We start from the raw sequence: 115,343 nt of genomic DNA, 5'->3' as shown, positions 1-115,343 counted from the left end.
TTTCATGTACCAATTTATGTCTGAAGGAATCACGATTGTTCACTGCGTAGTCCGCAGCCTTTTGCGCGATGGAAAGGCTTTCATTCCCTCCCTGTAAAAACTCCTCCATTGTTGCAGGGACATACGCGTCAGCGATTTGTTCACTGCGAAGTTTCCCTTCGCTTTCAAGAAGCGCTTGATAGGCATAGTTCAAATCAACTACTACATTATTCGGGTAAATTGCACCAATACGTTTAAATCCTTGACTGCTGAAAGTTACTAATTTCATATTTCATTCTCCTTTATTTATCTGGATTTTTTTAATACCTCTTTTTGATGCCACCATCCTGATTCTGCTGGATTCGCTTCGCATACCAGTATTTGAATGACTGTATATCTTATCGATTTCACTTATAGATAACACTGTTCACTATTTATATAAATAATAACTCAATTTTCGGAATATTGTCAAGAAAGTATTGCAAATTTTTGTGCAAATGTTATCATCTACACCATTATCAGCACTTCGGAATCAATAAAAACTGCGCTAAAGTTATTTTTTTAATAGGAAAGGATATTGATAGCTTCAAGCAGCCGGCGGTTTTTCTGCTAAATTTCATTTATATTTTACAGATTCTGATATACTAGACCTAAATTAAAACAGATTAGGGAGATTGATTTATGGAAATCGTAAAATCCGGTTCGACGATTCAATCATTACAAATAGGAATGAGCATCATAGATTTACTTGCTTCCCAAAGAACTCCTTTAAGATTCTCTGATATACAGGAATTAACGGAAATAACGAAAAGTAACCTATATAAGTATTTGAATACTTTGACTCAACTGGAGCTACTATATCGCGATAAGACAACCGGTATGTATCACCTTGGGAGCAAATTGATTCAATACGGAATGGCAGCGATAGGAAATGAGGATGTAACGAGCAGAATAACTCCTTATTTACAGGAAATCAGTCACCATACTTCTTGCACGGTCCTTTTTTCCGTTTGGACATATGATGGACCAATCACTGCAAAAATATGGAATTCCAACCAAAACTTAAACATCGGGGCACAGTTAGGTACGCGACTTCCGCCATCATCCTCTTCCGGAAAGGTATTCACTGTATTTCAGGATCCTTCATTGACGGCGGAATGGATTGAAAAAGATCGTAATGTTACAGGTTCGTTCCTTAAAGAAACAAATGAATATGATGAAATTCGGAAATACAAAATAGCTTTTGCCAAAGAGCCTCTTGTACCATCCGTTTCCTCCATGTCCATTCCGGTTTTTAATTATAATTCGGAATTATTGGGAGCGATCACTGCCGTTGGGTTCACCGAGAGCATTCCTGATCATCATGAAGATCCTTTAAGCCATTATTTAAGGAAGTGCTGTTTGGAAATATCGAATATATTCGGTTATTCCGCTGAATAGAAAAAAAGCAGGAAGAAGGATGGCAATCATTCCTTTTTCCTGCTTTTAGATGTTTCATGGCTTCCGCTTATATGTCCATATCCGGTTATGATTGGATGTTTCAGGAAAAGAATCCCCTGCATCAAGCTTTACCATTTTCGGATTCACTACCGTGCTGCCCGTTTCACCGATTTCTACGTAGGTCCCATTATTCGGTGCCTTCTGACCTGGCTTAAATTGACGATTTTGCCCCATAGATTTCACCCCTTTACATGCTTTCCCTGTTATTATTACCAGGTTCCTTCCTTTCATGTCAGAAAAATTAGGAAAGCTGCTTGAATCAAAAAAGCGTCCGCTCAGAGAGCAGACGCTTTTTTTGGTTAAGACATTAAGTCCACAAGGACCGCCTTTTGGGCATGCAGACGATTTCCGGCTTGGTGGAAAACGACGGAATTAGGTCCATCGATGACTTCAGCCGTAACCTCTTCCTCCCGATGTGCAGGCAGGCAATGCATGAATAAATAATCTTCTTTAGCAAGTTTTACTAGCTCACCATTGATTTGATAATCTTTAAAAGCTTCTAAGCGGATACCATTCTCGATTTCCTGCCCCATGGAGGTCCAAACATCGGAATAGACGATATCCGCATCTTTTATGGCTTCCGAAGCCGAGGTTGTCACCAAAATTTCACTGCCAGTCTCTTCTGCCACTTTTTTAGCATAGGCGACGACCTTTTCATCAGGTTTGTAGGCGTCAGGACATCCAATGGAAAAATCCATTCCCATTTTTGCACAGCCTACCATCAATGAATTGGCAACATTATTGCCATCACCGATATAACTCATCTTCAAGCCTTTTAGCTGCCCTTTTATCTCGATGATCGTCAAGAAGTCAGCAAGCACCTGACAAGGATGGGCAAGATCTGTTAACCCATTGATGACTGGGATAGAAGCATTTTCTGACAATTCCAGGATTTTTTCATGCTCGAAGGTACGAATCATGATGCCATCAATATATTCAGAAAGGACTTTTGCAGTATCGGAAATAGTTTCACCACGTCCAATTTGCAAGTCATTGCCACTTAGGAACAAAGCGTGTCCGCCAAGCTGCATCATGCCTACTTCAAAAGAAACACGGGTACGGGTAGACGATTTTTCAAAGATCATCCCCAGCGTTTTCCCTTTTAAAGGCGTATATTCTTCACCAGCTTGCAATTTGCCTTTAATGGTCTGCGCCAGTTTTAACAAATCTGCAATTGCCGTTGGTGTAGACTCCTTCATGGTCAAAAAATCTTTTCCATTTAAAATCTTCGCTTGTGTCGGTGCCGTCATTGAACTCATACGTGTGACACTCCTTTCAAATATGGTACAAGCCATTCCTGAAGCGAGTTAACCCCTGGATCAGCTTTTTCTACCGATTGTAGATAGGCCTTGAACGTCTCTTCTTCCGTAAATGCAAGCAGTCGGTATTTCGCTGCAAGTAACCTTAGCTTCTTATCTTCCTCCGTTGTTCCATATGCCAAAACGACCGCCGCATTTCCTTCATTTAACCATTTATCAAAATCCGAATTCCCCAATATCAAACCTGCTTCTTTGATTTGGGCTAACAAATCTTCACTTAATTGGACAGATTCTGATTGATAAACACCAGTAGTATGTTTAGCTTTTTGAGCATGGAATACTTTTGTCAACGCTTCATTTACCGTTTCCCCGATGGCGATTCCTTCACCTGTTGATTTCATTTCCGGACCTACCTTGGAATCAAGTCCGCTTAGTGCAAATGTAGAGAATACGGGATATTTGACGACTGCATATGGAATTTCATCCATTAAGCCCGTTTTTTCGAACGCATTCGACAATGAATATTTCCCAAGCAATATTTTTGTCGCTATTTGCACCAAGGATACATCGGTCACTTTACTGATGATTGGAATTGTCCGGCTTGCACGAGGATTCACTTCCAATACATATACACTATTTCCCTCAATCACGAATTGGATGTTCATAAGTCCTTTATAACCAAGTTCACTAACTAGTTTTTTAGCATAAAGGGTCATTTTATCTTTGATTTCATCCGTTAAGGATTGAGCTGGCAATAATGCCATGCTATCCCCTGAATGGACGCCTGCTTTCTCTATATGTTCGGCAATGATGGGAATGTATACATCATTTCCATCCGCAATCAAATCGATTTCGGCTTCCTTCCCTGGAATATAGGAATCGATCAACACTGGATAGACAAGTGCCGTTCCATTTGCCATTCTATTCAACAAGCTTTCCTTGGAGCGGATGATTTCCATTCCCTGGCCGCCAATTACATAGGATGGGCGTAAGAGCACCGGAAAGCCGATTGCCTCTGCACTTGCAATTAATTGTTCTTCACCATTAGCCATAGAACCCGGTACATGCGGGATATCCAGTTTTTGAAGAAGCTGATAAAAACGATCACGATCTTCTAATTGATCAAGTGTATCGAAGGAAGTCCCCAACAAATTGACACCGTATTCTTCCAGGCCTTTTGCCAGGTTTATCGCAGTCTGCCCACCAAATTGGACGATAACATCTTTAATATCTTCCGCTTCTATTACATTAAGAACATATTCAAGAGTCAACGGTTCGAAATAAAGGCGATCTGCCGTCGCAAAATCCGTGCTTACCGTTTCCGGATTATTATTGATCATGATCGTTTCAACATTTTCATCCTGGAGTGCATAAACACCGTGAACCGAACAGTAATCAAATTCTATTCCCTGTCCGATGCGGATCGGACCGCTGCCAATCATCAAGACTTTCTTTTTATCAGTTTTTTTCTGTTCGTTCTCACCAAAATATGTTGAATAGTGATAGTTCGTATGTGATTCGAACTCGGCTGCACATGTATCAACCGTTTTGTAGACAGCCGTAAGACCCAGTGACTTGCGGTGTGCTCTCACTTCCATCTCACTTACTTTCCATACGGAAGCAAGATAGCGGTCGGAAAAGCCCTTTTCCTTGTATGTCTGCAGTTCTTCCTTTGTTACCTGATCGATTGCCTTAGATTCAATCTCCAATTCGTACTGGATCAATGACGCAAAGGATTTAAGGAAGAAATAATCTATGGCTGTCGCTTCATGGATTTCTTCAATCGTCACGCCTTTTCTAAGCATTTCAAAAATGACAAATATTCGTTCATCAGATTTTTCGGCAAGCTTTCCCCAAAGTTCAGGAACCGTTTTATTTTTCAGCGATAATAGCTGCAGCCCAATCGTTTTCAATTCCAAAGAATCGACGGCCTTTTGGACTCCCCCTTCAAAGCTGCGGTGTAAAGCCATCACTTCACCAGTCGCCTTCATCTGTGTTCCCAATTTGCGGTTGGCGGTAGTGAATTTATCGAATGGCCACCTCGGGAACTTCACCGCTACGTAGTCAAGAGCAGGTTCGAAGCTTGAATAAGTGCTTTTCGTTACTGGATTGATGAGCTCCGATAAATCGTAGCCGACAGCGAGCTTTGCGGCTATGCGTGCTATAGGATAACCTGTTGCTTTGGAAGCCAGTGCCGATGAACGGCTGACGCGCGGGTTTACTTCTATTAAATAATATTGCTTGCTATTCGGATCAAGGGCAAATTGAATGTTACAGCCGCCTATGATACCTAAAGCAGAAATGATTTTAATGGATGCGGCACGCAGCATCTGAAACTCATCGTCCGATAAAGTCTGTGATGGTGCCACGACGATTGAATCACCTGTATGGATCCCTACCGGATCGATATTTTCCATATTACAGATGGTAATGCACGTATTGTTTCCATCTCGCATAACCTCATATTCGACTTCCTTATAACCAGCTATGCTTCTTTCAATCAAGCATTGTGTAATCGGGCTTTCTTGAAGTCCGCCCCGTACAAGTTCCTTAAACGTGTCCAGTGAATCGGCAATACCACCGCCAGTTCCGCCGAGTGTATAAGCGGGACGAACGATGATGGGGAAACCGATTTTGTCGGCAAAACCCAGCGCTTCTTCAAGTGTATGGACAATCGTACTGTCGGGAACGGGTTCACCTATTTCAAACATCAACTCACGGAACAGTTCACGATCCTCCCCTTTTTTGATGGAGTCGATCGGAGTTCCCAATAATTTGACATTATATTTTTCAAGTACTCCAGCATCATCCAATTGATAAGCAAGATTCAATCCTGTTTGACCGCCTAATGTAGCGAGCAGACCATCCGGCTTTTCTTTGGAAATGATCTTTTCCAGTACATCAACTGTTAAAGGTTCGAAATAGACAGCATCCGCATTCATATCATCAGTCATGATCGTTGCTGGATTGTTGTTGACCAGTATAACTTTATACCCTTCTTCCTTTAAAGCAAGGCAGGCCTGTGTACCTGCATAATCGAATTCGGCGGCCTGCCCGATGACAATCGGCCCCGAACCAATCACTAAAATGGTCTGTATCGTGTCGTCCTTAGGCATAAGCTTTTTCTCTCCCGCTATAATCATTTATCATTTGTAAAAAGTCGTTGAATAGTAATGAACTCTCGATAGGTCCTGGATTTGCCTCTGGATGGTACTGGGTAGTGAAGATTGGCAAGTCTTCATGCATGAGCCCCTCAACCGTGTTATCATTCACGTTTCTGAATCTCACTTGCAGTGATGTTCCTTGCAGGCTCGGTTCATCAACCTCATAACTATGATTCTGCGAACTCATATACACCTTTTTCGTTTTCAAATCGACCACGGGCTGATTCGCACCGCGATGTCCAAACAGCATTTTTTTTGTATTTCCGCCTAAGGCAAGGGCCGTTAATTGATGACCGAGGCAGATGCCCATCGTTGGAAAATTCGTAATGATCTTTTTAATGTTTCCTAAGAGGTATTCAAGCTGTTTTGGATCCCCAGGCCCATTTGAAAGCAAAATACCATCTGGCTTCAAGTCCTTGATTTGCTCGAATTCCGTATCGAATGGTACGACAGAGACTCGGCAGCCTTGCTCGACCAATGAATCCAATATGGATTTTTTATAGCCGAAATCCATCATCACAATGTGCTTGTCGCCTTCCCCAAAGCTCTCGACAACCTTTGTGGATACCTCAGCTACATGGGCTGATAAACCATTCAGGCCGGGTACGACTGTGTATTTTTCTTCTGCTGTGATGACTGCCTGCATGGAACCTTCCTGTCTTATATTCTTAACGACCGCTCTTGTGTCAACATGGCTTAAAAGAGGGATGTTCCACTTGTCTAAATATTCACCAAGTGAATATTCAGCTTGATAATGGGAATGGCTCATATTTCCTTCATATACAATCACACCGGCAACATGCGGCTTCTTACTTTCAAAATCATGTTCATTGATTCCGTAATTTCCGATTAGCGGGTATGTGAAGATGACAATCTGGTCCTTATATGAAGGATCTGTCAACACTTCTTGATATCCGGTCATTCCTGTGAAAAATACAATCTCTCCAGTGATTGTTTTTTCAGTCGATTTAGTCAGCAGTTCCCCTTCAAAGACGGAACCATTCTCTAAATATAGATAGCTTTTCATGATCTTCACCTCTTTAGATGATGTATATTTATATATACAATAGCATAATTATTCATTTTGTTCTATAAAAATTCAACAAATTTAGACAATTTGTTTTATTGCCAATACTTTTTTAATTTTATTTATCGCCTTATCGATCTCCGATTCGGTAACTGTCAGGGATGGGAGTAAACGAAGTACTTTAGGACCTGCACTCAATACAAGTAAGCCCTCTTCTTGCAGTTCCATTAAAAACACCTGAACATCTTGTTTACACTCAATTCCGACCATCATTCCCAGACCGCGAATCTCTTTCACTTCTTCCATGCCCTTCAATGCTTTTGTCAATTCGCTTTTAAGGTATTCAGCCTTTTTCACTGTTTCTTTTAAAAACCCTGAATGGAAAATTTCCTTTAACACGGCTTCGGCTGCTGAGACACTGACGGGATTACCTCCAAAAGTGGATCCATGACTACCAGGGTTAAAGAACTCAGACAGCGCTTCCTTCCCAATCATCGCCCCGATTGGCAGGCCATTTCCCAGCCCTTTTGCAGAAGTGATGATGTCCGGTTGGATATTGAAATGCTGGAATGCGAATGGTTTCCCTGTACGCCCTATCCCAGTCTGAATTTCATCTATGATAAGGAGAACTCCGTGTTCTTGGCATTTAGTTTGAATCGCGTCCAGATATGATTGCTGTACAACATGGATGCCGCCTTCTCCCTGAACGATTTCAATCATTACAGCTGCCGTACTTTCATCAATGGCTGCTGTCATGGCTTCATTATCATTAAATGGAACATATTCGAACGAAGCTAGCATCGGTCCGAAACCAGTCTTGATTTTTTCCTGCCCCGTTGCAGCCATCGTTGCAAACGTACGACCATGGAAAGACTGCTGACATGTGACAATTTTGCTTTTCCCGGTAGCTTTACGTGCTAGTTTGATAGCTGCCTCATTCGCCTCGGCACCGCTGTTGGCAAAGAACACCTGACTTAAACCAGAGGCATCAGCCAGCATTTTTGCTGTCCGTTCCTGTATGGAACTTTGAAACATATTCGATACATGCCAATATTTATCAAGCTGTTCCGTGACGGCCATTTTTACCTTCTCATGACAATGTCCAAGATTCAGTACCCCGATTCCGGATGTGAAATCCAAATACTCTTTACCTGTTACACTCGTAATCTTCAATCCTGACGCTTTTCTTGGCTCAATGTTCCACCTTGCATATGTTGGAAATAAAGAACTCATTGTAATACCCCTTCCTCCTGAAGAAATTTCGTACCGATGAATTGACCGCCTTGATAAAAATGATCTTTCCCACTAACGATCATCACTTCTTCAATCCCTTTATTCAGCACCGACAACGCTGTATTGACCTTCGGGATCATTCCCCCATGGATACTTCCATCCATGATCATATTCTTCGTTTCCGTTTCATTCAATTTCTCAATGATCTGCCCGTTCTTCAAGACCCCTTTAACATCGGTCACAAATAAACACATATCGGCCGATAGTGCCTTGGCTACGGACCCTGCAGCCATATCAGCATTCACATTTAATTTAGTGCCTTCTTCGGTAGTTGCAATTGGCGTCAATACCGGACAATAACCTTTTTCGAATAAAAGTCCGAATAATTCCGTATTGACTTGTTGTATTTCACCAACAGCTCCAAGTTTCTGTTCATCGATATAATCACCTGTGAGAATTCCGCCGTCAGAGCCATTTAAACCGACTGCCTTGATGCCATGTGCTTCCAATTTATGAACAAGGCTGCGGTTTGATTTGCCTGCCAGCATAAGTTCCACAATTTCCAACACTTCAGTGGTCGTTTTTCTTAACCCATCTTCAAATACAGGTTCAATTTTAAATTTTTCAAGCATTGAATTTATATCAGGGCCGCCTCCATGCACAAAGACGATATGGTAGCCGCGGTTTTGTAACTCTTTAACACTATTGAAAAACGACTCCGATAACTCGTTAATGATGCTGCCGCCGCACTTAATGACTAATATGTTCATACTTTTCACCTCTTACGAACGATAGCTTCCGTTTATTTTCACATAATCATAGGTTAAATCGCAGCCCCATGCCGTGCCTGATTCATTACCATCTTTCAAATAAACATGAATGATGATACTTTCATTTTCCAAGTATGCTTTGGCATCTTCCTCAGAAAACATGATTGGCTCACCATCTTTAAGTACGACAATGTCACCAAAAACGATCGTAGTTTGATCCGGATTGAATACCACTCCGCTTCTTCCCATCGCAGCAATGATTCGTCCCCAGTTTGCATCCGCTCCAAAAGCTGCCGTTTTCACTAGATTTGACCCAACGATCGTCTTCGCCATCATCTGTGAATCTTGTTTCGTATTCATGCCATGAACATTCACTTCTATCAGTTTTGTGGCACCTTCTCCGTCTTTCGCAATTTGTTTGGCGAGATTTTCCGAAGTTTGCTTTAATAATTCCAGGAAGATGGACCATTCCGGATGGTCAGGTGTCAAAGGTTCATTGTTCGCTTCTCCATTCGCGAGCACCAACACCATGTCGTTCGTTGAACAGTCGCCATCAACCGTGATTTGATTGAATGTATCATTGGTAATCGAGGATAGTGCTTGCTGTAAATCAGCCGGTTCAATTACAGCATCTGTCGTAATGAAGCCGAGCATTGTGGCCATGTTTGGATGAATCATTCCCGAGCCCTTTGCAGCACCGCCCATTTTCACGGTTTTACCGTCAATGATTGTTTCATAACCACAGCTCTTCGTTACGATATCCGTTGTTAAAATGGCTGTACCAAAAGCTTCAGCAGCTTCAGGTGTATTTTCTGGCTGCAATGACTCTATGCCTTTCCTTACCTTTTCCATTTCCATGAATTCCCCTATGACTCCCGTTGAAGCCACTGCAAATGAATGGTCCTCCAAACCGAACTTTTGAGCAGCAAGCTTCCTCATTTCCTTTGCATCTTTTAAACCCTGTTCACCTGTACAAGCATTCGCACAAGCACTATTCACTACAATGCCGTGTAATTTCCCAGTAACGGCAATGCTGTCTTTCGTTACATTGATTGGAGCTGCTTGAACTATATTTTGTGTATAAACGGCCGCGGCTGATGCTGGGACATCGGTAAAAATGATGCCAACGTCCTTTTTAGAATAGCGTAATCCTGCATGGACACCTGACGCTTGGAACCCTTGGGGCATTAAAATGTTTCCTTCTTGAATATGTTTGATTTCTTCAACTTGCTGTAGTGTATTCATTGTTTCCCTCCAAAGTTTACGGATATAGCGGACTGTTCCATAGTCCTGCCGTTTCTTCTAGTCCCATTAATATATTTGCATTTTGAATGGCCTGCCCTGCAGCACCCTTCACTAAATTATCAATTACCGAAACCACCGTTACCTTACCTGTCCTTTCATCATAATCGACGCCAATGTCGCAAAAGTTCGATCCATATACCTGTTTCGTGGATGGAAAGCGATCAAGTGGCTGTACCCGGACAAATGGGTGGTTCTCGTATACGGTTTCGTATAAATCCTTTAATTCAACATTTGAGGTTTCCCGATTTACCTTAATATACATCGTAGCCATAATCCCTCTCGTCATTGGAACAAGATGTGTATTAAAGGTAATAGGCTGTAAACCTGATGACCATCGCCCAAGCTGTTGTTCGATTTCAGGTATGTGTTGATGTTGATTTACCTTATATATCTTAAAGTTCTCATTCATTTCACTATAATGGGTAATTGCCGAAAGTGATTTACCCGCCCCTGAAACCCCGGATTTTGCATCGATGATCACATCGGCAGCTGCTCCCGCCAATCCTTCAGTGAATAAAGGGGCAAGACCTAATAGTGAAGCGGTTGGGTAGCACCCAGGATTTGCAATAATCGTCGCTTTTTTTATTGCTTCGGCATTCCATTCAGACAACCCGTATACGGCCTCTTCAATAATATGCTGAGGCGCAGCCGGCTTTTTATACCAGTGCTCGTATTCACCTGGAGTTTGAAGCCTGAGGTCTCCTGATAGGTCGATCACTTTAATGTCAAGGTCAGAAAATTCCGAAATCAATTGCGAGGAAACACCGGAAGGAGTTGCAAGAAATACAATATCGGATTTTTCTGCAATCGCTTCCGGATCAATTTTTTCTAATGTATCTTTCATATGCATTAAATGTGCATTATCTTCATATAAACTTCGACCAAATTGGGATGAAGTATGCAATGATTTTATTTTAAATTGCGGATGATTATTCAAAAATCTTATTAGTTCCATTCCTCCATAACCCGTTGCACCTACTATTGATACGTTCATAAAACCATCTCCTATAATTTCAGGTCCCTGTCATTCTTTGATTCTATTATTATATGACTGAATAAAAATAAAATCAAATGTATTTTTATAAAATTTGAAACATAAATTTTACATGAAAAATTATCCACCAAAATTCCTAGAATTATCCAAACTTGTTGACTACTAGGGTTTTTTCCGTTTAAATCAAAGGTAGTAATTGAGTAATGACGCTATCTGAAAGGTGGTCATATGCATGAATGAATTATCGTTATCCAATCGAATGCATGCAATTTTAGATAATAAACAACAAGTTAAACATATGGAAAAAGGGCGCTACCTTTTTCAGGAGAGCACCCCAGCAAGTGATTTGTATTACATTATTAAAGGGAAAGTGGAAGTGAGCAAGGTTGTTCCCGACGGTCGGGAATTAACTATACGCATTAGTTCAGAGAATGATTTGGTTGGGGAAACCGTCTTGTTTTCTCAAAATCCTAAATATATGATGAATGCAAAAATGATGGAAGATGGAACTGTTGCGGTTATCTCCAAAGAAGCATTAGAAGAAAAAATCGCCTCCGATAGCCATCTTGCAGTCGAGATGATGACATGGTTATCCGCTCAAAACCGTAAAAATCAGGCTAAATTCCGCGATATGCTCCTGCACGGTAAGAAAGGTGCATTTTACTCCACCCTCATCCGTTTATCAAATAGCTATGGCACTGAAGCAGAAGACGGTAAAGTTATCAATCTTCCCTTTACAAACCAAGAACTCGCCAATTTTTGCGGAACATCCCGCGAGGTGGTCAATCGAATGCTTGCTCAATTAAGGAAAAACAATGTCATCTCCATTAAAAAGGGACGCATTACGATTCTTGACTTTGACTATTTGAAACAGGAAATCGACTGTGAAAACTGTCCAATAGAAATCTGTACCATAGATTGAACCCCTCCCATAAAAAGCAGCAATACATAATGCCTTACTGTTCTTAAAATGATTGGAGTTTCTTTCAGGCTAAATCCATCCCTAGGACCATTGAATTATTTTCATTACCTTGTGTCCTATATAAAAATGCATAAAAAAAGTATAAAAATCGATTTCGTCCATGACTGACAGACATCAGTTCCTGACAACTATACAAAAAAAGGGATGGCATAGCTGCCATCCCTTTTTTTTTACTCATTCGATTACCCGCCAATGAATGACATTTCGATTTTTTCCTGTTTCTTCACCGTTCCCGCTGCCCGCTCATCCGAATAGCGGTCGTCCCTACGGTTCCAAAGTGAAATGATGAACCCGGTCAATTCTTCATCTGTCATGTCGGAACGGAGCAATGACTTCAAGTCATGTCCCTTTCCATTAAACAGGCATGTGTATAAACTTCCATTAGCAGAAAGACGTGCCCGTGTACAACTTGAACAAAAGGACTCGGATACCGAGGTTATGAAGCCCACTTCTGCATTAGTGCCCTTATAACGGAAGCGTTTTGCCACCTCTCCAAAATAATCTTCTTCAACCGGTTCAAGATCGAATTCGGTTTGGAGCATCGCTAGCAGTTCTTTTTTCGTAATGACATTCTTCAACTGCCAGCCATTTGTATGTCCGACATCCATGAATTCTATATAGCGTAATTGAATGCCCTCATCTTTACAAAATCGGGCCATCGGCAGGATTTGAGATTCATTGGTTTCTTTTTTCACAACCATATTCACTTTAACGCCAAGCCCTGCTTCCTTGGCAGCAGCTATGCCTTCAATAACTGGCTTTATGCCGATATCCCTGCCGTTCATCTTCTTGAAAAGGTCGTCATCGAGGCTGTCCAAGCTGATATTCACCCTTTGCAAACCAGCTTCCCTCAAATTTACGGCATGTTTTTTCAAGAAGACCCCATTCGTGGTCAGTCCAATATCTTCAATACCTTCAATTTTAACGAGATTTGAAATCAGAGTGGTAAGATCTCTCCGGAGTAATGGTTCCCCGCCAGTCAACCTTAGTTTTTTTACCCCTAAGCCTGCGAATATTTTAGAAAGCCTTACAATTTCCTCATAAGATAATAGCTCACTTTTAGGCAGGAACTGAAAATTCTCGTGAAAAATTTCAGCAGGCATGCAATACTGGCAGCGAAAGTTACAGCGATCTATGACTGAAATCCTTAAATCCCTTAGTGGCCTGTCCAATGAATCTTTAATTTGACTGTTCAATTAACCACTCCTAGCCGAAAGTATTAGAAAAAACCAGACCATAAAAAGTGGCTCCTTGAATGGATTCACTTTTTTTGACTGGCTTTTTATTTCTATTATAGAGTTATTATTTGATACCTAATGCAATTTTAGCATATCTGGACATTTTGTCTTTCGTCCATGGCGGACTCCAGACAATCTTCACATCCGTTTCCTTGACCTCGGGGATATCTTCCAGAACCAATTTAACTTGATCGACGATCGTCCCAGCCATCGGACAGCCCATTGCTGTCAATGTCATCGTAACTGTAGTCAGACCTTCCTCATCCATATCCACATCATATACCAAGCCTAAATTAACGATATCTATACCAAGCTCAGGGTCAATGACCTGCTCCAAAGCTCCAAAAATAATGTCTTTTGTATCTTGATCCACTTCGATCACTCCTTTTATGGATAATCTGTTCGTTTTAGATTATCGGTTTCATCATTATGTCCGTATAAGCATCATAACAGATTTTGTGTGAGTACTTAAGCATTTTGCACAGCTGACAGTAAATGTTTCGCGAACCAGTCTGCTGTCTTAAGCACTCCTTCTCTACTGACCTTATGTCCAGCCTTAGGGTCAAGGATAAAATCAATTTTTTCATCTGCCTCATCATACCCTGCTTTGACCCCTTCATAAAAACGGTATGCATGTTGATAAGGCACAACCGGATCTTTGGCACCATGCCAAAAAAGAAGCGGACGGTCGGAAAGCTTATCCTGATTAAGACTCAAATCAAATGGCTTGAGCTGTTCAATCACCTTGGCAACTTCCTCATCAGTAGTTGGGAAATTAACTTTCCTTTTCTTAATCTCCGCCATTTGGAGCTCTGCATACGCGACATATGATGGGTTACCCATTAAACTGACTCCGGCGGAAATCCATTCATAAGCAGCCAAGGCCCCATTAGTTACTATTCCCCCCATGGAAGTACCCGCTACGCCAATTCTGTCGGGATCAATTAATTTTCGGGATAATAAATCATCCTTCAGCAAAGATAAATCCTGGATTGTCTGTAAAACCATTTCCCAAAAACGGGGCATCATTTGAGAATCACTTAAACCGGCTTCCCTTTCCCCATGATGAATCACATCGGGTAGAAGCACACGAAACCCCTTTTCAGCCAATAAATAAGCATAGTGTAGATTGTGTTCTTTTGCACTTTGAAAACCATGTATAAAAATAATAAGCGGCAATTCCTGTTTGAATGTGGTTTCTTCACCTAGGTGCAATACAGGAATATGTCCAATTAGTTCTTTTTCAATTATTATCAAGTTAACCCCTCCGAATAATTTGTTCCGGTCTTTCCAATACCATTATCAAAATGGCATTATCATTTCATTCCTTTAAACCTGAGCTTCGCTTTAATTATCATAATCCTGGATATAGTAATATCATACAGGAATGCATAAAGAATGAAAAAGATTTACATTTACTTTAAAATAGGCTTAACAATATTCGCATATAATGAAATCAAAAAGAACAGAAGGTGTGTACATGGCTGAGAAACATTTGATCGTATTGGATCTTGATGGTACTTTACTTACAGATAACAAAACAATTTCTTCAAGGACTAAAAAAACACTACTGAAACTAAAAGAAGATGGACACGAAATTATGATCGCCACCGGGCGTCCCTTTCGCTCAAGTGAACTTTATTACAGGGAATTGGGGTTGACTACACCAATCGTTAATTTCAATGGCGCTTTCGTCCATCACCCATTACATACAAGCTGGGGGGTATACCACTCTCCGCTGGATATAAATGTTGCGAAAGATATTGTCGAAGCGTGTGATCAGTTTAAATATCACAACATCATCGCAGAAGTCCGGGATGAAGTTTATGTCCATTATCATGATGAAAAATTGATGAACATGTTCAATTTAGGAAATCCGATCATGAAGACAGGTGACTTGCGCAATTACCTTCAGGATTCCCCAACTTCGATGCTAATTCACACAGATAGTGAATTCGTAGGACAGATTCGCCAGCATTTATCCGATGTTCACGCAGAATTGGTCGATCATCGCCGCTGGGCAGAGCCTTTTCATATCATTGAAATAATAAAAAGCGGGTTAAGTAAAGCCGTAGGTCTAAAACGCGTATCCAACTATCTGGAAATTCCTCAAAACAGGATAATCGCTTTCGGTGATGAAGATAATGATTTGGAAATGCTCGAATACGCTGGAACCGGGGTGGCCATGGGAAATGCGATCTCACCGGTAAAAACGGTAGCAAATACGACTACATTGACGAATGAAGAAGATGGTATAGCCGTCTTCCTCGAAGAAAAATTCAATATAAAAGCCTAATACGTCATTTTTTACCTTCATAATATCGACCTTTCAAGCCAAACTAATATGGACAACAGATTCATTCCGTTGTCGACAACGCTCAGAATCGGAGGAGATAAGAATGGGTAAAAGCAGTAAATCTAAACGATTTGTACAGCAGGGCAAAGAAAGTGTTGCCAGGCATGCCGAAAAAATCCCTTATCACACTACGTTTGAAGAAGCTGAAAAAGACAGGTTAAGAATTATGTCTGAACAAAGCTATGGTGGCTTCTAATGGGAAACAAATTATTCCAGAAGGCTAGGGAATTTGTTGAAGAAGCTCTCCACTCTGAGCATGACGGTGACCAGCAAAAGACAGAGGAAATCGCTAAAAACGCTCTTTCATCAGCCTTTGCCAATACGACCGAGGCCGAAAAAGAACAACTGCGGGAACTTCAGGAAGAGCTGGAAAACCACTCTAAATAAAGCGAAAGCCTCCAGGATTATTCCTGGAGGCTTTCGCTTTATTTTCATCAATTGTTATTTCGTGCCTTACCGCCTTTTTCACCGATTTCTTTATAAAAGTCTTTACCATGGGAATCAGCAGTTGCTTCTCCGCCCTTTTGTCCAATTTCTTGATAGAATTCCTTATCATGATTATCCGATGTGGCTTCTCCGCCCTTTTGCCCAATTTCCCGGTAAAAATCCTTGTCGTGATTTTTAGAAGTGGCTTCCCCGCCTTTACGGCCTGCTTCCTGTCTGCTCATTTTTTCGTCGTTAGCCATTTTCATCACTCCTTCATAAGATTTTAAATTGGCGCTACAATATAAGAATTAGCCGTTTTGTGCAGGTAATAAACTTAAAACGCCCAAATACTGCCTTGTGTAATAGAAGTGTAATGGCCTTGATTTTTTGTTAATATCATTCCCTGCGGAAAGTCCCAACAATGCCTGACGTTTCTATGATGTTTGTGAAAGCGTGTGGATCCACTTCCTTGATGATCCGTTCAAGGTCATACAGTTCATACCTTGTAATGACAATCAATAACATTTCCTTAGTTTCGTTAGTGAACGCACCTTTTGCGGGAACCCTTGTAATTCCGCGAACTAACTTAGCATGGATTGCCTGTTTAAGCTCTTCGCTTTTCTTTGTAATGATCATGGCCGTAAGCTTTTCATGACGCGTATGTATCGCGTCCACGACACGGGTCGATGTATAAAGGGTAACAAGTGTATACAAAGCTTTTTCCGGACCATAAACAGCACCTGCCGTTACGATGATCACGCCATTCAACAGAAATAAATAAGTACCTACAGGTTTATCTTTCTTCCGTGAAAGAAGCATGGCGATAATATCCATTCCTCCAGTCGATGCACCGTATTTCAATGTGATCCCCACACCTACTGCAGCAATGACTCCGCCAAATACCGCATTCAATAATATGTCAGGTGACCAACGTGTAATCGGAATGATTTCCATAAAGAAGGACATCAAGGCAACACTCAGGAAACTATAAAAAGTGAAAGACTTTCCAACCTTACGCCAAGCAATGATCGTTACTGGAATGTTCAATAAAAGCAATAGAATACCTGTCGATACATTAAAAGGAGCAAAAGAACCAATCATCCTCGATAGAAGCTGGGCCACTCCGGTAAAGCCGCTTGCATATACGTTTGCCGGTATTAGAAAAAAGTTCATTGCGATAGCATTAAGCAATGCTCCGACCACAACTATGATAATTTTCTTCATTTCACCACTGTACATCCTAAAAACCTCCATTTCACCCTTATTCTATTATCTTTTTACCCTTAATTATTTATTCTATTTACGTAGAGATTGAATTTTTACCGTTACGTGCTACACTAAAAAGTAAAGTGACCACTCATTTTTCTAAAAATTGTAAAAAGAAAGCAGGTGTATTATGGCTATCACAATTCTTGCAGATAGTGCATGTGATTTGCCGTTGTCTTTCTATAAGGAAAACAATGTTTCATTAATCCCTTTACAAGTCCATCTTGACGGGGAAAATTATGAAGATTTACTTACTATTAATTCTCACGAAGTCTATCAGGCGATGCTTGAAGGAAAAGCTCCGAAAACATCGCAAGCTTCCCCAGAATACTTTATAGAACTTTTCACACAGTTTGCCAAGGAGAAAAAACAAGGGATATATATTGCCTTTTCCTCTGAGTTATCAGGAACATATCAAACGGCAGTGATGATCCTTAATCAGGTGAAGGAAGAGTACCCTGACCTTGACATTGAGATCGTCAATACGAAATGTGCTTCGATGGGCGTCGGTTTAATTGTAAAGAAAGCAGCCGATCTGGCAGCAAACGGTGCCACTAAAGAAGAAATCCTGGCTGCCATCGAATTCCAAACGCGTCATATGGAGCATCTATTCACTGTAGATAACCTAGAATACCTGGCCCGTGGCGGCCGCATCTCCAAGACATCTGCCCTTGTTGGCGGTTTATTAAACATTAAACCGTTATTGCATGTTGAAGATGGAAAGCTTGTTCCGCTTGAAAAGATACGCGGCAAAAAGAAATTGATTAAACGTGTAATCGAATTAATGCACGAAAGAGGCAAAAACTTAACAACCCAAACGATTGCCATCAGTCATGGTGATGATGAAGCAACGGCCCTGGAATGGAAGGAAGCCATCCAAAATGAATTCGGGACAACCGACTTCATGATCCATACAATTGGTTCCGTCATCGGTGCACATGCCGGTCCTGGCACAATTGCCCTCTTCTTCTTAAACGATACCCCTGAGAAATCATAAACATACATACTCCCTTCCATAATTGTGAACAATATATATTGATCAGATAATGGAAGGGAGTTTTCACTATGTCCAAAACAACCGATGACAATAAAAGGCCAAAAGATAACCAAGCGAGAAATGCTGAAAAAAATATCGCTTATCAGGAAAACCTTACTGCAGGTAAGCACTCCTATTCGAAGAAAACGGACCATAAATGAAGCGCGGGGCTTGTCCCCTCGCTTTTTTAATATCGTTTATATAGTTGTCTTCCTATCACACTTTCTCTATAATAAAGGAAATAAACCCTGCTGGAGGTAAGTGATGGCAAAGGAAAATTCATTTGATATTGTTTCGAAAGTAGACTTTTCAGAGGTAACGAATGCAGTTACCATGGCTATGAAGGAAATACAGACTCGCTATGATTTTAAAGGGAGCATAAGCAGCATCACCATTGAAAAAGAAGACCTGGTTCTAGTATCCGACGATGAATATAAGCTCGAACAGCTGAAGGATGTTCTCATCAGTAAGCTCATTAAACGTGACGTACCCGTCAAGAACCTGGATTATGGCAAATTAGAAGGAGCTTCTGGCGGAACCGTTCGCCAACGGGCCAAGTTAATTCAAGGCATCGATAAGGAGCAAGCAAAAAAAATTAATACCATCATTAAAAATAGCGGTCTTAAAGTGAAAAGCCAAATCCAGGATGATCAAATCCGGGTTACCGGTAAGAACCGGGATGATTTACAAGGAATCATTTCCGCGATCCGGGGCGCTGATCTGTCCATTGATGTACAATTCCTAAATTACCGCTAAGTATGAAGGCCTCACCTGCTTTGGGTGGGTCTTTTTTTATTTGTTGCAACTGCCTCCATCAACGTTCATCCCCACTTTTCTTCAAATGAATCGCCTTCATGGAACATGGAAAGACTAGTCATGTTCCCTTCAGTTAAAACATTAAACAATACTTACTTTGGGCATTTTTTCCATGTTTTCTTTTTCCTAAAAGAAGGAATAGAAAAAGCGTAGATAATTAAATGGGAGGCGTTTATATCTTGACTACTCAAAACCAAAATCAGAACAAACAAGGATTTCCACCTCAACATCAGCAGCATCAACCTGGATTGGAAACAAAAATGGAACCGAACCCTGATTCAGTTAAAGCTGCCTACAAAGGAAGCGGCAAATTAAAAGGTAAAACGGCAATCATTACAGGAGGAGACAGCGGAATCGGTAAATCAGTTGCCATTTACTACGCTAAAGAAGGAGCGAATGTGACAGTTGCATACTTGGATGAACACGAGGATGCCAAAGCGACAAAAGAATTGATCGAAAAAGAAGGCCAGAAATGTTTACTCATTTCCGGTGATATCGGTGATGAAGCCTTCTGCCAGGATGTCGTCAAAAAAACGGTTGATGAATTTGGCGGTTTGGACATTCTAGTCAACAATGCCGGAGAACAGCATGTGCAGACAAGTATCCTGGACATTTCAGCTGAACAATTGGAAAAAACGTTCCGCACTAATATTTTCTCGATGTTCCACTTAACTAAAGCTGCATTGAAGCACCTTAAAAAAGGAAGCAGCATCATTAATACAACCTCTATCACAGCCTATCAGGGCAACCCAAAACTAATCGATTACTCTTCAACAAAAGGTGCAATACTGGCATTTACAAGAGCCCTGTCGAACTCCATCTCAAAAGATGGCATCAGAGTGAACGGTGTGGCTCCAGGCCCGATCTGGACACCGCTGATTCCTGCCTCATTTGGTGAAGAGGATGTTGCCAAATTTGGACAGGATACTCCAATGGGCCGTGCAGGGCAGCCAGAGGAATTGGCACCAGCCTATGTATATTTGGCAAGTGATGATTCATCCTATGTCAGCGGACAAGTCATCCATGTTAACGGCGGGACCGTTGTAAACGGATAAGCCTTACCTTTCCAAAAGCAGTGGATTTCACAAATCCACTGCTTTTACTCTTTCAAGCAGGATATTTCCGGTTAACACGGAATATATGAATGGGAAGGAGTGGAGTCATTTTTGAAAAAAATTGTAGATCCATGGTTCACCGTTCAGGAATTGGACTCAAAAACGTTTGCAATCAGTGAATATGGTCATTGGGAGAAAGTTCATTCCTTTTTATTACTTGGGGAGACCCTGGCTGCGTTAATCGACACAGGGTTAGGCATCGGTTCGATTAAGGGGATTACAGACCAGCTTACCGACCTTCCGATTATCGTCCTGACCACACATGTCCATGCGGATCATATTGGCGGTCACGGTGATTATGATACCATTTATGTTCATCGTGATGATGCCAATTGGCTGATCAACGGCATTGAAGGTTTGTCCTTGGAACAAATAAGAAAGAACATGGCCCGGGATATCACTATACCCGTACCGGAATCATTCGATCCTTTTACATACAAGCCATACCAGGGGTACCCTGATAGGCTCTTATCGGATGGGGACACGATCGATCTTGGGAACCGTAGTTTAATCATTTATCACACGCCTGGGCATTCACCTGGCCACATCTCAATTATGGATAATGAAACAGGTTATTTATTCACTGGCGACCTGCTTTATTCAGATACCCCCGTTTATGCATTTTATCCCTCGACGAGCCCTGAAGACCTTGTTAATTCGTTAGAAAAAATCGCAAAGATCAAGGCAGTCTCCAAAATCTATGGCGGACACAACCAACTCGGCCTCGAACCAAAGATCCTTGAAGAAGTTCTTGCAGCCATTCAATATCTTAAAGAGAATAAATTAGTCAGACACGGAACGGGTGTACATGCATTCAAAAGTTTCAGCGTACATTTCTAGCAAAAAAAGGCATTGCTCTTGCAATGCCCTTTTCGTCAATAAGTCATGGCCATTGCACCTTGCTTGATCGATCTGCAGGAATGCCTTTCCACGAAATGATGTGGAATGATGGTCCCGGCAGGAGCATCCCCAGTCTGCAGCATGTGAATGATGCCCTTAGCGGCCTGATATCCCAAATCAAAAATATTAATATCTACGGAAGTCAGGGCCGGTAATGACAGTTCAGAGAAAAGAACGTTATTGAAGCTGACGATTGACATTTCTTCAGGAGTGCGCACGCCCATCTCGCGAAGTGAATGCACGATGCCAAGTGCCATGAGATCATCACTAACCACCAAAGCGGTAGGTGGTTCATCGATGGATAGTAACCTTTTTGCAGCGGCTTGTCCCCCTTCATGCAAAAAATCTTCATGCAGGGTATATTCCATCCTTCGATCGATTCCAGCCCTCTCCAATGCCCGTTCATATCCTGATAAGCGATCAAGGGTCATCACAAGGGTTACATCACCTCCGATGAATCCAACCCTTTCATGCCCTAGCTGTATGAGGTAATCCGTTGCCTGTTCGGCTGCCAAGACATTATCATTATCAACATATGTTATCTCCTCGATGTAATCATAGGGTTTCCCAATGATTACAAATGGAAAAGCCCTTTCTCTCAAATAGGTCAGAATGTGATCGTTCATCCTTGAATACATCAGGATTATTCCATCCACCATCCCCCCCTGCACCATATTCACTACTCCTTCGTAGATTTCATCTTCGGTTTTTCCCGTGCTTAGCAACAGGGAATAGTGATTTTCCTGGGCTCCCTCACTTAGACCCTGGAGGATCGTCGGAAAAAAGGGATTTTGATAATAATCATTTGACGAACTTGGCATTACCAAACCAATGATCCTGGTCGATTGATTGGCAAGACTACGTGCAATGAAGTTTGGATGGTATCCTAATTTAGTCATCGCCTTACGTACCCGTACCTTTGTTTTTTCACTTATCCGAGGATTGTTTGCAATCACTCGAGAAACTGTTGAAGGAGCAACATTCGCTAGCTGTGCCACATCTTTTATTGTGATGGCCATGCATTTCCCCTCTCCCCTCTTAGCCTTTATTGACTTCATTTTTTAAAAAGGTGAATACCAATAAACACTTCTTTAATATTTGTTTTATATTTATACATTTTGTATGTATTCATAATACACTCAGTTCAATAGTTATATCCATACTTTTTTTAATGTTTGTTCAATTTTTCAGAAAATACTTACTTTTCCGTTTTTTTCATCTATGTTTTAAAATTCAAAAAGAAGCTGATGTATGATCAGCTTCTTAAAAAACGACAGGTGTATTGGAAAATAAGAAGTCAGACGACTAACTACATAGGTTTTAAGCTAATTTCCAATCAAGTCCATAGCAATCAATAACGATAAATCCTCGTTTCATATGGACGTAAATCAATAAGGGACACCTTAGGGCAATCATCATAATTAGCTAGTAAAAGTTCCATTTTCCCCCAATAAGAAAGGTCGATTTGATGGTGATTCATACTAAAGTTACATACTACCATAACTGAATTATCATTCATATTTCTTGTATAAATATAAAGTTCAGGGTGATCTTCCCATAACAATTCATATTCCCCATAAACGAGGACCTGATGTTTTTTTCGAAGTTCAATCATCTTTTTATAAAAATGATAAATGGATGACGGGTCATTTTTCTGCTGTTCTACATTAATGGCGCGATAATTCGGATTAACCTTCATCCAAGGTGTTCCATGGGTGAATCCGCCATTTTCAATATCGTTCCATTGCATCGGTGTTCGTGAATTATCACGGCCGCTATGCCATATAATGTTCATGATTTCATCATGAGGACGACCTTTCGAGGTCTCTATCCGGTAAAAGTTTTTCATTCCGACATCATCATAATCATCAATCGAATCAAACTGGACATTCGTCATGCCAATTTCCTGACCTTGATAAATAAAAGGTGTCCCTTGCATGAAAAAGTATAGGGCCCCTATCATTTTTGCGCTTTCCAACCAATATTGATGATCATTTCCCCAGGTGGATACACTTCTCGGCTGGTCATGATTTTCAAAAAACAAAGCATTCCATCCTTTGTTTTTCAGCCCCTTTTGCCATTTGGTCATTGTGCGCTTTAACCCTTGAACATCAACATCGTGATTCTGTCCCCTATTCCAAAGTCCAAGATGTTCAAATTGAAAAATCATATTGAACTTCCCATTCGATTCCCCGACCCATTCTTCCGCCTGCTCAATCCTGACGCCATTGGCCTCACCGACCGTCATGATATCATACTTAGAGAAAGTCTCTTCTTTCAACTCCTGAAGGTAATCCAGAATCCCGTCCTGATTGGTATGCATTTCAAACGCAGGCACATACTGATGCCAATAAGGATTGGGCATATCCGGAAGGCCTTCACGCTTATGAATATGCGTGATCGCATCAATCCGGAAGCCATCGATTCCCTTATCGAGCCACCAATTGACCATTTCATATAATGCCTTTCGCACATCAGGATTTTTCCAGTTTAAGTCTGGCTGCTTTTCGGCAAATAAATGTAAATAGTATTGATTGGTCCTTTCATCGAATTTCCAGGCACTTCCGGAAAAGATGCTTTCCCAATTATTAGGCTCACGGCCGTCCTGCCCATCCCTCCATATATACCAATCCCGTTTCGGATTATCACGGGAAGAACGTGACTCGACGAACCAGGGGTGCTCATCACTTGTATGATTCAAAACAAGATCGAGTATTACCTTCATCCCACGGCCGTGAACATCTTTCAATAACAGATCAATATCTTCGATTGAACCGAATTCATCGGAAACTGCTTGATAGTCACTAATATCATAGCCATTATCCGCATTGGGCGATTTATAAAATGGACAAATCCAAATAACATCTATCCCCAAATCCTGCAGGTAGTCAAGCTTTGATATCAATCCTTTTATATCGCCGATTCCATCACCATTACTATCCATGAAACTGCGCGGGTATATTTGATAGCAAACCGCTTCTTTCCACCAGGTCTTATTCATGCTGTAACCTCCCGATCCTGTTTTCCACAAAGCCTTAGGGACAATGTTTGGCGGCTACCGACAATCGAGAGGCATATGATTATTTTGGTTGGTTCCGTTTTGAACGCTTAATAACCAAAGCAATGAATATACCAAAAATAAGAAGAACCAATCCTATAACTAACAGGTAAGGAATATTAATAATCGACTTAGGTGACAGCGTGTAGACTTCCGTCGTCTCCCTGTCGATTACGATAGAGTAACTGTTGTCCTTACTGCGGACCAGATCCCCATTCAGCATACCTCTCAACTCTTTATTGCTTTCAAGTTCCTTATCAGTAAGGTTTATCGTTTGAGTTTCAGTCGTATTGTTCATGGCGACGACAATCGTTTCTTCACCATATACACGCTTGAATACCGAAGCTCCACCTTTTTCATATAAAAGCTCCATATCCCCTTTTTTCAATGCTGGGTACATGTCTCTGAGGTCAGAAAGCTTTGTTATATATTCCACCAATTCCTGTTCTGTCTTAAAATTCATCAATTTATGATTATCCGGGGCAATATCGCCGTTCAAGGCAATTTCAGATCCATAAAATACGATTGGCACCCCTGGCATCGTATATAGATACGACAGCGCCATTCTCCATCTGGAACCTGGATTTTCGTTATGGTCGGCTGCATCCTTTGTAAACCGGGGCATTCCCTGCGTATCCATGAACAAAGCCTGATGGGCATTGCCCCCTAATTCATCTTCGCTTTTCGCAAACGCATCAAAAACAGGTTTCAATTCTTTATCGGGTGCAGCAAATGCTTCCCGTAGCTCTGAATTTTGCGGATAAGCCATAAAAGCATCGATACCCGTCTCTTTGTAGCTTGAAATCAATTCGGCATCACCTTGTACATCGCCGATTGTATAGAAATTTGATTTTTCAGATTTAACTGCATCCACAAATTCCTTCCAAAAATCCTTCGCTACGTATTGGACTTTATTTATACGGTATCCATCAATATCGGTTTCCGTTATCCACCATTTGGCAGCATCCAGTAAATATTTTCTTGTTTCCTCATTATCTTGATTCAAATCGGGAAGTCCATCGACCCAGCCTGTTTCCAAATCCGCTTGGCTACCGTCCTTGGAAATCTTTTTTTCTTCATGGAACCAATCTTGTTTTTTGGGATCGGTCAGCCAAGTGGAGTCAGGACCCACATTATTTGCTTGAAAATCAATGATCACCTTCATATCGCGTTTATGTGCCTCATTCACGAGTTTTTTAAACTCTTTCATTGTCCCATAGTGTTTATCCGTTTTATAAAAATCGGCCACCCAATCGCCATGATAGCCATTTTCATCATTAGCGAAAATCGGTGAAAGGATGATAGCGGTATAACCCATATCTTTTAAATAATTAAGTTTCTTCGTGACGCCTTCGAAATCACCACCATTAAACGCGGAAGGGTCATTCACGTTCGCATCTCCATTATTTTGAGTATTCCCATCGAAAAATCTGTCGACCAATAATGAATATACGATTTCATCCTTCCAAGTTCGTTGTTCTTTTTCAGCTGCTCCTACTGGAATGGCGTAAAAAAGAAGCAACGGAATTAAAGCGAGTGATAACACTCTTTTTCTCATATCCGCTCTCCTCCTAGCTATCTCTTTACGCCTTTAAGATTAGCCTTTTGACCCCTTAACGTCAAATCCAATTTATAAAAAACTTTACACTAAAGGGACAAATTGGGGATACTGGTTATGGTTTCTGAATCGGAAAAAGGCAGAACATGATTAACGTTCTTTTTTTATCGTCTTGACCGCTTTATCCAAGGCCCTTTTTGGTTTTGCTTTTTGAGTGGTCATTTCATCCATGGCTGAATTCATCGGTCCCCATACCTTATTCATTTCCGGAATATTCGGTACTGGTTCAGCGTATTGTAATTGTATGCTTAAGGCTTGTGCCCTTTCATTTTCATTGATTGCGGCATTGTGTTTGATTGATTTATTCGGAGGGATTTCCCCTGTTAAATCATAACGCTGCATTGCATTATCATCATTAGTCAAATATTCAACTAACTTCGTAGACCAATAAGGATGTTTTGTGAATGCTGTTACATGCCAGCCTTTGATTTCCATGAACGTTTTCATTGGCTTGCCATTGGGTAATTCAGGCATGGGGGCAATTCCTATATCCTTCCGCTCGGTAAATGAGTTCCCGTCACTCATGATAGAAGCCAAATTCCCTTGTATGAACAACTTTTCGATCGCTGCCTTGTCGCCTTTTGGAATCAAACCCGCCCCATACCATTTTTGGATGTATGCAGCCCCTTTTATGGCACCCTTATTATTCAAACCAATGTCGGAAGGGTCTAGTTTTCCATTCTTATCTTTAAATATATAACCTCCCATTCCAGCGATTACTCCATACGAATCATGGAAATCATTCCATTTGGCGTAATAACCATGAACGTTACCCTTTCTTAATTCCTTCGCCATTTTATAAAGGCCATTCATCGTCTCAGGAGCCTTAGCCATCAATTTTTTATTATAAAAGAAAACGGATGTGTTTACGGATTTCGGCAATCCAAATACCTTATCTTGATACATTTCCCCCCTAATTGAAGGTTCAATGAAGGCATTCAATACCTCATCTTTCACCTTCACTTCCTGAATTAAGCCTTCCTTCACGATTTGCCCGACTCTTTCATGAGAAAAAGTTACGACATCCGGGGCCTTTCCGTTTCCGATTGGCCCATCACGACGAAGCCGCTCATACATCTCGGTAGCTATTTCAAGCTCTTCATGCTCAACTTTGATTCCATATTCTTTTTCAAAAGCTTCAATCACCGGCTTTAGGGCCTCCGCTCTACCTTTTTCCTCCCAAATGATCAATTTTTCCGGCTTCGCTTCATTGCTGGCTTCGTCTTCTTTTTTCTTATTTTCTTTCACTGCTTCATTTTCCAAATCTGAACTGGAACCACAAGCACTTACACTAACGATCAAAAACATGGACATGAACAAATGAAAAATCAGCTTCTTCACTTTGATTCTCCTTTTTAAAATGTTTATTCTATCATGTCCAAAAGCACTAAATAATACTGTTTTTTCAGTTCAGTACTTCAAATAAAGCCACTTAATGAAAGCGATACCAAAGCTATTGTTATCATTATATGAACGGCTTTGGTTTTTACAACATTTTCCTTGACGTATTTATTTCCTTGTAGTGATGAACACTTTTTGTTATTTTTTAGTTAATAAGTGCTTCTTTCAATTGAAATAGGGTATATAACCATATTGAAAAAAACACTTAACCTGGCTAGTGCAGCTTCATAGAGATCCCCCTCATAAACAGCTGGAAGTTTCCTTTTTCACATCCTCAAATACTTATAGAATTGGAGTGGTTTAAAATGGAATTTTCATCCATGCACCATAGACCTAATGACAATTACGGCTATCCCATCAACACTGAAACCCTACATATCCGCCTACGTACGAAAAAACAAGATATCTCCTCAGTTGGATTGATTTTTGGTGATCCATACATATCAGATAATGGTCAATGGCAGTACGAAGAGCTTCCCATGAGTTTGTCAGGCAGTGATAACCGTTATGATTACTGGCATATTTATGTGAAGCCTCCCTATCGAAGAATTCGATATGGGTTCAAGGTAACCTCAGAAGATGAAAGTGCATTTTTCACGGAAAAGGGCTTCTTTAAAGAACCCCCCCGAGATCCCGGATGCTATTTCGCGATTCCCTATCTGCATCAAAATGAAGTTTTCGGGGCACCGGAATGGGTCAAGGATACAATTTGGTACCAAATTTTCCCTGAACGTTTTGCGAACGGAAACCCCGACAACGATCCGGAAGGTGTGAAACCCTGGGGAAGTGAAGACCCGGCGGTGGATAATTTTTTTGGCGGGGACTTCGAAGGAATCATTGAACATTTGGATTACCTAGAGAATCTCGGCATCAACGGAATCTATTTCACACCAATCTTCCATGCCCACTCCAATCATAAATACGATACGATTGATTATCGGAGTATCGATCCGCAATTCGGAACGAAGGAAACATTGAAAACGCTCATAACCGAATGCCACAAACGGAATATCCGGGTCATGCTGGATGCCGTTTTTAACCATAGCGGCTACTATTTCCCCCCTTTTCAGGATTTACTCGAAAAAGGAGAGAAATCGAAATATAAGGATTGGTTCCACCCACATAGCTTCCCACTTAAGGGAGGGGAAAGGCCCAATTATGAAACATTCGGTTTTTTTGAATCGATGCCAAAATTGAATACGAAAAATCCGGAGGTGAAAGAATATCTGCTCGAAGTCTCGGCTTATTGGATCAAGGAGTTCGATATAGACGCCTGGCGGCTCGATGTGGCAAATGAAGTCGACCAGCCATTCTGGCGTGAATTTCGAACAACGGTGAAAAAAATAAAGCCTGACCTTTATATTCTTGGGGAAATTTGGCATGACTCAATGCCATGGCTTCGCGGCGATCAGTTCGATGCCGTCATGAATTACCCTTTCACCAACCAAGTTTTTCGCCTGGTCGCCTCACAAACCATCAATGCACGCGAGTTCACAGAAGAAATGACAGCTATCTATCACAGTTATCCGACCAATGTTTTTGACGTGACATTCAATCTTCTTGGAAGCCATGATACACCGCGGATTTTCACGGATTGCGGGGAAGATCTAGCTCGAGCCAAGCTCATCCACGCAATCCTGCTGACATTCAATGGCAGCCCTTGTATATACTATGGCGATGAAATCGGCTTAACCGGTGGCATGGATCCAGGGTGCCGAAAATGCATGGTCTGGGAAGAGGAAAAACAAAACACCGAGCTACTCAATGAAATTAAGGCATTGATCTCCTTGCGAAAAGAAGAACGATTACTTGCCAATGACGGGAAGTTCAAATTCCTTGATACAGCCGGAAACGAAAATATCGTGGCCTACCAAAAGTATAATGAAAAACGTTCTGTCGTGATCCTCATCAATCCGACGGATGTCCAGCAATCCTTTACCCTCCCTTTCGATTTGGAAGGACGTACACTAACGGATTTAAGAACAAAAGTAACCACACAAGTTGGCAAAATTGAATTGAGCGGTTATCAATATAAAATTCTCGCAATCAATCATTGAGGCAATGAAAAAAACGGGGCAATGAAAATCATCCGCCCCGTTTTTTTCATTCGATTATTTGGATATCATATTCTTTGAACCATACATGGGTTTGTGCCAAGTGAGCGAGCAGCTGTGGACCTGACATCAATTGCCCGAACCACGGCACTTTAAAAGCGGCACCCCTGGAATCTACTATATCGGTTAGCTTCTGCTTATCGAAAAACTCATGCAGGATCGAATTTTTATCCATCAGTAAGTCTTTCAACCACGCCTGCACACGGTCTGTATATATAGGATTATGGGTTTTTGGATATGGACTTTTTTTACGATATAATACTTCATCCGGTAACAGCCCCTCCAAAGCCTTCCTTAGAATACCCTTTTCACGGTTGCCTTCCATTTTCATTTCCCAAGGAATGTTCCATGCATATTCAACAAGGCGATGATCGGCAAATGGCACGCGCACCTCTAGACTTGCACCCATACTCATCCGGTCCTTCCGGTCAAGGAGAGTCGTCATGAACCATAATAAATTCACATAGAAAAGCTCTCTCCGCTTCGCTGCTACACCGCTTTCGCCCTCCAATTTAGGCGTTTCGGCAAGGGTGGTCAAATAAGCTTCCTGAGCATATTCCTCGAGCTTCAATTTCTCGCGCCATCCCTTTTTCAATAAAGATACCCGCTCATCCGTAGATCTCATCCATGGAAAACCAGCACGATTCAAATCATCCTCACGATGAAACCAAGGATAACCGCCAAAAATTTCATCCGCACATTCACCGGACAGGCCTACAACAAAATCCCGCTTGATTTCCTTACAAAACCAAAGTAAAGAAGAATCGACATCCGCCATGCCTGGGAGGTCCCTTACAAGGACAGCTTCCGTTAAATAATTTGTCAACTCCACTTGAGTGATGATCGATGAATGGTGAACCGTGTTAAAACTATCCGACATCTTTTTAATCCAATACCCATCAGAGTTAGGCTGAAAATCATTTGCTTTAAAATAGCGCTCATTATCCTCATAATCAATGGAATACGTATGAAGCGGCCCTTTCCCTTCTTTTTGATAGGCGTTTGCAGCAATGGCCGTTATCGCGCTTGAGTCAAGCCCTCCTGATAAGAAGGTACAAAGCGGAACATCTGATACAAGTTGCCGTGTCACTGCATCTTCGACAAGGAAGCGAACCTTCTCGGCCGTCTCATCAAGAGTATCCCGGTGTTCTTCGCTTTTCACATTCCAGTATCTCCAAATCCGGAGGCCTTTCCTTGATAAAGTAAGCGCATGGGCAGGCCTTAATTCCTGGATATTATGAAATACGCCTGAACCTGGCTTTCGGGATGGACCAACACCAAAAACCTCAGACAGCCCTTCGCGGTCAATCTCCGTTTTAACATCCGGATGGGCCAGAATCGCCTTCAGCTCCGATCCAAAAATGAACCCGCCGTCCCTTTCCGCGTAAAAGAATGGTTTTACCCCCATGCGATCTCTTCCAACGAATAATTTCTGTTCCTTTTCATCCCAAATCGCAAACGCAAAAATCCCATTGAACAAGTCAATGCATTTTTCTTTCCATTCTATATAAGAAGTTAGCAAAACTTCTGTATCAGAATGACCGTTAAAGGAATATCCTTTTAATAATAGCTGTTTACGAATATCCTCGGTGTTATATAGCTCACCATTATAACAAAGCGTATATCTGCCGTTTTCGTGATTTTTCGTCATCGGCTGTTTTCCGCCTTCCGCGTCGACAACCGTTAACCGTTTATGACCAAAGGCAACATGGGCTTCGCTCCAAACATTTTCTTCGTCTGGCCCCCGCTTTGCCAACGTTTTTGTCATGTTTTCCAGCGTTTTCGTTTTTGTCCGTAAATCTTTTTGAAAATGCACCCAGCCTGTTATCCCACACATTTTACACTTCATCCTTTCTATCCGGACTATCAAAAATATATTGGCTCCCTGTCTTAAAAAGATTTACAGTCCCTAAGTATCGCTTTAGCATCATTCCGTAGGACCCCCTTGCCCACAACGCCCGGCGTCGTTAATGAATTGTTGAGCAAAGCATCCCGTGTTTAAACATAGCCTATGCAAAGACGGAAAGATGGTTATTTGTCCATAATATTTTAAAATATACAGTTATATTTTCATTGGATTTTGACTAAAAAGTAGGTGAGGATTCCACTATTGGAGGTATATGTATGAGTCAGCAACAACGAACTAAGTTAATGAACAGGCAAACAAGAGCTTTTACCGAAGGAACAGTGGAAAATATCAATCAACAATGGATTTTTTTCGATGATGAAACAGATGAGGCCTGCTCCATTGAAGACCACGTTGACAGCATCATCGAAGTGTACAGGGGTGGGCGCTGGCAGCAAGGAGTAATTGAAGAAGAGGGAAAAATCCTGCTTCATCGGGAAATCACCTTCTTAAGGGAAAATGAGCCCATTCGGATACGCAAAAAACTGCTCTACTCTTTTGAACGTTTATTGGAAGAATTGAACGACGATTCTTTTTTCCAATTTGTAACCACATTGAATTCACTTGATTTTTCTATTTATGATTGTATATATAGCTATAACCAGCTCACCTTTTTAAGGGCCGTCCCAAACCAGTCCGGCGTGAATTTCTTCACCTTTGATAACGAGAGCCAAATTTGTCTCGTTCAGCACCACTTTTCTTACGGGAAAAAGGATCATGATCGTTTTGAATTCACCCTGAACACCGGAAAAAGGATCGTCATTGAGAAAGTGAATTCACAATAACGGGTAAAAGAAAACGGGTAAATGAGATTTCCTCATTTACCCGTTTTTAATTCTGTATTAAAAAAAGTCCATTCCTTGTGGCAGCGAAAGTCCTAAATAAAGGACGAATACAAACGCTACGATGAACAATGTCCACATGGCACTTGTGCTTTTTCCTTTTTTCGTACGGACCAGCACCATTTCCATCGCCGCAATCACGATGATTCCGACAATCATTTTCACTGCGTAAGCACCAAAATCAGTGATCAGCATGCCGCCAGTAAGGAAAATCAATAGATAGAACAACCGTGTTATCATATGTAGCATTTTCGCTTTCGGGTTTTCACCTTTAAGCATCGAATATGTGACAAAGAAAAGAATGATTCCGATAACCCAAGCTGTAATATGCATATGTGTCATTTTTTTGCCCCCTCGTTCAGTTTCCATTTCATCATATCATAGGCTTTTACAAAAAAACAAAACTAAGGATCCACCTGAATGGGTAAAACCAACAATTTAATGAACATCATATACTTTTCTTCTTAACTGGTCCCTACTTGCGCATAACCGGCTTTTTACCATATGTAAAAAAACGCCATATATATTCAACAGGTCCGTAATTAAACAGACCCATCCACAATAAGGAAAGCAGAATTTGCAGGCAAAACAGGGCTATTAGGAAAACAAATCCTGTCGTATAAGAGACTGATCCATATAAACCAAGCCCATATGAATAAAAAATGGCCGTACATACCATCGATTGGAACAAGTAATTGCTCATCGACATCCTTCCGATATACGAAAACGGTTGTAATAGGCGGGAAGCCCCTGCCCGCTCCGCCAAAAGCGCGATTGCCGTGATATAAAAAATCGTAAGTAACGGTCCTCCCAAATAATCCTGCACGAATATCGTACCAAAATGGTATACCGTCACATATGGCAGAATCTTAATTGACATGCCCAATAGCAAACTTACAATCGATATCGTTTTCAATTGTCGTTTATATTGGGTTGGATTTTGGAGAAAGCCTTGTTTTGCAACGCCTGCTCCCATTAAAAAAAATGGAAAAATCGATAAAAAAAGGATAATGGCATTAAAGGGGTTGTTCACCATATACCAATCCAGCGCCCTTTGACTCATTATTTCCGTAAATGTACCAGATTGATAAACTTCCAAAGACTGTTTCATCATCTCCGAATCAGTCGTGATTGCCATCGCATCCCCTTCAAAAATGCCCATTATAAGAAATAGTGAACCCAATATCGCAAAAGGCAGGACATAACAAACCGAGCCTAGCAGAATTAAATTCCTGCCCTTCATCTTATAAAAAAACAAAAAGGCAAACCCAAATACAGCATAATTAATGAGGATGTCCCCATGCCAGATGAAAAAAGCATGAATGCATCCAAGTGTCAGCAGGAAACTTAGCCTTTTCATATATAGCAAAGGAAATGAAGTACCCTTTTCTTCACTCCTTACAGCCAGTATAATCGCCCCGAAACCGAACAGAAAGGCAAATAACGGATAAAAGCTGGCCTGTGCGACAATATCACTGAATACATACAAAATCCTGTCCCATCCTCCGGCCCACCGCTCGGCACCATCTATGTACAAGAGCGGCGAGTGGAAAGAAGGCATATTCACTAAAAAAATCCCTAAAATGGCTAATCCACGTAAAATATCGATGCTTACGACCCTTTTACTTTCCTGCATTGGTACCATCGTGCCCTTCATAGGTACACCCTCTTTCATCCATACAGATTTTTCTACAACTCCATTGCACCATCTTTAACTTTCGTGACCGCTTTTTGCTTTTTTATCAGTATGACAAACAAACTGCCCAATAAGCAAAAGATTCCTGCAAGGAAGAATGCCCATGTATAGGAGTTGAATATTTTGAAGATAAGCCCTCCACCGTACGCCGCCACTGCTGCACCGACCTGATGGGCCGCGAATATCCACCCGTATACGATTCCGCTTTTCTCCATGCCAAAGACTTGCCTTGAAATGCTTATGGTCGGAGGAACGGTGGCAATCCAATCCAAGCCATAAAAAACGGAAAAGATGATCAATAGGCCGATTGAGCCTTCATTAAGCGCAAAAGGAAGTAATACGAGGGAAGCACCCCTTAGAGCATAATACCAAAACAACAGCCAACGGTTATCAAAACGATCTGATAACCACCCGGATACAGTCGTACCAATCAAATCAAAGATTCCCATGAAAGATAGCAATGATGCTGCCGTCACAACCGGTAAACCAAAACTAATGCAGTAAGAAATGAAATGTGTGCCGATCAACCCGCTCGTTGAAAGTCCGCATATAAAAAAGCTTCCTGCCAATAACCAGAATTCCTTCACTCTCACTGCTTCAATCAACGACTGAAAGGCCATGGCCATGGGGTTCTTCTTTTGGACTGTAACAGCCTCCTGATTTTCCTCTTCTAATCCATATGGAAGAGTGCCCACTTCCTTCGGATTGTTTTTCATGAACAAAAGGATGATTGCCAGCATGATCAAGCTAAGGACCAAAATTAATCCAATCGCCCATCTCCACGAGTAATTCTCAATGATGATGGCTAAAACCGGAAGTAAAATGAGCTGACCTGTGGCCATACTTGCCGTGAGTATCCCTACCGCCAGTCCCCGCCTCTTCTCGAACCAACGATTTGCCACATATGGGCTCAATACCGTTAAAAACACTCCAGAACCCAATCCAATGATAATTCCCCAGATAAGAATGAGCTGCCACTCATGCTCCATGAAAAAAGTGAGAAAAATCCCTGCCAATAAAGTGGACATGGCCAATACCATCATTTTCTTCAATCCAAGCACTTCAATTAGAGCGGCCATGAATGGACCCGATAATCCATAAAGAAACAAACTTATGGCGAAGGCTAAAGAAATGACGGACCGGTCCCACCCGAACTCATTTTCAAATGGAACGATGAATACTCCCGATGATGACCTAACGATACCGGCTACAATAATCGAGAAGAATGTTATGATTAAAATAACCCAGCTATAATGAATACGTTTCAATGCTCTCCCCCACAATCCAAGACTCTTACAATAAACATGAGAAAAAATGAAAATTATAATAATTTGAAATATTTTATAATAGTAACACTTTCTCGTTAAACAGGAAGCTTTTTATCGAAAACAATGAGTCACTGGAGCTTATTTACGAATGGAAAAATATCGCCCCCGCAATCTTCATTTATCAGGTCCGATATCTTCATAGCTTAATATGAAACCCATCGAACGGGCAAACAGAAAAAAACGCTGATCATTTCTGAACAGCGTTAGCGAGCTTCAATTGACGAATCTGCCTGTTTTCCCCTTAGATTCCCAGTAATCATTACGGAGATGGATTTTTTGTATTTTCCCCGATGCCGTTTTCGGAAGCTCATCGACGAACGACACACTGGTAACTGATTTAAAGTGAGCTAGTTTTTCCCGTGTGAAGGTCCTTATATCATCCTCCGTTAATTCCACGCCCCTTTTTGGCACAATGAAGGCATGCGGCGTCTCCCCCCACTTTTCATGGGGAACGGCAATGACTGCCGCTTCAAGAATGTCCGGATGTTCGTAGAGCACTCCTTCCACTTCTATGGAAGAGATATTTTCTCCGCCACTAATGATGATATCCTTTTTGCGGTCAACTATATCCACATTGCCATTTTCATCAATCGTGGCCATATCCCCTGTATGCAGCCATCCATCTCTCAATGTCTGGCTGGTAGCTTCTTTATTTTTCCAATAACCTAACATCACTCCATGACTGCGGACGATGAGTTCCCCGATATCCACGCCATCATGGGCCACTTCCTCACCATTGTCATGGATGACCCGTACCTCACTGCCTATGATGGGATATCCGGCTTTCGCCTTCATTCTGTATTTTTCTTTTTCCGAAAGATCATCGAATTCAGAACGAATCAGCGATATCAGACTAACCGGTGTCGATTCAGTCATTCCGTAAATTTGAATGAATTCCCAGCCTAACTCTTTTTCCACCCTTGTAACGAATGCAGGAGGCGGAGCGGAACCCGCAACAACGATTCGAATATCCTGCTCAAGATTCGGAACATTCCGTTCATAATATTGAAACAATGAATTCAAAACCGTTGGTGCCATATGCATGATGGAAACCTTATGCTTTTGTAGTGCTTCAAATATCGTTTCGGGGCTGGTTTTCCTCAAACAAACTTGAGTGGCACCATTTGCCGTATAATAAAATGGGGCACCCCACCCATTCACGTGGAACATCGGCAGTACATGCAAATATGTATCGCGGTCATTGACCCTGAAATGATGCATCGCACCCAGGGCATGTAAATAGTTGTTGCGGTGAGTCAGCATCACCCCTTTAGGATTCCCTGTGGTCCCGCTAGTATAAAGGAGGCTCGAAACATCATTTTCATCCACGGTCTCCCGGTTAAAGCACTTGTCATCATAACGTTCCAGCCAATGGTTGTAATCGGTTTCATTTATCTCTTCATCTTTATAATGAACAATTATGTGCTCCACCGATTCAAGTTCATCCTTGACAGGGGAAATAAGATGATACAATTCCTGATCTACGAAAAGGACCTTTGACTCGCTATGGTTCAAAATGAATACATAATCGGCAGGCTTCAAGCGGATATTCAAGGGAACGATTACTGCCCCAAGCTGAAATACCCCATAAAAGCCTTCAAGCATTTCAATTGAGTTAGGTGCCAAATATGCCACCTTATCACCCTTTTTGACTCCAAGATCCCTTAAACCATTTGAAAGCTGGTTTACACGTCCGTTCAATTCTGCGTAGGTTAATACCTTCTCATCTCCAATGATGGCTTTCTTATCGCCATATAGTAAGGCTGCTCGATCTAAGAAATGCGATAATACTAATGGTACATTCATTTCCTCACCTCTAGTTTTATTTGAAAATTCTGAATTAGCATTATATTACCATATCTGTTTATAACATTTCAATAATATCTACCATTGTTATATAACAATATATTGATAGGCAGATGAATCACATCAATCATCAGTCAACATACAATACATTGAAACTCCCTTCAGTAATAGGCTCATGGCCTGAGATTCAAGGGAAAACCAGAATAAAAAAAGGGTGATTTTCTTGCCGGCCATCGTAGGAATCGTTCAAGTCATCAACGTCGGTAGCAGTGGAATTGTCCATATTGGTGACGTCTTTAAAATTAATCCATATTCCACCTCAAAAACGTTTGCAGGTGCTGGCTCTTTTAATACGGGTGAATCCATATCCCTCTATAATGCCTATAGCACCACGAATACAAATGATACTGATGGTGTTGATCAGCCACTGGTCTTAAATCTCTAATGTTTTAAGAAAGGAGTCAGCATGATCTTCAATATTCACCAGACCATACAAATCAATATGATAAAAATTGAAAGCATCGCCAATTCATCCGTTTTTCAAATAGGAAGTGCCGGGGTGATTAAACCATATTCCACGTTAGCCAATACCGGTGGATTCACTGAGCCTGCTCCACAAATTGAAGCTGATGTTACCCCATCAGCCAGTTTCGTCCCATTTACCCCTGGTTGATAGGCATTCACCTACATCCAACTTTTTCATATACTGTCATATATGAAATTTACTTATTGTGAAGGTGAGGTGTTGAGTCGTGAATCAGGATCTATATTCATATTCCATACAAATGCAGCGTTTTCTTGAAGCCCAGGATAAGCGGATCATGAAACTTGAACACGAAATCAAACGCCTGACAGATGAACTTGCCGAGCTGAAAAATAAACCGCCAATCCATGTAGATAAAATTGAATATAAATTCGATCAGTTAAAAGTCGAATCTTTAGATGGAACATTGAATATCGGTTTAAATCCAGCTGACCTTAACAACATTGATGAATTTGCCGTCAACAACCAACCCGTTCAACCTGCACCAAACCTATTTCCAGGCCGGGAAATCGTCGTCCAGGAAATGCACAACGATATTCTTTCAGACTTGGAAATTATGATCCATGATACGGAAACACAACTGAAAATATCATTGGAACCTTCTTATCACGACTTCATTAAACAGGACGTCGAACGCCAGCTTCATCAACGAATCAATATGTATTTCGATAATCTTTCTGCCGCCGAACGTGTACCGCAGCAGCGTGATAACGTCAAGGAAAAGATCAAGGAACAGGTAAAATCCGATATTCAAGCTGCATTGATTCAATTCATTACTCATTCACAAGCCGAGACAGGAGGAAATCCAAATGGAGTTTAATGTAACCAATCACCAGCTTTGTGTAGGTGATATTCATATTACCGGTGTAGCGAGCTCTGCTTTATTTCTCATTGGGGATGTCCAAACGGTCCAACTATCTTCCGCATTCGATACCCCGCCGGAATCCCTTATCATCGGGCCATTCGTGCCGCTTTCTCCAGAAGGATAAATAACATGTTTTCTAGAATATCAAAAGTAAAATCTTTATTATCCGATACGGTCTCATTCTGCTCCACCCTGCAAATAGGGGATACTTCATATATTGACGGAATTTCCCTGGCTTTAGCGGTTCAAAAGAAAAGTGAAACTTTCGATTCTGTCGATATTCATTTCGAGGACTATGACATTTTTAAGAAACCACTTTATATTCCGAGATCGAATGAACCAGTTGTAACAAGTTTTTCAAATCCGAATCCCTTCATACGGGTAGGCAATATCAATATAATCGGGATATCATCCTCATCTGTGGTTGGCGTGGGGAACGTAGGTCATGCACGTATGGAATCAAGAGTGAAACATATTCGGGAGGTTCCTAAAGAAAACGAAGAGACGCCAATCGAGGATTCAACCAACAACACTTAAACTTTTAAAGGAGGGGTTCATATGCCCGCCATTATCGGTCCAGTTCAAGTATTTAATGTCGCGCAAGGAAACCTGTTATTCGGTGATTGCGCCGTCATTTCCCCTAAGTCTTCCTCCAAAACGGTTACCGGATCCGGTTCAGGGAACACAGCTGCAATCGTCTTTACGGCCAATGGCCTGAATGGAAGCAATGTCCTTGATATCAATGGAGTTGACCAGCCCATTACAGGGAATAATTAGTCAAAGAAAAAGCCTCCCATTTCCAGGGAGGCTTTTAAATTCGGCCTATTTTTCTAACATGTTGAATACTTGCTCAACATCTTTGTCTCCCCTGCCTGATAAATTAACGATCAGTATATCATCTCTTGTTAACTCTTTTGCGAGCTTCATGGCGTGAGCTAGAGCATGTGAGCTTTCGAGAGCTGGAATGATTCCCTCTGTTTTGGATAATACCTGAAAAGCCTCAAGAGCTTCTTCCCCATTTACCGTCACATACTCCGCTCGTCCGCTATCTTTCAAAAAACTATGCTCGGGTCCCACGCTCGGGTAATCCAAACCGGCGGCTATGGAAAATGTCGGTTTTGGTTCCCCTTGTTCGTCCACTAACGTCAAACTTTTGAATCCGTGCAATACTGCCGGTACACCTTGTGAAATACTTGGGGCTTCAATTGGCTCTACACCAATTAATCGGACATTTTCTTCATCGATATAATGAGCAAAAGCACCAATCGCATTACTTCCCCCTCCTGCACAAGCAATGATGGCAGTTGGCATTTTTCCTTCCTTTTCAAGGATCTGGCGCTTTGATTCTTCACTTATGATTGATTGGAAATGCTTAACGATCGTTGGATATGGGTGCGGTCCCACTGCTGAACCAAGCAAGTAAAAAGTATTTTCATAGTTTTGCACCAAGTCATTCAATGCCTCATCAACAGCATCCTTCAATCGACCCTGTCCCTTTTCGACCGCTACGACTTTTGCCCCCAACAATTCCATCCGAAAGACATTCAATGCCTGCCTCTTTGTATCCAGCTTACCCATATAGATCACACACTCCATGCCAAACATCGCACATGCTGTCGCAGTCGCCACACCATGCTGCCCAGCTCCAGTTTCTGCGATGATGCGTTTGGCACCCATCCGTTTAGCGAGCAGGATTTGGCCGATCGCATTATTAATTTTGTGAGCACCTGTATGATTCAGATCTTCACGCTTCAAGTATATTTTTGCCCCGCCAACCTTTTTCGTTAAATTCTTTGCAAGTGTTAACGGGTTTTCGCGTCCGACATATTCTTTCAGATAATATTGAAACTCCTCAATGAATTCCGGGTCATCCTTGTATTTCAGAAATTCCGTTTCTAAAATATCCATTACTTCCTGAAGTTCACCCGGGACAAAGCTTCCACCGAATTCACCAAAGTATCCCTTGCTCTTGATCTCACTCGTCATACTTTTCTCTACTCCTTTAAAAAGGTATTTTTCTCCACTAGTATATAGTAAGCATTTATATCTTTTCAAACTATTCTGTTTATTTAACCAAAAAGAAGCGTCCCACATCACATCAATGGGACACTCCTTCTCTCTTATACTTCCAATAAATGCGAGCCGTCAAAGAAAAACAAGTAACGGCCTGTTACCTTCTTATTCATTATCCCTTCAACAGCCCTCGTATAGAGCTGAAGCTGCATCCGGTATCGATCGGCAAGAATCTCTTTAGCCCCTTCATATCCGCTAGCAAAACGGCCAGTGATTGTATCCGTTTTATAATCGAGAAGCACAAGACCTTGTTCATCCTCAAAGATACAATCAATCACACCTTGGATAAGGATCTCTTCATCTCCAGCTGCCCAATCGCTGTAAGCTTCCTTTGCAGGCAGCGACATCGTAAATGGCACTTCACGGCGAATGCTCTCGGCCCTCTGCATTCTTTGCCCGATTCCACTGTTAAAGAAATCGACGATCGTCTCCGGATCCACAGCTTCTTTCTGTTCCTCCGTCAACAACTCACGTTGAATCAAGTCAATGATCAGTTGCTGAATCGATTGAATGGTAATCTCTTTAGATAGATCAATATGCTGCATGACTAAATGTGTAATCGTACCCCTTTCAGCAGGAGTCAGTGACTTTTCTTGCATGAAAGTCGGCCGCTTCGTGATAGGCCGCTTAAATTTACGCAACAGCTCTGTGGAGCTTTGCTCGTCCTTGAGTTCATATTGACGTTTTAGTTCAGAAACGGATTGCTTGGAACGATACACCGTCGCCTCATGACCCGGGTACTCCCACTCGAGCTGTTCCTTGATATCATCATAAAACTCGGAAACGATACCGACTTTCTCCGATTTCTGGACATGTTCAAGCATTTGCTCTTGAACCAGTGCCTCTTCCTCATCCAGAACAGCAAGCTCTTCACTTTGAATGACGGAAATCGACCAATTCGATGGGTGCGACTCCATTTCCAAGCCAAGACCCGCAGCCCCAAGAGAATCCCGATGCCGGACAAGGGATGGACCAATCCAATCAAGATAACTTTTTGCACCTGCCCGTACATAGTCCTTCAATAGCCAATCTCCATGTGCCGCATTACTTTCCCAGTTCTGCTGCGTTTTTTCTGCATCATTGATACTGGCAATCAAATAAAGCTTTTCCTTAGCCCTCGTTAGAGCCACGTAGAGGACACGCATCTCCTCGGCAATTAATTCAAGCTGCTTTTTTTTCTTAAAAGCCAATTGAGGGAGGGATGGATAAGTTATTCGTAATTCGGAATTCACATACTTTGCCGCAAAGCCATAATCCTTATCCAGTAAATAAGGCTTGCGTAAATCCATCATATTGAATTGCTTGGAAAGACCGGCAATGAACACGATCGGGAACTCAAGCCCCTTTGACGAGTGAATCGTCATCAGCCGGACTACATCTTCCTGTTCCCCTAAAGCACGAGCTGCCCCTAAATCATCTCCACGTTCTTGCATCCTTTCTATGAAACGCAAGAAACGGAACAGACCTCGAAAAGAACTTGCTTCATATTGCCTTGCCCTGTCATACAGCGCTCTTAAATTGGCCTGACGCTGTTTACCGCCCGGCATCCCACCTGCAAAATCATAAAACTGCGTTTCGCGGTATAGCAGCCAGATCAAATCTGATAATGCCTCCTGCCTGGCAAGCTTCCGCCACTTCACTAGTTTTTTATAAAAAGCAGTAGCCTTTTCATAAAGCCCCGGATGTTCTTCCGGGTCACTCTTTCTGTAAAAATCAGCTAGCGCTTCGTAGTAGCTCCCTGTATGGAATAAACGCACCTGTGACATCTCTTCTTCATCCAGTCCGACGATGGGTGAACGGAGAACGGATGCCAATGGGATATCCTGTTGCGGATTATCAATCACCTTCAATAGGGAAATCATGATGGCCACTTCGGTCGCTTCAAAATACCCTGTCGATAAATTAGCATAGACTGGAATCCCTTGTTTTTTAAATTCCTCCATGATTTGCGGTGCCCATGGCATCGAACGAAGAAGAATGACCATGTCCCGATAGGTGGCAGATCGGTACTTTTTGGTTTTCGTATCATATATCCGATGCTTTTCGCTTATAGCCTTTTTAATGAGCTTTGCCATCTGCCTTGCTTCGAGCTGCGCTTTTTCAAGCTCCTCTGCCTCAAACCCGCCATCCGATCCTTCCATTTCCGAATGAGCTTCCGGATCGGCTGTTCCGTCAATTAAATGGAGTTCGATCGGGTTTGGATCGTCTTCGGGATATGGGGCGCCTTTTTTCAATTGGGCATCTTCATCATAATCAATCTCACCGACAGTAATGCCCATCAGCTGTTGAAACAAGAAATTGGTCCCATCGAGAACTTCTTTTCGGCTCCGGAAATTCCGGTTTAAATCAATTTTCAGTCCGGAATCAACACCATCATGGGTAAAACGTGTGTATTTTCCAAGGAAGAGATTCGGTTCCGCAAGCCTGAACCGGTAAATGGACTGCTTGACATCGCCTACCATGAAAAGATTCCCATCATATTCGCCGTCAGCCGTCACAAGTTTTAAAATGGATTCCTGAACCAGGTTCGTATCCTGATACTCATCCACTAGCACCTCTTTGAACTGGTTCCTGTATTCAATGGCTGCCGCTGAAGGTTTTCGTTCACCATCCGCCGTTTCCCCTGTCAAAATTTGAAGACAATAATGTTCCAAATCGGCGAAATCCACCAAGTTCTTTTCTGCTTTTGCAGCAAAGAATCTTTCGTCAAACCGTTTAACAAGCATTACAAGTGTATAGACATATCCCTTGAGCTCCCTTATATCTCGCAAGTAGCTTTCCGGTTTACGGGAAAATAACTCTTCCTGTAACGATTTGATGATCTTCTTCGCCTTATCACGGTACTTGGTAGCCTCATCCGTAATTTCTTTGATAAACTCTGTGCCAGAAAGGCGTTTTGCCGTCCCAAATTTCACATTTTGGATTTCTTCATAAAGAGCATTCCAGGATTGGTCCTTCACCTCCGAAAGTTTAGCAACCATGGCAAGATCGGCTATATAGTTTTCAACCCTTGGTGCCGGCCCCCCAGGGATTTTTGTCAACGCAAGCGAGCGTTCCAATAAATCCCTGGAGGTGTCCAATTGTAAACCAATATCGAACTTCAATGAATCGATAAACGAAAGATCATCAATCCCATCATCATCTGCCAGCTCATACATGCTGGCGGCACCATCAAGCCATTGGTCCGGGTCTGGATTCGATTGCGAAAAATCATGCAGCGATCGAACGATATTCTGAAGTGCATCATCGTTTCGATCGCTAGTGAAAGCATCAACCAAATTAAAGAACTCTTCATTATCACTTTGCCCATACTGCTCCTCGAAAAGCTCTTCCATCACTTCATCACGAAGCAGCTGGATCTCCGTAGAATCTGCAATTCGGAAGCCTGGGTCGATATCCGTCAGATAATAATACTTCCTGATCACCTCTAAACAAAAGGAATGAAGTGTGGAAATCGAAGCACGATTAATCAAGCTCAACTGCTTACGCAAATGCTGTGAATGCGGATTATCATTGATCGCTTTTTCTAATGCCTCACTTATCCGATGACGCATCTCGGCAGCCGAGGCATTGGTGAATGTAACGACGAGCAGTTCATCAACATCGATTGGATCTTCTTCCGAAATGACTTTTTGAATGATCCGGTTGACCAGCACCGCTGTTTTCCCTGAGCCTGCTGCAGCCGCAACCAGAATGTCCTGATCTTTAGCCCATATCGCCTTCCATTGATCTTCCGTCCAAGTCACGTCTCCTGGCAGAGCAGGAATTTTCGTTTTACTCATCGCTCTCCCTCTCCCCCCTTAATAGCTCAAGAACGTCATTTTGTTTTTTCTGTGCCAAATTCCTGAATTGGTTCTCTTCCAGTGACTGGTCGAATTGGCATACAGATTTAAAGGAACAGAAGGTACACGGCGTTTTTTCCTTTAATTTGTATGGCGTTATATCCACATCACCATCGACCATTCGATCACCAGCCTCCTGATAAATACGGCGCACATGATTATTCAAAAGCGAAAACTCTTCCCTGCTGGCAACCTTGGAAGCCGCAAGGAGCGATCCGTCCTTTTTAAATCCAGCTGGAATGATATCCGACTTACCAGAATTTTCAATATCAAGTGAGGTATCCATCATTTGAATGACATTAGAGTGATCCAGTACAAGTCCATTCATTTTAAAACTTTTATAAATTTCTTCTTCAATTTTATCCAAGCTGAGCATTCCCTTTGATTTGACAACGGGATTATGCACATGAAAATATAAAACCCCGGCAGGGATGGCTTCTTTTCCAATAAGCGACTTGGAATGGGTGACGACGATATCAAGGTATGTCAACATCTGCAGCGCGAGTCCATAATATACTTCACTCATGTTCAGTTCCTTTTCACTCGACTTATAATCGAGCACACGCAAATAGACACCCTCATCTTCTTCCGCTTTATCCACACGGTCGATCCGCCCGATCAATTCCATCTTCGTACCGTTTTTCAATGTGAAAGAAAGTGGCGGCAGCTCGCCATTTTTTCCGAATCCGAGTTCTAATCCGATTGGAGCAAAACCGCTCACCTTTGCATGTTCACTTAATACAATCGAGGCCCGTCCAATCACATGTTCCAGTTTCCTGCGTAAATAGTGATGGCGGTTCGTACTTAACAAAATTTGATTTTGGAGTTTAGGAGCAAGTCTCTCCACGGCAATTCTGGCCAGCTCCAAGCATTGTTCCGAAGTCAATGTAGACCAAGGAATATCATGTTCCTTCAAGTAATCGGAAATCATTTTCAACGCTCCATGGAACATCTCGCCTATATCCGGTGCATCCAAACGGAAAATTTGCCGTTCCCTCAATTTCAAGCCATGAGCGGCATAATGGGAAAACGGGCAGCTATTGAACATTTCCATCCTGGATACACTCGTAAGAATGCTCTCACCGTATAATTGCTTACTTGTTTCCTCAGATAATTTCTTTGTCCTATTTTGATAAAAAAGGCTCGATAAAACCTTAGTTGCTGAAGGACCGGCCTTTTCATCATCAATAATGGCATTATATACATCCCACCATAGTGAATGGATTGGATAGTTCCTTTTTTTCAGCTGCAATTGGGCAGCCAGGTACGATAGGGCCACATCATGATTCGCAGCATATTTCACCTGTTCCTCAGCAGGCAGATCGGACGGATCGTTCATATAATACACTTCGGAAACGTTAGGCAATACGTCCCTTACCCGTTTTAAATAGGATGAGGGTAAAAGTGCCTTTCCTTCCTCATCGGCAAGCGGATATGATAGATAAAGGGCCTCAGCAGGCGTAGTGAATGCTTTGTACGCTGTAAACTCCTCATCCAGCAGGCGCACTTTTGAACTTGGGGCAACATCAAGTCCACCAGCCAGCAGCACATCACGATCACTATCTGAAAATATCCCGTCAGATACAGCTTTTCCTGGCAGAACCCCTTCGTTCAGGCCGATAACAAAAGCTGTCTTCACATCATCCAGGCGGGATAAATCTAGATTAGCGACCAATACTTGGTCAATTGCCGGCGGTACCAAAGAAAATTCAAGAGATTCCAGACCAGCCTCAATGATTACCGCAAACTGTTTCATGGAGAGCTCTTCCCCGCTCAGCAGTTCAACGAATTGGTCCAATAGGTCGACGACCGCATTCCAAGTTTGCTCATGCTCTCTTGCCGATACCAAATCACCTGCTTCTTCTGCCTCTAGTTTCAGCTTTTCCAATTTTTCCGGTACATGCAATTCTTCAAGATATAGATAAAGGGCTTCACACAATTCCCTGCCATTAGCAGCCTTTTTAACACGTTTTGAGAGCTTCAAGATGGGCTCGGTAAATAATTGCTTCATCTCATTCAACTCTTGCTCAAGCTTCATTTCCTTATCCGTTTGGTTCCGGTCCTCGAGTTCCAGGCCGCGGAAGCGCCTGTAGGTCCAACGATCTTTGGACGTCCACCTGCTTCCTTTAATGCCGCGGGCCAGCACATAGTTCTCCAGCTTATCTACCTGTTCGCGCATCCTATCGTGGTTTTTTTGCAGCGGAAATAGAAGCTCCGTCTTGATTGCACGAAATACCGGCTCATAACGCCAATAACCATTGATGATCTCCAAAGTGGAACGAATCAGTTCAATCAGAGGATGATTCAGCATCGTCCGTTTGGAATCGACGAACAAGGGTATTTGATAATCCCGAAAAACGGTTTGTAAAATATCTGCGTATGCTTCCCCATTACGGACTAAAATCGCAATATCACGGAAACGGTGCTGTTTCTGTCTGACCAGCGACAAGATGTCCCGGGCAACTCCTTCAATCTCAGCTCTGCGGTTAACTGCCTGGGCGATCGTTACATCAGGTGACTGCTCAAACGTTTGTGCAGGACGAATGGCAAAATAAGTTTCCAGATGATTCAGCCCTGGACTCTTTCCAAACCTTTCCACCCCTTTTAAGATTCGATCTTCTGAAATCGGTATGCCATTCCTCAATCCAGCCTGATAAAGGTGATGATAAAGATTTCCCGTTTGCCTGAACAGCTGCAAATCATCCGGGGCATATTGCCTGTAGGGCTGATCTAACGTCAGCGAGATCGTTACACTCCTGCACAGCTTCATCATTTCTTCCACAATCATTAATTCCTGTGGAGTCAAGCTATAAAAACCATCGATGTATATATCCGCATTCCTTATATATGAAGACTCTGGCATTTTCTCGATCAGCAAAGTGAAATAGTCTTCGGAATCTAAATATTTGTTAACCATTTCATCCTCAAAAGCCTGATAGACCAATTCAAGATCATGCAGTTTATCCTGAATACCGCTGCCGGCCTGTGAGGTTTCTGCCAAATAGTTTTGAATGTCATCAGGTTGGATGCAATACTGCTTGAACTCAGCCAGCATTAGCTCCATCTGTGCAATGAACCCCTGCTTATCAGCAGATCGACGAAACATCTTTAACTCTTCCTTTTTATCATCCATGATCTTCCGTATCAACATATTGACGCCGACACTGTCCAAATGCAGCCGGCTCATCCCCCCGGTTTCCTGAAGGACGCGCCATGCAAGCCTGCTAAAACTGAAAACCTGCGTCCGGATCATTCCGGCAAGGCCTGGTGTTTTAATTAATTTATATTCAGATAGAAACGTCATCTGATCAGGAACGAGGTAGATAATTGGATTTCCTTCGGGATCTTCTGCCAATTTGGAGCGAATTTCGTCCAATATATTCGAAGTTTTCCCTGCACCCGATCTTCCCAGTAAAAAACGGAGTGACATCTCTTTTTCCCCCTTACAACATAATATCTAGACCCATCATACCAGAAATACTTTCGTCTTTATGACTAGGTTTCTGTTTCCAATTAGATTTACTTTCTATTATTTTACCGTTTCCCTTTAAAAAACACCAATCGTACGTTCGCGTTTTCCCCCAAAAGAAAAAGCCCGCATTATTTTTGGGCTTCAACAATCATTCACCTGTAAATTTAAAATTGAAATCATTGACCGGCCAATATCGAACATCCACTTTACCGACAACATTTTCAACCGGTATATAACCAAAGTGACGGCTGTCAGCACTTTCAAGACGATTATCACCCATAACAAAAAGCTTGCCCTCCGGAACTTTGGTCATGTCCGTCAATTCTTTTAATGTAAAATCACCCGTAAAGTCCTGTCCTGGGAAACCTTCCTTGAATTTCTCAAGATAAGGCTCATCCACTTTCTCACCATTTACGTAAAGCCAATCATCTTTATAACGAATTCGGTCACCTGCAATCCCTATAACTCGCTTAACATAATCTTCTTGTGAATTCGCATGAAAAACAATAATGTCAAAACGGTTGATATCATTAATCTGGTAATTGATTTTATTCACGACAAGTTTATTTCCATCTTCAAGGGTCGGCTGCATCGACTTCCCTTCAACATCATAGCTTGAAAAGAAAAATGTACGGATTAAGATGTAAATAACAAAAGCTATCATCGCTGGTTTTATCCAATCGGATAAAGAATTCTTGTTTGCTTTTTCCATCTAGTTCAACCCCTACTGCATTTATATACTAATTTATTGTCCTTCTTCTCTCTTCATGCTTTTATTTAACCGGACTTCCAATCTTTTCCCCACATACCATAGGATAAAGATGACGACCCCGATAATGATCGTACGCACAGGCTTATGAATTAAGGATACTAAATCGTAACCTACGAAACTGATCGTGAAGATCATCACCGCTTTCCCTCCCACTACTGCAAGTCCATATTGCAAGGGACTGACTTTTGAAAGTCCTGCCACGATATTAACGATAGCCGAAGGTGTAAAAGGGAAGCAGAGTAATATGAACAAAGGACCGAATCCATGGCTTTCCACCCAAACCATCAACCTCTGCACCTGTTTATGCTTTTGCAAAAATCGGAAAAACCTCATTTGACCATATCTTCTAATAATCCAAAAGATCAAAAAAGACCCCGCTACCGCACCAATCCAAGAAAATAAAAATCCCCACCAGAGACCAAAAGCCGTTGCATTAGCAAGCACGAACACCACTAAGGGCAAAAAAGGCAAAAAAGCTTCCAGCATCGGCAGCAAGATCCCAGGAATTGGACCGAATGAGCGATATTGCTGAATAAGTGCCGATATATGATCAAGTGTAAACCACTCACGTATAGTATCCAAATCCATAATTATCTCCCTCGACATGCTGCCATCATTGCAGCATAAACTTATTAAAAACTGTTTATTTTAGATATATCACTTTCCCCTGAAATTGCAAGAATTATTATCCATATATCTTCATACTTTCCCTATCTCCGGAAAACATAATCTTGTTAACGAATATTTCTTGATTTATCAAAACTGCTTGCATATACACTGAAAATACATTAGGATAAAAAACAGAACAAACGTTCTTGTTTTGCGGAATATACATACTTTTATTAAAAACGCGCTATTTTAGAAAGGGGCGGTCATGATGACCCGCATTCCAGAAGATGACCGAAATATGATTGAAAAAGCCATCTACCTCCCTATGGTTATTACAGTCTTAAACCGGGATCTCAAGGTCATCGAAATTAGTCCGTTTAAATTAAAAAGGCCCTATTCGGAGCTAGTCGAACATATTTTAAAAGTGGTTCAAGACGAACTTGCCGAGGTACGGCGCTATTTGCGCAAGGAGAATATTAAGGTTAGTGAAATCAAACGCGATGAATCCTTCACGATGTATTGTTTTTTATATAAAGGATACGAGGAACATCATAATTATTTCAATCCCCGCCTTCGCAACAAAACCGAAGACTTGTTATGTTATTACTTTTTCGAAAAAAACCACCGATCAAGGAATTAGCGGGTACAGGCAAACTCCGTAAATGTTTGTGTCCGTGAATGTGGATGTTTGGAGCCTTAGATCATCCAATATCTTATCTGAGAAGGTTAGGCTTAATCAGTCAATATAGGAATTATCGTAACGGAATGTTTCGGTTAAGAATAAACTGATAATGTCTTTTATTTAAAACTTTATCAGCAAATGATATTCCATCGAGTGAATTTGATTTTCTGATTGAACTACACTCTGTAAATGCTTCTTGATTAATTGCTAAACGTATTTAATTATATCCAATCATAGCAACATTTTGCTAATATATGGTGTACAATTTATTAGATCTAATTGGAATAGCAGAAAGTATTTTGTCTAAACACAGTATATTGCACCAATTTTCATTTTGAAAACTTTTGTTAAAGAGATTTATCCAGAAGAAACACATAACAAAGAAGACGGAAAGTACATAACTCCCGAAGAGTTAGCGGAAAGAGATAATAAGGGTTACATAGAGACAGAAAATACATATAAATCTTTATACCCTTATATTAATTTACGGCAAGTCGCTTTAAATAATGATATACGGGTGCTATGAAGTGCAGTCCAAATAAATATGGACGAAATTATGAAAAAGAGTAGCCTTATAATAAATTCTATACTTGGATATATTGCAATAGGAGTATTCGTTATTGGTTATATTATAAGTATACCGGTATATAACTATACAATTCTAGGTTTTGAAGTAGATTCATTATTCTTACATTGGGAACGTCTTTCATTTTTGGATATATATATATTACCTTGAGAAGCAATTAAACGTCCCCCAAAAGGCACTTTTTATTGGGAGAGCATGTTTTTTATCACTTTAATAGGTAGTTTCATTTTAGAAGTGATTTGAAATTTAGCATTCTCTCCCCTCTATTTCTGAACCATTTGAGAGAAGAAGGCTTTACACATTTCCAGTAACTATACATTTTATGATACCTATACTTAAACTGTGTGCAGCTAACTTCTACAAATTAGAAAATTACTGTAAAAATGCTCTATCCTAAGGAAGCAAAAGAGGAAATGTTTGTATATCGATGTTTTTTCAAAGAAGGCTCTGAAACATAAAAAAAGAAATTTAAGTTTTAATGGATGAGTTATTTGAAGATTAATTCTGAAGCCCTTCTCATATGAGAAGGGCTTTTGGTTGTGACTTTTGCTAAAGCAAACATTGATATGAATGATCGTATGAAAGAATCATTCCATTATCCGCCTGTAGAATATCATCTTCTCCATATTAAAAACTCAGGTACATTCCCCTTCTTCACCAGCGACAATCCATCATAAATACCCAGGATCATTTTACCTAACCACGATTCTGACGCCCGCTTCCTTTTTTTATCACAAAGAAAATCATGTCCAAATCCCCATTTTTCGAATTACACATGGTAAATTATTATTTGGAGGGGAAAAATGAAGAAAATAAATATTCTACTGGTTGCTGTTCTTGTTTTGTCTTTATTCACTGGACTTAAAACAACTGAGGCAGCCTCAAATGTGAAGGTACATTTCATCAATGTTGGACAAGGAGATGCCATCCTTATTCAAACCGGTAACGAAAACGTTTTAATTGATGGCGGCGGTAAAGGAAAGGGCGACGAAGTTGTAGCCTACCTAAAAAAACAAAAGGTGAAAACACTTAATGCATTAGTATCCACTCACCCCGATGCGGATCATGTGGGCGGTCTGGCTTATGTGATTAAATCGCTTAATGTAAAATCTGTGTATGCCCCTAAAGTTTCTCATACTACCCAGGCATATAAAGACTTTTTAACGGCTGTTAAGCAGAAGAAGCTTACAATAAAAAAAGCGCAGACTGGCGTGGAAATCAACACTAAAGCTAAGGATAATTCCCTTAAATTCATTGCACCTGTTAAAGAATATGCCAAGTCTGACTTAAATAATTGGAGTGCAGTCCTTTTACTTAAACACGACAAAAAAACATTCTTGTTTACAGGTGATGCTGAAGAAAAATCAGAGACAGATATGCTGGCTAAAAAACTGGTACCAAGTGTGGATGTACTTAAAGTCGGCCATCATGGTGCAAAAACATCAACTAGTTCAGCATTCATTAACAAAACAAAACCGAAATACGCTGTAATCAGTGTAGGAAAAAATGGCTATGGGCATCCTACTTCCACTGTTATAAAACGGTTGAATTCAGTGAAGGCCAAAACTTATCGCACAGATAAATCAGATAATATTATTTTTACTTCTACAGGTCAGAAAATTACTGTAAAGACGGTGAAATAAATGGTACAAGGAATTATTGACCGCTTCGAAGGAAAGATCGCTGTCGTTGAAATCGATGGTGGTGACATGAAGGATTTTCCTAAAAGCGCTCTCCCCAAGGGAGCAAAAGTAGGAGATATGCTGATTATCGATGGTGATACCATCACCATTTCCAAAGAGGGCACTGAGAAGTTAAGAAAAGAAATTGACGATCTAATGGATGAATTATTTGAAGATTAATTCCTGGGCCCTTCTTTAATAAGAAGGGCTTGCTTTAATTTGAATGTCTAACGAGGTATATACTTTGACATTACCTCTGAAGCCTTGACCCCATTTGCTTCGGTGAACAGATAGAATGATTTCCTCTTTGTTTCCTCAATCCTCTGGATCAATTTCGTTTTTAAAAAAGAAGTCCGGTGCAGCTGGTTTTCGAAAGAACTGCATGATACTGCTATATCGATGGTTTGTCTATTCCTGAATGTGATAGTAGTATGTTTGGAATCCAGGCGATCATAGGATACCACATGCTCATGTGATAACCAGATGCATTGAGGACGCAACGGAGATGTAGTGGGAAAGAAGAAAATCGAACTGGTCGGATCGATCGCAATAGGCGCTTTATGTGTGATGTTTATAAGCTGTTTTGTGCCTTGCTTGCGCCCTTCATAACTTGACCCGAAGAACTCACAGCTTTTCTTTATTATTTCCAAAGGTTTAAACGGGGATATGAACTCGTCCTCCATTTCAACTATACGGGCATATATTTTACTGCCGTAATTGATTGGCGAAACCATTAATGTATGTGGCGTGATTTCATATTCCTCGATGATTCCCTGATTGTTTTCCTTCATTTTTAATCCACCTCTTCCTCATTGCTAAACACCGCTTTTACTTTACCAAAGCTTATGCCCTTAATTGCTTGTACCCTTCCATTCCCCCCGAAGAAAAGTGAATGGAGATAGTAAATGTATGTTAAATTACTCACTATAATAGCACAACCCTTGAACATAAAAAGTAAGTTCACAAAAAATTAAAAATTCTTTTATTTAGTGGCTTTTTCTTCATCTAAACGACACATTCTATATTAATATTTAAATTTTTTAAATTTTCAGTTGATTTTATCCACTCAAATCCATATAATAATAAAAAGGGTCAGGGGTGGTAACTTTGAAAAATGAAAAATCTTATTCAGAGTCAGTGAAGTCCTTATCAATGAGCGAAATGAAAAACGATGCCGTGGTTCAGGAAATGTTAATTGATATGATTATTCAGGAAGCCGTCCTTACTACCAAAAAGAATATCCTTGCAAAACAGATCGATGAAGCCTTGGATAAGAAAAACAAACCTTTATTCTTAAAACTAAGTTCTGAAATGAACGTTTTACTAAAACAGTTTGGAAATTAAAATGCATGATTTAAAAACAGCCTAATGATCAAAAAAGCCTCCCATAATGTTGGGAGGCTTTTCTAATTATCATCACTCTTTATGAAACATCCCCATGACCTCGGATGTTTCGGTTATATTGACAAAAGCATTCGGATCAACTTCTTTTATCATCGTTTTTACATCGGTTAACTGATATCGTGTAATGACTGTCATCATTACTTTACTCTTTTCTCCTGAATATGCACCTTCACCATCCATGACTGTAATACCACGATATAGGTTGGTCAGGAGCTTCGTTTTCATTTCGTCACTCTTTTTGGTCACGATCATCAATGTTAATTTAATGTGATTGGAATGGATCGTATCGATCACCTTTCCTGCTGCATAAATGGAAATCAGCGTATATAATGCGGCATCCCAACCGAAGATGAAGCCTGAGATAACCACCACAACTGCATTCATCACCGAAAGCAATGTACCAAGCGGAAAGTCGCTCTTCTTAGCCAATAGCATGGCAATGATATCAAAGCCGCCCGAAGACCCCGAAGCACGAAAGATGATGCCTATACCGAATCCCGATATGATTCCGCCAAATAAAGAAGACAAAATCGGTTCAGTGGATATTCCGTGAACTGGAATGAGATATAAACTGACGGAAATCACGACAACTGATAATATCGTATAGGTGATAAAACGTCTCCCTAATTTCAGGTATCCAAGAATCAGCAATGGCAGGTTCATCAGAAAATTCAATATCCCTGTGTTGACTGGGGTGATGATTCCGAACATAATCGCAAGTCCACTAAGTCCGCTGCTTAAAATTAAATGTGGTATCAAAAATAAGTTGTAGGCTACTGCCACAAGCACTGAGCCTATAGTGATGAAAAGTACATTATACATATCCGATCTCCTTAAAACGAACTGGGAATTTAATTTATTATAGTAGAGAACCTAAGATTTTTAAAAATAATAGTTTTTTCTGAAAATAACTATAAACTTCCACTTTCCGAAGAAAAAAAGCCAGCTGGTTTTCAGCTGGCTTTCAATCACCCTTTGTATCTGCATTTTCAACCGTTGAAATTCGTTCGAGCATGGTCGGATGGGAATACCTCAGCCATTTAACCAGGAATGGCGGGTTGACCTGACTCAAACCCGACCTCGTGAGTTCCTGGAAAGTCGTGATTGCTGATTCTTTATCCCCGGTCATTTCAATGGCATAACGGTCAGCCCTTGTTTCTTGATATCTGGAAACATAATTGGACAGCGGACTCGAAGCAAAGAGCAGCACAGAAGTTATTAAGAGAAATAATGGAAGAGATGATATGCTGTCAACCGAACGAACCTTTAACAGGTGGCCCCAGCGTTTAATGATAAAATTCATGATTTTCGATGTCAGCCACAAACCGATTAAAGTCAGTCCTAAATAACCTGCAATCCCTATATAAATGTGCTTTTCCACATAATGAGCCATTTCATGTGCCATGATAAAAAGGATTTCATCTTCCTTCAGTTTGTTCAGGGTCGTATCCCAAAGAACTATTCTTGAGTTGGAACCTATGCCGGTCACGTATGCATTCAAGGCATTTGTCTTTTCCGCCATATTTACTTCATACACGTGTTCAGCCGGAATTTCAGCCTGTGAGGCAAGTGCCAATATTTCCGTTTCCAGCTCTTTATTTTTGAGCGGATAGAATTCATTGTACAGCGGATCAATCACTACAGGCTGAACAAACATCAGGAACAAGGTAAATGGAATGGACAACATCCAGGCATAGAGCCACCACTTCTTCACACTTTTCTTCATTAACCAATATAAAACGGAAACGATGATGAACATCATCCCAAAATTCACCCAGAATTCGATGACTCCGTCCTTCATCCACGAGGTGAAACTTTGTGTACTTATATGGTAACTTTTGCTCATCCGATATCCAATGAAACTGATTGGAAACAGTGCCAGGTAAGAAATAACGGAAAGCCAGAATAAGTAAATGCCCGTTCTGATCGCATTCCGTCTCGAGACTGCCATTGACGACTTTTCAAATGCTTTTGATAAACCAAATAGTAAAATGAAGAAATACAGCAGCCATTCATATGGCGTGGATACGAAAAAAATGAAATTCCGCAGTCCTGAATATTCTTCGCTAAGCTTTAGTTCCCTTGCATTCAGGAATGTTGCAGGATCTGCTGCAGTTCCACGCAAAGCTTCGGGAATGGAGGTATCAGCTCCATAAAAAATATACCAATACATCGCTGCTGCATAAAGGATATATAATAGAATCGCTCTGCCAGCCCATTTTCTGACCATGATGCCCCTCCTTAAACGAATCTCCCTCTTAATAGTTTAATCCAAAATGGACAGGTTAGAACCGCATTTCCCTTCTATATTATTTATTCCTTTCAATCTCCATCATTTTCTTGATTCTTTATTCTTTTTTATCCACCTTGAAATTTCACAGAATACACCTTTACGCCGGTGACAGGATCATTGACATACGAGGAGGCGGAATGATGCAACGCAGAGGCGTTAATAAATGGAGGGCTGGGAGGTTAAACGATTTTGTCTCTCTGCCGCTACCTAATTGCTTTGGAATGTGAATCCGATAAAGAATCCGTGTAAGCGATTAACGGGGGGACGGGCATGAGTAAGTCATCCCTTCATCCCGCTATTTTGAAAGCTATACAAAAGCGCCATAAGCTCCGGTCGATTATTAACATTCAGTTTTCTGTAAATCCGGCTTATATAGTTTTTTACCGTGCCGATGGATAGAAAAAGTTTTTTTGAAATTTGCTGATTCGTTTCCCCTTGGGTTAGCAGGATAAGCAGTTCATACTCGCGTTTGGAAAAGGCCCCCAATTTTTCGATTGCCTTATCCAAAGTTACTGGTGATCTTTCAACATCCTGCTGCAGCTTCTTCATTAATATTGATTTTATTGAGGCAGGATAGACTATTTGACCATTGGCACATTGACGGATTGCCGACAGCACTTGTTTCATTCCGCCACCCTGTAACACATAACCTGCTGCACCATGGCATATCGCTTCGATAAGATAATGATCTTCTGAATAGGCAGTAAAAATGACGAAGGGAGTAAATGGGTGTTTTTCCTTTATAATTGGCATGACTTCCTGTCCATACTTCCCTGAAGACCGGGCATCAATAAGAATGGCATCTGGCATGACTGATGGTCTATGATCAGGATCAAGAAGGTCCATTTCATTTCCAGTGATCCCTATGACCTTAATGTCAGCTTCTTTTTCAATGATTCCCTCAAGTCCTCCCTGACCACCATATATCATTAGCTTAATCGACTTCATAACTTCACCTGTTCTTTTTCATTATTTGTTATTAATCCGATAGTTTTTATAATTTCCCGCCGTAAAATAGTTCTAATGGTCTATATTTTACATCATTAATTCACCTGATAACAAATTTAAACTGTAAAAATACTTTAAATAAATGTGCTCCTCCTGACAGTAAAAAGGCTATCACCCCGTTTGCCTTCAGGATGATAGCCTTTTTCTTTGTTCCTCATCTATGAGCGTATCAAGTTTCATGATGCTCTCCTTTGCCCGTGGAAAATCAATTTTGCGATAATGGTGTTTTCCACCTTCTTCTTCATCTTTTTCGTCAGCCCATTTGACGACTTGCTGAAGCGGTGTACGAATAATATCATTTGAAGGTAAGAACGAATCGGTGTGAAATAAAATGGCGAGGGAAATGGTCTTTGCCTTTATCGGGTTTTCTCCCAAGCGGATTAACAGTTTATGTGCTCGTTCTGCACCTTTGATGGGGTGAATATCATTTTGTTTATACAGATCATAATCCCATTTACCATTGCGATACCAGGTGAAATGACCCATATCATGCAAAAGTCCAGCTTTAGCAGCAATATCAGGGTCGACATTATATTCGTTTGCTAAGTGAAACGCATGGTATGCTACCGCAATCGCATGTGCCAGACCTGAACGGTTCAAGTATTTTTGAGCAATGGGATGTGTAAAAATATCCAAAAGCTTTACATCTCTCATCTAACCCCTCCTTACAATTATGTGGAAATTTTTAATGACTATCATAACTCTTTTCGAAACAAGAATCAAGGTTTTAAGATTCTCCAATATATTTTATGCAGCCTGATACAATTTGGTTGTACAAAAAAAGGACCATTGCCGGTTATAGGCAATGATCTCCATATGATCAATGAAATTCAGTTTTGCAGTACATGGTTTTTCAAGGAGCGTCGTAAAATTTTACCTGTCGCGTTTTTTGGAAGTTCATCCAAAAACTCAATTTTTGCCGGTACCTTATATTTGGCCAAGTGTTCCATGCAATAGGAAAGCAGTTCTTCCTCGGTCAATGCATTGTTTTTCTTTACCACAAAGCATTTAACCACTTCCCCCTGATTGGGATCGGGAACGCCTATGGCTGCCGCCTCAACTACTTCAGGATGGGCATACAGAACCTCCTCCACTTCACGTGGATAGACATTATAGCCACCGACGATAATAAGCTCCTTTTTACGATCTACAATGAAAAAATAGCCTTCTTCATCCATCCTGGCTAAATCGCCTGTATATAACCAGCCATTTTTCAAGACAGCGGCTGATTCTTCAGGCATTTTATAATACCCCTTCATTACATTCGGACCTCTGACAATCAATTCTCCAACCCCATTGATCGGCACTTCTTCTCCAAGCTCATTGACCACTTTGTTTTCCACCCTAAGGATGGAGGTTCCGATGGATCCCGCCTTCCTTGGACGATCCAAAGGATTGAAGCAGGTAACAGGAGAAGCTTCGGATAGGCCATATCCTTCTGAAACCCTGACATTAAATTTCCGCTCGAATGATTCAAGCAAGGACACTGGCATGGCAGATCCGCCCGATATGCATATGCGTAACGACTTTAAAGCATCTTCTTTCGCATCTGGATATTGGAAAAGAAAGTTATACATCGTAGGCACTCCAGCAAAAACGGTTGCATCATATTTTTTGATTTGACTGAATATTTCCTTTGGACTGAATTGCGGGACAATTAAAAGCGTACCTCCGCTTATCAATGGGGCATTCACAACTACCGTTAAACTGAAAACATGGAACATTGGCAATGTCGTAATGACACGGTCACTTTCCGTGATTCTTAAATATTCACCAATATCATGTGCATTGGAGTAGATATTGGTATGTGTGAGCATGGCCCCCTTTGGTTTCCCCGATGTTCCCGAAGTATAGAGTATGATTGCCGTATCTTCAGGATCCAGTTCTGGACCTTTAAAGCCTTCATCCCCCGATTCGATCATTTTTGTAAACGATTTCATTTTTGGGTATATGTTAAATTTGCTAATATCCCCATTATCAGGCTCCGTTTCACAAATCACATATTGTTCTACGCTTGAGAGGATCGGGTTCATTTTCTCTAGTAAGGGTAAAAGCTTATCTAATGCCACAACAACCTTTACATCGCCATTATTCAGGATATAACCAATCTCGTCAGGTGTGTAAATTGGATTGACGGGAATTACGGTAGCCCCTGCTCGCATAGCTCCATACAATGAAATGATGAAATGTGGAGAGTTGCCTAATAACAGCGCAATGTTATCACCTTTTGAAACACCAAGCCTATGTAATTCGTCTGCGAATTTCGTAACGGCTTTATCCAATTCCCCATATGAAGTGGATTGATCCATAAAGTAATATGCTGGCTTATCCGCCTTTTTTAAAGCCATTTGATGAAGCTGTTCAGATAAATTCATCTTTCTCCCTCCCCTGCAAATAGCATGAATGAACAGTCATTCATTTTTATGGTGAACTAATTACATTTTTATTATATTAAAAGAATGCGATCACAGCAACAATTTTATCCATATTCAAGCAATTACTGTCATTATCAGGCACAAAAGCCGTCCTTTTAAGTCGGGACGGCTTTTCAAGCTTAATATATTAAAGCCAATATTTCTTCTTTCGTTACATTGCCAAAATAATGACGAACATCAATCTCATCTAGTACCCTGCTGATTGCTTCCTTTTCATAGCGTATTCCAGTAAGCTTTTGTTCAATATCCGCAACCTCTCCGACCCCGAAGAAATCGCCGTAGATTTTACAATTTTCAATGATTCCCCTGTTTACTTCAAGGCGGATATCAACAGATCCCACAGGGAATCTATGTGAGTTTTGCAAGTTGAATTTAGGTGATTTTCCGTAATTCCACTCCCAGTTTTGATATCTTTCTTCCGAAATTTCGTGAATTTTCTCCCAATCCGTCTCGGTTAAAACATACTCTGTAACCTTTCCGCTATCTTTGAAAATATTTTGCAGAAGGAATGAACGGAATTCTTCAACAGACATCGGTTCTTTTAGGAAATCGGCAATATTACCGACACGGCTTCTTATCGATTTAATCCCTTTGGACTCGATTTTATCTTTTTTCACTTTTAAAGCGGATACAATGTGATCCATTTCTGATTGAAACAGCAATGTCCCATGACTGAACATCCTGCCCTTCGTTGAGAACATCGCATTTCCCGAAATCTTCTTTCCTTCAGCCAGAATATCGTTACGACCACTCAATTCAGCATGTATTCCTAGTTTCTCGAGCGTTTCCACGACAGGCTGGGTGAATTTCTTGAAGTTATGGAAACTATCCCCATCATCTCTCGTAATGAAACTGAAATTGAGATTCCCTAGGTCATGATAAACCGCTCCACCCCCGGAAAGGCGGCGAACAACTGTAATGCCATTTCCATCTACATAATCGGAATTGATTTCTTCAATCGTATTTTGATTCCTTCCTATGATGATTGAAGGTCGATTAATGTAAAATAGAAGATAGGTTTCATCTATATTTAAATGTTTAAGCGCATATTCTTCGATGGCCAGGTTAATTCTTGGATCTGTAATTCCCTTATTATCAATAAAAAGCACAGTTGTTCCTCCTTGTAGAGTTCATATCCCTGTTGTTTCATTTATAGTTGGAATTCGAGATTGGTTTTGGCTACAGCTATTTCCCTTTTGAATACCTCGGATGCTTCTTTTTTCAGTTGATCGAGATTCCCATAATGCGGGAGGTGAGTTAACAGCAAAAGCTGGACGTCAGCCTTTTCTGCCAGCATTCCCGCTTCCCTTGCCGTCATATGCCCCGCCTTTGAACCATCCATATCACTGTAAAAGTTACTTTCACATAATAAAACATTTGCGTCTTTAGAGAAATCTGCAAGCTCATCCATATATGAACTGTCACCTGTGTAAACTATCGAATGATTTTCAGCTTCAATCCTCATCGCAAAACAAGGGACTGGATGTTTTGTTTTCATGAACGTAAATTTACACGGTCCAATGGTTAAGGGTTGATCAGCAGAGAAGGCTATCCCCTTTGTCACGTCTTTATAAGTTAACTTACCAAATTCGACCTCGTCTAAATCATGACCATATATAGGAATGGTCCTTTTTTCGCTGCCCAATTTCTGCTGTATGAACGCGGCGTGCTGCAGGACACCAATATCCGCTACATGATCTGGATGATAGTGGGATAATACAACTGCACCAAGATCCTCCGGCTTCATATGGTTTTGCAGCTGTGATAGAACACCGCTGCCACAATCAAGCAGAATGCGAAAATCTTCATATTCAAGCAAATAGCCGGAACTTGCCTCATTTTTAGCTGGATAACCGCCCCAGCAGCCAATTACGGTGATTTTCATGCTTAGGCACTCCTTTTTTTCTCTCAATGACTTCCCCATTAATATAAACTATTCTTGCCCTTATTTCACCTTTTTTACTTATGTTATAAAACATTCATTGACATTCCAAAACTGTTATAATACAATAAAACCATAGAAAAGCGAATAATAAAAAAATTCAGGAGATGATGTTCATGATTCAAAGTAGCATTGAGTTCTTTAAAAACCTGCCACCGAAACAATGCACGGAATGCGGAAAAAAAATTGAAGAACAGCACGAATGTTATGGAAACCGCTGTGATCATTGCCTTTCTGGAGAGTAGTTGTCCTGTGTTTCACCATCCGCTTCCCAAATAGCAGGATGAATTCATATATGGTTCGGTTTTGCAGCTGAAAACCCCAAATAAAAAGAAGAGGTACCTAACGGTATCTCTTCTTTTTATTTGGGATTCATTGCATTTGAGCAAAAAAATAGAATTATCACGTAACGGATAATCCTTTGAATAAATATATTTTAAATAGTTCAGCAATTTCCTCTTTATCTAATGGGGCATGGTTCCTTTCCCAATCAAAAATCAGGGCAAGGTACATCTTTAGCATCAGGAAAGCTGTTATCTCTGGATCACAAGGCTGTATATAGCCCTTATCAATCGCTATTTTTAGTTTTTCCTTAATGTAGGATACAATGGCTTCTTCCATTTCATTAACCATTTCCTGAACGGCCGGCGTACCAATTTCACGCTCTTCCTGAAGAAGTTTCAAAGATAATTGATGTTGCTGCCTGAACTCCAGAATTCGATAAACGGCACGATGCAGGTTTTCAAAAAAGGAGAGTTGGTCATCCAAAGATTGTTCCGCCTCATATTTCATTTCCTCTATCAACCGCTGAACGATTTCTTTAAACAGCTCTTCTTTATTTTTATAAAAGGTATAAATGGTCCCTTTTCCCACATTGGCAATTTTAGCGACTTGATCCATCGTCGTTGCCTTATATCCAAAAAGTGAAAACGACTTGGTCGCAGCTTCTAAAATTAATTTTTTACGATCAACAGACATTTCCCACCTCAATCCTGACCAAACGGACAAAACAGTCATTATGTTCAACGATATCATACCAAAAATTTTCAGTCTTTTCAATTATATTTTCAATTTCTTATAGAAACAATGGCCATCCTCATTACTGGACAGCCACTTTTTCGAGTATTCATTTAAATCACCAAGGTCAAGTAAAAAGAAAGCGTCGCTTTTCCAGGTGTACAACATCTTTCAACTTCACATGAAAATATGTAGAGCACATTGCAAGCATGGTTAAACTACTTTCTCCTATTGACTGATCACTTTTCCTGTAATCTGTTTAAAATGATTGTGGCCAAAGCATCGATGAATTCAGGTTTAACATTGGGCATATCCGGCCTATAGTAGCCTGCACCAATCTCTTCCGTCACAACCTTACATTCATAATCGTTATCATAAAGGACTTCAAGGTGCTCGGCAACAAAGCCGACAGGAATATAAATGAAAGCTTTATAACCTTTTGCTTGATGAAGATCTCTGGTTAAATCCTGTACATCAGGTCCCAACCATGGTTCAGGTGTTTGTCCAGCGCTTTGCCAGCCTACTGCATAATTGCTAACGCCTGCGCCTTCAGCTATCATGTCTGCCGTTTCTTTCAGTTGATTTGGGTACGGATCTCCCGATTGCAGGATTTTTTCAGGGAGGCTATGTGCCGACACAATCAAAGCGAAATTATCGCGTTCTTCCGAGGTCATTTTCCCGATTACTTCTTTTACCTGGTCTACCCAATATTGGATGAATTTTGGCTCATCATACCAGCTTTCAACGGAAGTGATGGTCAGGTCCCCCAATTTAGAGGCTTCATCCTGGGCACGTCCATTATAAGACTTCACGCTGAATGTGGAAAAATGCGGTGCCAATACTATACTGACCGCTTCTTTGATTCCATCTTCATGCATTTGTTTCACTGCGTCTTCAACAAAAGGTTCAATATGTTTCAGTCCAAGATATGCCTTGAATTCAACTTCCTCCTGAACGGAATTCAATTTCTTTTCAAGCGCTTCAGCTTGTCCTGCCGTTATTTTTGCAAGCGGGGATAATCCACCGATCGCTTCATATCTGCCTTTTAGGTCGGCAATCAATTCGTCGCTTGGCCGTCTCCCATGACGAATATGTGTATAATATCTTTCAATATCCTCTTCAGTGTATGGAGTACCATAAGCCATGACTAAAATGCCCATTTTTTTTCTTGACATGAAGTTACACCTCTTTTAAAGATTTCGTTCTTTTATTGTGCATCCATTTAAGTATTTTTAGCAAATGGTTCGCTCACCTTATTTCATTTTTGATGAATATTCATGAATGAAAGCGGTCAGCCTCTTCAGTGTTTCCGGGTTTACGGAAGGGAAAACCCCATGTCCAAGATTAAAGATGTAGCCGTCCTGTTCCATTCCCTGATCCAGGATCCTTTTCGTACGTTCTTCTATAACATCCCATGATGATAATAGCAGGGCAGGATCAAGATTACCTTGTACCGTTTTCTGGATTCCCATTTGTCTCGCTTCTGTAATTGGCAGTCTCCAATCGAGCCCGACTACATCAATCGGAAGATCATTCCACTCAAGTGCCAAGTGACTTGCGCCGACCCCGAACATGATTAGCGGTACATTTTCTTCACGCAATGATGAAAAGATACGAGTCATGATCGGCTTGATGAATACGCGGTAATCTTCAACATTCAAAGCACCCACCCAGGAATCAAAGATTTGGATGGCTTTAACGCCGGCTTTGATTTGCGACTTGACATAGATGATGATCATATCCGCTAGCTTATCCATTAATGCAAACCATGCCTTTGGCTCTGTATACATGAAAGCTTTCGTCTTATTGTAGTTTTTGGAGGGGCCGCCTTCAATCATGTATGAAGCAATGGTGAACGGTGCCCCGGAGAAACCGATCAAAGGAACGGACAATTGCTCCGTGGTCAATAATTTAATCGTGTCCAACACATATGGGATGTCTTTCTCTGGGTTCAATTCACCTAATTTTTCAACATCTGTCACCGATTGGATCGGATTGGATATGACCGGACCGATTCCGGACTTAATCTCAACATCGACACCAATGGCTGGTAGCGGTGTCATTATATCTTTATATAAAATCGCAGCGTCTACATCATATTGCTCGACTGGCAATCTAGTTACATAAGCGCATAATTCCGGCTGATGAGTAATTTCAAAAAGGGAGTACTTCTCTTTCAATTTACGGTATTCCGGCTGTGAACGGCCGGCCTGACGCATATACCAAACAGGCACATGATCCGTTTTCTCTCCTCTCGCAGCTTTTAAGAATGTATCATTCGTAATTTCCTTAGACATTAATATCCACCTTTCAAGCAATCACGTTTCTATTTTTATTCATTACCTACATAGAATATCAGAAGGATGTTGAATTTCAAATCGAATCTCCTTAAACTATAGCTTTTTCTATAATAGAAGTATAGCCAACCTATATATTTGTCAGAAAATCGACGTTTTTATAAGTATCTTACCGGTTTACAAGCCTAATGGTTAGTTTGGAAATGGTAAAAGCACTATTCATTGGGTAAAATGGGTATACAGGTACTATATAGAAATTGGAGGGGAATTTATGAATGTATTCATCACATCAGGCACTTACGATTTTTTAAAAATCAAAAAAGATAAGCACCCGAATGAAAAAATATTACTTATGCAAAATCCTGACACTGCAGTACTTTTACATGAAACAACTGGTAAAACGATCTTCAGCTCTCCACGTAAGTATGAAGTAGTTGATGGGAAAGGAAACCTTCAGGATCATGGGTATGTAGTTATGAACAATATCCCTGTAAGTGAAGAAGGAAGGCCGGTATTCGAACATCGTTTTAAAAACAGGGCCGGATTCATTGAAAATGAACCAGGTTTCGTCGCACTTCGTGTACTGCGGCCAATCAACTCTGAAACTTATGTAATTCTAACGATTTGGGAGAAACAAGCTGATTTCCTGAACTGGAAGAATTCCGGTTCCTTTAAGATGGCGCATAACAGCGACTCCAAAGCTCCCGTTACGAATTCCAGCCAGAAGATGTTTTCGGGTGAAGCCTATGTAACTCAATATACATTGGTGAAGGATTCCGAAGAATAATCCATTCTTGCTCAATAAAAGGCCCATCCCCTTAAGGATGGGCCTCTTCATAGTAATGCAGATCGTTATTTGGACGCTAAAAAATCATAAAGACCTATAAAAATCCGACAAATTCCTTCTTTATTTCCGGGGAAATGCAACGGATATTTACATATATTTTATCTGAATCCATTTTTCAAAGTACTCTAGGCCCCAGGAATTTATACAATTTAAACAAGGTTAAACTATATGCCGCTCCTAATGCAAAACCTGCAAAGATATCAGTTGGAAAATGAACTTTCATAGCAATCCTGCTGACGCCAATTAGCAGAATGAGACAAACGAAACCGATTCCCACTGCCCATTTCAATGAGTTTCCTTTAATTTCTTTCATGATTAAATAAGCAACCATACTGAAGAAAATAAGGCCCACCATTGCGTGGCCACTTGGAAAACTGAAGCCAGCGGTCTCCATCAAATGATTTTCAGGGCGCACTCTTTTAACATGATTTTTTATCCACCCGTTTAACACATCACCCCCAGCAATTTCGATAGAGAAGACGGCCATGGTCCAATAATCCTTCTTTATTATCCACAAATATAGAACACATAATAAGCTTCCAAAACCAATGAACTTGGATTTCCCAAGATAGGTAATGGACTTGAAGAAAGTGAACGAAAAAGTATTTACTCCTACGGAAAAAAGTTCCGCAATATATGTATCGAACGCTAAAGCCTCCTCACTTTGGACTTCATGCATCAAAAAAAAGAATAGCAACATGCAAAGCAAAACCAAAGCAATCCAGAAATATTTAATCATTATATATCTCTCCTCGATGTATTTAATACACTTTGGATTATTCAGAATATGATATACTATTTACAATTAATCCAATCATTGGGAGGTGCAAAATGATACAGCGATTACACGATCTTCTAGATGGTTCATATGAAGAAATGGTTTCCATCCGGCGTTATCTTCATCAACACCCCGAGCTTTCTTTTCAAGAAACCCAAACGGCGGCCTTCATCGCTGGATATTATGAAAAACTTGGAATCGAACACCGAACAAATGTAGGCGGTAATGGTGTTATTGCCAAGGTCACAGGCAGTAAGCCTGGTAAAACCGTAGCATTGCGCGCTGATTTCGACGCCTTACCCATTCAAGATGAAAAAGAAGTTCCCTATAAATCTTCCGTACCCGGGGTAATGCATGCATGTGGACACGATGGCCATACAGCGACACTCCTTGTCCTTGCAAAAAATCTGAATGAACTGAAGGATGAGCTCGAAGGTGAATATATATTTATCCACCAGCATGCTGAAGAATATGCTCCAGGGGGTGCCAAACCGATGATTGAGGCTGGCTGCCTTGATGGAGTGGATGTAATTTTCGGCACCCATTTATGGGCAACGGCCCCAACCGGAACAGTCCAATACGCTTATGGACCCCTTATGGCCGCTGCTGACCGTTTTGAAATCACCATTCAAGGGCAGGGCGGGCATGGAGCCCAGCCGCATAAAACCCGTGATGCAATCGTAGTCGGCTCTCAGCTCGTCATGGCCCTGCAGCAAATCGTAAGCCGCCGCCTAAACCCAATAGATTCTGCAGTCATTACCGTCGGATCCTTTGTAGCAGATAATGCCTTTAACGTCATTGCAGATAAGGCTAAAATAATCGGGACCGTCCGCACATTCAAAGAAGATGTCCGTTCATTCATTAGCGAGGAAATAGAGCGGATTGTTAAAGGAACCTGCATAGCTGCGGACTGCACCTATGAATATCAATACTTTCAAGGTTACCCAGCTGTTATTCCACATGTTGAGGAAACTAAATTCCTCATCGAAAGCACTGAGTCAGTCAAGGAAGTTTTAATTACAGAGGAAATTGACCCGGATATGACAGGTGAAGATTTTTCTTATTATTTACAAAATGTAAAAGGTACATTCTTCTTTACGGGAGCCAGGCCAAAAAATGAACATACATATCCGCATCATCATCCTTTGTTTGACATTGATGAAAATGCGATGCTCATTGCAGCCAAAATATTAGGCACTGCAGCGGTAACCTATCACAATAAGAAACAGTCATCCCAAATGGTGAATGAATCTTTATTGCGGTAATGGTAAAGGGACGGGTTATCCCCGTCCCTTACTCTTTAAGAAGTCTGATTCGGTAACAATTGACAGCCGTTTCCCCAAGATGTTCCAACAAATGATGGTTGGCATATCCACCGACAGCTGCCCCAATACCTGGAACGAGCTGGAACATTTTGATGACATCGATGTGATCGCGATATTCCTGCTGAAATTCTTGCCAGTCTATTTCCGGCCATTTCCCTGAATCCCATTCCTCTATTACCTGTAATGTTTCCAATTTCTTCTCCTCGCTTGAAAATGCCATCTGGAAGATATGGAGAATGAATAATCGTTCCTCATATTTATTTGGATCGAAACCGTATATACGGGATAGTTCGAATAATAATTTCATCTTGATGCTAAGCAGTAATGGGAAATCAGCCAATCCAATTAAAAGCCCTGCCGCTCCGGTTCCCACACCTTCTATAACGGCCGTTTTCCGATATGCCGTTACAGTTTCCGCAACCCACTCTTCTTTTTGCTGCAAGGATAGTAGCACTACATTTTTTTCTTTAGACATATATTTAGAACCTGATAATACGGCCTCTATCATCCCTTTAATACTATCAGTAATCATTTTGTGCACTCGGTCTGGAATATAACTATTCAATTTGGTTTGCGCCTTTTTGGACATCCGCTCAAGCCTGCCGGATTTCTTGGCTACTTTCTTTTTCCATGATATTAGTTCCGATAATGCCTTTTGTTCATATTCATCCATCGTTTAACACCTCCGTTAAATATGTATATACCCCCTACGAGGCTTTTATTTTCTATTTTCATTTCTTAAAAGAAAAAGCTGATTTTATGAAAAATCAGCTTTTTCTTTATTAATGTTTCAGTTGATTTCAGAAATCCGCTCCCTTTCCGCCGACTGTCTGCCAAGCCTCCTCGGCGCAAGCGCCTGTGGGGTCTCGGCTAGCCAGTTTTTCGGCAGGAGTCTCGCAAATTTCTTCAATCCATTGAAGGGTTTCATAAAACAGTTATAAATCAGTTTAAGGATAATCTAGCCTTGTTTTAAAATCATGGTTAATGTGAAATCATTCAGAACCCATCTGCTTACAGTTTTTTCTTAATAAAGACGTTTCAGTTGATTTCAGAAATCCGCTTCCTTTCCGCCGACTGTCTGCCAAGCCTCCTCGGCGCACGCACCTGTGGGGTCTCGGCTAGCCAGTTTTTCGGCAGGAGTCTCGCAAATTTCTTCAATCTAAAAGCTGATTTTTTGAAAATCAGCTTCTGCTTAAAAGTTTTTAATTTTCTTTGCTGCATAAATTTTAAAACCGAATATGAAAACAAGCCCCATTGCCAAGGCGGCTAAAGCGGACATCCATTCCCCTTTCACTAGCAGGACCAAACTGAAGACAAGGTCCTCAAATAATAGGAAATAGGAAATTAGCTTTATGACCGCAGATTCTCTCATTTTTGCTGGCAATGGATATAGTGAGACCCATACTTTCCATTCATGTGCCTTCCAAACCGGCAGCAGTTGCAGGGCTGTCATGAATAGGAACATGAACGTTACAATCATATGTGCCCATATGTTAGTGAATACACTTAAAATCACGGATCCAATGATAGTTAAACGAAAACAAAGGCCCACATAATCATTGGATCGCAGCAGAGTACGGGCGTAAAGATAGGTATAAGTTGACTTATCACCATACGGAATGAGTGATAATAGCCAGTCCATCCATTTCCTTCTCGCTACCTTCCCTTTCAAATGAGGAACATCAGTAAACATGTTCGCTATTCGATAGAAAGAATTCATCCGTTTGTTTTCCAGTTCCACCAGCCGTTCCCACTTCAGCACAAAACCTTTAGTTGCGCTTCGGTAATACATGTAAAGTCCTAACAATAATAAGAAGGTTATAAGTGCAAACAGTATATTTGCCCTTGAACAGATGAAATAAAGAATCACTCCGTTAAGTAAAAAGCGGATGAGAGAGTCCCAATGGCTCACTGATGTATCCTGATATTTCAATACAAGCCAGCGCATGGTTAAATTCAAAAACTTCAAAATAAGCAAAACGACCAGGATGATTCCAAGGTCCTTACCTCCTGCACCCGTAACTTTCGAATACATCGGTATCGATGCAATCAGGACAACCAGAAGAATAAAGCCTTGCATGACCCAGCTTAATATCAGTGAATTCTTGAAATAGCTTCTCAACTTCGTTTCAAGCGGAAGCAGGAATACCGTATCGGGTTCTTTCAAGAAAGTATTTATCGGGCTTCTGGTCACAATGATCGATAAAACTAAGGCCATGATCAATTCAGCAGGGAAATCACTGTTTAACGTCTTCACCCAATCACTGTAATAATAAGCCAAACCACCAAGAACCAATACCATGACAAAAACAAGATGGCCATTAAAAATATAACGAAGATATTTTTGCGTTTCATTTATATAGCCTAAATATCTTTCCTTCCAGAGATTTTGACTATTCATGACCGATTTCTTCTTTCGTCAATTGGATATATAAATCGTCAAGAGTTGCCCCCGGCATGGAAAATTGTTCACGAAGCTGCTCAAGATTGCCTTTTGCCCGAATCTCTCCATTATGCAATATGATGAAAGAATCACAATACCTCTCGGCTGTCGCCAGTATATGTGTAGACATTAAAATTCCCGCACCGCTCTCTTTCATCTTCCTCATCAAGTCAAGCAGGGATTGAATGCCTAATGGATCAAGACCCACGAATGGTTCGTCCACGATATATAAAGACGGCTGCACTAAAAAGGCGCACATGATCATGACCTTTTGCTTCATTCCCTTTGAAAAATGTGCCGGGAACCATTTAAGCCTTTTCTCCATATGGAATTCCTTTAACAGAACGTCCATCCTTTCTTTATATGTGGCTTCCGTCAAACCATGTGCCATGGCCGTAAGCTTTAAATGCTCCTCAAGTGTAAGCTCATCATACAAGATTGGCGTTTCTGGAACATAAGTGAATTGTTTACGATATGTATCCGGGTCCTGGGCAAGTGTTTTACCATGAATCGAGACACTTCCGCCTTTCGGCTCCATGAGTCCGATGATATGTTTAATTGTCGTACTTTTCCCAGCCCCGTTGAGCCCAATTAACCCCACTAGCTCATTTGGCTGAATGTCAAAACTTATTCCTTTTAAAACGGGCGTTTTCGTGTATCCGCCCACTAATTGCTTTATTTCCAATAAGGACATATAAACGATCCTTTCTATATAGAGGTTCTTATTTCCATTTTATCAAATTCTCCTGCTTTTATATAGTCGAGTGTTCCTCGAACTAAATTTCCATAAATAACCAATTATATTTTCCCTCCTTGGTGGTCATCATAATTAAGGAAGAAGGGGTTAGTCATTACGTGTGATTCACATCATATTGTAAATGAGGTGTCAGTTAAAGACGTATTACACTGAAATACCCATAAGATTTATTACAAATGATTCACATCATATTGTAAATGAGGTGTCAGTTAAAGACGTATAACTGAATTAAACCAGAAGCTTCATAAAAAAAATCGTTTCGAGCAAGGAGATGGTTCGCTTGCACGTAAAAGCAGAAAAATCATTCAATAATTATCAATTATGCTTTGAAAGTTGATGAAACTTTAAAGATATAGGAGATGGTTGCTTTGAATGGAAAAACTCTAATCAGATAATAACCGTATTTTACTAAAATGTAGATGAGGTGTTTGTCGCAGAGAATTTATGCTAATGCGATTTTGAAGCAAAACCCCCTTTTTCGACAGGCAGGGTGCAACTTAATGTTGCATCCTGTTTTTATGGATTTTTCCTTTTCTCAAGGATTCAAGCTATGGTACGATTAACCAAATACATTAACTTTTAAAGGAGCGTTTTTAATGAGTGATTGCATTTTTTGCAAAATAATCGACGGGGAAATTCCAAGCAGTAAAGTTTTCGAAAATGAACATGTATTGGCCTTTCTCGATATCAGTCAAGTAACAAAAGGCCATACGCTGGTAATACCTAAAGTACATAAGGAAAATCTTTATGAGTTGACACCTGAGATTGCCAAGAATCTTTTTGAAGTTGTACCGGAAATTGCCCGCGCCATGAAACAGGAATTCCAACCTGTAGGCCTGAACCTTTTAAATAATAACGGGGAAGCTGCAGGACAGTCCGTTTTCCATTTTCACATGCATTTAATTCCACGGCATGGAGAAGGAGACGGCTTTGGGGCAGTTTGGAAAACGAATACCAGTGACTATACACCAGATGACCTGAAACAAATCGCTGACTCCATTGCACAGCATTTAAAATGAGACTGCTGGCCTCTGAAGGTTTCTTTCTCCTTTCTTAATATCTTTTTAAAAGAATTGAACTTAAGCACGCTTGTTGGATGAAAAAACAATGATCCCAATTTGGTCCTCACTTAAAGTGCAGGACCTTTTTTACTTTGGCCTATCATTAAAATGGGATTGTCACTTAAAATTCTAAATTTTCCTCCTATTGAATTTAGTTTTCTGGTAGGATATATGAATAGTCTCAAATACTTTATCACATAGTCGCATAGGAGGAAAAAAAATTGAAACGTGCACGCAATTTTAACGCTGGGCCAGCCGCCCTTCCCTTAGAAGTTTTACAAAGAGCCCAAAACGAATGGTTGAATATTCAGGATTCCGGTATGTCCGTCATGGAATTAAGCCATAGAAGTTCTGAATTCGAAAAAATTCATAACCATGCCATTCAATCATTAAAAGACCTTATGGAAATTCCTGAGAATTATGAAGTTCTCCTGCTGCAAGGAGGAGCAAGTCTGCAATTCTCCATGATTCCCATGAACATTTTGAATGATGGAAAAAGGGCAGATTATGTCCTTACTGGTTCTTGGTCGGAAAAAGCATTAAAAGAAGCCAAAAAGGTTGGTGAAACGGCCGTAGTCGCTTCATCCAAAGATGAAAAATATACGTTCATCCCTAAAGTCGAAGATATCAAATTGAATGATGATGCTGCATATCTTCATATCACAAGCAATAATACGATTTACGGAACACAGTGGAAGGATTTCCCGGAGACAGGCAACATTCCTTTAGTAGCCGATATGTCAAGTGATATTCTCAGCAAAAAGATTGATATTAGTAAATTCGGCATCATCTATGCAGGTGCACAAAAGAATCTAGGTCCGTCTGGAATCACAGTCGTTATCATCCGTAAAGATTTAATAACGGATAATGACAAAATCCCATCCATGATGAACTATTCTATCCATTCAAAAAATAATTCTTTATACAACACTCCTCCGACATTGGCCATTTACTTATTGTCACTTGTGTTGGATTGGGCAAAAGAACAGGGCGGCGTGGAAAAGATTGCTGAGATCAATGAAGAAAAAGCAAAAGTCATTTACGATGCCATTGACGGCAGTGATGGTTTTTATAAAGGCCATGCCCTACCGGACAGCCGTTCATTGATGAATGTAACGTTTACGCTACCGTCAGAAGAAGCTGAAGTACAATTCCTTAAAGAAGTGAAGCAAGCCGGATTCGTAGGACTGAACGGTCACCGTTCCATCGGCGGCTGCAGAGCTTCCATCTATAATGCGGTCCCTCTATCCCATTGCCAGGACCTTGCTGATTTCATGAAGAAGTTCCAGGAATCGTATAAAGCGAAGGAAGCTCAAACCCTTTAATTCAAACAAATATAACTTCTAAAAAAATAGGTCTTATGATATACTATTTTAAACTTCTTGCAACAGGCAATAGTGCATTGTTGAAGAAAAAATGTTAGTTGAGATGAGAATAGGAGAGATGAGTAAATGAAAACGAAAACCCTTGTGTCACTGTCCCTATTAATCGGGATTGGGGCTGCCCTGCATTTTATCGTACCTGGATTCTTCCTTGGAATGAAACCGGATATGATGCTGTTGATGATGTTTTTGGCGATTACCCTGTTTCCCGCGAAGAAGAATGTATTTATTGTCGCCCTGGCAGCTGGAGCCATCTCTGCCATGACAACTACATTTCCTGGAGGACAGATCCCAAATATCATAGACAAATTGGCAACAGCCTTTCTGTTTTACCTTTTATTCATCAGTCTTAAGAAGTTTTCAACATCCGTTGTCACCGTTAGTATCTTGACTGCCGTAGGAACCATGATTTCCGGCGCTGTCTTCCTTGGTTCGGCTTATTATATCGTTTCCCTTCCAGGGCCTTTCGTTGCACTTTTCGGCGCAGTTGTACTTCCTGCCGTACTGTTAAATACAGTTGCGATGGTCATCATTTATCCAATTGTGAACGGCATCGTAAGAAAATCAAATATACCCATTAATGCTTAAGCAGCAGGATCATCATACCTAAAAAAGCACCGGAATGTCCGGTGCTTTTTTTCCAATCTTATGAATCTGGAATTCTAGTCACAATCATCCTCCAATGATCAATGAATCAATATCCACATAAACCAAATGAAAAGCAGTAAAACCCCGGGGAGACCCATAGCGAAGGCTCTAGCCTGAAGCACCCTCTTGGGCGGATAGATGCCAGGAGTTTTTGCTTGCCTTAGAAAATACCCCATTCCGCACAGGCATACCAGGCCTAATAAAAAAATGATTTTCATTATTAACCCACCAGTGCCATCCATGTTCCGACAGCTTGTTTTTATTATCTATATGCTGCTCTTCCCTTTATATGTAGCATTATTAATAAAGCTTCAAGTTATTTTTAAATATTATATATTTACTCTCTAAGTTTAAAAAAATATTTTTGTGATATAAAGATAAAATGGTCGATTCTCTTCCATAAGGATGAAAATTATGGTATTTTGATATCAATAGTATTTCTCTCCCTATTTATCATAATTTCCAATTGATGCAGCAGGGATTCAGACCATGGAAAGCGAAAACATATTATAAAATGAGGTGACCCTAATGAAAGCAAAATCATTACTAATTGGCTTTTTGACCGGAACAGTAGTAGCAGGTGCGGCAACCTTACTTTCAACACCAAGTTCAGGTAAAGACCTACGGACCCGCATCAAAACGAATACCGACGAAATTAAGAATACAATTGATGAGTTAAAGGTAAAAATGCTAAATATTAAAGATGACACGATGGAAGCTTCACAAATCAGCAAAGAAACGGTAAAAACGTTCATTTCGGATGTTCAGGTCGTCATCGAGAACTGGAAGCGGGAAATCGAACCCAATAAGAATGAATTATTGAAGAACGTTCAGGAAATTGAAAATTCATTGAAGGAATTGGAAGCGGCAGCACCTACTTCTAAAAATTAATAGCTGGCATCGTCACACAAGCTTGATTCTCCATTTTTCCCAATAAATTACATGGTTTATTGGAGAAGAATGGAGAATTCATTAAAAAAACTAAAATTTTCTAAAAATTTTGCAAATATTTATCTTTATTAATTTTTATTTTATTGTCATAATAAATATATAGAATCTTATAAGTAGGTGAGCCCATAATATGCAGAATAAAAATTATTCTATGAAAGAAGCAATGATTTTTAGTCAACGAATTGCACAATTAAGCAAAGCATTATGGAAATCAATTGAAAAAGATTGGCAGCAATGGATCAAGCCCTATGATTTAAATATCAATGAGCACCATATCCTTTGGATTGCCTACCATCTTAATGGCTCTTCCATTTCAGATGTTGCAAAATTTGGGGTCATGCATGTTTCTACGGCATTTAACTTTTCAAAAAAATTAGAGGAACGCGGGTACTTAACATTTTCAAAAAAAGAAAATGACAAAAGGAATACCTATATAGAGATCACAGCGGAAGGTGAAAAAATCCTACTTGATTTAATGGAGACATATGACCCAAGTAAGAACTCTGCTTTCTCGGGTGCACTTCCACTGCGTGAGCTTTATGGCAAGTTTCCGGATATGATTGAAATGATGGCCATCATCCGAAATATATACGGTGAAGACTTCATGCAAATCTTTGAACGATCCTTCGATAACATTGATCAGGAGTTTACTGACGTGGAGGGTAAAATCACAAAAAAAAAGATAGAGAAAGAAACTGAGCCAGTTTAATCTCATACTCTATCCATTTCCTTCATGAATGATACATATAACCCCTGTGCGAGGCATGCATCAATGCATTCCTTTGTGGTTATTTTTGGATTAACCTTTCTTTCAAATTGATTAAAAAGCGGTCGAAAGTTCATATACCCTTCCGCTTTTTCTATTTCATAGCGTTTGCTCAAGATATCACATGTTTCCAATAATTCTTCCGCTTCCTTCTTCGTGAAATTTTTTTCCACAAATAGATAGTCCAACTTGGCCTCCGGATTGCGTATAAGGTTTAATAAAAGCCGTTGATGAAAACGGAGAATTTCTATTTCTTCATTTATATTTTTCATACATCACTAATCCCCAATCGATCATTCAATTTAACATAAAAGGTTTGTAACCAATTTTTGATTTTTCACACTCAGTAAACCGCCTGATCCCTAGTTCAAAACCTGGCCTTAATTGCCCTTAGCCATGCTTACACACTAAAGTGATTTTATCTTAAATTTAATCCAAGAATTTCATTGCTTTTTCCACCCATTCATCGTAATGTATGTAAGTAAATTCAACAGCTTTGGAGGGCTGATTTCGAAATGAATTCGTGGAAAACAATTGACGTGGCAAAACAATATGGGAATTGCCGTCTGCTCTTTTTTTCAGTTTTTACTATATTGATGTCTTTTGTTCTGATCTATACATTATTAAGTGTCTTTTCAACCCATGTTATTTTGTATGGCGATCAAACAATGGTATTTTTTAGCCTATTGCTCTTATTATATCCTGTTCACAAACTATTACACTATTTACCTTTACGATTATTATGTAAAAAAGTAAAAACTTCTTGGTCCTTGAAGTGGAACCTTGTGCTTACATGCAGAGTCAATGTGCATGATCCGATTCGAAAGCATCTTTATCTCTTGACCCTTGTGTTGCCTTTCGTCATCATGTCTGTCATATTGATTGGTTGTGCCCTTAGTTTTCCGCATTACATCCATTATTTCACTATTTTATTATCCCTGCACACCGGATTATGCGTATCGGATTTTATTTATATAAAAAACCTGGTTGGTTCCCCAAGGCATTCTTTTATCGAGGAACATCTCGAAGGATACGATATACTTATTCAAAAGTGATTTCTTATTTATTCATAAAGATGCCTAATAAGATTTTTAGGTATCTTTTTTCATTATAATTTGGTATCGTATTTATACATGATGTTTTGCAAGGAGGGATTTTAGGTTTTGATCTCGTTCTGGTTTATTATTTTTGCTATTTTGATCCTTTATAATATTAATAGAATGACAAACTCTTTATGCATTCAAAAGGAAATTGCTGAAGACCGGCAGCCTAAAGTATTCAGGACCATTAATGTATTAATTACTATTATGTTATTATCCTCCTATATTGAAATTTTGTATACGTAGAGATGAGCAACAAATGATGGCCATCATTTGTTACATACATTGGTGATACCCGGAGCATTATCCACATAAAGAAAAAGGGCGAAGCAACAGCTTCGCCTTTTGTTTATGGGCCTAACACCAAGAAGCTCCAATGATGATTAACAGGATGAAAAGAACGACAATTAGAGCAAAGCCTCCACCTATTCCTCCAGACATTGATCTTCCTCCTTTCCATTCTTAAGTAATTGTAATTTCATGCACACCCTTAAATCCGCCAAAAGGAATCCATTCCTTTCTAAGCTTGATAATCACTTCGTCTTTTTGTTGAGCGGCTACCCTATCCTATTCAACTCCACGGCAAAAGGAGTGGGCTCTTTCCATTATTAATTTTGCAACCGATTAGCAACAGGCTGATCCTACAATTATTAATAATATGAATAACACCACTAACAAAGCGAAACCTCCGTTAAATCCATTACTCATTATGCTACCTCCTTTTGTTGTCCTCGATTTATCATATGTAATGGTTTATTATCTGGGTAGGCGTACACCCATTTTTCAAAAAAATCTTATTCATACACCAATATATTATTTTTTGTAAAGTAACCAGAATATGTTATAGTTAATTTTGTGGAAAATACGAAAAAATAGCAAACAAGAAACTTATAACTAGGAGTTGTTTTTATGAAGAAGTGGGCATTATCGATTGCTGTTACTGCAGGGCTGATCGGACTTACAGCATGCAACAGCGACAAGGAAGCAGTCGTGGAAACTAAAGCGGGGGATATAACTAAAGAAGAATTTTACAATGTAATGAAAGACCGTTATGGTGAAACCGTTCTTCAAGAACTTGTTTATGAAAAAGTTCTTTCTGAAAAATATACAGTAACGGATAAAGAAGTTAAAGCTAAAACGGACGAACTTAAAGAGCAAATGGGTGAAAATTTCGAAACGGCCCTTGCCTCTTCCGGATATAAGAGCGAAGATGATCTTAAACGTGCACTTAAAATCGGCATGCTTCAAGAAAAAGCAGCCGTTGCCGATATAAAAGTTAAAGAAGCTGATGTGAAAAAAGCTTATGAAGACTATAAACCACAAATCAAAGCGAGACATATTCTAGTGGAAGACCAAAAAACAGCCAACGAAGTTAAAGCTAAATTGGACAAAGGCGAAGACTTCGCTAAACTTGCAAAAGAATATTCAACAGACACAGGCACAGCTGAAAAAGGCGGGGAGCTAGGCTGGTTCGGACAAGGTGAAATGGTTCCTGCATTTGAAGAGCAAGCTTACAAAATGAAGAAAGATGAAATCAGCAAGCCGATTAAATCCGATTATGGCTACCACATCATCCAACTTCTTGATACAAAAGAAAAAGAATCATACGAAGATATGAAAAAAGATCTTGAATATGATTTGAAAGTCGCTCAAATTGACCAAACTAAAGTTCAGGACATTTTGAATTCAGAAGTCAAAAAAGCGGACGTGAAGATTAAAGACGAAGATCTAAAAGATGCCATCACTTCCGGTGACGCAGCCAATGCTGAAAAATAATTGAATAGTAAAAAGCGACAGGACTTTGCCTGTCGCTTTTTTTTCATGGTTCGAGCTATGCTCCCTGATTTATATCCTTTTTACGCCTCTCGCGCTCTTCTTCCATGCGTTCAATGTACTTCTGACCTTCCTTCTCAATCCAAGCATCATCTATGAGGCGTTCCTGCCTAGCTGTCCAAATTGACATGACTGCACTGACAATTATCCCAATAAACACGAACCAGATCCAAATTGGCATGTCCATTCCCTCCCAAAAAATCTACTATTCATTTACTAGAGAATATGCGCGAACAAAAAAAATATGCTGCTTTCTCCATCGAGAAAGAAGCATATTTCATTAAAATGTTGGTTTATAGAATGAACGATTATCGAGCGCGAAAACTCTTTCCGTAAATTCACCCGGTTTCACTTTTTCCAAGGCCCGGTCCATCATATTTATCTTGGCATCCATATTATCAATATAATGCAGCACTTCCGCTTCCCTAACCATTGGCGGCTTGGGACTGCCCCACTCAGCTTTACCATGGTGGCTTAGTATCAGGTGCTTGAGAATCATGATCTCTTCCGCTTCAATGCCCAATTCCTCTGCAGCTTTACCGACTTCATTCACCATGATGGTGATATGCCCCAACAAGTTCCCTTCCACTGTATAAACAGTCGAAACAGGTCCAGATAGCTCATGTACCTTTCCAAGGTCATGCAGAATGACTCCTGCATACAAAAGATCCTTATTGAGCGAAGGATATAGGGTTGAAATGGCCTTAGCCAGCCCTAGCATCGATACAACGTGATAGGCCAGTCCCGACATATACTCATGATGGTTCTTGGTGGCAGCAGGAAACGTCAGGAATTCATTCTGATATTTTTTAATGAGGTGCCTAGTCACCCTTTGGATATTCGGATTCCTCATTTCAAAAATGAATTGAGTGATGGTTTCCATCATTTCTTCCTGACTTAAAGGCGCCGTTTGAATTAAATCGGCTTTCGTGACCCCATCAGTATCTGAAGTAATTCTAATGTTACGGATTTTCAATTGGCTGCGTCCTCGATAATTCTGGACTTCCCCTTGAACTTTCACCGTAGCTTCCGCACAGTAGGTTTTCTCATCAGCCTCGGAAACATCCCATAGCTTTGCCTCGATCTCCCCGGTTTTATCGCACAAAATCAATGTTAAAAACGGCTTTCCATTACTTGCCACCGCTTTTGTGCTCGTTTTAATGTACATATATATATCTACTACTTCACCAATTCCGTAGTGTATGATCCCATTTCCCATGCGACTGCCTCCGTTCAATTAAATATCAACATTATAACATACCAATCTCGTTAATGCGTTTAGTTTTCGTTAATAAGTGATGGACAATGGACAGGAAAAGCCTAGGCTGACCTTCTCTCTTATCACTCCACAAGAAAACCAGGCTTGACCCCAAGCCTGGCTCTCCAATCAAATCTATTTCAACAGTTTTTGTTCGGACAATACGCGCACTTTTCCTTGCCCTCAATTCGGTAATATAAACAACATGTCACCCGTTTATAAGGATTCATGGACGCCGGAACACTTTTTTCCCCAATGAATCGTTTAAAGGGGGAACGCGTTTCAATATTCAGCCATACTTCATCTTCAAGCAGCTTTTCAATGTCCTTTTCAACTCGCGTCTTTATATCAGTCTGCTTCAATAACTCACTATACATCCATACCGTATAGCTCCAAATATTTTCCCAGAGTACTAGTTTCGATATTTTAGCAGTTCCGGAAAAGAAGCGAATGGCATCAGCACCAAAGCTGCTCAATATGGAATGGAGGGCAGAAGGGCTTTCCTTTTCCGAGACATTGCTCCAACTGTTAGTTTTCAGCAAAAAATTCGGGAGCCAATGTTCATCTTCCGGATCATTCAAAACACCAATGTCCTGAAGTGTGCCTTCCCAGATAAGCCGATGTTTGCTTAACATGTAAAATTGTGCCGTGACAAAAAAAGCATAGCGTCTGAACCACATTGAAATGGCTATCCCTGACGTTTCCGCCCCAGTCCGGGCTTGTGCATACTGAATAAGTTCATCAGCATGATTGAAGGTCTTGGAAACTTTGGCTTCATCTCGGAAGGATATGCGATATCCTTGCAGCTCTTTTTCCATGGATGGTGTGAGGTTATGCATTGGCCAGCGCTTTTACCTGACTTTGGGCGTAGCGGCCTTTACCAAATGGGACGCACATGGGACTGCCGAAAATTGGATCATAGGATATTTGGCATTCCATGCTGAATACATGCTGTACCAATTCAGGCGTGATGATATCCTCTGGCCGGCCTTGAGCATGTATCGACCCATCTTTAAGTGCCACCAGATTATCCGCATAACGGCAAGCTAAATTCAAATCATGAAGCACCATCACGATCGTTCTGTTCTCAAACTCATTCAAGTCGAACAATAAGTCCAAAATCTCGATTTGATGGGTCATATCAAGATATGTAGTCGGTTCATCCAATAAAATGATGTCAGTATCCTGAGCCAGCGTCATGGCTATCCATGCCCGTTGCTTCTGGCCTCCCGATAATTCATCGACTGCCTGATCCTTTAAATCGGTCAGGTTCGTTGCTTCAATCGCCTTTTGAACTTTTTCTTCATCCACGGAACTCCACTGTTTCAACCAACTTTGATAAGGATATCTTCCTTGTTTAACAAGCTGATATACTGTAAGCCCTTCAGGGGCAACCGGGGATTGTGGAAGAATCGCCATTTTTCTTGCTACATCCTTCGATGACATGGTCGAGATCGCTTTGCCTTCGAGCAAAACAGAGCCGGATTGAGGTTTTAACAATCGGGCAACGGACCTTAGAAGTGTTGATTTTCCACATCCATTAGCACCGATGAATACGGTGATCTCCCCTTTGGGTATTTCTATATTCATATCATTTATAATTAATTTATCACCATAACCGAGCGATAAAGACTGTGTGTTAATAGCTGGTCGCATTAAAATACTCCCCTTTTAGTCTAATAATACCAGTTTAATGAAAATGATTCTCACTGTCAATCTTAAAAAAGAATTTAAACCAAAAACTCCATGTCCCATCCCTCTTAAATGATTCTTGCTCCTTTAAAGATATGAAGCTTTCTTTGGAAACATTAATACCATTTTCCCATACCATGCATGTAGCTTCCCGATTCATCAGTGCGTGCTTCCCCGCCGGACTAGCCTCTTCTCCATTTAGGGGAAAAAAAAGCCCTCCATATGGAGAGCTTTTTAACCTACCAGCAGGCGATTTGTACAATGTGCCAAGGATTCATCCCTAATGAAGGTAAATAAATCCTGATCGATAAAAGGAATTAATCCTAATGCAATATTCCATGCATTGACCTCTATTTGATAAAGGATTTCTGATTTTCCTGTACTGTGTAGCTCCTCACTAAGCACAGCAAGATCGGGGTCTGATGCGTGCCCCATCTCATGCGTGAGGATCACCCATTTATATTCCTCAAGCCTTGCAAGCGAGCCTAGGGAGCGTTCACACTGAATTTCAATATCTCTCTCATATAAAGTGATGCTATGTCCTTTGGCAGAATATTTTCCCCCAACACATCGTTTACCAGGAAACTCCTTTTCGATGATTAACTTCAAAGAAGAATCATGGTGGCTTACAAACTCATTAATATTCAATGACTTCACTCTCTTTATCTATAGTTTAAAACCCATTATATTTCAGGGATGATCAAATCATTCATATCCTGGCGCAATACGGGGCTGGATAGACAAATCACTTGATTTTCGCTAAAGTATTCCATTATATATCGGTGACAAGTAAAAAATAAAATTTGCCGCTTTTCCGAAACTTTTTTCAATAACTCGAGCATCCGTTTTGTCCTTTCCGCATCAAAATTGACGAAACTATCATCAATGATGAGAGGGAATGAATCATTTTCAAAAGTATGATCAGCAAGTGCGAGCCTTAGGGAAACATAAATTTGCTCTGCTGTCCCGCGGCTGACCTCTTCAACCCTGAAACTCAAACCATCATTGCGCTGTACCCAAATTCCTTCTCCCGACTGATCAAGGATGATTTTACGATAGCTCCCATTCGTTAAAAAGGAAAAGTGCCGCTCGGCATCAGCGATGACCTTCGGTAGGCGTTCCCTTTTATATCGGTCCAATGTTTTATTCAATAAGCTTTTGGCTATTGCCAATTTCGCCCATTCCTTCGCCTCTTCGTTAAAAGCAGCTTTTTCTTCATAAAAACGATGAAGTAAATCATCATAAATCCCTGAAACTTCAAGCTGTTTTATCTTATGCTTCGCATCCGCCTGCTTCTCTAATAAAAGGGATTTCACCTTTACAGAATCCTTCCGTTTCCGTTCTATATTTTCAAATGTATAAGTATTGATCCCCTGTTTTAAGTAAGTTTGGATTTGATCAGGCAGCATTCTGGATTGCCCAATTTGAATGGTAATCAAATCAAGCTGTTTTTGTAAAGTGATTTTCTTTTCGGACAATGCAGCGTCATGCCTGAATTCTTCCTCGTCCTTGACCTTCGCTAACTTAAAAAGCATTTCCATTTCTGCATCAAGATAGCCATTTTCCATCGTCAGCTGCTCGATTTCGTTCGTCAAACGACTTCGTTCCTGCATCCATTGCGTTAGTTGAACGGAGAATTCAACCGCTTTATTCAATTCCCGCTTCAATAGGCCAATCGCTTCCCGCCATGTGGATGGTTCAAAATCAAGGCTGTGTGCAAAATAAAATAAAGCCTCTGATTTACCCTCAAATTCTGCCTGCAGAAAATTATGCCTCTTGATTGTTTCATATTTCCTATCAACGGCTTCCTTCCATTTCTCAAGAAGTTCAAATACAGATTCAAGATTGATTTCCATTCCGGAATAAGACAGACCCCAATCGCTTAAGATGCTCCTCAATTCTTTATCCAACCGGTCCCTTCTAGCTTCCCAATCGGCATATTCCTGAATGGTCGATTCAAACGCTTCCTCCCGTTCTTCATATTTGAAACTTTCACTTTCAAAACGCCTTTGGAGACGTTGGTCCAGTTCAAGCAGCCGACCCATCGACTCTCCTTCACTCCCCCTATTGGTCTCAGTCCCAATTGCTGCCCTTTTCCTTTTCATCTCATCCAATTGCCTGATATACCCGGACAATATATCATCACCTTTAAAAAGATACCTGGATACCGCAAACAGAACAGCCACGGCTAGAAGTATCATCGCCAACAAAATCTGTTCACTGAAATAACTTCCGATCGCACCTAAACAAAGAAGTGCTATGAAACTGCCATTCATGATATGTGAACGTTTGCGATTATCCGCTTCCTTCTTCCTCTGTAATGCCAATTGCTTTTCAAGTTCAAGTATTTGTTCATCAAAAATAAGAGATTGTGCTGCTTCAAATTCGATGTTATTCTGCTTGTTGTATAAGGACTCCAGCTCGATTCTTTTTTCATCTGGCATTAACTGGGCCTTTATCTCCTTCAAGCGGGCTTCTGTCGTTTCCAGACTTCCCTTTTGCAGTTCATATTTCTCATCAAGCTGCTTTTTATCATTTTGGAGTTGATGCTTTTCTCTCTCGGCCCTTTTCACCTTTTCCTTCATGAATGTACTGATATCCAGTTTTCTTATTTCATCATCAGAAACATCCAAGAATAATTCCTGCTTCACCTTTTCGATATTCTTTTCTTCCAACAGCCTTTCGTGTTCCGCTTTTCTCATATCCAGCTCGAGCTTCTCCAACAATGTTCCTTGATCGATTGCATGTTCAATTTGCTCTTTATGCTCCTTGATGAACGGATTGATTTCGATTTCCGTGAGTTTTCCCTCAAGTTTGTCCTTTTTCTCAGTCAATGCCGCAAGTTGGGCTTTCATTGGCATTCCAACTGCCTGTAGCTGTTCAAGTCTTTTTAAGCCATCAACAGGAAAGCTCACTTCCGGAATTTTACTTATTTCGGCCTCAAGTTCCCCCTGTTCTTCAACCAAGGGTTTAATTCGCAAAAAAGTACTCACGTTAACAAGGTTTTCTTCAATCTCTTGAATATCTTCCGTGACTTTGTAGAGCTCCTCCTTAAGTTTTGCTTCTTCCTGAAGTAATGCCGTATACGACTGCTGTTCTTCTTCTGATGCTTTCACCTTTTTCTGCAATTCCTTAAGTTCTTTCAATCTCACATTCAGTAAAGGTTTTTGGCCTGATGGCTTGAACCTTGAATCGAGCTCTTTTTGCAATTTCGTTTCGGCTTCAAGAAGTTTATCATTCCCGATCAGCCCAGCTGAAAGCAGATATTTACTCATGGTCCCTTCACTTAGTGTATGTAATCCCTGAAGCCCTTGAAGGTCGAAAGAAAAAATGGCTTGGTAATAGTTTTTATCAACGCCATGGAGAATCTCATTCAATTCTTCCTCGCCGCCGACCCTTCCATCCTCGAAGGTCAATTTTACATCGCCAGTAGCTTTTCCCTTCACACGTTCAATAACGATTTCCCCATCTTTTTTTGTTATGAGACTGAGCCTTCCCCCATATTTGGCATGCATTTTGGGCTCGTAACGCGGTTCATTTTGAACCTTTGTCGGAAAACCAAACAGCATACTATGAATGAAGGACATGATGGTTGACTTGCCCGACTCATTTTCCCCAAAGAAAATCTGCAGCTGTCCCAATTCAGGAAAACGCTGATTTTCCAGTTTGCCGTAACCATAAACATGGAGGTCTTTAATAATCAAATCCGTTCCTCCTCCCTACACTCATTTATTCACATCAAAAACCTGCAAAAGCCATCTTTCCGCTTCATCCACAAGTTCCCTCTGCTCTTTTGGCTCTATTGTATCAAGAAACCTTCTTGCACCCGGATGAATATAAAGCGGGGCCAGAGCAGCATCCGTATCATCAAATTCAGATGCAAGCATTGATACCTCAGCCATAAATGGCAATAATGTTTCATTTGACCTAATCATCGGCATCGACTGGATGACCTTGATTTTATACACCCAGACAAACGATTCCCCTTGGTCCTCTTCCTGTAAGATCCGGATCAATTCTTCAAGATATTCCCCGGAAGCCCCTGCTGCGTCACCTGTATCCAGCTTCAATTCCAAAAGAAAGCTTTTCCCATCGAAGGCCTTCCGTTTAATTACTTCCCTGCATTGCTTGAACAGGGCATCAAATCCACCATCCGCGGTTATTTCAATTGTTTCGCTTTCCCATATCACTTCAGAAGTTTCAATAAAGGAATGACGCTTCATGTCCCCGTCGAATTGGACGAGCAGGCACCCTTTAACGCCAGACTCCTTTCTGTTCCTGCCTTGAATATTTCCTGGGTATATCACTAGCGGATCTTCTGAAACCACCTGATGCTTATGAATATGGCCTAATGCCCAGTAATCGAAATCTTTGGCAGCTAGTTCCTTCAATGAAAAAGGGGCGTATGGGCTATGTTCGGAAATGCCTTCCAAATTCCCATGAAGCAGACCTATATGATAATCGGCCCCTTCAGCTTTTATGTAGGTTTCGATCATTCTCTCCCTTACGTGACGGCGCGGATAACTGAACCCATAAAGGTGGACAGTCGTCCCATCGATTTTTTCAAACCGTTTCACTTCGGTTTGCCCTGAAAATACGTGGACATTATCCGGCAGCTTCACAGTAATCCATGAGCCGCTAAGATGATCATGGTTGCCATGAATGATATAGGCAGGGATCTGATACTGCTGGAGTTTTTCCATCTCGGTCCGAAAGCGGACCTGTGTCCGGAGACTCCGATTCTCCCCGTCAAATAGATCCCCCGATAACACGATAAAGTCAACCTGAAGGGAAATTGCTTCATTAATGATAGTTTGAAAAGCTTTAAAAGGAGCTTCCCTTAATTCCTTTAATATAGATGACGGCATATCCTTCAACCCTGAAAAGGGACTATCCAGATGGAGATCCGCCGCATGAATGAACCTCACACCGCTCAAAAGTGTCACCTCGATTTCTATCAACATTTCACATTTAATTTTAACATGAACAGAACATACTTTCCCATACATTATTATTTTAATACGTCATCATGCAGTATGGGCAAATTCAACAGGAAAAAGACCGAATGGCGTGAACATTGTTTCATGCACGGCATTCGGTCTTTTTCATCATTCAAAAATATCCATACTTAAATAGCGTTCACCATTATCCGGTGCAATGCATAATACTCGTTTTCCACTTCCAAGACGACGGGCTTCCTGCAGGGCAGTCCAGACAGAGGCACCTCCTGAAGGTCCAATCAATATACCTTCCTTCGAAGCCAGATCCTTCATGGTGGATATCGCATCTTCATCAGCCGCTTGAACGATTTCATCAAATACCTCTGTATTTAAGATGGTGGGGATAAATCCAGGGCTCGTACCCACTAACTTATGAGGACCAGGCTTTCCGCCGGAAAGAACTGGGGAACCCTTAGGCTCGACAACTACAACCCTTAAATCCGGCAGATGTTCTTTTAAGGCTTCACCTGTACCGGTTATCGTTCCTCCCGTTCCAGCAGTAGCGACAAACACATCCAGGTTTCCATCCATCTGATCTAGAATCTCGACTGCTGTCGTCACTCTGTGAATATCAGGATTGGCTTGGTTTTCGAATTGCTGCGGAATAAAGCTATTAGGAATTTCTGCGGCTAGTTCCTCAGCTTTACGAATGGCTCCCGGCATCCGCTCTGATGCAGGGGTGAGGACAACTTCCGCTCCGTATGCCTTTAAGATATTGATTCTTTCTTTCGACATATTATCCGGCATGACCATAATTGCCCGATACCCCTTTGCAGCGGCATTCATAGCAAGCCCAATACCTGTATTCCCTGATGTTGGTTCTATGATCGTGGCCCCGGATTGAATGATGCCGTCCAGTTCAGCCTGCCTAATTAAGTTGAAGGCAGCCCGATCCTTTACACTGCGGCTCGGATTGAAATATTCAAGTTTCACAAATACTTCAGCGTCACCCTCCGCTGTTAAATGATTAATCCTTACAACAGGTGTATCTCCTATCAATTCAGTGATGTTATTAACGATTTTTACCGTCATTCAAAAAATCCCCCTTCGATCCATACACTTCCTAGATGCACTTTTACTCAGGTTTATTATATCATTTATGATTTTTCATTTTAAAGAGAGAATTCCTCTAGTATAAATAGGTTTTGTTTTGAAGTTTGTTCGCTATAGTTATTTTCCATCGTTTTTCAAGATATTCAGCTACATATCAATATTCCCTGTCTTAATACATTTCCCTCACATAATAATAGTCAAAATAGACAGATAATGATAAAATTTTTATAACAGTTCCTAAGACAATAACATTTTTGATAAGGGAGTTTTTGAAAATGAGCAGAATATACAAATTAACCGTTTTTGAACCGTCAGGGGAAAAACTATTGGATGAATCATTTACAGCCGAGAATGATGAACAAGCTAAAGAATTGGGACAAAATCTATTGAAGGAAAAAAACTATCAAGATCAAACACATCGCTGTACATCACCTTCTGGCGCTTTATTGCTTTTTCATCGCTGATTGAAAATGGAAGCGCAATCACTAAAAAATATGATCAAGTTTCAGACACATTCCTTATATAAAAAAGGCCGTCACAATAACGTGACGGCCTTTTTTATTCATTTTCCGATGAAGTTCGGTTTCCTTTTTTCCACGAATGCTTTTATTCCCTCTTGGTGGTCCGCTGTTTGGCGCATTTTCATCTGGGCAGCTTTTTCAATCTCAAGGATCTTAATCAATAGCGGGCGATTTTTTTCACTAAGGATTTTTTTCGTTTTAATCATGGCCTGAACCGGGCTTTGCAGCCATGATTGCACTTTCTTCTCTACCGCATGTTCCAAGGTTCCATCAGCCACTTCATGAATGAGGCCCTTTTCTTTTGCTTCAAGCGCAGTAAGCACTTTACCTTCCCAGATTAGTTCTTTTGCACCCACTTCACCAAGACGACGTTCAAGGAAGAAGTGTCCGCCGCCATCGGGGATTAATCCAATCCCGATAAAATTCATCGCAACCTTACTTTCCGAATCGGCAATAAGATGATCGGTTGCAAGAGCTATACTTAACCCAAGCCCTGCAGCTGCACCATGAATGGCACTGATGGTCAATTTAGGCATGAAGTACAGAGTGGTCACCAATTCACTGATTCCATCCATCAGTTCATCGAAAGCGTTTTCTTTTCCAGGCGAGAGCATCATCTTAATGTCACCACCTGCGGAAAATGCTTTCCCATTCCCCTTTAAAATGACGACATCCACATCATCATTCTCACTTACATCCTTCAGGGCATGAATAAAATCATGCAGCATTTTCGGATTTAAAGCATTCATGGCCTCTGGACGGTTCATTGCAACAGTGGCCGTCCTGTCCGAATATGTGACTAAAACAGTGCCTGCAGGTGATGTCGATTCAATACTCAATTTATTTCCTCCTCTTTCGTTCTATAACTCTATTATATATTCCTCTCCATTATCAGAATAGGGGGAAAAGTTGCAATTATACAAATCTATCATAATTTATTGATATATTTATCCTGAAGCTGATCACGCAATGCCCTTTTCAAGAACTTCCCAACACCCGTTTTCGGGATTTCATCCAAAAAGACCACTTCATCCGGCAGCCACCATTTTGCAAACTGCGGCATTAAAAATTCGATGATGTCTTCCTGGGACACTTGCCCCTTGGATGCGTCCTTCAAAACAACACAGGCAATCGGCCGTTCCTGCCATTTTTCGTGAGGCACTGCAATTACCGCCGCCTCGAAGATTCCTTCATGGGCCATTAATGCATTCTCTATATCTACGGAAGAAATCCACTCACCGCCGCTTTTTATCAAGTCCTTCGTCCGGTCGACGATTTTGACGAATCCTTCTTCATCAATCGTGACAACATCCCCCGTATACAGCCAGCCATCCTTAAACGTATCCTCTGACCGCTCATCCTTAAAATACTCATTCGCTATCCAAGGACCCCTGATCAGCAATTCGCCCATTTCTTTTCCATCTGGTTTCACTTCGCCGTCCTGACCGATCACTTTAATTTCTATCATTGGCGAAACAAGGCCCTGCTTGGCCTTCAACTCATAAAGTTCTTCTTCAGGGAGGTCTTCCTGATAGCTTTTTGGTTTCGATACAAATACGAGCGGGCTCGTTTCAGTCATTCCATAGGCATGCAGGAATGGTATCCCATACTTTTGTTCAAAGGTTTTAATCATGCTTTTCGGAGCAGCCGACCCTCCGCATAGAACAGTGCGAATGCTGCTCGTATCATGGCCGCCTTCTTCCAGCTCCTTCAATAAGCCCAGCCATATCGTCGGAACACCTGCTGCGATTGTAACCTTCTCCGTTTCTATAAGCTCAGCCAAAATCTTTGGGGTGAAATAGGGTCCCGGCAAAACCATCTTCGTTCCAAACCAAACACTGGCAAAAGGCATCCCCCAAGCATTTACATGAAACATGGGCACGACAGGAAGGGCGACATCACGTTCGCTTAATGCTGTGGAATCGGCAAGCCCCAGTGCAATCGCATGCAGCAAAATTCCGCGATGTGAATAAACCACACCTTTCGGATTCCCGGTCGTGGCGGAAGTATAACATATGCCGGCAGGTGCATTTTCATCCAAGGTTTGAATGAATGGCTGTTTCGGATTCCCTTCGGCTAATAATCTTTCATAATGATAAATGGGTGAAAGGGTCGTATCAGGCAGCTCCTCTTTATCCGTCATAATGATATACCCTTCCACTGTCGTTAACTCATCTTTAATTGCTTCCAAGAGGGGAATGACATCCGGGTCTATCAATAGTAATCGATCCTCCGCACTATTGACGATATAAGAAACATGTTGAGGAGACAGACGCATATTGATTGTATGAAGGACAGCACCATGACAAGGAATCGCAAAATATGCTTCTAAATGCCGATGATGGTTCCAGGCAAGTGTTCCAATACGGTCACCTGTTTGAATGCCGAATTTTTCAAGATTACTGGTCAGCCTTCTTGTACGCTCAGCAATCTCTGCATATGTAAATGTGTGAATTCCACCATCCGTACGCGAAACTACCTCTTTCTTCGGAAAATATTTTTCAGCTCTCTCAATGATTTGAGTCATGATCAATGGAGTATCCATCATTACAATCTCCCCCTTATATTAAAAGCATCCTCATTATATATTCGACCAGAAAAAAAATAATCCTTTATCCCTAGGTGCCTTTTACGATTATTTTGAATTTGGGTTTATCTTGATGATATTTCAAAAAAGGCTAAACCAGATTCTATGAGTTTGACGACAAAAACGGGATTCGGAAAGGGAGCGGATTTCTGGAATCAACGGGAATTTTTATAAAAACAAATAACTGCAGGCAAATTCGTTTTCTTCGAATTGATAAATGAATCCGGTATATATCGGAATCATTTATTAGGAGCTTAATCTGAAATGTTATTTTAAACCATCCAAATTTAGCGGTGCAGTTCCCTGACATATTTTTTATGTTTCTTTCTAGAAAAAAGAGGAAATAGTAAAGATACAATAATATTTAGAGGGAGCTCATTTATGGTAAACAAAATAAACGAAGAACTAGAGGCTTATTGCGCGAGTGAATATTCAAAGCTATCACGGGTGATCGTCTGCGAACCTCGTTATATGGAAATCCGGGAGATCATTAACGAAACACAAAAAGAGTTTCAAGAGGAAAATATCGATCAAGCACTTGCCTTGGAGCAGCACGCCCAATTTACAAAAGCTCTTGAACATGAAGGAATTGAAGTCATAAAACTTACGCCTCAATTTACATATCCAGAACAAGTTTTCACGAGGGACATCGGTTTCACTCTTGGCAATACCGTTTATGTAGCTGAGTTGGCAACAGGTATCAGGCAGGGTGAAGAACAAATATTGAAATCCTGGCTCGAAACGAATGGCATCTCATATTTCAACCTCCTCAAAAATCATATTGAGGGCGGGGATGTCCTTATTGACGGAAAGACCATCTATATTGGAATCAGTGAAAGAACGGATGAAACATCCGTCAAGCATCTTCAAACCCTATTACCGGATTACGATGTCATCGCGGTTCCTTTCATTGAAACATTCCTTCATTTAGATTGTGTTTTCAATATCATATCACCGACAGAGGCGCTTATTTTTCCAGAGTCCTTTACAAAAAAAGAAATGGATTTATTAGCTTCACGTTATGACATGATCGAAGTGACTAAAGAAGAACAATTCACATTAGGAACCAATGTGCTTTCGATTGGGAATAAAAAGTTATTCAGTCTTCCGTGTAATAAACAGGTAAATAGTCAGCTTCGTAAACGCGGATACGAAGTCATTGAAGTCGATATAAGCGAAATCATTAAGTCCGGCGGCTCTTTTCGTTGCTGCACCATGCCACTATTGAGGACAACGAATAAGAAGACTGATTCAGCCTGAGCAGAATGAAAGAACCCGGACTTGTTTAGAAATCCGGGTTCTTTCGCCTTTTTTTCAACAAGGTGTTATAAAACAGGAAGGATTAAGGATTTAGTTCTTTTTTTAATGCCTCGATTCCATTCATTACACTTTTTAAATAACTCTGTTGATATTGAGGCACATGAGAGTTCTAATGTTAATTCTTGTCTAGAGGCATTTCATTTATGCAGCAGTCTTAATATGATTTTTGAATCCTTTCTATTTAACTGTACATACTGACTATGTTCATCCTTCGTCAATTCTACAATCTTTCCATCAGGATTTACCCAAACATAATATACGGTTAGTCTACCTTCGTTTTTCTCATCATTAAAATAAAAGATGAAGTCCGCCTCAGGATGATCTTCCGCCAACGCGAATTCTTCCCAATCTGCATTCTTTACTATTTCTTTTGTTTTTTCTGTTTTCCCCATTTCTATCTTTTCTTTATATGCTTCGAATTTGTAGTGTTTACCTTCATATTTTTGAACGGAAATATGTTCTTGCTGTGTTGTACAGCCTGAAGCTAACGTTATTGATAATAGGCTAAGTGCAACAAGCATCGGTTTCCTTTTCATTACATGTCATCTCCTCACACCCCAATGGATTAATTATCCAATATTTTTCATTATACTTCTCCACGCAAAAGAGTAATAGGATTGTTTGTCGATTTATTAACAGTAAAAAACCCTCAAGTTTATGACTTGAGGGTACTTGAACCTATATCCTTTGGGCATATGTCCTGCATTCAACCAAACCATACAGAAAATAGTTCCTCGTTGATGCCCAGATTGTACATATAATAGATTCCGAAAAGCGTGCTTATCACACCTGTCAATCGGATGAGTAAGCGATTGCCTTTTTTGGAGGAAGAGCTTGTGACAAAGGGGATGCTTAATATCGTAGTGAACAGAAGCATGCCTATACAAGTACCTACACCAAATATGATAATGTAGATTGCCCCATGCCACGCTTCATCTATCGTACTTAAAGTAAGAAGGACCATTGCAGCACTGCCTGCAAGTCCGTGGACAATTCCCACTAACATCGATTTCAGATATGTAGCCCGGCCTGTATGGTCATCCCGCTTTGTTTGCTTCCAAGAAAAAATCGTCGTGATACCTAAATATACCAGCATGATTCCCACAAGAAATTCCAATGACATTGCCCAAGCTTCCGGAATTTCGTTTTTCAAAAGGATCAGGATGATACCGAACACCAAAAGAGTAAGTGTATGCCCGATTCCCCAAAATACGCCTGCAAGTGAAGATTTCCATATTTTCTTGCTTTGGCTCGCAATCGTAGAAACGGCAATGATATGATCGGGTTCCAGAGCATGCTTGATGCCTAATACAAATCCAATCGCTAAAACAAGCAATAAACTCATTTCCATAATACACCGCCTTTCCCTTTACTAATATTTACGATAAAAAATTGGATCCTCCCGAAGTATCCTCCTTCGGAAGAGATCCTCACAAACTGAAAATACCTTTTCTATCTGTTGAGTTTGATTTGCCAATACCCGCAGCATCAAACCACGTATTGGCAGCCGGGAAAAACCTATTCTAACTTTGCTTCCTAACTGGGAAAGCATTTCATCGAGTTCGGTAATGAATTCCCCATCCACCTCTTGATATATCAATAATAGCGAGCCAAAATGACTATATCCTTCCAATAATAGTACAGAGTCCATCTCGTCTGAAGGATTCAGAAACAAGTGGTCCATTAACAGCCTTTTACCACCTTGAAACACGTTCGTTTTGGAGCGGATCCAATCATATGTGAATGCCCCCCTACTCTCTGACCATCCTGGTGTAAATATATCAGTCATCAACAATCCCGCTCCGCTTTCCATATGTATCGTCGTATCCTGAATATATCGAGCAGATTCATAGGCAATTACAGGGTCCTGCACATAGGTAAGGAAACTTTCCTTTTTTAAAACTAACTCGGTTTTCTGCACTGCCGGCTCATCCATCGTTTTATATATCTTTGTCGCAGACTGCGTCGTCAATGTCATTGTAGCCCCTTCTTCCAAACAAAAAAGCTGATGGTACTTGTCACCACCTACATAGCCCCCTCCAACATGAATGAGAAAATAGGTAGGTGAAAGTTCATCAAAAAACACCGGACGGGACAATTTGAATGCCCCGTCATAATAAGTATCACTCACTATCGTTCGAGCATTTTTCAGTTCCGCCTTTAAGCGAATGCTGCCTGTCCAACTCACTGCTCAAGACCTACTAGAAACGCCTCTGACTTTATCCAGTTTACGACATCAGTCAAACCCTTTTCGTCTTTTAAGTTAGTAAAAAAGAAAGGTTTATCCCCTCGGGTCGTTAATGTATCCCTCTCCATCACTTCCAGGCTTGCTCCTACATACGGGGCCAAGTCCGTTTTATTAATGATGAATAAATCCGATTTAATCATTCCCTGGCCACCTTTCCGGGGGATTTTCTCCCCTTGTGCGACATCAATGATATAGATTGAAAAATCAACGAGTTCAGGGCTGAAGGTCGCCGCTAAATTATCACCGCCGCTCTCCACAAAAATCAAATCCAGTTCCGGATGGAGTTCCATCAACTCATCAATGGCTGCAAAATTCATCGAGGCGTCCTCACGTATCGCTGTATGTGGACAGCCGCCGGTTTCCACACCAATGATCCGATTTTCAGGAAGTACACCATTTTTCATTAAAAACAGCGCATCTTCTTTTGTATATATATCATTCGTTACGACTGCCATGCTGAAGTCATTTTCCATTACCCGTGTCAACTTCTCGACAAGCATCGTTTTTCCGGCACCAACCGGGCCACCTACACCTATTTTGACTACTTGTTTCATCTATTATCGATTTACCTCTATAAGGCAAATCTGTCACCTCTTTTCTGGTTAACTCATAAATAGTCTTACATGTAAATCCTCATGCCTCATTTGGGCTATTTCCAATCCCGGCAGTGTCCGTCCGAGTTCATCCTCCGGAAGTCCTTTAATAAATGCAACGGCTGTCTGGATGACCTCATGTGACCATAATAACAAGGATTGTCCAGCTGTCTGACCCAAAGGGATTCCTCTTACTGCATTTTGGATAAGCGAGGACACAGCTGCATACAAACAGGCATGAATGGCCATTTCTACGGTAAGGTTCAGTTCGGTACACACAAACGCAAATACAATGGCCGGATGTCCATAGCATTGTTTTCCTTGGATTTTCTTCAAGTATGCCAATAACTCTTCGGATGGGTATAAGTTCGAGCATAGTTTAGCCATCTGCTGTCCAATTCTTTTCGAGGCCTCCCTGGATTCCCGGGCGGAACATGCGGCATAAAGCAACTCATCCAGATCCCATATTTTTTCAGCCCTTTGACTACTTACGAATTCATATGCAAGCCGGCACCCCAGTCCATCTGTATAGGTTAAAGATTTAGAAATGTATACCTTCAAAAACGCCTTTAAAGAAGTTGCATCATGGACCTTCCCTTCTTGAATGTAAGTCTCCATCCCGAATGAATGGGAGAACGACCCAGAAGGAAAATTGGAATCACAAAGCTGGATCAACGGAAACAAACGTTCAATCATGTGAATGTCCGATATGACGGAATGCCTGCTTCACCTTCCTCTTTTCACGACGAAACGGTATATCAAGTTCCATTAAAAGCTCTTCCACCAGGTAATCATATTGAACAAGCATTTCATCCCCATCAAACTGGGCAGGTAAGTGGCGATTTCCCAATTGATGCGCAATATCGCCCATCTGCCCTAGAGTTGTAGGCAAGATCGTCAAAATATCGTCATCTATCGTATGGATCACAATCATATTATTTTCATCCATATAAAGGATGTCGCCATCCATCAAATCCTTGTTTTCTTTAAGGCGTATCCCAATTTCATTTCCATGATCCGTTTTAACCCTTAGTATCCGTTTTCTTAATGCATCGCTTTCCAAATAAATCTTTTCCATATATTTCGCTTTTTTTTCAATAAACTCTATATTTCCCAATACTTCTTCAACTATCATGTCATCACCTCAGAATAAAAAGTATCGTTGCGCCATCGGCAGGATTTCCGCTGGCTCACACGTAATTAAATCACCATCCACCGTCACTTCATATGTTTGCGGATCAACTTCTATAACGGGGGTCTCCCCGTTTAACTTCATATCTTTTTTTGTAAGATTGCGAATGTTCGAGACAGTCTTCACTATTTTTTTCAAACCCAGGTCTTCATGAATTCCCGCTTCATATGACGCTTTTGATAGGAACGTAATCGACGTACTCTCAACGGCCTGTCCAAAACTTGCAAACATCGGGCGGTATAACACGGGTTGAGGAGTTGGAATCGAAGCATTCGGATCGCCCATCATACTGTGCGCGATCATGCCTCCTTTTAGAATCATGTCCGGTTTAACCCCGAAAAAGGCAGGATCCCATAGCACCAAGTCTGCGAATTTCCCTTCTTCCACAGATCCGACGACATCAGAAATCCCATGTGTAATTGCAGGATTTATCGTATATTTGGCAATATAACGCTTAACGCGGAAATTGTCTCCTTCCCCTGTATCCTCCAGCATTTTGCCACGCTGCTTTTTCATCTTATCGGCCGTCTGCCATGTTCGCAGAATCACTTCTCCTACACGCCCCATCGCTTGGGAATCGGAGCTGATCATGCTAAAGACGCCCAGGTCATGAAGAATGTCTTCAGCTGCAATAGTCTCTTTTCTTATCCGGGAATCGGCAAAAGCGATATCTTCCGGAACGGATGGATCCAAATGATGGCATACCATCAGCATATCCAAATGCTCTTCCAAAGTATTGATGGTGTATGGACGGGTAGGGTTCGTCGAGGACGGGAGAATATTCGGATAACTAGCCGCCTTGATGATATCAGGGGCATGCCCCCCACCCGCTCCTTCGGTATGATATGTATGAATGACACGGCCGTCGATCGCTCTGATCGTATCCTCGACGAAACCACCTTCATTAAGCGTGTCGGAATGAATCGCCACTTGAACATCGTATTCGTCAGCCACCATTAAACTTGTATCGATGGCTGCAGCCGTCGTGCCCCAATCTTCATGTAACTTCAGCCCGATCGCACCAGCCTCTATTTGCTCAGCAAGCGGTTCTTTGGCAGAGGAATTGCCTTTACCCAAAAAACCGAGATTCATGGGGAAATGATCTGCTGCTTCGAGCATTTTATGTATATTCCAAGCTCCCGGAGTACACGTCGTGGCGTTCGTTCCCGTTGCAGGTCCGGTTCCCCCACCGATCATTGTCGTGATCCCGCTTGACAGTGCAGTCTCTATTTGCTGCGGGGCAATGAAATGGATGTGGGCATCAATACCACCAGCTGTAACGATCTTTCCTTCAGCTGCAATTATTTCAGTAGCTGCTCCTATCACCATTGTCACCCCATCCATCAATAGGGGATTTCCCGCTTTTCCTATAGCTGCAATATTTCCATCCTTCACGCCAACGTCCGCTTTATAAATGCCTGTATAATCGATGATGATCGCGTTGGTGAAAACAAGATCCATCACCTCATCTCTTGAAGCGGTTGGATGTTGCCCCATACCATCACGAATCACTTTACCCCCGCCAAATTTCACTTCATCCCCGTACTTTGTAAAATCCTTTTCCACTTCTATGAAAAGATCGGTATCTGCCAATCTAATTAAATCCCCTGTTGTCGGACCAAACATGTCGGCATATTGCTTACGTGACATTTCATGACTCATATTTTCACTCCTTATCAAGCGGACCATTCGTTTTATTACTTAATCCATAAACTTCCCTTTTGCCGCTGAATGGGACCAGTTCGATTTCCTTCGCATCGCCTGGCTCAAAACGGACAGCTGTACCAGCAGGAATGTTAAGCCTTTTCCCAAAAGCATTCTCACGAATGAACTCCAGTCCAAGATTCACTTCATAAAAGTGAAAGTGTGAGCCAATCTGTATCGGACGGTCTCCCCTGTTGATGACTGTTATGACCGTTAAAATCTTTCCCTCGTTACATACGACTGGTTCTTTTTTCAAGATATATTCACCTGGTATCATGGCCTCCTCCTCCTTACTGAATCGGATTATGAACAGTCACAAGCTTTGTACCATCCGGAAACGTTGCCTCAACTTGAATATCATGAATAATCTCAGGAATCCCATCCATAACATCTTCACTTGAAAGAATCGTCCTGCCAAATTGCATCAGTTCCGATACTGATTTCCCATCCCTGGCCCCTTCGACTATTTCATAGGTAATCAATGCAATGGATTCCGGATAGTTCAATTTCAAGCCGCGATCTTTTCGCCTTCTTGCCAAATCTGCCGCCACTACAACCATTAACTTTTCCTGTTCCCTTGCTGTTAAACGCATACCCTCTCTCCTTTTGCCAAACTATACCGCCAATTATTCCAAGTATCCCATTAAATTCGGATGCACTCTTCCCTTGTAATAAATGCATAAACTTACTTCAATTACCATCATCTCATCTCTCTTTATGTAACTTAACTTCACATTAATATGTAAGTTTTCCTAACATTATTTTAATTATAATAAATTATCTGACAATTACAACCCTTAAAATGAAATAAATTGTAAATTGATAAGACTTCCCCTTTGTGAAATGGCTTAGCTAAAATTTGATAATATTGAATTATCCTTGCTATAATTTCATGGGATAGCGTTTAGAAAAAAACAAGATTGAAAGGGGAATGTAAAATGAATTATGTAAAAAATCAGCTAACGGTCATGCGCGGCAATCTTTTAAAAGAAATCGATGGAATCAAACCAGAGTTTATGGATGTACAGCCTGAAGGTTTTAATAATACAATCCATTGGCACCTTGGACATGTCCTTACTGCAGCCGAAAAATTTTTATTGGACTCCAATAATGAATTGCCAGCGAATTACGGCCAACTATTCGGATATGGTTCAAAACCAGCGGACTGGACTGGGGACGTACCTACCGTTGAAGTATTAAAGCAACAACTGCATGAACAACTTGATCGACTTCTTGAAATTCCGGAAGAACGATTGACTGAAAAAACAGCACAGCCTTTCAACGGAATGGAAACAGTGGGGGAATTCATTAATTTTGTAGTGCTCCATGAAGCCAATCATATTGGACAAATTCACGCAATGAAACTCTTAATACAATCCAATAACTGAGATTAAACCATAACTGTCACTCTGTATTTCTTGAAATAGGAGTGGCATTTTTTTATTTTTTATAGTCAAATATGCTGTTTTAATCACTAATGGCTTCTGACATATGAGTATGGGTGCGTTTACTCGTGAATTCGGAGCGTTACTCGTGAGTTTGGAGCAAATACTTGTGAATTTTGAGCGTTTACTTGTGGTTTCGAGCGTTTACTCGTGAGTTCGGAGCAAATACTCGTGAGTTTGGCGCGTTTACTCGTGAGTTTGCAGCAAATACTCGTGAATTCGAGCATCCACTCGTGAATTTGGAGCTTTTACTTGTGAGTTTGGCGCGTTTACTCGTGAGTTTGCAGCAAATACTCGTGAATTTTGAGCGTTTACTCGTAAATATAATCAAAAGGAGCCCCCGCTCTATAAGCGAGGGCTTTCATCTGTTCATGCGACGTGAACGTATCTTTAAGTCATTTGGTTATCCATATAATCACTGTATGCTTTTTCCGCTGCGGCTTCCGAAGTGAACAAAGCATCATCGTCCTCAATCGTATGAAATGTATCGTTCAGGAACAAGGCAACTGCATTGGGATTTTTGGGATGCGGAACGATTTCCGCCGCCCTTATATTAGAAACGGTAGGAACGTGGGGATTATTATAAATCACAAACACCTCGTCACCGACTTGCACTTCTTTTGCATTGATTACACCCATTGAATTCTTCCTTTCCATTACTGATTTTCCTTTAGCTTATGGAAAGAAGCTTATAATTATTTATGAAATATAACAGGCCTAAAAAGCGGCATTATCTAAATGGGGCCCCTTCTATATGAAGGAGCCCCACCATTCACTTAAGCATATTCATCTTTTGTAAAAAATCGATTGGATGCTGTTTCCGGAAGAATTCCTTCAGCATATAGGCAACACCATCTTGGTCATTGGAGCGCGTCACCCATTTTGCCACCTTCCTTACTTCCTCATCCGCATTGCCCATGGCAACTCCCAGACCAGAACCGGCAATCATCTCAATATCATCCAATCCATCTCCAATCGAGACGATTTCCGTTCTTTTCACCTCTAAATGGTCAGCTAAATACAATACACCGCTCCATTTAGAAACACCCTTCGGAACGATTGTCAGCTTATGTCCTGGATGTAAGATTGCATCCACCTCAGGGAACATTTCCTTTATCAATTTCAACATATCATTTCGAGCACTTTTTTCTGGAAATATAATGTCCATCTTCGTCGGGGCCATCGGCTGGTCAATAAGCTCTTCACTGATATCATCCACATAATTTTGAGCATAAATATTTTGATCATTCAAATACATAACCGATTTACCAAGCAAATTCTCCGGGAGGTTCACCCGATTGCCCAGCGAGTATTTCTCATGAATGAGCAATATTTGGCACTTGGTCTTTTCAAGCATTTGCACGAGCTCTGCAGTCAGTTCTTCTGATATTCTTTTTACCATTATCGGCTTTTCTATGGAAGCTCCGACAAAGGCTCCTTGCTGAGCAACGATCATCGGATTTATTTTTAGGGCTTTGGCCACTTTTTTTGCTGAGTGATAGTTTCTTGACGTCACAAGTGCAACATGGACACCTTTTTGGTGAACATAATCTATTGCTTCTTTAGTCGATTTATTTAAACGGCCATTCGACTGGAGCAATGTCCCGTCGATATTGACCGCAAGTAGTCGATATACCATGCTGATCTCCCCCATCTGTAGTATCCTCTTTCCAAATTTATGACTAAAATTTCGGGAATAGAACAAATAGTGGTTCACGACCCTTGCAACGGTGCTTTCAGGAAACAAAAAAACCCCCAGCCATTATGGAAGGGAGTCTTTAACTGCTTATTGCTGTTGTTCAGGCAAGCCATATAAATCTTCAAGTGGCTTCATGATAATTTTATTGAGGTCTGCGATAACCATGCTCATCCGTTGTTCAGCTTCCATCAATTGTGAAATGGTTGGGTTTTGTTGGACAAGCTGTACCGTCTTTTGTGCTTGCTCAACCTCTTCCGGTGCAATCTCCTGTCCCATCATTTGCTTTTGCTGCAATGACATCTGCAGATTACGGAAGTTTTCAAACATCCCTTTTGTTGCTTCATCAGAATTGACAAGATCATATAAGCGTTGCAAATCGGCATATTCATTACTTGCCCTAATTGCCTTTTCCATTTCATACGCTGCATCATATACGTTACTCATTTATTTCCCCTCCCGGTAATCATTGTATTCCTACACCTTTTCCACTATAACAAATCCGATTGCGAATTACACGTCATCCTATTAAAACAGTTACAAAACCTTGAAATAAACCGAGGATTCCACCAAGCAAAGCTCCAAGGTAGGTGATCATCGACAATTCCTTCTTAGTGATGGAAGCGACCATTTCCTCAAGCCGGGAAATGGTGTCCGAGAAATTGGCAGTCAATTCTCGAACCGGCTTATTCATGATCGAAGCGACAGGCAGCATTTCAGCCGTTTTTTCGTTAATCAATTGTTATATCGTTTCTCTTCCGATCATGTTTCATATTTACCAAGAAAGAATGTTTGTAATCTCTGTTCTAACGTAAATGAAGAATTCTTCATTCCCAGTTGATCAAGCATTTGAGCAGTACTTTTTTCCGTGGACAATGCTTTCTTTACTTCTGCCTTTACGAAAATTTTCATATTCTGTATAGAGGCATCTGATGACTTTACTTTGAATGCTCTCTGGCGTGATTAAATGATCAACACCAATTCGCCTAACTGTTTGGCTAACTCATCCTGCCGCTTCGGAATCAACCCTGGTGTCAACGGCATCTGTTTCCCGAAAATATAGATTGGTTTATAAAGTCTGAACAGCATTTTTACAGTTAATAATTTAGTGAAGCTACCTATTACAGCACCTAAGACGACCATACAGTATCCTTAACCAAAACTCCATGAAATTTCTCCTTTTATTGCTTTAAATAGAGGCTTGATGACACCTTCTAATTAAAAGAACATAGAATGTGTTATCCACATTTGCCCATCATTTAATTATTAAAGGATATTAAACTTAGTGCAAACGGGGAATTATTATGAACCTTAACCATCAGAAAGTTTTCATTACGGTAAATCCCGCAGAGACGCGAAAGAAGGCGCTACTGTTTATCGAAGAAAAACTATTTGAGGAATGGGGCCTTCAATTTGGAGAACCCGTAACGATCATGGCTGGATGCCGTTCGGTCCCGGTACTTGTTCAGCCATTCCCGTCATCCCAGCCTACATTGAAACTTTCATATGATATGAACCAAACTTTATCCTTACCCAGTTTTTCCGATCCAATCTCCGTCTCATACAATGCGGAAGGAAGGTCAATTAAAATAGGCCCGTTCTTCGCTTCACTCATGAACCAGACTCCCTTGCAAGACGGGACATTCGGTGAGATGGAAAAATTTTATCAGGAAATGAAATCATATTGTAATCAGCAGGGCATCCCCTTCTATTTAGTAAAATTGCAGTCTCTTCAAGAAGGAGTTGTGGAAGGCTACCTGCCTGGGCAAGATGGCTGGCAAACCTTGCCCCTCCCCATTCCTGATGTATTTTATAATCGGATACATTCGCGCAAACTTGAGGAATCGCATTCTTTCAAGCTGTTTAAAACTGAACTGGAGGAACGGTCGATACCGATGTTCAATGGAAGGTTCCTCTCCAAACATGATGTACATGAGCTGCTAATCTTAGAAGATGAGCTGTTGCCAAATTTGCCGGAGACAATACTTTTTAACGAAAAGGAATCTTTCTTGAGGTTTATAGAAAAGCATTCGGTAATCTACTTTAAACCCGCATCAGGCAGCCAAGGCAGGAATATATCCAGATTAACGCAAGTAGCTGGAAAATGGAAAATCGAGCATTCCGAAAATCTCCAGGATGTGCATTTTGCTGATACGGATGAGAAGTTGTACGCAACCTTAAAAAGGTTTTCCAGAAAACAATCCTTCATTCTTCAAAAAGGGATTTCCCTATTCGAAACCGATCAGAGAAAAGTTGATTTCCGCATACTTCTTCACCGGAACGATCTGCTTGAATGGAAAGTTTCTTCAATGGTTGCCCGGATTGGGGACCCTGGCACTATCGTTTCCAATCTTGCACAAGGCGGCTTGATGAAAAATGGGCCGGATTTTCTAAAGGAAGCATTTGACCTTCAGGACGCCAGCCGCATATATCAAAAGCTCGTTCGGCTGGCTAAAAACACTGCCCAGGCCTTGGTCGAAAACCATGACGATTCATTCGGTGAGCTAGGGATCGATTTAGCACTGGATACCGATACCCATCCATGGATCATCGAAGTGAATTCAAAACCTTCGAAAAAATTTCAAGGCAACTATGAAACCTTTCGTCCATCAGTAAAATCCATCATAGATTTCATGCTTGCCCTTAACCGCGAAAACCATCTATAAAAGGAGTTGCTAGCACGTGTTAATAGGATTAATGGCCGCGTCGGATACACATGAAAACAACTACTTCACCGAAATAGCCAAAACCGCAAAATCATTTAATATGAAAGTTTGTAAATTCTCACCGGAAAATATTGATATGGATCTGAAAAAAATCCGCGGCGAGCGTTTTGAAGCCGAGAACGAAACTTGGATCGCCGCATCTTTTGATATACCTGATTTTGTTTATGATCGCTGTTTTCACGGATTAGTCCGTGAGTCAACGGAAACGCGGCACAAAATCGATTGGTTAAAAGATAACTCGAATTTCTTGGGGCTGGGCCTTTCTGGTAAGTGGGAAGTGTATCAAATCCTAAAAAACCATCCACACCTACAGGCATTTTTTCCAGAGACCGTACAAGTGACGACACCGGAAGATATTACCGGTCATTTGGAGCGCCTGGATAAAATCATCATCAAACCTGAATTCGGTGCAGGCGGTACAGGGATCTATCTTCTTTCAAAAAACGAAGACGGCACCTTGGTATCCATGACGAAAAAGGGCACCAAATATGACCGCCAATTCTCCTCCAAATCTCAGCTTAACAAATGGCTGCAGCATTTATTAAATCGATACCGTTACCTCTGCCAGCCATACTTGGAACTTTGCAACCAAAATAACGAGCCATTCGATTTACGGATTTTACTTCAAAAAAACGAGAAGAATCAATGGATGGAACGTGGCCGCGGAATTCGTACGGGACAAAAGGACGGAATCACCTCAAATCTTGCCACAGGCGGGGAAGCCATTTCATTGGATACTTTCATCAAAAGAAACCCGGAAACGATTTCGATTGCCGTCGAACAAAAGATTCAGCATATCCTTCGCACCCTGCCCGCAGAAGCCGAAGCTGTCTTTGAAAGGTTATTCGAGTTGGGGATCGATATAGGCATCGATAAAAAAGGCCAAATATGGATAATGGACATTAACTCGAAGCCCGGAAGGAAAATCATTCAGGCACTACAGCCGGAGACCATGAAAGATATTCATCGCGCACCGTTTCAATATAGCCAGTATTTAGCCGAACATCTTCAGAAAGCAGGTGAATAGAAAGTGAGAAAGACTTATCCTGCCGAAATTGCCGCTATCCCCGGCAATGTTCTCTACTACCCTTCAGAGCTTGGAGATTTGGCAGAGATTGAATTAATTTATTTCGGACGACATTCATGTCCTGCCATCGTCAAACAAAACCCGGCCGTCAATCAATCAATCGTCCTTTCGGAAAGTCTTGCGGAATCTCTAATATTCGATCATACCGATATTCCCCTTCATTTATTCATATACGGCAAGAGCATTCATATCGGACCGCTGGTCGGAATCTTTTCATCAGGCTTCACCGGCATTTCAAACAAACCATTAGGCGAGAGATCGGAATTTTTCGCAAAGCTCCTTTCGCTTAGCAGGACCACAGGCTGTATCCCCTTTGTATTTGGGGAGAATGTAATCAATTGGGATGAGGAGACAATCAAAGGTTATGTGTTTGATAACGATGACTGGCACATTAATGAATTTCCTTTTCCTAATGTCATCTATGACCGTCTCCCAAATCGGTTGACGGAAAACCGCGATGGACCTAAAGAAGTGAAGCAGAAATTTCAAAAAGAATATACCATTCCATGGTATAATCCTGGTTTTTTCAATAAATGGGATGTAAATGAAAGGTTATGCGCAGATGAGCGGGCACTGCCATATTTGCCGGAAACGTATCCATTTCAATCCATGTCCGTGGTGGAAACCCTTCTTTCCCATTACCGGCAAGTTTATATAAAGCCCATTCACGGCAGCCTCGGCCTAGGGATTCACCAAATTCTTTATGATAAGCATGAGAATGTTTACTATTGCCGCTATACAAATGAAGCAAAAGAAAATAAACTGCAAAAGTTTTCCACACTGGAATCCATCGTTAAACATATTTTTCACGACCGGCCGCTTGAGAATCTTATCGTGCAGCAGGGCATCCCATTAATTCGATCTGAAAAACGTCCAGTGGATTTCCGGGTCCATACGAACAAGGACAGTAATGGAAAATGGCAGGTAACCGCGATCGCCGCAAAAATCGCCGGTGCCGGCAGCGTCACGACCCATATTAAAAGCGGGGGTGTGATCAAAACGGTTGCCGAACTGTTTGGAGATGACGATGAGGCCAAAGAAGTCGAACGAAAGCTATCGGAAGCCGCACTGATTTTAAGTGACAGTATAGAAAAGAACTTGGACGGAATCGTTGCAGAAATAGGATTTGATTTTGGATTGGATAAAAAAGGGCAGGTTTGGATGTTTGAAGCCAATTCCAAACCGGGACGTTCCATCTTCTCCCATCCAAAACTCAAGGATTTCGAATTGCTGACCAGAAAGCTTAGCCTTGATTACGCCATTTATCTTACGGAACAGACGATTACGAAATCAATCAGTGTGCCGCGATGAACATTTTTTACGATATCCCCACTGAAAATTGGTACCACAATCAAGAGAATGCGGAACTTTTCGCCGGCTCTGCCGAAGAGGTAATCAGCTATAATAAGGAGCATACGAATCAACCCCTAATTCCAATCACCATATTTCTAGGTAACCGGATGCTTGCCGTCGGCATACTGACTGTTTCCAATTCCAAAAAGGAATCAGGTTTGGGTGGAAACCTGACCCTTTTTCGGGACCTATCACTATATTTGTTGAAACATGGAATATTAGCGTATGTATTCACAGAAAAGGCCCTTCATTCCGAATCGATGAGAGGGTATGTTTTTTCCTCCATTTCAAACAAGTGGATCGAATGTAAAGTGCCCTTCCCTGACATCGTCTATAACCGAATCCCCTCGAGGAGCTATGAGGCGTCAGGGGAATTCCAACAGCTCATCAAATTTTTTAAAGAATACCGAATGAATCTTTTCAACCCCTGCTTCATAGATAAATATGTGATGTTCGAAGCATTGATGGAAGAAGGATCCCTCACCAATCACCTTCCGCCCACCATGGTCTTGCGAAACAGCGGCTGCCTAGATGCTTTCCTGGAGACCTACAGGCATATATACCTTAAACCCTGCAAAGGAAGCCAAGGTAAAGGCATTTATACCATAATCAAAAATGATGATGATACACTATTGTTCAATAGCTTAAAGCATAGTGAGTCCTTCCCGGATTTCGCGTCATTCTGGGAAACAAAAAAAAGGGATCTATTAAAAAGGAGCTACCTTGCTCAACAGGCGATCATACCAAAAAAGCTTTTTGGACATCGTTATGATTACCGGATTCTGGTCCATTATGAAAAAGGTTTTTATAAAGTGACCGGCAAAGCGGTAAGGATGTCACAAACTCAGGAAATCACCACCCACACTCCCCAAGGGGGTAAGATCTTTCCTTATCAAGACCTGCAATCAAGAAGCCTGAATCGAAAATTAGCGAAAATCGCCCAAAAAAGCGGAGAGATACTTTCAAAAAAAATCGGATTTCTCGGAGAGTTTTCCATGGATATAGGGGAAGACGAATCAGGCTCGCTCTTTATATACGAAGTGAACTCAAAGCCCATGCAATTCGATGAGGAGGAAATTGAAACAAACAGGCTTTTGCATTTAAAAAATCTTTTTATTGAATTAACTTTTCCCAGCCTGACAATTAAATAACACCTCCAGCTGCCGTTTTCCATTATAATCAAATGAGAAACTGTATATATGGAGGTAATACATATGATTACTCATTTTCAATGGGCACCACTGCATAAGAATCTGCCAGGATGGAAAATTTCCTTTTATTTCAACAAGCAGGCAATCCAAGCCTTGTATCATAAAGATGGATCCATCGAGTGGACAGCCAATCCGCCTTCCGAAACAGATGAAGCCAAACTCAAAAGCATGATACATGATTTAATGATCTTCCATGTATATGAATGAACCGCCTTTACATTCATGAAATCCCTAAACAGAATAAAAAAAACTCCTTTGCCTAAACTAAAGAAAAGGCTAGGAGGGATTTATTTTGGATAAAGAAAAAATGACATTTTTGAAGGATACCGAATATGATGGCAAGGACTCCGTTTACCTTGATATCGACCGTATCATCAATGAAGGAATGGCGGGCGGAAATGTGTATGAAGTCGCTGACCTTCAGAACATCGAAGAAGCACATGATTTTTATGATGAAACAGATCCCAATATCAATAAATGAATTATGTGGGCTCTCTTATGGAGAGCTCTTCTTTATATCAGTCAGACCGTTAAACATCAAATAGTTCCATTCTCCCTGGCACTCAAAATATTTTCGTTTAATATCGATGTAATGATATGCTCTGAATCCCATTCATGCCCAGATATCTCGATAAGGGGATAGCGATTCGGTAAAACGACCTGCTGGATTTCTTGAACGGTCAGCCCTAGAGAATGCAGGCGTAAAATTTCACCTTGGAGGTTTTCCAAATAATCCAGCTTTTTCCCGAACATTTCCTTTCCATCAGGGACATGCCCAGCATGGCAGCAAAACACTTCCCCGAAATCATATTGAAGTAATCTTTTTATGGAATCGATGATGACCGGGACAGACTCTTCCCGTAAGACAAGCTTTGTCTTTGGTGTTACGAAAAGGTCTCCTGAAAAGAGCATGCCATTACTGTGATTCAAATACACCATATGGTCCTTCGCATGGCCGGGGGTAAAAATCGGCTCCCACGTTTGGGTGCGTGAATGAATGGCCTCCCCTAGCGGCTCAGCTTTAAAGGCGTCTCTCTTCCCCCAGAAAATTTTGCGATATTCAGGATATACAGCATCCTTTGCACAAACCTCAACCGACATCGGGTGAATGAAAAGCGGCACCCTTTTATGTTCCTGTATCCAGGCAGCGCCCCCCGTATGGTCTTCATGATAGTGAGTCAGGGCCACTGAGTCGAAGTCTGCGGACTCATAGAACGGAATAAGCTCTTCCAATAAAATCTGTGCGCCAGTATCTATCAATAGTCCATCCGTTAAAAAAACATTAACACTCATCCCCGACTTGTTCCCGCCAGGAGTCCCGTGCACACAAACCACATCATTTATCGTCTTAATTTCTATCATTCAATTGCCTCCCCATCATTGTACAAAAATAGTTTTATCTTCCTTTTTTTAACTTTACTATAATAAATGTAGTACCACTTTACCTTTTTGACAAGGAAATATTGGAATAATTAACCTGGATGTAAATGCTGGATTATTGTATAATATCCCGGCCTACATCCAACTCAAACCATTGGAATACGCTCAATTTCCACCTGGCAACAGACAGTGTTGACCTAACGGCGGTCCTTGGCAACTTCGCTCTTGCAGCGAAAATGGACCACAAGGATGCCCTTATTTCAGAAAAAATGCCGTATATGTATCTAAACGTAGATGCAGTGAATACAAAAGATGTAGACGCTCAAATTCCCATGGATATTATATCAGTAGTGGAATCCGACCGGTTTGAAAAAGTGATCGATGACAAATTTGCCGGATTCGGAAATCCAGACTGGATGAATTGATCAAATAATCGAGGCCTGCTTCCCCTTTACCGGGTACAGGCCTTTCATTAAGGAGAACGAATATGAATACCTTACTGGAGGTCCGCAGCGGCCCCGCTTATTATGCCTGTAAAGCTAATGTCCTTGAAACACTGGAAGCAAAACTGAGTAAAGGAAACATTCGTAAAGTGCTCGTTATTCATGGGAGAAAATCATGGGAAGTTGCTGAACCCTTTTTTCCTTCCTTAGCAAATATTGAGACGATCTTTTTCACATACGGCGGGGAATGCAGTGATGCGGAAATTGAACGCGTCAAGAATTCCGCTCTTGAACTCGGTGCGGATGCATTGATCGGCATTGGCGGCGGTAAGCTGCTCGACCTCGCCAAATCGGCCGGAAACTTGCTTCAAAAGGAAATCATCCTCATTCCGACCCTGGCTTCCACCTGCGCTGCCTGGACACCGTTGAGTGTCATTTATGATGATAATGGTTCATATGTCCGCTATGATATTCATGAAAAAAGCGCTTGGATGTTATTTATTGAACCAGGAATTCTTCTTAATTCGCCCATTAACTATTTACGTGCTGGAATCGGCGATACATTGGCGAAATGGTACGAGGGCAATGCACTCGCCGAAAAGCTTGCCACGAAGTCCGTTTGTATTGAATTGGCCCATATAGCCGCAAGGCAATGCCAGGAAGTTTTATTGACATATGGCGAGGAAGCCCTAGCCGATTTGGAAAAGGGTAAATGGTCAGACGCGCTGCAGCGTGTCATTGAAACGAACATCATCACCAGCGGTCTAGTTGGCGGCTTTGGCGGCCAGTACCTGCGCGTTGCCGGTGCCCACTCCATTCATAATGGCATGACTTCCATCACGCAAGCGAATCATTTACTTCACGGGGAAAAAGTGGCATATGGCATTTTAGTCCAGCTTGTGCTAGAAGGGAAATTCTCGGAAATCAAACAATTGCTGCCAATCTACCAGGTACTTAAACTGCCGATGACATTGCTTGATATTGGCCTGACGATTGAACATAAGGCGGAACTTCAACAGATTGCAGCCCACTCTGTCAAAAAAGGTGAAGACATCCATCTTCTTTTCCCTGATATCAACAAGGAAAAAGTGGTAGCCGCCATGGAAAACCTTGAAATCCTCACAAAACATGCAAGCAGATCCATGGACTAAAAAACGATGGGGTTTTTACCCCATCGTTTTTTTAATTTCCTTCACATTGTTTATTTAAAAATAATAAAAGAAGGTTTCAACCTACTGTCTGTTTCCATAATCCAAGGAGATCACTTTCATGTTGTCTGTGAATGCCTGCTTTTCTATCGGCAGATTCCGGACGGCACTTTTCCCAATTCCATATATCTTCGAGAGTTTCTGATAGGGGACGGAATGTTAGTCCATTATTGATGGCTTTATCGTTATCGACAGCCAAAAACCCATTCAAAGGTTCCTTTCCTCCAGGTAAAGGGAATTCTTCTGGTATCCATAAAGGCATCTCTCCCCACGGCTCTACTTTATTGTCTTTTAAAAATTTTTCAGATACCCATGTAAAATCAGCATTACTTCTTGTTACCTTTTTGCAGCCTTCAAGTAATTGCCCCATAGTCAGTTTGTAATCTGGGCCAACGGCATTATACGTACCTGTCATGCTTTTTTCTATCATTTGGATGATCCATTGGGCCAAGTCCCTTGCATCGATAACTTGGATTGGACGTCCAGGGCGTCCAGGAGATAAAATTTCTCCCCCTTCCGCTATCCTTTTAAGCCAGTACGGCAATCGGTCAGTGTAATCATATGGACCTACTATTTGCCCGGCGCGAATTGACAGGACTTTCCCCGGCAGTTCTTTTTCAGCTGCTTTTTCGCTTAATGATTTTAACGGTCCATAATATTCACCGTATATCGGTCCAGCAGTTCCGCGGGTGATCTCTTCTGCTTTATCTTCATTTAGTGTATGAACTTCTCCATTTTCATCAATTCCTGGCTCGGTCGGATCACTGTAAACTGAGATGCTTGAAATATATGTATAATGTTTAACTTGATTAAGCAATCTGCAGGATTTCGATACAGTTCGAGGGATAAATCCTGATGTGTCAATGACTGCATCCCACTGTCTTCCTTTCAACATTTCCAGATCCCCGTCGCGGTCCCCTTTTAACTGTTCTATTTCGGGAAAGACATAAGGATCGCTTCCACGATTAAAAAGTGTGACATCATGCCCTTTCCCTATCGCAGCTTTAGCTAAATACCGGCCTAAAAAGCGTGTACCGCCCAATATTAAAATGTTCATAAGATCTCCTCCTCCTTTAACGATATTCCATAAAGCATACGCAATACCCTTTCCTAACATTAATAATACTTGCAACTTTTCTTTTATTTTCCCTTTCGGAAAAACTAGCAATATCCTAATCTTTTGAACTTTATTCTTTTTCGCTATAATGATATGGAAAGGGAGAAAGAAGGTGGAACCGATGCTTGAAAATCTTAAACAAAAATTCCCGAACGCTCTTACCAATAAAAAGGATACTGATGATATTTCTGAATATGTTTGGTTCGAAGACTCCAGAAGTATACTTGGCATTCCCCGTTCAGAAATCACAGCCGAGGAAATCCGTTTATTGGAACTGCTTTTTGCTCCTTCCATAAACCCAAATAACCTCAATGCACATCAAGACTCATCATGGAAAAATTTTTTATCCGAACCGAATGCACCATTGCCTTTAACGAGCTGGGAGAATGTACGATTCCTTCATTTCAAGCTGACTCATGCTGATTTTTCCAACTCCGATTTTGAAGAGGCCTTCCTCGCTTTCGTTCCATCTGACGCAGCTATTATCTGGGAAAATGAAACCGCAGGAGTCTTAATTGAAACGGACAAGGATGAACCATTATCAAATAAAGAACTAATCGCCATTTCTTCCACGCTTGAAAGTGATTTTTATGTAAAGACCCGTATGTTCACGGGGCGCTTTCACACTGTAAATCAAGACCTTCACCATCACTGGGCCCAGGAGAAAAGGTGTTTTGATTTGGCACAGGTGCATCTGCCGGATCTAAAGGTGACTGATTTGGCAGACATCATCCCTCATTCATTAATAAATGATCCATCCTTTAAGAATGCAAAGTGGTATATCAATGAAATTCTTGGCAAGACCAAGCAGGATACTGAGCTTATCAAAACAGTTAAAACGTATATCGAATGTAATTCCAATGCCACCTATGCCGCCAAACAGCTTTATATACATCGGAACAGCTTACAATACCGAATCGATAAATTCTCTGAAAGAACTGGTCTCGATATTAGAAAATTCCGTCATGCCCTTACTGCGTACTTGATATTTCTGCTGATTGATTAATTTTCATTACAAAGAGGTAATATCAACCTTTTTTGTGCAATGTGCCCATACTTTTTTCTAAACCGATAGCTTAGACTATAGCTAATTGGTACAAGTAATCAGGAGTTTAAAAGGGGGATTTTTCATGGCAGAGTTAGTGTTAGATCATATATTCAAGATTTATGATAAAAAGGTGACGGCTGTTAAAGACTTCAACCTTCGTGTTGCCGATAAGGAATTCATCGTTTTTGTGGGACCTTCCGGTTGCGGCAAATCAACGACATTAAGGATGATTGCCGGACTGGAGGACATTTCCCAAGGGGATTTATACATAGACGGCAAGCGAGTCAATGATGTCCCTCCTAAAGATCGTGATATTGCGATGGTTTTCCAGAACTATGCCTTATATCCTCATATGACCGTATTTGACAATATGGCATTCGGATTAAAGCTCAGGAAAACGCCAAAAGCGGAAATCAAGCAAAGGGTCAATGAAGCGGCAAGGATTCTCGGACTTGAAGAGCTGCTAAACAGGAAACCTAAAGCGCTTTCAGGTGGTCAGCGCCAGCGTGTGGCTCTCGGCCGTGCAATTGTAAGGGACGCAAAAGTTTTCTTGATGGATGAGCCATTATCCAATCTCGACGCAAAGCTGCGGGTTCAAATGCGTGCCGAAATCGCTAAACTGCATAAACGGCTCGACACCACAACGATATATGTCACGCATGACCAAACAGAGGCAATGACCATGGCTACACGTCTTGTTGTAATGAAAGATGGTATCATCCAACAGGTCGGTGCCCCAAAGGACGTTTATGAGAAACCAATAAATGTTTTCGTCGGCGGCTTTATCGGATCGCCTGCCATGAACTTCTTTACCGGAACATTAAAAGAAGGCACAATTAAAATAGGCGAACAAACGCTTGCAATACCTGAATTGAAAATGAAAATGCTTCGTGATCAAGGATATGCCGGAAAAGATGTAATCCTTGGCATCCGTCCGGAGGATTTCCATAATGAAGGAGCTTACTTCACGAAGTCCCCTAACACTACATTCACGACCCAAATTGATGTAGCCGAACTCATGGGCGCGGAGATTATGCTCTACTCCACATTAGAGGGTCAGGACTTCGTAGCACGGGTCGATGCCAAGAATATTATTCAGGCAGGGGAAAAGATCGATCTTGCCCTCGACATGAATAAAGCACACTTTTTTGATAAAGGGACTGAACATCGCATTTTAGTTGAAGAAGATGAACAGATGCAGGAAAGCATGAAGTTATCTGCCAATTAAACGTAAAAAGACCCATTCATAGTGGGTCTTTTTACGTTTATTCAAATAAAGGTATAGATTCATTCCTGGACCAATACCACTTCATCATGTCCGCATTCAGGGCATTTCATGAGATGCGGGCATTGGCCTTTTTGAAGGGATTGAGGGTATCCGTCGTTTTCTTTAAGTATGTCGATATCCATATAAGCACTGTAATCATCAGCGTAGTCCATGAATTTCCCTTTATCCTCGAGATCACTGCCGCATTCCGGGCATTTCACATGAATTTTTCTCAGACCGTTGCAAAGCGGGCATATAGACATTGTTTTTCCTCCTGTTCCCGATACTTATGATTTCAGTATTTGTCGATTCCATTATTTTAACACATGGAAACACCCTCCCTAATACCAGAGGGAGGGCACTACTAATTATTTATTAACCATGTTAGCAGGATCGACCCATGCTTTGAATTCATCTTCCGTCAGGAACTCCAATTTCAACGCTGCTTCTTTTAACGTAGAGTTGTCCTTGAATGCCGTTTTGGCAATCTTGGCTGCTTTTTCATAACCGATATGAGGGTTCAATGCTGTTACCAACATAAGGGAACGTTCTACATTTTCTTTGATTTTATCTTCATTTGCAGTGATGCCCACCGCACAATTGTCGTTGAATGAATGAATGCCTTCCGTCAATAATTTGACCGTTTGCAGGAAGTTATAGATGATGACTGGTTTGAATACATTCAATTCAAAGTTACCTTGGCTTGCTGCAAAGCCAATTGTAGCATCGTTACCCACGATTTGTGTTGCAATCATGGTAAGCGCTTCACTTTGTGTTGGATTGACTTTACCTGGCATGATGGAGCTGCCCGGCTCGTTTTCCGGAATGGCTATTTCGCCGATTCCGCTTCTTGGACCACTTGCAAGCCATCTGACATCGTTCGCAATTTTCATTAAATCCGCCGCCAATGCTTTCAAAGCACCGTGTGCGTAGACGATTTCGTTATGGCTAGTCAATGCATGGAACTTATTATCAGATGTGACAAAAGGATATCCTGTATCCGCTGCAATTTGTTTGGCAGAAAGTCCCGGGAATTCTTTTTTTGTATTGATTCCGGTTCCTACAGCCGTTCCGCCTAGAGCAAGGTTTAATAATTTTTGGCTGCTTTCTTCAATCATCGCTAGATCTTTATCGAGCATCGCTTTCCAACCGGAAATTTCTTGTCCTAATGTTAATGGTGTAGCATCTTGAAGATGTGTCCGGCCAATTTTCACGACATCCCAAAATTCTTTTTCTTTTGTATCGAATGTATCACGAAGGGCTTTGATGGCAGGAACCAATTTTTCAGCGACTTCCATAAAGGCTGCAATATGCATGGCGGTCGGGAAAGTATCATTTGAGCTTTGAGCCTTGTTAACATCATCATTCGGGTGAAGGGTTTCCGATTCACCATTTTCTTTTAACCATTCATTCCCTTTGTTAGCGACCACTTCATTCACGTTCATATTACTTTGCGTGCCGCTTCCCGTTTGCCAAACTACAAGCGGGAAATGTTCATCAAGCGTACCTTCAAGGATTTCCCCGCAAATCTTGACGATGGCATTCTTTTTAACTTCGGAAAGATCACCAAGATCATAGTTCACCTTTGCCGCAGCTTGTTTAACGTATGCAAATGCACGAACTAATTCAATCGGCATTTTTTCGT

General features: G+C 41.0%; 122 protein-coding genes and 2 pseudogenes (2 of these 124 cut by a window edge). 47 read left to right on the top strand and 77 right to left on the bottom strand.

What is annotated here, in order from left to right:
- Positions 1–268, bottom strand: the 5' end (the start) of a protein-coding gene (locus tag V3595_RS10460; protein ID WP_485907080.1) for a fumarylacetoacetate hydrolase family protein. It extends 680 nt beyond the left edge of the window; the window shows 268 of its 948 coding nt (coding positions 1–268); its start codon is at positions 266–268; the stop codon falls past the left edge of the window.
- A gap of 392 nt (positions 269–660) precedes the next feature.
- Here V3595_RS10460 and V3595_RS10455 point away from each other — a divergent pair, with 392 nt between their 5' ends.
- Positions 661–1,419 (top strand): IclR family transcriptional regulator, encoded by a 759-nt coding sequence (locus V3595_RS10455; RefSeq protein ID WP_350301729.1) that lies wholly within the window; start codon positions 661–663, stop codon positions 1,417–1,419.
- Between the two features lie 54 nt (positions 1,420–1,473).
- On the opposite strand, the gene V3595_RS10450 is transcribed toward V3595_RS10455, so the two are convergent.
- The 8 genes from V3595_RS10450 to argC form a co-directional block, all read right to left on the bottom strand.
- Positions 1,474–1,653: a YjzC family protein gene (locus V3595_RS10450; RefSeq protein ID WP_034314546.1), complete on the bottom strand. Its 180-nt coding sequence runs from the start codon at positions 1,651–1,653 to the stop codon at positions 1,474–1,476.
- Positions 1,654–1,778: 125 nt separating this feature from the next.
- A complete protein-coding gene (argF, locus tag V3595_RS10445; protein WP_048686903.1) occupies positions 1,779–2,738 on the bottom strand; it encodes an ornithine carbamoyltransferase in 960 nt (319 codons plus the stop codon).
- A complete protein-coding gene (gene carB, locus V3595_RS10440) occupies positions 2,735–5,854 on the bottom strand; it encodes a carbamoyl-phosphate synthase (glutamine-hydrolyzing) large subunit (RefSeq protein ID WP_485907078.1) in 3,120 nt (1,039 codons plus the stop codon). Before carB ends, argF begins: the two co-directional genes overlap by 4 nt.
- Positions 5,847–6,929, bottom strand: a complete 1,083-nt coding sequence (locus V3595_RS10435; RefSeq protein WP_485907077.1) for a carbamoyl phosphate synthase small subunit — start codon at positions 6,927–6,929, stop codon at positions 5,847–5,849. Before V3595_RS10435 ends, carB begins: the two co-directional genes overlap by 8 nt.
- An 81-nt stretch (positions 6,930–7,010) precedes the next feature.
- The gene (argD, locus tag V3595_RS10430; protein ID WP_485907075.1) at positions 7,011–8,162 is read right to left on the bottom strand and encodes an acetylornithine transaminase; all 1,152 of its coding nucleotides are present in this window, start codon (positions 8,160–8,162) and stop codon (positions 7,011–7,013) included.
- Positions 8,159–8,932, bottom strand: a complete 774-nt coding sequence (gene argB, locus V3595_RS10425) for an acetylglutamate kinase (protein ID WP_485907073.1) — start codon at positions 8,930–8,932, stop codon at positions 8,159–8,161. Before argB ends, argD begins: the two co-directional genes overlap by 4 nt.
- A 12-nt stretch (positions 8,933–8,944) precedes the next feature.
- Positions 8,945–10,177: a bifunctional ornithine acetyltransferase/N-acetylglutamate synthase gene (gene argJ, locus V3595_RS10420; RefSeq protein ID WP_485907071.1), complete on the bottom strand. Its 1,233-nt coding sequence runs from the start codon at positions 10,175–10,177 to the stop codon at positions 8,945–8,947.
- Between the two features lie 16 nt (positions 10,178–10,193).
- Positions 10,194–11,231 carry an N-acetyl-gamma-glutamyl-phosphate reductase gene (argC, locus tag V3595_RS10415; RefSeq protein WP_485907069.1) on the bottom strand — a complete coding sequence of 346 codons (1,038 nt, stop codon included), beginning with the start codon at positions 11,229–11,231 and terminating at the stop codon, positions 10,194–10,196.
- A 232-nt stretch (positions 11,232–11,463) separates the two neighbouring features.
- Here argC and V3595_RS10410 point away from each other — a divergent pair, with 232 nt between their 5' ends.
- Positions 11,464–12,153, top strand: coding sequence for a Crp/Fnr family transcriptional regulator (locus tag V3595_RS10410; protein ID WP_137017178.1), 690 nt, complete (start codon positions 11,464–11,466; stop codon positions 12,151–12,153).
- A gap of 242 nt (positions 12,154–12,395) precedes the next feature.
- On the opposite strand, the gene moaA is transcribed toward V3595_RS10410, so the two are convergent.
- The 3 genes from moaA to V3595_RS10395 form a co-directional block, all read right to left on the bottom strand.
- Entirely contained in the window at positions 12,396–13,409 is a 1,014-nt protein-coding gene (gene moaA, locus V3595_RS10405; protein ID WP_485907067.1) for a GTP 3',8-cyclase MoaA, read from the bottom strand.
- A gap of 106 nt (positions 13,410–13,515) precedes the next feature.
- Positions 13,516–13,824 carry a metal-sulfur cluster assembly factor gene (locus tag V3595_RS10400; RefSeq protein ID WP_133348747.1) on the bottom strand — a complete coding sequence of 103 codons (309 nt, stop codon included), beginning with the start codon at positions 13,822–13,824 and terminating at the stop codon, positions 13,516–13,518.
- Between the two features lie 95 nt (positions 13,825–13,919).
- Positions 13,920–14,708: an alpha/beta fold hydrolase gene (locus V3595_RS10395; RefSeq protein WP_485907066.1), complete on the bottom strand. Its 789-nt coding sequence runs from the start codon at positions 14,706–14,708 to the stop codon at positions 13,920–13,922.
- Between the two features lie 223 nt (positions 14,709–14,931).
- Between V3595_RS10395 and V3595_RS10390 the strand changes: the two genes are divergently transcribed.
- From V3595_RS10390 to V3595_RS10380, 3 genes are all read left to right on the top strand, one after another.
- The gene (locus V3595_RS10390) at positions 14,932–15,747 is read left to right on the top strand and encodes a Cof-type HAD-IIB family hydrolase (RefSeq protein WP_485907064.1); all 816 of its coding nucleotides are present in this window, start codon (positions 14,932–14,934) and stop codon (positions 15,745–15,747) included.
- Positions 15,748–15,850: 103 nt separating this feature from the next.
- Positions 15,851–16,003, top strand: coding sequence for a hypothetical protein (locus V3595_RS10385; protein ID WP_164468789.1), 153 nt, complete (start codon positions 15,851–15,853; stop codon positions 16,001–16,003).
- Complete coding sequence (locus tag V3595_RS10380; protein ID WP_137017169.1) at positions 16,003–16,194, top strand: DUF3813 domain-containing protein; 192 nt, start codon at positions 16,003–16,005, stop codon at positions 16,192–16,194. Before V3595_RS10385 ends, V3595_RS10380 begins: the two co-directional genes overlap by 1 nt.
- A 50-nt stretch (positions 16,195–16,244) precedes the next feature.
- On the opposite strand, the pseudogene V3595_RS10375 reads toward V3595_RS10380, so the two are convergent.
- Both V3595_RS10375 and V3595_RS10370 read right to left on the bottom strand, forming a co-directional pair.
- Positions 16,245–16,493: pseudogene (locus V3595_RS10375) on the bottom strand (KGG domain-containing protein); the annotation flags it as partial.
- A gap of 136 nt (positions 16,494–16,629) precedes the next feature.
- Positions 16,630–17,472, bottom strand: a complete 843-nt coding sequence (locus V3595_RS10370; RefSeq protein WP_137017165.1) for a YitT family protein — start codon at positions 17,470–17,472, stop codon at positions 16,630–16,632.
- Positions 17,473–17,629: 157 nt separating this feature from the next.
- Here V3595_RS10370 and V3595_RS10365 point away from each other — a divergent pair, with 157 nt between their 5' ends.
- The 5 genes from V3595_RS10365 to V3595_RS10345 all read left to right on the top strand — a co-directional run bounded on the left by V3595_RS10365 (position 17,630) and on the right by V3595_RS10345 (position 21,306).
- On the top strand, positions 17,630–18,496 hold the full coding sequence (locus tag V3595_RS10365; protein ID WP_137017163.1) for a DegV family protein: 867 nt from the start codon (positions 17,630–17,632) through the stop codon (positions 18,494–18,496).
- Positions 18,497–18,564: 68 nt separating this feature from the next.
- Complete coding sequence (locus V3595_RS10360; RefSeq protein WP_082196697.1) at positions 18,565–18,696, top strand: DUF3941 domain-containing protein; 132 nt, start codon at positions 18,565–18,567, stop codon at positions 18,694–18,696.
- A 103-nt stretch (positions 18,697–18,799) separates the two neighbouring features.
- A complete protein-coding gene (locus V3595_RS10355; protein WP_063232211.1) occupies positions 18,800–19,291 on the top strand; it encodes a YajQ family cyclic di-GMP-binding protein in 492 nt (163 codons plus the stop codon).
- A 239-nt stretch (positions 19,292–19,530) separates the two neighbouring features.
- Positions 19,531–20,406: an SDR family oxidoreductase gene (locus tag V3595_RS10350; RefSeq protein WP_214743716.1), complete on the top strand. Its 876-nt coding sequence runs from the start codon at positions 19,531–19,533 to the stop codon at positions 20,404–20,406.
- Positions 20,407–20,526: 120 nt separating this feature from the next.
- On the top strand, positions 20,527–21,306 hold the full coding sequence (locus V3595_RS10345) for an MBL fold metallo-hydrolase (protein WP_485907578.1): 780 nt from the start codon (positions 20,527–20,529) through the stop codon (positions 21,304–21,306).
- A gap of 35 nt (positions 21,307–21,341) precedes the next feature.
- Here V3595_RS10345 and V3595_RS10340 read toward each other — a convergent pair whose 3' ends face one another.
- The 4 genes from V3595_RS10340 to V3595_RS10325 form a co-directional block, all read right to left on the bottom strand.
- Positions 21,342–22,385 carry a LacI family DNA-binding transcriptional regulator gene (locus V3595_RS10340; protein ID WP_485907061.1) on the bottom strand — a complete coding sequence of 348 codons (1,044 nt, stop codon included), beginning with the start codon at positions 22,383–22,385 and terminating at the stop codon, positions 21,342–21,344.
- A 332-nt stretch (positions 22,386–22,717) separates the two neighbouring features.
- Positions 22,718–24,367 carry a glycoside hydrolase family 13 protein gene (locus tag V3595_RS10335; RefSeq protein WP_485907059.1) on the bottom strand — a complete coding sequence of 550 codons (1,650 nt, stop codon included), beginning with the start codon at positions 24,365–24,367 and terminating at the stop codon, positions 22,718–22,720.
- 79 nt (positions 24,368–24,446) lie between these two features.
- On the bottom strand, positions 24,447–25,982 hold the full coding sequence (locus V3595_RS10330; RefSeq protein ID WP_485907057.1) for an alpha-amylase family glycosyl hydrolase: 1,536 nt from the start codon (positions 25,980–25,982) through the stop codon (positions 24,447–24,449).
- Between the two features lie 150 nt (positions 25,983–26,132).
- On the bottom strand, positions 26,133–27,383 hold the full coding sequence (locus V3595_RS10325; RefSeq protein ID WP_485907055.1) for a sugar ABC transporter substrate-binding protein: 1,251 nt from the start codon (positions 27,381–27,383) through the stop codon (positions 26,133–26,135).
- A 365-nt stretch (positions 27,384–27,748) separates the two neighbouring features.
- On the opposite strand from V3595_RS10325, the gene V3595_RS10320 reads away from it, so the two are divergent.
- Positions 27,749–29,500, top strand: coding sequence for a glycoside hydrolase family 13 protein (locus V3595_RS10320; RefSeq protein ID WP_485907053.1), 1,752 nt, complete (start codon positions 27,749–27,751; stop codon positions 29,498–29,500).
- Positions 29,501–29,546: 46 nt separating this feature from the next.
- Here V3595_RS10320 and asnB read toward each other — a convergent pair whose 3' ends face one another.
- Positions 29,547–31,394, bottom strand: a complete 1,848-nt coding sequence (gene asnB, locus V3595_RS10315) for an asparagine synthase (glutamine-hydrolyzing) (RefSeq protein WP_485907051.1) — start codon at positions 31,392–31,394, stop codon at positions 29,547–29,549.
- A 287-nt stretch (positions 31,395–31,681) separates the two neighbouring features.
- Here asnB and V3595_RS10310 point away from each other — a divergent pair, with 287 nt between their 5' ends.
- The gene (locus V3595_RS10310; RefSeq protein ID WP_020018810.1) at positions 31,682–32,248 is read left to right on the top strand and encodes a DUF2777 domain-containing protein; all 567 of its coding nucleotides are present in this window, start codon (positions 31,682–31,684) and stop codon (positions 32,246–32,248) included.
- Between the two features lie 57 nt (positions 32,249–32,305).
- On the opposite strand, the gene V3595_RS10305 is transcribed toward V3595_RS10310, so the two are convergent.
- The 4 genes from V3595_RS10305 to V3595_RS10290 form a co-directional block, all read right to left on the bottom strand.
- Positions 32,306–32,647, bottom strand: a complete 342-nt coding sequence (locus tag V3595_RS10305; protein WP_485907049.1) for a YisL family protein — start codon at positions 32,645–32,647, stop codon at positions 32,306–32,308.
- A 133-nt stretch (positions 32,648–32,780) separates the two neighbouring features.
- Positions 32,781–33,962, bottom strand: coding sequence for a DUF418 domain-containing protein (locus V3595_RS10300; protein ID WP_485907048.1), 1,182 nt, complete (start codon positions 33,960–33,962; stop codon positions 32,781–32,783).
- A gap of 32 nt (positions 33,963–33,994) precedes the next feature.
- The gene (locus tag V3595_RS10295; protein WP_485907046.1) at positions 33,995–35,269 is read right to left on the bottom strand and encodes an MFS transporter; all 1,275 of its coding nucleotides are present in this window, start codon (positions 35,267–35,269) and stop codon (positions 33,995–33,997) included.
- Positions 35,270–35,542: 273 nt separating this feature from the next.
- Entirely contained in the window at positions 35,543–37,135 is a 1,593-nt protein-coding gene (locus V3595_RS10290; RefSeq protein ID WP_485907044.1) for a long-chain-fatty-acid--CoA ligase, read from the bottom strand.
- 223 nt (positions 37,136–37,358) lie between these two features.
- Between V3595_RS10290 and V3595_RS10285 the strand changes: the two genes are divergently transcribed.
- The 6 genes from V3595_RS10285 (at position 37,359) to V3595_RS10260 (ending at position 39,321) form a co-directional block, all read left to right on the top strand.
- The gene (locus V3595_RS10285) at positions 37,359–37,580 is read left to right on the top strand and encodes a spore germination protein (RefSeq protein ID WP_063592643.1); all 222 of its coding nucleotides are present in this window, start codon (positions 37,359–37,361) and stop codon (positions 37,578–37,580) included.
- 21 nt (positions 37,581–37,601) lie between these two features.
- Positions 37,602–37,808, top strand: coding sequence for a spore germination protein GerPB (locus V3595_RS10280; protein WP_402941294.1), 207 nt, complete (start codon positions 37,602–37,604; stop codon positions 37,806–37,808).
- A 112-nt stretch (positions 37,809–37,920) separates the two neighbouring features.
- On the top strand, positions 37,921–38,499 hold the full coding sequence (gene gerPC, locus V3595_RS10275; RefSeq protein ID WP_485907577.1) for a spore germination protein GerPC: 579 nt from the start codon (positions 37,921–37,923) through the stop codon (positions 38,497–38,499).
- Entirely contained in the window at positions 38,489–38,668 is a 180-nt protein-coding gene (locus tag V3595_RS10270; RefSeq protein ID WP_485907042.1) for a spore gernimation protein GerPD, read from the top strand. Before gerPC ends, V3595_RS10270 begins: the two co-directional genes overlap by 11 nt.
- Positions 38,669–38,673: 5 nt before the next feature.
- Positions 38,674–39,081: a spore germination protein GerPE gene (locus tag V3595_RS10265; protein ID WP_485907041.1), complete on the top strand. Its 408-nt coding sequence runs from the start codon at positions 38,674–38,676 to the stop codon at positions 39,079–39,081.
- A gap of 21 nt (positions 39,082–39,102) precedes the next feature.
- Positions 39,103–39,321 (top strand): spore germination protein, encoded by a 219-nt coding sequence (locus tag V3595_RS10260; RefSeq protein ID WP_367233022.1) that lies wholly within the window; start codon positions 39,103–39,105, stop codon positions 39,319–39,321.
- A 45-nt stretch (positions 39,322–39,366) separates the two neighbouring features.
- Here the strand turns inward: V3595_RS10260 and trpB are convergent, their stop codons facing one another.
- From trpB to V3595_RS10230, 6 genes are all read right to left on the bottom strand, one after another.
- Positions 39,367–40,530 carry a tryptophan synthase subunit beta gene (gene trpB / locus V3595_RS10255; protein ID WP_485907039.1) on the bottom strand — a complete coding sequence of 388 codons (1,164 nt, stop codon included), beginning with the start codon at positions 40,528–40,530 and terminating at the stop codon, positions 39,367–39,369.
- A 134-nt stretch (positions 40,531–40,664) separates the two neighbouring features.
- Complete coding sequence (addA, locus tag V3595_RS10250; RefSeq protein ID WP_485907037.1) at positions 40,665–44,399, bottom strand: helicase-exonuclease AddAB subunit AddA; 3,735 nt, start codon at positions 44,397–44,399, stop codon at positions 40,665–40,667.
- Entirely contained in the window at positions 44,392–47,889 is a 3,498-nt protein-coding gene (gene addB / locus V3595_RS10245; RefSeq protein ID WP_485907036.1) for a helicase-exonuclease AddAB subunit AddB, read from the bottom strand. The genes addA and addB overlap by 8 nt, the downstream gene beginning before the upstream one ends.
- Positions 47,890–47,902: 13 nt before the next feature.
- Positions 47,903–48,076, bottom strand: coding sequence for a hypothetical protein (locus V3595_RS10240; RefSeq protein ID WP_485907034.1), 174 nt, complete (start codon positions 48,074–48,076; stop codon positions 47,903–47,905).
- 3 nt (positions 48,077–48,079) lie between these two features.
- A complete protein-coding gene (gene lepB, locus V3595_RS10235) occupies positions 48,080–48,643 on the bottom strand; it encodes a signal peptidase I (RefSeq protein WP_485907032.1) in 564 nt (187 codons plus the stop codon).
- Between the two features lie 33 nt (positions 48,644–48,676).
- The gene (locus V3595_RS10230) at positions 48,677–49,291 is read right to left on the bottom strand and encodes a TVP38/TMEM64 family protein (RefSeq protein WP_485907030.1); all 615 of its coding nucleotides are present in this window, start codon (positions 49,289–49,291) and stop codon (positions 48,677–48,679) included.
- Positions 49,292–49,580: 289 nt separating this feature from the next.
- On the opposite strand from V3595_RS10230, the gene V3595_RS10225 reads away from it, so the two are divergent.
- The 3 genes from V3595_RS10225 (at position 49,581) to V3595_RS10215 (ending at position 52,442) form a co-directional block, all read left to right on the top strand.
- The gene (locus tag V3595_RS10225) at positions 49,581–49,952 is read left to right on the top strand and encodes a YhjD family protein (protein ID WP_101224156.1); all 372 of its coding nucleotides are present in this window, start codon (positions 49,581–49,583) and stop codon (positions 49,950–49,952) included.
- Positions 49,953–51,383: 1,431 nt separating this feature from the next.
- Entirely contained in the window at positions 51,384–52,223 is an 840-nt protein-coding gene (locus V3595_RS10220; RefSeq protein ID WP_485907028.1) for a ComEC/Rec2 family competence protein, read from the top strand.
- Positions 52,224–52,442 carry a DUF3006 domain-containing protein gene (locus tag V3595_RS10215; RefSeq protein WP_057275817.1) on the top strand — a complete coding sequence of 73 codons (219 nt, stop codon included), beginning with the start codon at positions 52,224–52,226 and terminating at the stop codon, positions 52,440–52,442.
- Between the two features lie 47 nt (positions 52,443–52,489).
- Here V3595_RS10215 and V3595_RS10210 read toward each other — a convergent pair whose 3' ends face one another.
- Positions 52,490–53,053 carry a competence protein ComK gene (locus V3595_RS10210; protein WP_137017120.1) on the bottom strand — a complete coding sequence of 188 codons (564 nt, stop codon included), beginning with the start codon at positions 53,051–53,053 and terminating at the stop codon, positions 52,490–52,492.
- A 316-nt stretch (positions 53,054–53,369) separates the two neighbouring features.
- On the opposite strand from V3595_RS10210, the gene V3595_RS10205 reads away from it, so the two are divergent.
- Complete coding sequence (locus V3595_RS10205; RefSeq protein ID WP_137017118.1) at positions 53,370–53,606, top strand: IDEAL domain-containing protein; 237 nt, start codon at positions 53,370–53,372, stop codon at positions 53,604–53,606.
- A gap of 72 nt (positions 53,607–53,678) precedes the next feature.
- Here V3595_RS10205 and V3595_RS10200 read toward each other — a convergent pair whose 3' ends face one another.
- The 7 genes from V3595_RS10200 to V3595_RS10170 form a co-directional block, all read right to left on the bottom strand.
- A complete protein-coding gene (locus V3595_RS10200; protein WP_485907026.1) occupies positions 53,679–54,488 on the bottom strand; it encodes a YitT family protein in 810 nt (269 codons plus the stop codon).
- Between the two features lie 142 nt (positions 54,489–54,630).
- Complete coding sequence (locus V3595_RS10195; protein WP_485907025.1) at positions 54,631–55,896, bottom strand: M48 family metallopeptidase; 1,266 nt, start codon at positions 55,894–55,896, stop codon at positions 54,631–54,633.
- Between the two features lie 342 nt (positions 55,897–56,238).
- Entirely contained in the window at positions 56,239–56,907 is a 669-nt protein-coding gene (locus V3595_RS10190; protein WP_485907023.1) for a LuxR C-terminal-related transcriptional regulator, read from the bottom strand.
- A gap of 186 nt (positions 56,908–57,093) precedes the next feature.
- The gene (locus V3595_RS10185; RefSeq protein ID WP_034314654.1) at positions 57,094–57,621 is read right to left on the bottom strand and encodes an HD domain-containing protein; all 528 of its coding nucleotides are present in this window, start codon (positions 57,619–57,621) and stop codon (positions 57,094–57,096) included.
- Between the two features lie 176 nt (positions 57,622–57,797).
- Positions 57,798–59,342, bottom strand: coding sequence for a fatty acid--CoA ligase family protein (locus V3595_RS10180; RefSeq protein WP_485907021.1), 1,545 nt, complete (start codon positions 59,340–59,342; stop codon positions 57,798–57,800).
- A 179-nt stretch (positions 59,343–59,521) separates the two neighbouring features.
- On the bottom strand, positions 59,522–60,511 hold the full coding sequence (gene lplA, locus V3595_RS10175; RefSeq protein WP_485907019.1) for a lipoate--protein ligase: 990 nt from the start codon (positions 60,509–60,511) through the stop codon (positions 59,522–59,524).
- Between the two features lie 41 nt (positions 60,512–60,552).
- Positions 60,553–61,287 (bottom strand): MBL fold metallo-hydrolase, encoded by a 735-nt coding sequence (locus tag V3595_RS10170; RefSeq protein ID WP_485907017.1) that lies wholly within the window; start codon positions 61,285–61,287, stop codon positions 60,553–60,555.
- A gap of 173 nt (positions 61,288–61,460) precedes the next feature.
- Between V3595_RS10170 and yhfH the strand changes: the two genes are divergently transcribed.
- A complete protein-coding gene (yhfH, locus tag V3595_RS10165; protein ID WP_485907015.1) occupies positions 61,461–61,589 on the top strand; it encodes a protein YhfH in 129 nt (42 codons plus the stop codon).
- A 157-nt stretch (positions 61,590–61,746) separates the two neighbouring features.
- On the opposite strand, the gene V3595_RS10160 is transcribed toward yhfH, so the two are convergent.
- From V3595_RS10160 to hemE, 3 genes are all read right to left on the bottom strand, one after another.
- Complete coding sequence (locus tag V3595_RS10160) at positions 61,747–62,322, bottom strand: TetR/AcrR family transcriptional regulator (RefSeq protein ID WP_137017105.1); 576 nt, start codon at positions 62,320–62,322, stop codon at positions 61,747–61,749.
- Positions 62,323–62,600: 278 nt separating this feature from the next.
- The gene (gene hemH / locus V3595_RS10155; RefSeq protein WP_485907013.1) at positions 62,601–63,536 is read right to left on the bottom strand and encodes a ferrochelatase; all 936 of its coding nucleotides are present in this window, start codon (positions 63,534–63,536) and stop codon (positions 62,601–62,603) included.
- Positions 63,537–63,614: 78 nt separating this feature from the next.
- Positions 63,615–64,658, bottom strand: a complete 1,044-nt coding sequence (gene hemE, locus V3595_RS10150; RefSeq protein WP_402901232.1) for a uroporphyrinogen decarboxylase — start codon at positions 64,656–64,658, stop codon at positions 63,615–63,617.
- A 271-nt stretch (positions 64,659–64,929) separates the two neighbouring features.
- Here hemE and V3595_RS10145 point away from each other — a divergent pair, with 271 nt between their 5' ends.
- Positions 64,930–65,445, top strand: a complete 516-nt coding sequence (locus V3595_RS10145) for an antibiotic biosynthesis monooxygenase family protein (protein ID WP_101224173.1) — start codon at positions 64,930–64,932, stop codon at positions 65,443–65,445.
- Positions 65,446–65,620: 175 nt separating this feature from the next.
- Here the strand turns inward: V3595_RS10145 and V3595_RS10140 are convergent, their stop codons facing one another.
- Positions 65,621–66,244, bottom strand: a complete 624-nt coding sequence (locus V3595_RS10140; protein WP_485907011.1) for a phosphatase PAP2 family protein — start codon at positions 66,242–66,244, stop codon at positions 65,621–65,623.
- Positions 66,245–66,336: 92 nt separating this feature from the next.
- Between V3595_RS10140 and V3595_RS10135 the strand changes: the two genes are divergently transcribed.
- On the top strand, positions 66,337–67,548 hold the full coding sequence (locus tag V3595_RS10135) for a M20 family metallopeptidase (RefSeq protein ID WP_402901238.1): 1,212 nt from the start codon (positions 66,337–66,339) through the stop codon (positions 67,546–67,548).
- 28 nt (positions 67,549–67,576) lie between these two features.
- On the opposite strand, the gene V3595_RS10130 is transcribed toward V3595_RS10135, so the two are convergent.
- The 3 genes from V3595_RS10130 to V3595_RS10120 all read right to left on the bottom strand — a co-directional run bounded on the left by V3595_RS10130 (position 67,577) and on the right by V3595_RS10120 (position 70,745).
- The gene (locus V3595_RS10130; protein WP_485907009.1) at positions 67,577–68,281 is read right to left on the bottom strand and encodes an EcsC family protein; all 705 of its coding nucleotides are present in this window, start codon (positions 68,279–68,281) and stop codon (positions 67,577–67,579) included.
- 519 nt (positions 68,282–68,800) lie between these two features.
- Positions 68,801–70,009 (bottom strand): ABC transporter permease, encoded by a 1,209-nt coding sequence (locus V3595_RS10125; protein WP_485907007.1) that lies wholly within the window; start codon positions 70,007–70,009, stop codon positions 68,801–68,803.
- Complete coding sequence (locus V3595_RS10120; RefSeq protein ID WP_485907005.1) at positions 70,002–70,745, bottom strand: ABC transporter ATP-binding protein; 744 nt, start codon at positions 70,743–70,745, stop codon at positions 70,002–70,004. Before V3595_RS10120 ends, V3595_RS10125 begins: the two co-directional genes overlap by 8 nt.
- 659 nt (positions 70,746–71,404) lie before the next feature.
- On the opposite strand from V3595_RS10120, the gene V3595_RS10115 reads away from it, so the two are divergent.
- The 3 genes from V3595_RS10115 to V3595_RS10105 all read left to right on the top strand — a co-directional run bounded on the left by V3595_RS10115 (position 71,405) and on the right by V3595_RS10105 (position 73,839).
- On the top strand, positions 71,405–71,827 hold the full coding sequence (locus tag V3595_RS10115; protein ID WP_053534082.1) for an HIT family protein: 423 nt from the start codon (positions 71,405–71,407) through the stop codon (positions 71,825–71,827).
- Between the two features lie 263 nt (positions 71,828–72,090).
- Positions 72,091–73,194, top strand: a complete 1,104-nt coding sequence (serC, locus tag V3595_RS10110) for a 3-phosphoserine/phosphohydroxythreonine transaminase (protein WP_485907003.1) — start codon at positions 72,091–72,093, stop codon at positions 73,192–73,194.
- Positions 73,195–73,320: 126 nt separating this feature from the next.
- A complete protein-coding gene (locus V3595_RS10105) occupies positions 73,321–73,839 on the top strand; it encodes a tryptophan transporter (protein ID WP_076367276.1) in 519 nt (172 codons plus the stop codon).
- A 98-nt stretch (positions 73,840–73,937) separates the two neighbouring features.
- Here the strand turns inward: V3595_RS10105 and yhzF are convergent, their stop codons facing one another.
- Positions 73,938–74,117 carry a membrane protein YhzF gene (gene yhzF / locus V3595_RS10100; RefSeq protein WP_483861530.1) on the bottom strand — a complete coding sequence of 60 codons (180 nt, stop codon included), beginning with the start codon at positions 74,115–74,117 and terminating at the stop codon, positions 73,938–73,940.
- 310 nt (positions 74,118–74,427) lie between these two features.
- Here yhzF and V3595_RS10095 point away from each other — a divergent pair, with 310 nt between their 5' ends.
- Entirely contained in the window at positions 74,428–74,790 is a 363-nt protein-coding gene (locus V3595_RS10095; RefSeq protein ID WP_350301684.1) for a YtxH domain-containing protein, read from the top strand.
- Positions 74,791–74,980: 190 nt separating this feature from the next.
- On the top strand, positions 74,981–75,559 hold the full coding sequence (locus tag V3595_RS10090) for an HTH-type transcriptional regulator Hpr (RefSeq protein ID WP_034314691.1): 579 nt from the start codon (positions 74,981–74,983) through the stop codon (positions 75,557–75,559).
- A 2-nt stretch (positions 75,560–75,561) separates the two neighbouring features.
- Here V3595_RS10090 and V3595_RS10085 read toward each other — a convergent pair whose 3' ends face one another.
- Positions 75,562–75,888, bottom strand: a complete 327-nt coding sequence (locus V3595_RS10085; RefSeq protein ID WP_101224182.1) for a DUF1878 family protein — start codon at positions 75,886–75,888, stop codon at positions 75,562–75,564.
- A gap of 243 nt (positions 75,889–76,131) precedes the next feature.
- Here V3595_RS10085 and V3595_RS10080 point away from each other — a divergent pair, with 243 nt between their 5' ends.
- Positions 76,132–76,671: a DUF3267 domain-containing protein gene (locus V3595_RS10080; protein WP_485907001.1), complete on the top strand. Its 540-nt coding sequence runs from the start codon at positions 76,132–76,134 to the stop codon at positions 76,669–76,671.
- Between the two features lie 108 nt (positions 76,672–76,779).
- Positions 76,780–76,962 carry a hypothetical protein gene (locus V3595_RS10075; protein ID WP_034314696.1) on the top strand — a complete coding sequence of 61 codons (183 nt, stop codon included), beginning with the start codon at positions 76,780–76,782 and terminating at the stop codon, positions 76,960–76,962.
- Positions 76,963–77,073: 111 nt separating this feature from the next.
- Here the strand turns inward: V3595_RS10075 and V3595_RS10070 are convergent, their stop codons facing one another.
- Together V3595_RS10070 and V3595_RS10065 are read right to left on the bottom strand one after the other, a co-directional pair.
- Positions 77,074–77,157 (bottom strand): YjcZ family sporulation protein, encoded by an 84-nt coding sequence (locus tag V3595_RS10070; protein ID WP_076367288.1) that lies wholly within the window; start codon positions 77,155–77,157, stop codon positions 77,074–77,076.
- 183 nt (positions 77,158–77,340) lie between these two features.
- On the bottom strand, positions 77,341–77,424 hold the full coding sequence (locus V3595_RS10065) for a YjcZ family sporulation protein (RefSeq protein ID WP_081112840.1): 84 nt from the start codon (positions 77,422–77,424) through the stop codon (positions 77,341–77,343).
- Between the two features lie 201 nt (positions 77,425–77,625).
- Here V3595_RS10065 and V3595_RS10060 point away from each other — a divergent pair, with 201 nt between their 5' ends.
- Positions 77,626–78,492 (top strand): peptidylprolyl isomerase, encoded by an 867-nt coding sequence (locus V3595_RS10060; RefSeq protein ID WP_101224184.1) that lies wholly within the window; start codon positions 77,626–77,628, stop codon positions 78,490–78,492.
- 55 nt (positions 78,493–78,547) lie between these two features.
- Here V3595_RS10060 and V3595_RS10055 read toward each other — a convergent pair whose 3' ends face one another.
- The 8 genes from V3595_RS10055 to cysK all read right to left on the bottom strand — a co-directional run bounded on the left by V3595_RS10055 (position 78,548) and on the right by cysK (position 87,531).
- Positions 78,548–78,730 (bottom strand): sporulation YhaL family protein, encoded by a 183-nt coding sequence (locus V3595_RS10055; protein WP_053344914.1) that lies wholly within the window; start codon positions 78,728–78,730, stop codon positions 78,548–78,550.
- Positions 78,731–78,829: 99 nt separating this feature from the next.
- The gene (gene yhaM / locus V3595_RS10050; RefSeq protein ID WP_034314712.1) at positions 78,830–79,768 is read right to left on the bottom strand and encodes a 3'-5' exoribonuclease YhaM; all 939 of its coding nucleotides are present in this window, start codon (positions 79,766–79,768) and stop codon (positions 78,830–78,832) included.
- Positions 79,769–79,947: 179 nt separating this feature from the next.
- On the bottom strand, positions 79,948–80,625 hold the full coding sequence (locus V3595_RS10045) for a (2Fe-2S)-binding protein (protein WP_485906998.1): 678 nt from the start codon (positions 80,623–80,625) through the stop codon (positions 79,948–79,950).
- A 13-nt stretch (positions 80,626–80,638) separates the two neighbouring features.
- Positions 80,639–81,463: an ABC transporter ATP-binding protein gene (locus V3595_RS10040; protein WP_485906996.1), complete on the bottom strand. Its 825-nt coding sequence runs from the start codon at positions 81,461–81,463 to the stop codon at positions 80,639–80,641.
- A gap of 270 nt (positions 81,464–81,733) precedes the next feature.
- Entirely contained in the window at positions 81,734–82,156 is a 423-nt protein-coding gene (locus V3595_RS10035) for a hypothetical protein (protein WP_485906994.1), read from the bottom strand.
- Positions 82,157–82,182: 26 nt separating this feature from the next.
- Entirely contained in the window at positions 82,183–85,203 is a 3,021-nt protein-coding gene (locus V3595_RS10030) for an ATP-binding protein (protein WP_485906992.1), read from the bottom strand.
- A 21-nt stretch (positions 85,204–85,224) separates the two neighbouring features.
- A complete protein-coding gene (locus tag V3595_RS10025; RefSeq protein WP_485906990.1) occupies positions 85,225–86,463 on the bottom strand; it encodes a metallophosphoesterase family protein in 1,239 nt (412 codons plus the stop codon).
- Positions 86,464–86,607: 144 nt separating this feature from the next.
- Positions 86,608–87,531: a cysteine synthase A gene (cysK, locus tag V3595_RS10020; protein WP_137017070.1), complete on the bottom strand. Its 924-nt coding sequence runs from the start codon at positions 87,529–87,531 to the stop codon at positions 86,608–86,610.
- A 296-nt stretch (positions 87,532–87,827) separates the two neighbouring features.
- Here cysK and V3595_RS10015 point away from each other — a divergent pair, with 296 nt between their 5' ends.
- Complete coding sequence (locus V3595_RS10015) at positions 87,828–88,016, top strand: YhzD family protein (RefSeq protein ID WP_048677954.1); 189 nt, start codon at positions 87,828–87,830, stop codon at positions 88,014–88,016.
- Between the two features lie 98 nt (positions 88,017–88,114).
- Here V3595_RS10015 and V3595_RS10010 read toward each other — a convergent pair whose 3' ends face one another.
- A complete protein-coding gene (locus V3595_RS10010) occupies positions 88,115–88,912 on the bottom strand; it encodes an enoyl-CoA hydratase (RefSeq protein ID WP_485906988.1) in 798 nt (265 codons plus the stop codon).
- Positions 88,913–89,001: 89 nt separating this feature from the next.
- Positions 89,002–90,621, bottom strand: coding sequence for a long-chain fatty acid--CoA ligase (locus V3595_RS10005; protein WP_485906987.1), 1,620 nt, complete (start codon positions 90,619–90,621; stop codon positions 89,002–89,004).
- Positions 90,622–91,041: 420 nt separating this feature from the next.
- Between V3595_RS10005 and V3595_RS10000 the strand changes: the two genes are divergently transcribed.
- Positions 91,042–91,920: a dimethylarginine dimethylaminohydrolase family protein gene (locus V3595_RS10000; RefSeq protein WP_485906985.1), complete on the top strand. Its 879-nt coding sequence runs from the start codon at positions 91,042–91,044 to the stop codon at positions 91,918–91,920.
- 197 nt (positions 91,921–92,117) lie between these two features.
- On the opposite strand, the gene V3595_RS09995 is transcribed toward V3595_RS10000, so the two are convergent.
- The 9 genes from V3595_RS09995 to V3595_RS09955 all read right to left on the bottom strand — a co-directional run bounded on the left by V3595_RS09995 (position 92,118) and on the right by V3595_RS09955 (position 98,310).
- Positions 92,118–92,516 carry a hypothetical protein gene (locus V3595_RS09995; protein WP_485906983.1) on the bottom strand — a complete coding sequence of 133 codons (399 nt, stop codon included), beginning with the start codon at positions 92,514–92,516 and terminating at the stop codon, positions 92,118–92,120.
- A gap of 170 nt (positions 92,517–92,686) precedes the next feature.
- Positions 92,687–93,331, bottom strand: coding sequence for an urease accessory protein UreH (locus tag V3595_RS09990; protein WP_485906981.1), 645 nt, complete (start codon positions 93,329–93,331; stop codon positions 92,687–92,689).
- A gap of 21 nt (positions 93,332–93,352) precedes the next feature.
- The gene (locus tag V3595_RS09985; protein WP_485906979.1) at positions 93,353–94,168 is read right to left on the bottom strand and encodes an urease accessory protein UreD; all 816 of its coding nucleotides are present in this window, start codon (positions 94,166–94,168) and stop codon (positions 93,353–93,355) included.
- Positions 94,165–94,782, bottom strand: a complete 618-nt coding sequence (gene ureG / locus V3595_RS09980; protein WP_048687385.1) for an urease accessory protein UreG — start codon at positions 94,780–94,782, stop codon at positions 94,165–94,167. Before ureG ends, V3595_RS09985 begins: the two co-directional genes overlap by 4 nt.
- A 48-nt stretch (positions 94,783–94,830) precedes the next feature.
- The gene (locus V3595_RS09975) at positions 94,831–95,517 is read right to left on the bottom strand and encodes an urease accessory protein UreF (protein WP_485906978.1); all 687 of its coding nucleotides are present in this window, start codon (positions 95,515–95,517) and stop codon (positions 94,831–94,833) included.
- A complete protein-coding gene (ureE, locus tag V3595_RS09970) occupies positions 95,510–95,956 on the bottom strand; it encodes an urease accessory protein UreE (RefSeq protein ID WP_485906976.1) in 447 nt (148 codons plus the stop codon). Before ureE ends, V3595_RS09975 begins: the two co-directional genes overlap by 8 nt.
- A gap of 9 nt (positions 95,957–95,965) precedes the next feature.
- Positions 95,966–97,675: an urease subunit alpha gene (gene ureC, locus V3595_RS09965; protein WP_485906974.1), complete on the bottom strand. Its 1,710-nt coding sequence runs from the start codon at positions 97,673–97,675 to the stop codon at positions 95,966–95,968.
- A 4-nt stretch (positions 97,676–97,679) separates the two neighbouring features.
- Positions 97,680–97,994, bottom strand: a complete 315-nt coding sequence (locus tag V3595_RS09960) for an urease subunit beta (RefSeq protein ID WP_485906972.1) — start codon at positions 97,992–97,994, stop codon at positions 97,680–97,682.
- 13 nt (positions 97,995–98,007) lie between these two features.
- On the bottom strand, positions 98,008–98,310 hold the full coding sequence (locus V3595_RS09955) for an urease subunit gamma (protein ID WP_048687392.1): 303 nt from the start codon (positions 98,308–98,310) through the stop codon (positions 98,008–98,010).
- Between the two features lie 345 nt (positions 98,311–98,655).
- Between V3595_RS09955 and V3595_RS09950 the strand changes: the two genes are divergently transcribed.
- Positions 98,656–99,105: a DinB family protein gene (locus V3595_RS09950; RefSeq protein WP_485906970.1), complete on the top strand. Its 450-nt coding sequence runs from the start codon at positions 98,656–98,658 to the stop codon at positions 99,103–99,105.
- 173 nt (positions 99,106–99,278) lie between these two features.
- The gene (locus V3595_RS09945) at positions 99,279–99,614 is read left to right on the top strand and encodes a hypothetical protein (protein WP_485906968.1); all 336 of its coding nucleotides are present in this window, start codon (positions 99,279–99,281) and stop codon (positions 99,612–99,614) included.
- Here the strand turns inward: V3595_RS09945 and V3595_RS09940 are convergent.
- From V3595_RS09940 to V3595_RS09915, 6 genes and pseudogenes are all read right to left on the bottom strand, one after another.
- A complete protein-coding gene (locus tag V3595_RS09940) occupies positions 99,553–99,819 on the bottom strand; it encodes a transcriptional regulator SplA domain-containing protein (protein ID WP_485906966.1) in 267 nt (88 codons plus the stop codon). The two genes, V3595_RS09945 and V3595_RS09940, sit on opposite strands and share 62 nt — an antisense overlap.
- 115 nt (positions 99,820–99,934) lie before the next feature.
- The gene (locus tag V3595_RS09935; protein WP_485906964.1) at positions 99,935–100,801 is read right to left on the bottom strand and encodes a Cof-type HAD-IIB family hydrolase; all 867 of its coding nucleotides are present in this window, start codon (positions 100,799–100,801) and stop codon (positions 99,935–99,937) included.
- Positions 100,802–100,948: 147 nt separating this feature from the next.
- Positions 100,949–101,305 (bottom strand): YlbF/YmcA family competence regulator, encoded by a 357-nt coding sequence (locus V3595_RS09930; protein WP_034314741.1) that lies wholly within the window; start codon positions 101,303–101,305, stop codon positions 100,949–100,951.
- A 73-nt stretch (positions 101,306–101,378) separates the two neighbouring features.
- Complete coding sequence (locus V3595_RS09925) at positions 101,379–101,597, bottom strand: DUF445 family protein (protein ID WP_485906962.1); 219 nt, start codon at positions 101,595–101,597, stop codon at positions 101,379–101,381.
- A gap of 23 nt (positions 101,598–101,620) precedes the next feature.
- Positions 101,621–101,770, bottom strand: a complete 150-nt coding sequence (locus V3595_RS09920) for a hypothetical protein (RefSeq protein ID WP_485907596.1) — start codon at positions 101,768–101,770, stop codon at positions 101,621–101,623.
- A gap of 33 nt (positions 101,771–101,803) precedes the next feature.
- Positions 101,804–102,001 (bottom strand): annotated as a pseudogene (locus V3595_RS09915) (DUF445 domain-containing protein); the annotation flags it as partial.
- 161 nt (positions 102,002–102,162) lie between these two features.
- On the opposite strand from V3595_RS09915, the gene V3595_RS09910 reads away from it, so the two are divergent.
- From V3595_RS09910 to V3595_RS09885, 6 genes are all read left to right on the top strand, one after another.
- On the top strand, positions 102,163–103,524 hold the full coding sequence (locus V3595_RS09910) for a YheC/YheD family endospore coat-associated protein (protein ID WP_485906960.1): 1,362 nt from the start codon (positions 102,163–102,165) through the stop codon (positions 103,522–103,524).
- A 16-nt stretch (positions 103,525–103,540) separates the two neighbouring features.
- Complete coding sequence (locus V3595_RS09905; protein ID WP_485906959.1) at positions 103,541–104,611, top strand: YheC/YheD family endospore coat-associated protein; 1,071 nt, start codon at positions 103,541–103,543, stop codon at positions 104,609–104,611.
- A gap of 3 nt (positions 104,612–104,614) precedes the next feature.
- Complete coding sequence (locus tag V3595_RS09900; protein WP_485906957.1) at positions 104,615–105,982, top strand: YheC/YheD family endospore coat-associated protein; 1,368 nt, start codon at positions 104,615–104,617, stop codon at positions 105,980–105,982.
- Entirely contained in the window at positions 105,979–107,175 is a 1,197-nt protein-coding gene (locus tag V3595_RS09895) for a YheC/YheD family endospore coat-associated protein (protein WP_485906955.1), read from the top strand. The genes V3595_RS09900 and V3595_RS09895 overlap by 4 nt, the downstream gene beginning before the upstream one ends.
- 63 nt (positions 107,176–107,238) lie before the next feature.
- A complete protein-coding gene (locus V3595_RS09890; protein WP_350301666.1) occupies positions 107,239–107,442 on the top strand; it encodes a YheE family protein in 204 nt (67 codons plus the stop codon).
- Positions 107,443–107,527: 85 nt separating this feature from the next.
- The gene (locus tag V3595_RS09885; RefSeq protein WP_137017041.1) at positions 107,528–107,716 is read left to right on the top strand and encodes a hypothetical protein; all 189 of its coding nucleotides are present in this window, start codon (positions 107,528–107,530) and stop codon (positions 107,714–107,716) included.
- Positions 107,717–107,772: 56 nt separating this feature from the next.
- Here V3595_RS09885 and V3595_RS09880 read toward each other — a convergent pair whose 3' ends face one another.
- The gene (locus V3595_RS09880; RefSeq protein ID WP_485906953.1) at positions 107,773–108,597 is read right to left on the bottom strand and encodes an MBL fold metallo-hydrolase; all 825 of its coding nucleotides are present in this window, start codon (positions 108,595–108,597) and stop codon (positions 107,773–107,775) included.
- Positions 108,598–108,722: 125 nt separating this feature from the next.
- On the opposite strand from V3595_RS09880, the gene V3595_RS09875 reads away from it, so the two are divergent.
- Together V3595_RS09875 and V3595_RS09870 are read left to right on the top strand one after the other, a co-directional pair.
- Positions 108,723–109,040: a MetQ/NlpA family ABC transporter substrate-binding protein gene (locus V3595_RS09875; RefSeq protein ID WP_485906952.1), complete on the top strand. Its 318-nt coding sequence runs from the start codon at positions 108,723–108,725 to the stop codon at positions 109,038–109,040.
- Positions 109,041–109,102: 62 nt separating this feature from the next.
- Positions 109,103–110,209: an iron-containing alcohol dehydrogenase family protein gene (locus V3595_RS09870; RefSeq protein ID WP_485906951.1), complete on the top strand. Its 1,107-nt coding sequence runs from the start codon at positions 109,103–109,105 to the stop codon at positions 110,207–110,209.
- A 76-nt stretch (positions 110,210–110,285) separates the two neighbouring features.
- On the opposite strand, the gene V3595_RS09865 is transcribed toward V3595_RS09870, so the two are convergent.
- Positions 110,286–111,323, bottom strand: coding sequence for an NAD-dependent epimerase/dehydratase family protein (locus tag V3595_RS09865; RefSeq protein WP_485906949.1), 1,038 nt, complete (start codon positions 111,321–111,323; stop codon positions 110,286–110,288).
- A gap of 181 nt (positions 111,324–111,504) precedes the next feature.
- Between V3595_RS09865 and V3595_RS09860 the strand changes: the two genes are divergently transcribed.
- Together V3595_RS09860 and V3595_RS09855 are read left to right on the top strand one after the other, a co-directional pair.
- Positions 111,505–112,389: a PucR family transcriptional regulator gene (locus tag V3595_RS09860; RefSeq protein WP_485906948.1), complete on the top strand. Its 885-nt coding sequence runs from the start codon at positions 111,505–111,507 to the stop codon at positions 112,387–112,389.
- A gap of 124 nt (positions 112,390–112,513) precedes the next feature.
- A complete protein-coding gene (locus V3595_RS09855) occupies positions 112,514–113,659 on the top strand; it encodes an ABC transporter ATP-binding protein (RefSeq protein ID WP_485906946.1) in 1,146 nt (381 codons plus the stop codon).
- 59 nt (positions 113,660–113,718) lie between these two features.
- Here the strand turns inward: V3595_RS09855 and V3595_RS09850 are convergent, their stop codons facing one another.
- Positions 113,719–113,961: a hypothetical protein gene (locus tag V3595_RS09850; protein WP_076367341.1), complete on the bottom strand. Its 243-nt coding sequence runs from the start codon at positions 113,959–113,961 to the stop codon at positions 113,719–113,721.
- A 105-nt stretch (positions 113,962–114,066) separates the two neighbouring features.
- Positions 114,067–115,343, bottom strand: the 3' portion of a protein-coding gene (gene fumC / locus V3595_RS09845) for a class II fumarate hydratase (protein ID WP_101224213.1). It continues 106 nt past the right edge of the window; the window shows 1,277 of its 1,383 coding nt (coding positions 107–1,383); its start codon lies off the right edge, out of view; the stop codon is at positions 114,067–114,069.

Source organism: Bacillus sp. CFBP9009, assembly GCF_036541465.1.
Lineage (GTDB): Bacteria > Bacillota > Bacilli > Bacillales > DSM-1321 > Peribacillus.
The sequence above is the reverse complement of the archived record's forward strand: the minus strand, read 5'-3'. Positions and strand labels throughout refer to the sequence as shown.

Coding starts and splice junctions, on each gene's coding strand:
- V3595_RS10455 (WP_350301729.1), top strand. CDS start 661: ATGGAAATCGTAAAATCCGGTTCGACGATTCAATCATTACAAATAGGA.
- V3595_RS10450 (WP_034314546.1), bottom strand. CDS start 1,653: ATGGGGCAAAATCGTCAATTTAAGCCAGGTCAGAAGGCACCGAATAAT.
- argF (WP_048686903.1), bottom strand. CDS start 2,738: ATGAGTTCAATGACGGCACCGACACAAGCGAAGATTTTAAATGGAAAA.
- carB (WP_485907078.1), bottom strand. CDS start 5,854: ATGCCTAAGGACGACACGATACAGACCATTTTAGTGATTGGTTCGGGG.
- V3595_RS10435 (WP_485907077.1), bottom strand. CDS start 6,929: ATGAAAAGCTATCTATATTTAGAGAATGGTTCCGTCTTTGAAGGGGAA.
- argD (WP_485907075.1), bottom strand. CDS start 8,162: ATGAGTTCTTTATTTCCAACATATGCAAGGTGGAACATTGAGCCAAGA.
- argB (WP_485907073.1), bottom strand. CDS start 8,932: ATGAACATATTAGTCATTAAGTGCGGCGGCAGCATCATTAACGAGTTA.
- argJ (WP_485907071.1), bottom strand. CDS start 10,177: ATGAATACACTACAGCAAGTTGAAGAAATCAAACATATTCAAGAAGGA.
- argC (WP_485907069.1), bottom strand. CDS start 11,231: ATGAACGTATCAATAGTAGGTGCAACGGGTTATGGAGGAATGGAACTA.
- V3595_RS10410 (WP_137017178.1), top strand. CDS start 11,464: ATGAATGAATTATCGTTATCCAATCGAATGCATGCAATTTTAGATAAT.
- V3595_RS10390 (WP_485907064.1), top strand. CDS start 14,932: ATGGCTGAGAAACATTTGATCGTATTGGATCTTGATGGTACTTTACTT.
- V3595_RS10385 (WP_164468789.1), top strand. CDS start 15,851: ATGGGTAAAAGCAGTAAATCTAAACGATTTGTACAGCAGGGCAAAGAA.
- V3595_RS10380 (WP_137017169.1), top strand. CDS start 16,003: ATGGGAAACAAATTATTCCAGAAGGCTAGGGAATTTGTTGAAGAAGCT.
- V3595_RS10370 (WP_137017165.1), bottom strand. CDS start 17,472: ATGTACAGTGGTGAAATGAAGAAAATTATCATAGTTGTGGTCGGAGCA.
- V3595_RS10365 (WP_137017163.1), top strand. CDS start 17,630: ATGGCTATCACAATTCTTGCAGATAGTGCATGTGATTTGCCGTTGTCT.
- V3595_RS10360 (WP_082196697.1), top strand. CDS start 18,565: ATGTCCAAAACAACCGATGACAATAAAAGGCCAAAAGATAACCAAGCG.
- V3595_RS10355 (WP_063232211.1), top strand. CDS start 18,800: ATGGCAAAGGAAAATTCATTTGATATTGTTTCGAAAGTAGACTTTTCA.
- V3595_RS10340 (WP_485907061.1), bottom strand. CDS start 22,385: ATGGCCATCACAATAAAAGATGTGGCACAGCTAGCGAATGTTGCTCCT.
- V3595_RS10335 (WP_485907059.1), bottom strand. CDS start 24,367: ATGAATAAGACCTGGTGGAAAGAAGCGGTTTGCTATCAAATATACCCG.
- V3595_RS10330 (WP_485907057.1), bottom strand. CDS start 25,982: ATGAGAAAAAGAGTGTTATCACTCGCTTTAATTCCGTTGCTTCTTTTT.
- V3595_RS10320 (WP_485907053.1), top strand. CDS start 27,749: ATGGAATTTTCATCCATGCACCATAGACCTAATGACAATTACGGCTAT.
- asnB (WP_485907051.1), bottom strand. CDS start 31,394: ATGTGTGGGATAACAGGCTGGGTGCATTTTCAAAAAGATTTACGGACA.
- V3595_RS10310 (WP_020018810.1), top strand. CDS start 31,682: ATGAGTCAGCAACAACGAACTAAGTTAATGAACAGGCAAACAAGAGCT.
- V3595_RS10305 (WP_485907049.1), bottom strand. CDS start 32,647: ATGACACATATGCATATTACAGCTTGGGTTATCGGAATCATTCTTTTC.
- V3595_RS10300 (WP_485907048.1), bottom strand. CDS start 33,962: ATGAAGGGCACGATGGTACCAATGCAGGAAAGTAAAAGGGTCGTAAGC.
- V3595_RS10290 (WP_485907044.1), bottom strand. CDS start 37,135: ATGAATGTACCATTAGTATTATCGCATTTCTTAGATCGAGCAGCCTTA.
- V3595_RS10280 (WP_402941294.1), top strand. CDS start 37,602: ATGATCTTCAATATTCACCAGACCATACAAATCAATATGATAAAAATT.
- gerPC (WP_485907577.1), top strand. CDS start 37,921: ATGCAGCGTTTTCTTGAAGCCCAGGATAAGCGGATCATGAAACTTGAA.
- V3595_RS10270 (WP_485907042.1), top strand. CDS start 38,489: ATGGAGTTTAATGTAACCAATCACCAGCTTTGTGTAGGTGATATTCAT.
- V3595_RS10265 (WP_485907041.1), top strand. CDS start 38,674: ATGTTTTCTAGAATATCAAAAGTAAAATCTTTATTATCCGATACGGTC.
- V3595_RS10260 (WP_367233022.1), top strand. CDS start 39,103: ATGCCCGCCATTATCGGTCCAGTTCAAGTATTTAATGTCGCGCAAGGA.
- trpB (WP_485907039.1), bottom strand. CDS start 40,530: ATGACGAGTGAGATCAAGAGCAAGGGATACTTTGGTGAATTCGGTGGA.
- addA (WP_485907037.1), bottom strand. CDS start 44,399: ATGAGTAAAACGAAAATTCCTGCTCTGCCAGGAGACGTGACTTGGACG.
- addB (WP_485907036.1), bottom strand. CDS start 47,889: ATGTCACTCCGTTTTTTACTGGGAAGATCGGGTGCAGGGAAAACTTCG.
- lepB (WP_485907032.1), bottom strand. CDS start 48,643: ATGGAAAAAGCAAACAAGAATTCTTTATCCGATTGGATAAAACCAGCG.
- V3595_RS10230 (WP_485907030.1), bottom strand. CDS start 49,291: ATGGATTTGGATACTATACGTGAGTGGTTTACACTTGATCATATATCG.
- V3595_RS10225 (WP_101224156.1), top strand. CDS start 49,581: ATGACCCGCATTCCAGAAGATGACCGAAATATGATTGAAAAAGCCATC.
- V3595_RS10220 (WP_485907028.1), top strand. CDS start 51,384: ATGAAGAAAATAAATATTCTACTGGTTGCTGTTCTTGTTTTGTCTTTA.
- V3595_RS10215 (WP_057275817.1), top strand. CDS start 52,224: ATGGTACAAGGAATTATTGACCGCTTCGAAGGAAAGATCGCTGTCGTT.
- V3595_RS10210 (WP_137017120.1), bottom strand. CDS start 53,053: ATGAAGGAAAACAATCAGGGAATCATCGAGGAATATGAAATCACGCCA.
- V3595_RS10200 (WP_485907026.1), bottom strand. CDS start 54,488: ATGTATAATGTACTTTTCATCACTATAGGCTCAGTGCTTGTGGCAGTA.
- V3595_RS10195 (WP_485907025.1), bottom strand. CDS start 55,896: ATGGTCAGAAAATGGGCTGGCAGAGCGATTCTATTATATATCCTTTAT.
- V3595_RS10190 (WP_485907023.1), bottom strand. CDS start 56,907: ATGAAGTCGATTAAGCTAATGATATATGGTGGTCAGGGAGGACTTGAG.
- V3595_RS10185 (WP_034314654.1), bottom strand. CDS start 57,621: ATGAGAGATGTAAAGCTTTTGGATATTTTTACACATCCCATTGCTCAA.
- V3595_RS10180 (WP_485907021.1), bottom strand. CDS start 59,342: ATGAATTTATCTGAACAGCTTCATCAAATGGCTTTAAAAAAGGCGGAT.
- V3595_RS10170 (WP_485907017.1), bottom strand. CDS start 61,287: ATGAAAATCACCGTAATTGGCTGCTGGGGCGGTTATCCAGCTAAAAAT.
- yhfH (WP_485907015.1), top strand. CDS start 61,461: ATGATTCAAAGTAGCATTGAGTTCTTTAAAAACCTGCCACCGAAACAA.
- V3595_RS10160 (WP_137017105.1), bottom strand. CDS start 62,322: ATGTCTGTTGATCGTAAAAAATTAATTTTAGAAGCTGCGACCAAGTCG.
- hemH (WP_485907013.1), bottom strand. CDS start 63,536: ATGTCAAGAAAAAAAATGGGCATTTTAGTCATGGCTTATGGTACTCCA.
- hemE (WP_402901232.1), bottom strand. CDS start 64,658: ATGTCTAAGGAAATTACGAATGATACATTCTTAAAAGCTGCGAGAGGA.
- V3595_RS10145 (WP_101224173.1), top strand. CDS start 64,930: ATGAATGTATTCATCACATCAGGCACTTACGATTTTTTAAAAATCAAA.
- V3595_RS10140 (WP_485907011.1), bottom strand. CDS start 66,244: ATGATTAAATATTTCTGGATTGCTTTGGTTTTGCTTTGCATGTTGCTA.
- V3595_RS10135 (WP_402901238.1), top strand. CDS start 66,337: ATGATACAGCGATTACACGATCTTCTAGATGGTTCATATGAAGAAATG.
- V3595_RS10130 (WP_485907009.1), bottom strand. CDS start 68,281: ATGGATGAATATGAACAAAAGGCATTATCGGAACTAATATCATGGAAA.
- V3595_RS10125 (WP_485907007.1), bottom strand. CDS start 70,009: ATGAATAGTCAAAATCTCTGGAAGGAAAGATATTTAGGCTATATAAAT.
- V3595_RS10120 (WP_485907005.1), bottom strand. CDS start 70,745: ATGTCCTTATTGGAAATAAAGCAATTAGTGGGCGGATACACGAAAACG.
- V3595_RS10115 (WP_053534082.1), top strand. CDS start 71,405: ATGAGTGATTGCATTTTTTGCAAAATAATCGACGGGGAAATTCCAAGC.
- V3595_RS10105 (WP_076367276.1), top strand. CDS start 73,321: ATGAAAACGAAAACCCTTGTGTCACTGTCCCTATTAATCGGGATTGGG.
- yhzF (WP_483861530.1), bottom strand. CDS start 74,117: ATGAAAATCATTTTTTTATTAGGCCTGGTATGCCTGTGCGGAATGGGG.
- V3595_RS10095 (WP_350301684.1), top strand. CDS start 74,428: ATGAAAGCAAAATCATTACTAATTGGCTTTTTGACCGGAACAGTAGTA.
- V3595_RS10090 (WP_034314691.1), top strand. CDS start 74,981: ATGCAGAATAAAAATTATTCTATGAAAGAAGCAATGATTTTTAGTCAA.
- V3595_RS10085 (WP_101224182.1), bottom strand. CDS start 75,888: ATGAAAAATATAAATGAAGAAATAGAAATTCTCCGTTTTCATCAACGG.
- V3595_RS10080 (WP_485907001.1), top strand. CDS start 76,132: ATGAATTCGTGGAAAACAATTGACGTGGCAAAACAATATGGGAATTGC.
- V3595_RS10070 (WP_076367288.1), bottom strand. CDS start 77,157: ATGTCTGGAGGAATAGGTGGAGGCTTTGCTCTAATTGTCGTTCTTTTC.
- V3595_RS10065 (WP_081112840.1), bottom strand. CDS start 77,424: ATGAGTAATGGATTTAACGGAGGTTTCGCTTTGTTAGTGGTGTTATTC.
- V3595_RS10060 (WP_101224184.1), top strand. CDS start 77,626: ATGAAGAAGTGGGCATTATCGATTGCTGTTACTGCAGGGCTGATCGGA.
- V3595_RS10055 (WP_053344914.1), bottom strand. CDS start 78,730: ATGCCAATTTGGATCTGGTTCGTGTTTATTGGGATAATTGTCAGTGCA.
- yhaM (WP_034314712.1), bottom strand. CDS start 79,768: ATGGGAAATGGGATCATACACTACGGAATTGGTGAAGTAGTAGATATA.
- V3595_RS10045 (WP_485906998.1), bottom strand. CDS start 80,625: ATGGAAAAAGAGCTGCAAGGATATCGCATATCCTTCCGAGATGAAGCC.
- V3595_RS10040 (WP_485906996.1), bottom strand. CDS start 81,463: ATGCGACCAGCTATTAACACACAGTCTTTATCGCTCGGTTATGGTGAT.
- V3595_RS10025 (WP_485906990.1), bottom strand. CDS start 86,463: ATGTTGATAGAAATCGAGGTGACACTTTTGAGCGGTGTGAGGTTCATT.
- cysK (WP_137017070.1), bottom strand. CDS start 87,531: ATGACGGTAAAAATCGTTAATAACATCACTGAATTGATAGGAGATACA.
- V3595_RS10015 (WP_048677954.1), top strand. CDS start 87,828: ATGAGCAGAATATACAAATTAACCGTTTTTGAACCGTCAGGGGAAAAA.
- V3595_RS10005 (WP_485906987.1), bottom strand. CDS start 90,621: ATGATGGATACTCCATTGATCATGACTCAAATCATTGAGAGAGCTGAA.
- V3595_RS10000 (WP_485906985.1), top strand. CDS start 91,042: ATGGTAAACAAAATAAACGAAGAACTAGAGGCTTATTGCGCGAGTGAA.
- V3595_RS09995 (WP_485906983.1), bottom strand. CDS start 92,516: ATGAAAAGGAAACCGATGCTTGTTGCACTTAGCCTATTATCAATAACG.
- V3595_RS09990 (WP_485906981.1), bottom strand. CDS start 93,331: ATGGAAATGAGTTTATTGCTTGTTTTAGCGATTGGATTTGTATTAGGC.
- ureG (WP_048687385.1), bottom strand. CDS start 94,782: ATGAAACAAGTAGTCAAAATAGGTGTAGGTGGCCCGGTTGGTGCCGGA.
- V3595_RS09975 (WP_485906978.1), bottom strand. CDS start 95,517: ATGATTGAACGTTTGTTTCCGTTGATCCAGCTTTGTGATTCCAATTTT.
- ureE (WP_485906976.1), bottom strand. CDS start 95,956: ATGATAGTTGAAGAAGTATTGGGAAATATAGAGTTTATTGAAAAAAAA.
- ureC (WP_485906974.1), bottom strand. CDS start 97,675: ATGAGTCATGAAATGTCACGTAAGCAATATGCCGACATGTTTGGTCCG.
- V3595_RS09960 (WP_485906972.1), bottom strand. CDS start 97,994: ATGATACCAGGTGAATATATCTTGAAAAAAGAACCAGTCGTATGTAAC.
- V3595_RS09955 (WP_048687392.1), bottom strand. CDS start 98,310: ATGCGTTTAACAGCAAGGGAACAGGAAAAGTTAATGGTTGTAGTGGCG.
- V3595_RS09950 (WP_485906970.1), top strand. CDS start 98,656: ATGAATTATGTAAAAAATCAGCTAACGGTCATGCGCGGCAATCTTTTA.
- V3595_RS09940 (WP_485906966.1), bottom strand. CDS start 99,819: ATGGAAAGGAAGAATTCAATGGGTGTAATCAATGCAAAAGAAGTGCAA.
- V3595_RS09935 (WP_485906964.1), bottom strand. CDS start 100,801: ATGGTATATCGACTACTTGCGGTCAATATCGACGGGACATTGCTCCAG.
- V3595_RS09930 (WP_034314741.1), bottom strand. CDS start 101,305: ATGAGTAACGTATATGATGCAGCGTATGAAATGGAAAAGGCAATTAGG.
- V3595_RS09920 (WP_485907596.1), bottom strand. CDS start 101,770: ATGAAAATTTTCGTAAAGGCAGAAGTAAAGAAAGCATTGTCCACGGAA.
- V3595_RS09910 (WP_485906960.1), top strand. CDS start 102,163: ATGAACCTTAACCATCAGAAAGTTTTCATTACGGTAAATCCCGCAGAG.
- V3595_RS09895 (WP_485906955.1), top strand. CDS start 105,979: ATGAACATTTTTTACGATATCCCCACTGAAAATTGGTACCACAATCAA.
- V3595_RS09890 (WP_350301666.1), top strand. CDS start 107,239: ATGATTACTCATTTTCAATGGGCACCACTGCATAAGAATCTGCCAGGA.
- V3595_RS09880 (WP_485906953.1), bottom strand. CDS start 108,597: ATGATAGAAATTAAGACGATAAATGATGTGGTTTGTGTGCACGGGACT.
- V3595_RS09875 (WP_485906952.1), top strand. CDS start 108,723: ATGCTGGATTATTGTATAATATCCCGGCCTACATCCAACTCAAACCAT.
- V3595_RS09870 (WP_485906951.1), top strand. CDS start 109,103: ATGAATACCTTACTGGAGGTCCGCAGCGGCCCCGCTTATTATGCCTGT.
- V3595_RS09865 (WP_485906949.1), bottom strand. CDS start 111,323: ATGAACATTTTAATATTGGGCGGTACACGCTTTTTAGGCCGGTATTTA.
- V3595_RS09860 (WP_485906948.1), top strand. CDS start 111,505: ATGCTTGAAAATCTTAAACAAAAATTCCCGAACGCTCTTACCAATAAA.
- V3595_RS09855 (WP_485906946.1), top strand. CDS start 112,514: ATGGCAGAGTTAGTGTTAGATCATATATTCAAGATTTATGATAAAAAG.
- V3595_RS09850 (WP_076367341.1), bottom strand. CDS start 113,961: ATGTCTATATGCCCGCTTTGCAACGGTCTGAGAAAAATTCATGTGAAA.